This window comes from Streptomyces sp. NPDC001492 (assembly GCF_053597275.1).
On sequence record NZ_JBSFHW010000006.1, the window covers coordinates 140968 to 254855 of the forward strand.

The 113888-nt window shown below is 71.7% G+C and carries 98 protein-coding genes, 1 pseudogene and 1 riboswitch (2 of these 100 only partly in view); of the genes and pseudogenes, 62 read left to right on the forward strand and 37 right to left on the reverse strand.

The window, feature by feature from the left end; genetic code table 11:
* From ACWC1K_RS10195 to ACWC1K_RS10205, 3 genes are all read left to right on the forward strand, one after another.
* On the forward strand, positions 1–1174 hold the 3' portion of the coding sequence (locus ACWC1K_RS10195; RefSeq protein ID WP_450830026.1) for an alpha/beta fold hydrolase. The gene continues 68 nt to the left of window position 1, outside the view; 1174 of the gene's 1242 nt are visible here — the last part of the coding sequence; its start codon lies beyond the left edge, outside the window; it ends in the stop codon at positions 1172–1174.
* Positions 1140–1718, forward strand: a complete 579-nt coding sequence (gene tsaE, locus ACWC1K_RS10200; RefSeq protein ID WP_450830028.1) for a tRNA (adenosine(37)-N6)-threonylcarbamoyltransferase complex ATPase subunit type 1 TsaE — start codon at positions 1140–1142, stop codon at positions 1716–1718. Before ACWC1K_RS10195 ends, tsaE begins: the two co-directional genes overlap by 35 nt.
* 150 nt (positions 1719–1868) lie before the next feature.
* Positions 1869–2042 (forward strand): hypothetical protein, encoded by a 174-nt coding sequence (locus tag ACWC1K_RS10205; protein ID WP_450830030.1) that lies wholly within the window; start codon positions 1869–1871, stop codon positions 2040–2042.
* 9 nt (positions 2043–2051) lie between these two features.
* Here ACWC1K_RS10205 and ACWC1K_RS10210 read toward each other — a convergent pair whose 3' ends face one another.
* A complete protein-coding gene (locus tag ACWC1K_RS10210) occupies positions 2052–2609 on the reverse strand; it encodes a hypothetical protein (protein WP_450830032.1) in 558 nt (185 codons plus the stop codon).
* 271 nt (positions 2610–2880) lie between these two features.
* Here ACWC1K_RS10210 and tsaB point away from each other — a divergent pair, with 271 nt between their 5' ends.
* The 7 genes from tsaB to ACWC1K_RS10245 all read left to right on the forward strand — a co-directional run bounded on the left by tsaB (position 2881) and on the right by ACWC1K_RS10245 (position 7161).
* Entirely contained in the window at positions 2881–3537 is a 657-nt protein-coding gene (gene tsaB / locus ACWC1K_RS10215; protein ID WP_351462458.1) for a tRNA (adenosine(37)-N6)-threonylcarbamoyltransferase complex dimerization subunit type 1 TsaB, read from the forward strand.
* Positions 3534–4067, forward strand: coding sequence for a ribosomal protein S18-alanine N-acetyltransferase (rimI, locus tag ACWC1K_RS10220; protein ID WP_450830034.1), 534 nt, complete (start codon positions 3534–3536; stop codon positions 4065–4067). The genes tsaB and rimI overlap by 4 nt, the downstream gene beginning before the upstream one ends.
* Complete coding sequence (tsaD, locus tag ACWC1K_RS10225) at positions 4060–5151, forward strand: tRNA (adenosine(37)-N6)-threonylcarbamoyltransferase complex transferase subunit TsaD (protein WP_450830036.1); 1092 nt, start codon at positions 4060–4062, stop codon at positions 5149–5151. Before rimI ends, tsaD begins: the two co-directional genes overlap by 8 nt.
* Entirely contained in the window at positions 5148–5405 is a 258-nt protein-coding gene (locus ACWC1K_RS10230; protein WP_450697248.1) for a hypothetical protein, read from the forward strand. The genes tsaD and ACWC1K_RS10230 overlap by 4 nt, the downstream gene beginning before the upstream one ends.
* A 221-nt stretch (positions 5406–5626) precedes the next feature.
* Complete coding sequence (locus tag ACWC1K_RS10235) at positions 5627–6385, forward strand: hypothetical protein (RefSeq protein ID WP_450830038.1); 759 nt, start codon at positions 5627–5629, stop codon at positions 6383–6385.
* A 41-nt stretch (positions 6386–6426) separates the two neighbouring features.
* Complete coding sequence (locus tag ACWC1K_RS10240; RefSeq protein ID WP_450830040.1) at positions 6427–6711, forward strand: hypothetical protein; 285 nt, start codon at positions 6427–6429, stop codon at positions 6709–6711.
* Between the two features lie 15 nt (positions 6712–6726).
* Positions 6727–7161, forward strand: a complete 435-nt coding sequence (locus tag ACWC1K_RS10245) for a hypothetical protein (protein ID WP_450830042.1) — start codon at positions 6727–6729, stop codon at positions 7159–7161.
* Between the two features lie 8 nt (positions 7162–7169).
* Here ACWC1K_RS10245 and ACWC1K_RS10250 read toward each other — a convergent pair whose 3' ends face one another.
* From ACWC1K_RS10250 to ACWC1K_RS10260, 3 genes are all read right to left on the reverse strand, one after another.
* Positions 7170–7655, reverse strand: a complete 486-nt coding sequence (locus ACWC1K_RS10250) for a hypothetical protein (RefSeq protein WP_450830044.1) — start codon at positions 7653–7655, stop codon at positions 7170–7172.
* Positions 7656–7824: 169 nt separating this feature from the next.
* Positions 7825–8532, reverse strand: a complete 708-nt coding sequence (locus tag ACWC1K_RS10255; RefSeq protein WP_450830046.1) for a DUF4253 domain-containing protein — start codon at positions 8530–8532, stop codon at positions 7825–7827.
* Between the two features lie 34 nt (positions 8533–8566).
* Positions 8567–10867, reverse strand: a complete 2301-nt coding sequence (locus tag ACWC1K_RS10260; protein WP_450830047.1) for a beta-xylosidase/alpha-l-arabinosidase — start codon at positions 10865–10867, stop codon at positions 8567–8569.
* 152 nt (positions 10868–11019) lie between these two features.
* On the opposite strand from ACWC1K_RS10260, the gene ACWC1K_RS10265 reads away from it, so the two are divergent.
* The 6 genes from ACWC1K_RS10265 (at position 11020) to ACWC1K_RS10290 (ending at position 17951) form a co-directional block, all read left to right on the forward strand.
* The gene (locus tag ACWC1K_RS10265; protein ID WP_450830049.1) at positions 11020–12078 is read left to right on the forward strand and encodes a LacI family DNA-binding transcriptional regulator; all 1059 of its coding nucleotides are present in this window, start codon (positions 11020–11022) and stop codon (positions 12076–12078) included.
* Between the two features lie 111 nt (positions 12079–12189).
* The gene (locus ACWC1K_RS10270) at positions 12190–13533 is read left to right on the forward strand and encodes an endo-1,4-beta-xylanase (protein WP_450830051.1); all 1344 of its coding nucleotides are present in this window, start codon (positions 12190–12192) and stop codon (positions 13531–13533) included.
* Positions 13534–13670: 137 nt separating this feature from the next.
* Positions 13671–14657 carry an LCP family protein gene (locus tag ACWC1K_RS10275; protein WP_450830353.1) on the forward strand — a complete coding sequence of 329 codons (987 nt, stop codon included), beginning with the start codon at positions 13671–13673 and terminating at the stop codon, positions 14655–14657.
* A gap of 83 nt (positions 14658–14740) precedes the next feature.
* The gene (locus ACWC1K_RS10280) at positions 14741–16135 is read left to right on the forward strand and encodes an FG-GAP-like repeat-containing protein (RefSeq protein WP_450830053.1); all 1395 of its coding nucleotides are present in this window, start codon (positions 14741–14743) and stop codon (positions 16133–16135) included.
* A 134-nt stretch (positions 16136–16269) separates the two neighbouring features.
* Positions 16270–16626, forward strand: a complete 357-nt coding sequence (locus ACWC1K_RS10285; protein WP_450830055.1) for a YciI family protein — start codon at positions 16270–16272, stop codon at positions 16624–16626.
* Between the two features lie 44 nt (positions 16627–16670).
* Complete coding sequence (locus ACWC1K_RS10290; RefSeq protein ID WP_450830057.1) at positions 16671–17951, forward strand: RNA polymerase sigma factor; 1281 nt, start codon at positions 16671–16673, stop codon at positions 17949–17951.
* On the opposite strand, the gene ACWC1K_RS10295 is transcribed toward ACWC1K_RS10290, so the two are convergent.
* On the reverse strand, positions 17948–19129 hold the full coding sequence (locus ACWC1K_RS10295; protein ID WP_450830059.1) for a class I SAM-dependent methyltransferase: 1182 nt from the start codon (positions 19127–19129) through the stop codon (positions 17948–17950). The genes ACWC1K_RS10290 and ACWC1K_RS10295 overlap by 4 nt on opposite strands.
* A gap of 89 nt (positions 19130–19218) precedes the next feature.
* Here ACWC1K_RS10295 and ACWC1K_RS10300 point away from each other — a divergent pair, with 89 nt between their 5' ends.
* The 3 genes from ACWC1K_RS10300 to groL all read left to right on the forward strand — a co-directional run bounded on the left by ACWC1K_RS10300 (position 19219) and on the right by groL (position 22520).
* On the forward strand, positions 19219–20151 hold the full coding sequence (locus tag ACWC1K_RS10300) for a polysaccharide deacetylase family protein (RefSeq protein ID WP_450830061.1): 933 nt from the start codon (positions 19219–19221) through the stop codon (positions 20149–20151).
* A 315-nt stretch (positions 20152–20466) separates the two neighbouring features.
* Positions 20467–20775 carry a co-chaperone GroES gene (groES, locus tag ACWC1K_RS10305; protein ID WP_055493212.1) on the forward strand — a complete coding sequence of 103 codons (309 nt, stop codon included), beginning with the start codon at positions 20467–20469 and terminating at the stop codon, positions 20773–20775.
* A gap of 119 nt (positions 20776–20894) precedes the next feature.
* Complete coding sequence (gene groL / locus ACWC1K_RS10310) at positions 20895–22520, forward strand: chaperonin GroEL (RefSeq protein WP_450830063.1); 1626 nt, start codon at positions 20895–20897, stop codon at positions 22518–22520.
* 63 nt (positions 22521–22583) lie between these two features.
* On the opposite strand, the gene ACWC1K_RS10315 is transcribed toward groL, so the two are convergent.
* From ACWC1K_RS10315 to ACWC1K_RS10325, 3 genes are all read right to left on the reverse strand, one after another.
* Entirely contained in the window at positions 22584–23291 is a 708-nt protein-coding gene (locus ACWC1K_RS10315) for an ester cyclase (RefSeq protein ID WP_450830065.1), read from the reverse strand.
* 199 nt (positions 23292–23490) lie between these two features.
* Positions 23491–24264 carry an SDR family NAD(P)-dependent oxidoreductase gene (locus tag ACWC1K_RS10320; RefSeq protein WP_450830067.1) on the reverse strand — a complete coding sequence of 258 codons (774 nt, stop codon included), beginning with the start codon at positions 24262–24264 and terminating at the stop codon, positions 23491–23493.
* Between the two features lie 96 nt (positions 24265–24360).
* Complete coding sequence (locus ACWC1K_RS10325; RefSeq protein WP_450830069.1) at positions 24361–25029, reverse strand: MOSC domain-containing protein; 669 nt, start codon at positions 25027–25029, stop codon at positions 24361–24363.
* Between the two features lie 80 nt (positions 25030–25109).
* On the opposite strand from ACWC1K_RS10325, the gene ACWC1K_RS10330 reads away from it, so the two are divergent.
* The gene (locus ACWC1K_RS10330) at positions 25110–26015 is read left to right on the forward strand and encodes a LysR family transcriptional regulator (RefSeq protein ID WP_450830071.1); all 906 of its coding nucleotides are present in this window, start codon (positions 25110–25112) and stop codon (positions 26013–26015) included.
* Between the two features lie 62 nt (positions 26016–26077).
* Here the strand turns inward: ACWC1K_RS10330 and ACWC1K_RS10335 are convergent, their stop codons facing one another.
* Complete coding sequence (locus ACWC1K_RS10335) at positions 26078–26404, reverse strand: WhiB family transcriptional regulator (RefSeq protein WP_351462437.1); 327 nt, start codon at positions 26402–26404, stop codon at positions 26078–26080.
* A 381-nt stretch (positions 26405–26785) separates the two neighbouring features.
* Between ACWC1K_RS10335 and ACWC1K_RS10340 the strand changes: the two genes are divergently transcribed.
* The 4 genes from ACWC1K_RS10340 (at position 26786) to ACWC1K_RS10355 (ending at position 31331) form a co-directional block, all read left to right on the forward strand.
* Entirely contained in the window at positions 26786–27397 is a 612-nt protein-coding gene (locus ACWC1K_RS10340; RefSeq protein WP_003948568.1) for a response regulator transcription factor, read from the forward strand.
* Positions 27398–27843: 446 nt separating this feature from the next.
* Positions 27844–28431, forward strand: coding sequence for a sigma-70 family RNA polymerase sigma factor (locus tag ACWC1K_RS10345; protein ID WP_030930346.1), 588 nt, complete (start codon positions 27844–27846; stop codon positions 28429–28431).
* Positions 28432–28585: 154 nt separating this feature from the next.
* Complete coding sequence (guaB, locus tag ACWC1K_RS10350) at positions 28586–30088, forward strand: IMP dehydrogenase (RefSeq protein WP_450830073.1); 1503 nt, start codon at positions 28586–28588, stop codon at positions 30086–30088.
* 118 nt (positions 30089–30206) lie between these two features.
* On the forward strand, positions 30207–31331 hold the full coding sequence (locus ACWC1K_RS10355) for a GuaB3 family IMP dehydrogenase-related protein (protein WP_450697915.1): 1125 nt from the start codon (positions 30207–30209) through the stop codon (positions 31329–31331).
* Between the two features lie 683 nt (positions 31332–32014).
* On the opposite strand, the gene ACWC1K_RS10360 is transcribed toward ACWC1K_RS10355, so the two are convergent.
* The gene (locus tag ACWC1K_RS10360; RefSeq protein ID WP_450830075.1) at positions 32015–32554 is read right to left on the reverse strand and encodes a hypothetical protein; all 540 of its coding nucleotides are present in this window, start codon (positions 32552–32554) and stop codon (positions 32015–32017) included.
* A gap of 125 nt (positions 32555–32679) precedes the next feature.
* Positions 32680–33885, reverse strand: coding sequence for a nucleotide sugar dehydrogenase (locus tag ACWC1K_RS10365; protein ID WP_450830077.1), 1206 nt, complete (start codon positions 33883–33885; stop codon positions 32680–32682).
* Between the two features lie 271 nt (positions 33886–34156).
* Here ACWC1K_RS10365 and ACWC1K_RS10370 point away from each other — a divergent pair, with 271 nt between their 5' ends.
* Positions 34157–35863: a glycerol-3-phosphate dehydrogenase/oxidase gene (locus tag ACWC1K_RS10370; RefSeq protein ID WP_450830079.1), complete on the forward strand. Its 1707-nt coding sequence runs from the start codon at positions 34157–34159 to the stop codon at positions 35861–35863.
* Positions 35864–35957: 94 nt separating this feature from the next.
* Here ACWC1K_RS10370 and ACWC1K_RS10375 read toward each other — a convergent pair whose 3' ends face one another.
* Positions 35958–37001, reverse strand: a complete 1044-nt coding sequence (locus ACWC1K_RS10375; RefSeq protein ID WP_450830081.1) for a serine hydrolase domain-containing protein — start codon at positions 36999–37001, stop codon at positions 35958–35960.
* 172 nt (positions 37002–37173) lie between these two features.
* Between ACWC1K_RS10375 and ACWC1K_RS10380 the strand changes: the two genes are divergently transcribed.
* The 5 genes from ACWC1K_RS10380 (at position 37174) to ACWC1K_RS10400 (ending at position 47475) form a co-directional block, all read left to right on the forward strand.
* Positions 37174–39420, forward strand: a complete 2247-nt coding sequence (locus ACWC1K_RS10380) for a serine/threonine-protein kinase (RefSeq protein ID WP_450830355.1) — start codon at positions 37174–37176, stop codon at positions 39418–39420.
* 164 nt (positions 39421–39584) lie between these two features.
* The gene (locus tag ACWC1K_RS10385; protein WP_450830083.1) at positions 39585–42284 is read left to right on the forward strand and encodes a protein kinase; all 2700 of its coding nucleotides are present in this window, start codon (positions 39585–39587) and stop codon (positions 42282–42284) included.
* 160 nt (positions 42285–42444) lie between these two features.
* Positions 42445–44127 carry a protein kinase domain-containing protein gene (locus tag ACWC1K_RS10390; protein WP_450830085.1) on the forward strand — a complete coding sequence of 561 codons (1683 nt, stop codon included), beginning with the start codon at positions 42445–42447 and terminating at the stop codon, positions 44125–44127.
* 73 nt (positions 44128–44200) lie between these two features.
* Positions 44201–45814 carry a serine/threonine-protein kinase gene (locus ACWC1K_RS10395; RefSeq protein ID WP_450830087.1) on the forward strand — a complete coding sequence of 538 codons (1614 nt, stop codon included), beginning with the start codon at positions 44201–44203 and terminating at the stop codon, positions 45812–45814.
* Between the two features lie 98 nt (positions 45815–45912).
* The gene (locus ACWC1K_RS10400; RefSeq protein ID WP_450830089.1) at positions 45913–47475 is read left to right on the forward strand and encodes a serine/threonine-protein kinase; all 1563 of its coding nucleotides are present in this window, start codon (positions 45913–45915) and stop codon (positions 47473–47475) included.
* A gap of 7 nt (positions 47476–47482) precedes the next feature.
* Here the strand turns inward: ACWC1K_RS10400 and ACWC1K_RS10405 are convergent, their stop codons facing one another.
* Entirely contained in the window at positions 47483–48385 is a 903-nt protein-coding gene (locus tag ACWC1K_RS10405) for an AraC family transcriptional regulator (RefSeq protein WP_450830091.1), read from the reverse strand.
* A 72-nt stretch (positions 48386–48457) separates the two neighbouring features.
* Here ACWC1K_RS10405 and ACWC1K_RS10410 point away from each other — a divergent pair, with 72 nt between their 5' ends.
* From ACWC1K_RS10410 to ACWC1K_RS10425, 4 genes are all read left to right on the forward strand, one after another.
* Entirely contained in the window at positions 48458–49369 is a 912-nt protein-coding gene (locus tag ACWC1K_RS10410) for an MBL fold metallo-hydrolase (RefSeq protein WP_450830093.1), read from the forward strand.
* Positions 49370–49418: 49 nt separating this feature from the next.
* The gene (locus tag ACWC1K_RS10415; RefSeq protein WP_450830095.1) at positions 49419–51131 is read left to right on the forward strand and encodes a protein kinase domain-containing protein; all 1713 of its coding nucleotides are present in this window, start codon (positions 49419–49421) and stop codon (positions 51129–51131) included.
* A 136-nt stretch (positions 51132–51267) separates the two neighbouring features.
* Positions 51268–52881, forward strand: coding sequence for a succinic semialdehyde dehydrogenase (locus ACWC1K_RS10420; protein WP_450830097.1), 1614 nt, complete (start codon positions 51268–51270; stop codon positions 52879–52881).
* A gap of 28 nt (positions 52882–52909) precedes the next feature.
* A complete protein-coding gene (locus tag ACWC1K_RS10425; protein WP_450830099.1) occupies positions 52910–54691 on the forward strand; it encodes a GMC family oxidoreductase N-terminal domain-containing protein in 1782 nt (593 codons plus the stop codon).
* Between the two features lie 73 nt (positions 54692–54764).
* Here the strand turns inward: ACWC1K_RS10425 and ACWC1K_RS10430 are convergent, their stop codons facing one another.
* Entirely contained in the window at positions 54765–55784 is a 1020-nt protein-coding gene (locus tag ACWC1K_RS10430; protein ID WP_450830101.1) for an LAETG motif-containing sortase-dependent surface protein, read from the reverse strand.
* A 303-nt stretch (positions 55785–56087) separates the two neighbouring features.
* On the opposite strand from ACWC1K_RS10430, the gene ACWC1K_RS10435 reads away from it, so the two are divergent.
* Positions 56088–57221 carry a hypothetical protein gene (locus ACWC1K_RS10435; protein WP_450830103.1) on the forward strand — a complete coding sequence of 378 codons (1134 nt, stop codon included), beginning with the start codon at positions 56088–56090 and terminating at the stop codon, positions 57219–57221.
* A 566-nt stretch (positions 57222–57787) separates the two neighbouring features.
* Here the strand turns inward: ACWC1K_RS10435 and ACWC1K_RS10440 are convergent.
* Entirely contained in the window at positions 57788–58090 is a 303-nt protein-coding gene (locus tag ACWC1K_RS10440; RefSeq protein ID WP_450830105.1) for a chorismate mutase, read from the reverse strand.
* 317 nt (positions 58091–58407) lie between these two features.
* Here ACWC1K_RS10440 and guaA point away from each other — a divergent pair, with 317 nt between their 5' ends.
* Positions 58408–59985: a glutamine-hydrolyzing GMP synthase gene (gene guaA, locus ACWC1K_RS10445; RefSeq protein WP_450830107.1), complete on the forward strand. Its 1578-nt coding sequence runs from the start codon at positions 58408–58410 to the stop codon at positions 59983–59985.
* A gap of 19 nt (positions 59986–60004) precedes the next feature.
* Here the strand turns inward: guaA and ACWC1K_RS10450 are convergent, their stop codons facing one another.
* On the reverse strand, positions 60005–60478 hold the full coding sequence (locus ACWC1K_RS10450; RefSeq protein WP_450830109.1) for a pyridoxamine 5'-phosphate oxidase family protein: 474 nt from the start codon (positions 60476–60478) through the stop codon (positions 60005–60007).
* A gap of 175 nt (positions 60479–60653) precedes the next feature.
* On the opposite strand from ACWC1K_RS10450, the gene ACWC1K_RS10455 reads away from it, so the two are divergent.
* On the forward strand, positions 60654–61463 hold the full coding sequence (locus tag ACWC1K_RS10455; protein WP_450830111.1) for a class II aldolase/adducin family protein: 810 nt from the start codon (positions 60654–60656) through the stop codon (positions 61461–61463).
* Between the two features lie 45 nt (positions 61464–61508).
* Here the strand turns inward: ACWC1K_RS10455 and ACWC1K_RS10460 are convergent, their stop codons facing one another.
* Complete coding sequence (locus tag ACWC1K_RS10460; protein WP_450830113.1) at positions 61509–62393, reverse strand: DUF4429 domain-containing protein; 885 nt, start codon at positions 62391–62393, stop codon at positions 61509–61511.
* A 186-nt stretch (positions 62394–62579) separates the two neighbouring features.
* Between ACWC1K_RS10460 and ACWC1K_RS10465 the strand changes: the two genes are divergently transcribed.
* Together ACWC1K_RS10465 and ACWC1K_RS10470 are read left to right on the forward strand one after the other, a co-directional pair.
* On the forward strand, positions 62580–63869 hold the full coding sequence (locus ACWC1K_RS10465; protein WP_450830115.1) for a hypothetical protein: 1290 nt from the start codon (positions 62580–62582) through the stop codon (positions 63867–63869).
* A 164-nt stretch (positions 63870–64033) separates the two neighbouring features.
* Positions 64034–64564, forward strand: a complete 531-nt coding sequence (locus tag ACWC1K_RS10470; protein ID WP_450830117.1) for a DoxX family protein — start codon at positions 64034–64036, stop codon at positions 64562–64564.
* A 93-nt stretch (positions 64565–64657) separates the two neighbouring features.
* Here ACWC1K_RS10470 and ACWC1K_RS10475 read toward each other — a convergent pair whose 3' ends face one another.
* Together ACWC1K_RS10475 and ACWC1K_RS10480 are read right to left on the reverse strand one after the other, a co-directional pair.
* The gene (locus ACWC1K_RS10475) at positions 64658–64906 is read right to left on the reverse strand and encodes a hypothetical protein (protein WP_450830119.1); all 249 of its coding nucleotides are present in this window, start codon (positions 64904–64906) and stop codon (positions 64658–64660) included.
* Complete coding sequence (locus tag ACWC1K_RS10480; RefSeq protein WP_450830121.1) at positions 64893–66434, reverse strand: PspC domain-containing protein; 1542 nt, start codon at positions 66432–66434, stop codon at positions 64893–64895. Before ACWC1K_RS10480 ends, ACWC1K_RS10475 begins: the two co-directional genes overlap by 14 nt.
* A gap of 178 nt (positions 66435–66612) precedes the next feature.
* Here ACWC1K_RS10480 and ACWC1K_RS10485 point away from each other — a divergent pair, with 178 nt between their 5' ends.
* Together ACWC1K_RS10485 and ACWC1K_RS10490 are read left to right on the forward strand one after the other, a co-directional pair.
* Entirely contained in the window at positions 66613–67902 is a 1290-nt protein-coding gene (locus ACWC1K_RS10485; protein WP_450830123.1) for an ATP-binding protein, read from the forward strand.
* Complete coding sequence (locus tag ACWC1K_RS10490) at positions 67902–68627, forward strand: LuxR C-terminal-related transcriptional regulator (RefSeq protein WP_450830125.1); 726 nt, start codon at positions 67902–67904, stop codon at positions 68625–68627. The genes ACWC1K_RS10485 and ACWC1K_RS10490 overlap by 1 nt, the downstream gene beginning before the upstream one ends.
* Before the next feature lie 17 nt (positions 68628–68644).
* Here the strand turns inward: ACWC1K_RS10490 and ACWC1K_RS10495 are convergent, their stop codons facing one another.
* Positions 68645–69706, reverse strand: coding sequence for an NlpC/P60 family protein (locus tag ACWC1K_RS10495; protein ID WP_450830127.1), 1062 nt, complete (start codon positions 69704–69706; stop codon positions 68645–68647).
* A gap of 438 nt (positions 69707–70144) precedes the next feature.
* On the opposite strand from ACWC1K_RS10495, the gene ACWC1K_RS10500 reads away from it, so the two are divergent.
* Positions 70145–70498: a hypothetical protein gene (locus ACWC1K_RS10500; protein WP_450830129.1), complete on the forward strand. Its 354-nt coding sequence runs from the start codon at positions 70145–70147 to the stop codon at positions 70496–70498.
* Here the strand turns inward: ACWC1K_RS10500 and ACWC1K_RS10505 are convergent.
* Together ACWC1K_RS10505 and ACWC1K_RS10510 are read right to left on the reverse strand one after the other, a co-directional pair.
* The gene (locus ACWC1K_RS10505) at positions 70476–71471 is read right to left on the reverse strand and encodes a tellurite resistance/C4-dicarboxylate transporter family protein (protein WP_450830131.1); all 996 of its coding nucleotides are present in this window, start codon (positions 71469–71471) and stop codon (positions 70476–70478) included. The genes ACWC1K_RS10500 and ACWC1K_RS10505 overlap by 23 nt on opposite strands.
* A gap of 99 nt (positions 71472–71570) precedes the next feature.
* A complete protein-coding gene (locus tag ACWC1K_RS10510; protein WP_450830133.1) occupies positions 71571–72725 on the reverse strand; it encodes an NlpC/P60 family protein in 1155 nt (384 codons plus the stop codon).
* Positions 72726–72733: 8 nt separating this feature from the next.
* Positions 72734–72885: riboswitch (cyclic di-AMP (ydaO/yuaA leader) on the reverse strand.
* 401 nt (positions 72886–73286) lie between these two features.
* On the opposite strand from ACWC1K_RS10510, the gene pcrA reads away from it, so the two are divergent.
* The gene (pcrA, locus tag ACWC1K_RS10515) at positions 73287–75773 is read left to right on the forward strand and encodes a DNA helicase PcrA (protein WP_450830135.1); all 2487 of its coding nucleotides are present in this window, start codon (positions 73287–73289) and stop codon (positions 75771–75773) included.
* A gap of 31 nt (positions 75774–75804) precedes the next feature.
* Here the strand turns inward: pcrA and ACWC1K_RS10520 are convergent, their stop codons facing one another.
* Positions 75805–77265 carry a M23 family metallopeptidase gene (locus tag ACWC1K_RS10520; RefSeq protein WP_450830137.1) on the reverse strand — a complete coding sequence of 487 codons (1461 nt, stop codon included), beginning with the start codon at positions 77263–77265 and terminating at the stop codon, positions 75805–75807.
* Positions 77266–77559: 294 nt separating this feature from the next.
* Positions 77560–78426, reverse strand: coding sequence for a lipase family alpha/beta hydrolase (locus tag ACWC1K_RS10525; protein ID WP_450830139.1), 867 nt, complete (start codon positions 78424–78426; stop codon positions 77560–77562).
* Positions 78427–78774: 348 nt separating this feature from the next.
* Here ACWC1K_RS10525 and ACWC1K_RS10530 point away from each other — a divergent pair, with 348 nt between their 5' ends.
* A complete protein-coding gene (locus tag ACWC1K_RS10530; RefSeq protein ID WP_351462844.1) occupies positions 78775–79191 on the forward strand; it encodes a cobalamin B12-binding domain-containing protein in 417 nt (138 codons plus the stop codon).
* Between the two features lie 203 nt (positions 79192–79394).
* Here ACWC1K_RS10530 and ACWC1K_RS10535 read toward each other — a convergent pair whose 3' ends face one another.
* Positions 79395–81017: a DUF5691 domain-containing protein gene (locus tag ACWC1K_RS10535; protein WP_450830141.1), complete on the reverse strand. Its 1623-nt coding sequence runs from the start codon at positions 81015–81017 to the stop codon at positions 79395–79397.
* Positions 81018–81081: 64 nt separating this feature from the next.
* Complete coding sequence (locus ACWC1K_RS10540) at positions 81082–82443, reverse strand: SWIM zinc finger family protein (protein WP_450830143.1); 1362 nt, start codon at positions 82441–82443, stop codon at positions 81082–81084.
* A 145-nt stretch (positions 82444–82588) separates the two neighbouring features.
* Here ACWC1K_RS10540 and ACWC1K_RS10545 point away from each other — a divergent pair, with 145 nt between their 5' ends.
* From ACWC1K_RS10545 to sucD, 9 genes are all read left to right on the forward strand, one after another.
* The gene (locus ACWC1K_RS10545; protein WP_450830145.1) at positions 82589–83728 is read left to right on the forward strand and encodes an ATP-binding protein; all 1140 of its coding nucleotides are present in this window, start codon (positions 82589–82591) and stop codon (positions 83726–83728) included.
* Positions 83725–83913, forward strand: coding sequence for a hypothetical protein (locus ACWC1K_RS10550; RefSeq protein WP_450830147.1), 189 nt, complete (start codon positions 83725–83727; stop codon positions 83911–83913). Before ACWC1K_RS10545 ends, ACWC1K_RS10550 begins: the two co-directional genes overlap by 4 nt.
* 19 nt (positions 83914–83932) lie before the next feature.
* Positions 83933–86749 carry a DUF5682 family protein gene (locus ACWC1K_RS10555; protein ID WP_450830149.1) on the forward strand — a complete coding sequence of 939 codons (2817 nt, stop codon included), beginning with the start codon at positions 83933–83935 and terminating at the stop codon, positions 86747–86749.
* Positions 86746–86922: a hypothetical protein gene (locus ACWC1K_RS10560; protein ID WP_450830151.1), complete on the forward strand. Its 177-nt coding sequence runs from the start codon at positions 86746–86748 to the stop codon at positions 86920–86922. Before ACWC1K_RS10555 ends, ACWC1K_RS10560 begins: the two co-directional genes overlap by 4 nt.
* Positions 86919–88094 (forward strand): VWA domain-containing protein, encoded by a 1176-nt coding sequence (locus ACWC1K_RS10565; protein ID WP_450830153.1) that lies wholly within the window; start codon positions 86919–86921, stop codon positions 88092–88094. The genes ACWC1K_RS10560 and ACWC1K_RS10565 overlap by 4 nt, the downstream gene beginning before the upstream one ends.
* Positions 88095–88384: 290 nt before the next feature.
* The gene (locus tag ACWC1K_RS10570; RefSeq protein WP_450830155.1) at positions 88385–89467 is read left to right on the forward strand and encodes a hypothetical protein; all 1083 of its coding nucleotides are present in this window, start codon (positions 88385–88387) and stop codon (positions 89465–89467) included.
* Between the two features lie 244 nt (positions 89468–89711).
* The gene (locus tag ACWC1K_RS10575) at positions 89712–91769 is read left to right on the forward strand and encodes a hypothetical protein (RefSeq protein ID WP_450830157.1); all 2058 of its coding nucleotides are present in this window, start codon (positions 89712–89714) and stop codon (positions 91767–91769) included.
* 456 nt (positions 91770–92225) lie between these two features.
* Positions 92226–93404, forward strand: a complete 1179-nt coding sequence (gene sucC / locus ACWC1K_RS10580; protein ID WP_450830159.1) for an ADP-forming succinate--CoA ligase subunit beta — start codon at positions 92226–92228, stop codon at positions 93402–93404.
* 21 nt (positions 93405–93425) lie between these two features.
* The gene (gene sucD / locus ACWC1K_RS10585) at positions 93426–94310 is read left to right on the forward strand and encodes a succinate--CoA ligase subunit alpha (RefSeq protein WP_390666086.1); all 885 of its coding nucleotides are present in this window, start codon (positions 93426–93428) and stop codon (positions 94308–94310) included.
* Between the two features lie 151 nt (positions 94311–94461).
* Here sucD and ACWC1K_RS10590 read toward each other — a convergent pair whose 3' ends face one another.
* Complete coding sequence (locus ACWC1K_RS10590; protein WP_450830161.1) at positions 94462–95292, reverse strand: RNA polymerase sigma factor; 831 nt, start codon at positions 95290–95292, stop codon at positions 94462–94464.
* A gap of 96 nt (positions 95293–95388) precedes the next feature.
* Here ACWC1K_RS10590 and ACWC1K_RS10595 point away from each other — a divergent pair, with 96 nt between their 5' ends.
* On the forward strand, positions 95389–97164 hold the full coding sequence (locus ACWC1K_RS10595) for a cell division protein PerM (protein ID WP_450830163.1): 1776 nt from the start codon (positions 95389–95391) through the stop codon (positions 97162–97164).
* A gap of 22 nt (positions 97165–97186) precedes the next feature.
* Here the strand turns inward: ACWC1K_RS10595 and ACWC1K_RS10600 are convergent, their stop codons facing one another.
* Positions 97187–97951 carry a hypothetical protein gene (locus tag ACWC1K_RS10600; RefSeq protein WP_450830165.1) on the reverse strand — a complete coding sequence of 255 codons (765 nt, stop codon included), beginning with the start codon at positions 97949–97951 and terminating at the stop codon, positions 97187–97189.
* Positions 97952–98257: 306 nt separating this feature from the next.
* Here ACWC1K_RS10600 and purN point away from each other — a divergent pair, with 306 nt between their 5' ends.
* The 4 genes from purN to ACWC1K_RS10620 all read left to right on the forward strand — a co-directional run bounded on the left by purN (position 98258) and on the right by ACWC1K_RS10620 (position 101918).
* Complete coding sequence (gene purN, locus ACWC1K_RS10605) at positions 98258–98887, forward strand: phosphoribosylglycinamide formyltransferase (protein WP_450830167.1); 630 nt, start codon at positions 98258–98260, stop codon at positions 98885–98887.
* The gene (gene purH, locus ACWC1K_RS10610) at positions 98884–100449 is read left to right on the forward strand and encodes a bifunctional phosphoribosylaminoimidazolecarboxamide formyltransferase/IMP cyclohydrolase (RefSeq protein WP_450830169.1); all 1566 of its coding nucleotides are present in this window, start codon (positions 98884–98886) and stop codon (positions 100447–100449) included. The genes purN and purH overlap by 4 nt, the downstream gene beginning before the upstream one ends.
* A 99-nt stretch (positions 100450–100548) precedes the next feature.
* The gene (locus ACWC1K_RS10615; RefSeq protein ID WP_450830171.1) at positions 100549–101052 is read left to right on the forward strand and encodes a hypothetical protein; all 504 of its coding nucleotides are present in this window, start codon (positions 100549–100551) and stop codon (positions 101050–101052) included.
* Between the two features lie 140 nt (positions 101053–101192).
* The gene (locus ACWC1K_RS10620; protein WP_450830173.1) at positions 101193–101918 is read left to right on the forward strand and encodes a glycoside hydrolase family 16 protein; all 726 of its coding nucleotides are present in this window, start codon (positions 101193–101195) and stop codon (positions 101916–101918) included.
* Positions 101919–101937: 19 nt separating this feature from the next.
* Here ACWC1K_RS10620 and ACWC1K_RS10625 read toward each other — a convergent pair whose 3' ends face one another.
* From ACWC1K_RS10625 to ACWC1K_RS10650, 6 genes are all read right to left on the reverse strand, one after another.
* Positions 101938–103593 carry a protein kinase domain-containing protein gene (locus ACWC1K_RS10625; RefSeq protein ID WP_450830175.1) on the reverse strand — a complete coding sequence of 552 codons (1656 nt, stop codon included), beginning with the start codon at positions 103591–103593 and terminating at the stop codon, positions 101938–101940.
* Between the two features lie 184 nt (positions 103594–103777).
* Complete coding sequence (locus ACWC1K_RS10630; protein WP_450830177.1) at positions 103778–104278, reverse strand: hypothetical protein; 501 nt, start codon at positions 104276–104278, stop codon at positions 103778–103780.
* A gap of 107 nt (positions 104279–104385) precedes the next feature.
* The gene (locus tag ACWC1K_RS10635; RefSeq protein WP_450830178.1) at positions 104386–105963 is read right to left on the reverse strand and encodes a protein kinase domain-containing protein; all 1578 of its coding nucleotides are present in this window, start codon (positions 105961–105963) and stop codon (positions 104386–104388) included.
* Positions 105960–106706, reverse strand: a complete 747-nt coding sequence (locus ACWC1K_RS10640; protein WP_450830179.1) for an FHA domain-containing protein — start codon at positions 106704–106706, stop codon at positions 105960–105962. Before ACWC1K_RS10640 ends, ACWC1K_RS10635 begins: the two co-directional genes overlap by 4 nt.
* 131 nt (positions 106707–106837) lie before the next feature.
* The gene (locus tag ACWC1K_RS10645; protein WP_450830181.1) at positions 106838–107368 is read right to left on the reverse strand and encodes a hypothetical protein; all 531 of its coding nucleotides are present in this window, start codon (positions 107366–107368) and stop codon (positions 106838–106840) included.
* Positions 107369–107405: 37 nt separating this feature from the next.
* Complete coding sequence (locus tag ACWC1K_RS10650; protein ID WP_450830182.1) at positions 107406–108017, reverse strand: RDD family protein; 612 nt, start codon at positions 108015–108017, stop codon at positions 107406–107408.
* 245 nt (positions 108018–108262) lie between these two features.
* Here ACWC1K_RS10650 and ACWC1K_RS10655 point away from each other — a divergent pair, with 245 nt between their 5' ends.
* Both ACWC1K_RS10655 and ACWC1K_RS10660 read left to right on the forward strand, forming a co-directional pair.
* Positions 108263–109117, forward strand: a complete 855-nt coding sequence (locus ACWC1K_RS10655; protein ID WP_450830184.1) for a bifunctional methylenetetrahydrofolate dehydrogenase/methenyltetrahydrofolate cyclohydrolase — start codon at positions 108263–108265, stop codon at positions 109115–109117.
* On the forward strand, positions 109107–109637 hold the full coding sequence (locus tag ACWC1K_RS10660; RefSeq protein ID WP_450830186.1) for a DUF3017 domain-containing protein: 531 nt from the start codon (positions 109107–109109) through the stop codon (positions 109635–109637). Before ACWC1K_RS10655 ends, ACWC1K_RS10660 begins: the two co-directional genes overlap by 11 nt.
* 286 nt (positions 109638–109923) lie before the next feature.
* Here the strand turns inward: ACWC1K_RS10660 and ACWC1K_RS10665 are convergent.
* Positions 109924–110754: pseudogene (locus ACWC1K_RS10665) on the reverse strand (IS5 family transposase).
* A gap of 280 nt (positions 110755–111034) precedes the next feature.
* On the opposite strand from ACWC1K_RS10665, the gene ACWC1K_RS10670 reads away from it, so the two are divergent.
* Positions 111035–111175 (forward strand): hypothetical protein, encoded by a 141-nt coding sequence (locus tag ACWC1K_RS10670; RefSeq protein ID WP_450830188.1) that lies wholly within the window; start codon positions 111035–111037, stop codon positions 111173–111175.
* On the opposite strand, the gene ACWC1K_RS10675 is transcribed toward ACWC1K_RS10670, so the two are convergent.
* Positions 111126–112406 carry a helix-turn-helix domain-containing protein gene (locus ACWC1K_RS10675; protein ID WP_450830190.1) on the reverse strand — a complete coding sequence of 427 codons (1281 nt, stop codon included), beginning with the start codon at positions 112404–112406 and terminating at the stop codon, positions 111126–111128. The genes ACWC1K_RS10670 and ACWC1K_RS10675 overlap by 50 nt on opposite strands.
* Positions 112407–112542: 136 nt before the next feature.
* A complete protein-coding gene (locus ACWC1K_RS10680; RefSeq protein WP_450830192.1) occupies positions 112543–112701 on the reverse strand; it encodes a hypothetical protein in 159 nt (52 codons plus the stop codon).
* Positions 112702–112917: 216 nt separating this feature from the next.
* Between ACWC1K_RS10680 and ACWC1K_RS10685 the strand changes: the two genes are divergently transcribed.
* On the forward strand, positions 112918–113888 hold the 5' portion of the coding sequence (locus tag ACWC1K_RS10685) for an NAD(P)-dependent malic enzyme (RefSeq protein WP_450830194.1). Its footprint extends 211 nt past the window's final position; only the first 971 of its 1182 coding nucleotides appear in the window; the start codon lies at positions 112918–112920; the stop codon falls past the right edge of the window.

A 113888-nucleotide genomic window follows, 5' to 3' on the forward strand; every position in this document is an offset into this window, starting at 1 on the left:
CAGGGCGACCGGCATCGCGGGCGCCGCGATAGGCGTGGTCGCCGCGGGCGCGGCGGCCGGCGTCGCCATAGAGCGGCTCACCGTCGGCCGCGGGATGCGCAAGAAGGCGCGGCTCGCGCTCGACTCGACCGGACCGTACGGCGCGCTGCGCGGCACACCCGGCAAGGCCACGGCCGACGACGGCACCGAGCTGTACTACGAGGTCGACGACGTCGACCCGGACGCCGTGCCCGCGCTCGGCCCGCGCCGCCGCCGGCTGTTCGGCCGCAAGGCGCCCGCTCCCGTCACCGTCGTCTTCAGCCACGGCTACTGCCTCAACCAGGACTCCTGGCACTTCCAGCGGTCGGCCCTGCGCGGCGTCGTACGGACCGTGCACTGGGACCAGCGCAGCCACGGGCGGTCCGAACGCGGTGTGCAGCAGGTGCAGGACGGCGTGCCGGTCAGCATCGACCAGCTGGGCCGCGATCTGAAGGCCGTCATCGACGCCGCCGCGCCGGACGGGCCCCTCGTGCTCGTCGGGCACTCCATGGGTGGCATGACCGTGATGGCGCTGGCCGACCAGTATCCCGAGCTGATCCGGGAGCGGGTGGTCGCCGTCGCCTTCGTCGGTACGTCGTCCGGGCGGCTCGGCGAGGTCAACTTCGGGCTGCCGGTCGCGGGCGTGAATGCCGTACGGCGGGTGCTGCCCGGCGTGCTGAAGGCGCTCGGGCAGCAGGCCGCGCTGGTGGAGAAGGGGCGGCGGGCGACCGCCGATCTGTTCGCCGGGATCATCAAGCGGTACTCGTTCGCCTCGCGGGACGTCGACCCGGCGGTCGCGCGCTTCGCCGAGCGGATGATCGAGGGCACGCCGATCGACGTGGTCGCCGAGTTCTACCCGGCGTTCACGGAGCACGACAAGACCGAGGCGCTGGTGCACTTCGCGGATCTGCCCGTGCTGGTGCTGGCCGGGATCGGTGATCTCGTCACCCCCAGCGAGCACAGCGAGGCGATCGCCGACCTGCTGCCGGACGCCGAACTGGTGCTGGTCCCGGACGCCGGGCACCTGGTGATGCTGGAGCACCCGGAGGTGGTCACCGACCGGCTGGCCGACCTGCTCACCCGTGCGGGTGCCGTCCCGGCAGGAGCTACCGTGGGTGGCTATGGAAGCACCAGCAGCACCGCACAACCCGGCTGAGACCGAGGCCTCCGTGTCCTCCTCCGCGCCTTCCGTGGAGATCACCGTCACCTCCCCCGAGCAGATGCGGGACCTCGGCCGCCGCCTCGCCAAGCTGCTGCGCGCCGGTGACCTCGTGATGCTGAACGGGGAGCTCGGCGCGGGCAAGACGACGCTCACCCGCGGGCTGGGTGAAGGGCTCGGCGTGCGGGGCGCGGTCACCTCGCCGACCTTCGTGATCGCCCGCGTGCATCCCTCGCTGGGCGACGGTCCGCCGCTCGTGCACGTCGACGCGTACCGCCTGGGCGGCGGGCTCGACGAGATGGAGGACCTCGACCTCGACGTCTCGCTGCCCGAGTCGGTGATCGTCGTGGAGTGGGGCGAGGGCAAGGTCGAGGAGCTGACCGACGACCGGCTGCACGTCGTCATCCACCGGGCCGTCGGTACTGTGTCTTCCCGGGGAGCGACCCCCGGACCCCCGGACACGGACGAAGTCCGGCACGTGACGGTGAGCGGGCTGGGCGAGCGGTGGTCGGCGGTGGACCTGAGCGTGCTGTCCGCCTGACGGCCGCATGGTCGGCGCACGATTCCGTGAACGTTCCGACAAGACGTCGGCAAGATATTGCATTCGGTGTCTTGTGCGTGGTCACATGGTATCCAGTTCGTAGTTAGGTCTACCTAACTATGCCCGCCCCCGGGTCCTCAGGAGGCGTCCATGCCGGCCACCGAGAGCAACGCGCAGCCGCAGAAGCCGTACGCCGTCGTAGCCGGTGTGTCCATGCGCGAGCTGCTGGCGTCGTGCGCCGCGGCCGACGCGGTCTCGACCCCGCCGCGACTGCCGGACCCCGAGGTGTCCGGGTCACCGGCCCGGCACCCGGAAGCCGCGTAGAGAAGCCGCTCAGGGGATCACGGCGATCTGTGCGCCGATCGTCGCGAACTCCCACAGTGCGGCGCCGTCCTTGCGGGACTCGCGGATCCCGCCCGTGCGCACCGTCGGGTCGGGTGCCGCCGACGACGGGGTTCTGACCGCCGCGCTGAAGCCGACGGGGACCCCTTCCACGCTGGTGAACCGCACGACGTGCTCGATGGCGGTGCCGTCGGTGCCGATGGCGGAGTTCGAGCGGGAGGTGACCCCGTAGACACCGGGCGCCGGGTCGACATTGCCCGGGGCGACCGTGAAGCTGCGCAGGACCTGGTTGCCCGCGTCGACCAGCCAGACCCGGTCGGAGCCCACCGAGTAGACGACACGTTCCCCGGCGCCGGACGCGGCGGGCGGCAGGCCGGGGTTGCGCTGGGCGCCGGGTGCCCCCGGGACGGCCGCCGTGGGTGAGGCGCTCGCCTGCGGCCTGCCGAAGCCGGCCGGCGCGGTCACGGAGGCCCGGTAGCCGAGGAAGCCGACGGTGGCCAGGGCGGCCACGGTGAGCCCGAACACGAATCCGGAGCCGCTCCTTGCCATGGTCGCCACCTGCCCCATTCGCCTCGAACATCATGCTTTGCGGCGACCGTAGCAGCCCGTACACGCCTGACCGGGGCGGCGATGCCCGAGGTGGGGGCCCGTGTCGGACGCCCCGCCTGTCCCACGGCGCCCGGCACGCACTCCGCCTTGCGATCGCACGCTCCGCCACGCTCGGACAACCTCGTGCGGACCCCATGCCGCCGCGGGGCCCGCCCCTCCGGGCGGATGACGGGGCGTCCGACACGGGCCTCGGGAGCCGTAGGCTGTTTGCGTGCTCTTGCTCGCTCTGGATACCGCAACCCCAGCCGTGACCGTCGCCCTGCACGACGGCACGGACGTCATCGCCTCCTCGAGCCAGGTGGACGCGCGCCGGCACGGCGAGCTGCTGCTGCCGGCCGTCGACCGGGTGCTCGCCGAGGCCGGGCTCAGGCTCGACGCCGTCACCGGCATCGTCGTCGGCATCGGGCCCGGCCCCTACACCGGGCTGCGCGTCGGCCTGATGACCGCGGACACCTTCGGGCTCGCGCTCGGTGTCCCCGTGCACGGCGTGTGCACGCTGGACGGTCTGGCGTACGCGGCCGACATCGACAAGGGCCCCTTCGTCGTGGCGACCGACGCCCGGCGCAAGGAGGTCTACTGGGCGCGCTACGCGGACTCCCGGACCCGGCTGACCGACCCCGCCGTGGACCGGCCCGCCGACATCGCCGAGCGGGTGGCCGGCCTGCCCGCCGTCGGCGCGGGCGCGCTGCTGTACCCGGACACCTTCCCGAACGTGCACGAGCCGGAGCATGTGTCGGCCGCAGCGCTCGCGAGTCTCGCCGCCGAGCGGCTGGCCAAGGGCGAGGAACTGCCCGAGGCCCGGCCGCTGTACCTGCGCCGCCCGGACGCCCAGGTTCCCAAGAACTACAAGGTGGTCACCCCCAAGTGACCGAACCCGTGACCTCTCGACTGCGCGAGATGCGCTGGTGGGACATCGACCGCGTGCTCGAACTGGAGAAGGACCTCTTCCCCGAGGACGCCTGGTCCCGCGGCATGTTCTGGTCGGAACTCGCCCACTCCCGCGGGCCCGAGGCGACCCGCCGCTATGTCGTCGCCGAGGACGGCGAGGGGCGGGTCGTCGGGTACGCGGGCCTCGCCGCCTCCGGAGACCTTGCCGACATCCAGACGATCGCCGTCACCCGCGACCAGTGGGGCACCGGCCTCGGCGGACGGCTCCTCGCCGAGCTGCTGCGGGCCGCCACCGCCTTCGAGTGCGCCGAAGTGATGCTGGAGTGCCGGATCGACAACATCCGCGCCCAGAAGCTCTACGAGCGCTTCGGCTTCGAGGCCATCGGCTTCCGGCGCGGCTACTACCAGCCCGGCAATGTGGACGCCCTGGTGATGCGGCTGACCACGCAATCCGACAGCGGCTCCGCCGCGGGACCGACCTCCGAACGAGAAACCGAGATCCATGGCTGACGAACCCCTGGTCCTGGGAATTGAGACCTCCTGCGACGAGACCGGCGTCGGCATCGTCCGCGGCACCACCCTGCTGGCCGACGCCGTCGCCTCCAGCGTCGACGAGCACGCCCGCTTCGGCGGCGTCGTCCCGGAGGTCGCCTCCCGGGCGCACCTGGAGGCGATGGTGCCGACGATCGACCGCGCGCTGAAGGAGGCGGGGGTGAGCGCGAGGGACCTGGACGGCATCGCGGTCACCGCCGGTCCGGGGCTGGCCGGCGCCCTGCTGGTCGGCGTGTCGGCGGCGAAGGCGTACGCGTACGCACTGGGCAAGCCGCTCTACGGCGTCAACCACCTCGCCTCCCACATCTGTGTCGACCAGCTGGAGCACGGCGCGCTGCCCGAGCCGACGATGGCGCTGCTGGTGTCCGGCGGACACTCGTCCCTGCTGCTGTCGACGGACATCACCTCGGACGTACGTCCGCTGGGCGCGACCATCGACGACGCGGCCGGCGAGGCCTTCGACAAGATCGCGCGGGTGCTGAACCTCGGCTTCCCCGGCGGCCCGGTGATCGACCGGTACGCGCGCGAGGGCGACCCGTCGGCGATCGCGTTCCCGCGCGGGCTGACCGGTCCGCGCGACCCGGCGTACGACTTCTCCTTCTCCGGGCTGAAGACCGCCGTGGCCCGCTGGATCGAGGCCAAGCGGGCGGCGGGCGAGGAGGTTCCGGTGCGGGACGTGGCGGCCTCCTTCCAGGAGGCGGTCGTCGACGTGCTGACCCGCAAGGCCGTACGGGCCTGCAAGGACGAGGGCGTCGGGCATCTGATGATCGGCGGCGGGGTGGCCGCCAACTCCCGGCTGCGTGAGCTCGCCCGGCACCGTTGCGAGGCGGCCGGGATCGAACTGCGGGTGCCGCGGCCGAAGTTGTGCACCGACAACGGCGCCATGGTGGCGGCGCTCGGCGCCGAGCTGGTGGCCCGCAACCGGGCGGCGTCGGACTGGGACCTGTCCGCCGACTCCTCGCTGCCGGTGACCGAGGCGCACGTACCCGGGCACCACCACGATCACGTCCACGAGGTCAGCAAGGAGAACCTGTACCCGTGACGGTCGCCCTGATGTGGGAGGCGCGGGCGGCCGAGGGCCGGGGCGAGGAACTGCTCGCCTGGGCGCGGGCGCAGGAACTCCCGGTACCACCGGCGCGCCGCGAGACCTTCCGCGCCCCCCAGGACCGTGTCCTCGTCATCACCTGGTGGGACGCCCCGTACGACGCCGACCTGCCCGAACTCCCCGAGCCGGGCGGGGAGTTGACCTCCCGTGCGGTGCACCGGTGGCGGTTCGAGTCGGTGGCGACCGACTGACTCTGTCCGTTCGACGCACATATGTACGGTCATGTGCGTCATATGACGCATGCCCATCTACCTTGTTACATATCTCGCTTGCGTAAAACCGGAAAAATTCTCCTGTCTGCCCCAGGTCCGGACGGATACATTCCTCATTCTCGGTATGCGTCTTCTGGCCGATTTCGTCGCCGGCGCATGCCATCGGGGAGAGGGCTGGGGGGCCAATGCAGGTGGGCGAGATGGCGGTCGAGGCTGTCCGGATTCTGACGCACTCCATGACGTCGGCGGCCGCGAGCGCGGGGGGAGTGGTGCAGGGGGTGGCGACGCGGCTGCTGTCGGATCTGGTCGCCGCCCGGCTGCGGAGCAGGGGGAACGAGCGGGAGTGGGAGGGCTTCACCCGCGACCCGCGCAACAGCTCCCTCGTCGAGTACCTGTTGAGACAGGCAGCGGAGGACGACGCCGACTTCCGGCTCGCGCTCGCCGAGGCGGTGCGCGGCGCAAAGGCCGAGCAGCCGGCCGGGGTGAGCGTGAAGTCGATCAGTATCGGCCGGGACGGCGACGCGCAGATCGGTGACCGCCGCGACACCTACGGGAACCACAACCGGGTGGTGAGCGGCGGCGGTTCGCTCTACGAGGGTGAGGTCACCCAGCACCGGGACGGCGACACGTACGAGGGGGACGTCCACAACGACACCCCCTTCGGACGGTACGTGCTGATCGCCCTGGCCGTCCTGGCGCTGCTCCTGCTCGTGTTCAAGGGCATCCCGGCCGTCATCGGCGGCGACAGCGGCGACGGCCTCTCGGCCTCCTCGACCTGCAAGGACTTCCTGAACGCGGACCAGGGGACCGAGTCGCAGGCCCTCGTCGACATCGCGACGTCCAAGGGGCTCGGCGGCTTCGGCAGCCCGCTCGCGCTGCCGGCCATCCGCTACGAGTGCAGTTACCACCCGTCCGAGTCGCTGGGCGCGGTGATCGAGCAGTACAAGGGCCAGTTCTGACGCACGCCGCGGCGGGCGTTCTGACGTAGGGGGGATTCATCATGCATTGGGGTGTCTACGAAGTCTTCTCCGTGATCTCGGGGGCCGTGCTTCTCATGTGCGGGCTCATGCTGCCCCGGGTCACCGTGAAGGACAGGGCCTGGTCGGTGATCGGTGGCGCGTTCCTGCTGGTCTACGGCGTGTACGTCGCCAAGCAGACCTCGGGGACGTACTACTTCCCGGTGGCCGTGTTCATCATCCCGGCGGGAGCGGTGCTCTATCTGCTGGGCGCCGCCTTCGGTCTGACGGGGTCCGCGGCCGCGGGCGGCCGGGACGACGGCGAGTAGGGGAGGGGTGCCGCCATGACCGACGACAGCGCATACGGGCCCACCGACGCCCGGCCCGGCCGGCCCCGGCCCGACCTGTTCGAGGGACCGGGCTACCAGGGGCGGACCGCGCCGGTGCCCCCGATGCCGGCGGGCGCGCCGCCCATGCCGGTCGTACCACCGCGTCCGTCGGCGGGACCCGTCCTGCCGGCACCGCCGGCGTGGGGGCCGCCGGTGCCGGTGCCCGCACGCCCGCCCGCTCCCCGGCTCGGGGCGCGGGAGACCCTCTCCCGTGCCGTGTTCGGCGGTTTCTGGTGTGTGATCGGGGTGCTGGGTGTCGTGGCCGCGGTGTCGGGGCTGGCCAGGGGGGACGTCGGCGGATTCCTGCTGAGCGCGCTGGTCGCCACGGCGAGCGGCTTCTACGCCCGCTACATCTTCCGCGGCGGCCGGTTCCGGATTCTCTTCTGGTAGGCGTCCGTTCAGCCGTGGCTGATCGCCGCTCCGGCGGGTGAGTACGAGAGGTGCCACCGTTCCCTGGGGTCGGGGGCCAGCCACAGGCGTCGGCCGGTGCTGTGCTCCCAGCCCGTGGCCGCCACCGCCGTGCCGAGCCAGTCCAGGCCGACGGCCAGCAGGACCACGACGATTCCGGTGTCCCGGATGACGAACACGCACAGGGCCGACAACAGCAGCAGTCCGGCCATACGGGGGGAGAAGGCCGCGCGGTGCGGACGCTCCTCGGTGTCCGGCGCGAGCGCCGCCGCCTCGAACTCCCGCAGCCGGCCGATCCACTTGAGCCGGGAGGCCCGCAGCAGCGTCGAGACCACGAGGAAGCCGAGCGCGAAGGTGATCAGCACGCCCAGGGCTCCGGTCCGCACCGGCGGGCTCTGGCCTGTGCCGACCGCCGCCGCCCAGCCGCCGGCGATCCCGGCGAGGACGAGCGAGGCGGCCCACCACTCGTGATGCACGTACCGGACCATCGTTCCCCCAAGTCCGAAGCACCGGTTCCGCCTCCCCCGAGACCCCCGTCTCGCGGCGGTCGCCGGTCGGTGTTCCCACGGTAGTTCCAGCGTCCCCGTTCCGGCCCTCCACACGTGTGAGCGGTCGGTGAAGGGTGGTTCGGCCGGTCGCCCGCTCTCAGTCCCACCACAAGCGCCACTGCCGGGAGGTCAGGAGCTCCTCCGGGTAGGTGTCCTCCCAGTCGTCGAAGTTGTTGTGGAACCAGTCGGGACAGGCCAGATAGTGCTCTGCGGCCAGGACATGGGCCTCGTGGAGGTCCTTCGGCGGGACGGCGGCCGACAGGTAGAGGTCCGCGTGGCCGAAGCCGACGAGGCGGGCGCCGAAGCGGTCCTCCCAGGAGCGCAGCACTCCCGACAGTTCGTCCTTGCCCATGTGGTTGCACATGCCGGGCCAGTCGAGCGCCGACGGAACGTCCGAGCCCCGTTCGGCCCGGACCAGTGCGAGGCAGCGGGCCCGGTCCTCGCGCACGACCTCGGCCGCCTCCTCGCCGGCGCACACGTCCGGGTCGGCCCCGGCCGCCGCCGGAACGGCCAGGCCCGGCCACGCCGGGAACGACGGCCAGGACGACGGCCGCCACGCGTCCCGGAAGTACGCGGCGGCGTCGACCTGTTCGTCACCGCCGACGTTGAACTCGTACATGTCCTCCGGGTATGCGAGCAGGACGGGATACAGGCCCGTCCGCGACCGGTCGGCATACAGCCGCCGCCACCACTCGTCCGCGTCGAGCAGTGTGCCGTCGCTCATCCACACCAGAATGCCGGACCGGCCGTACGACTCGACGATCCGTCCCGGTGGCAGCGACCTCGGAAGTGACGTGACGTTCATGGCCGGAATGTATGCGGCCCCACTGCCAACGGGCCTAGGGCCGGCGGACCCGGGTCTCGGTGCGGAGGCGGCGGTCGGGGCCGAGGACACGTACCGGTCCCGTCAGGTTCAGTCGGGCCGTGTGGCGTACGTCCGCGCTCGATGCCGCCAACCGCAGTTCCAGGGCGCCGGGTTCGACCACCCGGGCTCCCGAGCGGTCGGTGAAGGCCGACAGGTCGGCGTGGAAGGAGAAGGTGACGTCGGCCGACTCGCCCGGCTCCAGCTCCAGCCGCCGGTAGCCGATCAGACGGACGTCCGGGCGGGTCACCGAGGCCACCGGGTCGTGCAGGTAGAGCTGTACGACCTCCGCGCCCGCGCGCTCGCCCGTGTTGCGGACGGTGACCGTGACGTCGTACGAGCCGTCCGTGCCGATCTCCGCCCCGGCGGACCCGGACTCCCACGCGAAGGTCGTGTACGAGCGGCCGTGGCCGAAGGCGTACAGCGGCGTCGGGTCGAGGTTGCTGACCTCGCCCGCCAGGCCCAGCGGGGGCTGGAGATACGTCCACGGCTGGCCCCCCGGGACCCGCGGGACGCTCACCGGGAGGCGGCCCGAGGGGTTCACGCGGCCCGACAGCACTCCCGCGACCGCCGGGCCGCCCTCCTCCCCGGGGAAGAACGCCTGCACCACCGCGGCCAGCCGTCCGTGCCAGCGCCCCAGGGCGTACGGCCGCCCGGTGAGCAGGACGAGGACCACGGGCACCCCGGTGGCGACCAGCGCGTCCAGCAAGTCGCCCTGCACGCCCGGGAGCCGGAGGTCCGTCACATCGCAGCCCTCGCCCGAGGTGCCCCGGCCGAACAGGCCCGCCCGGTCGCCGAGGACCGCCACGCACACATCCGCCTCCGAGGCCCGCGCCACCGCCTCCTCGATCCCCGACGGGTCCGGGTCCGAGGTGTCGCAGCCCTGGGCGAACGTCACCTTGGCGTCCGGGAGTTCGGTCCGCAGCGCCTCCAGGACGGTCGGGATCTCCACGCGCATGGGAACGTCGGGGTGGTGGGCCAGGACGTGGGACGGGAAGGAGTAGCAGCCGAGCATCGCCAGCGCGTCCGCCGCGCGCGGCCCGACCACCGCGACACGGGTGTCGGGCGGGAGGGGAAGGACCCCGTCGGGGTTGTCCAGGAGCACCACCGACTCCTCGGCGAGACGGCGGGCCAGGGCCCGGTTCGCGGCCGAGTCCAGGTCGATCACGGCGGCGGGCTCGGGGTCCCAGTCCTCGTCCAGGAGGCCCAGCTCGCACTTCTGGAGCAGCACCCGGCGGGCCGCGCGGTCGACCAGCGACTGCGGGACCACTCCCGCCCGCACCGCCTCCAGCAGCGGTTTTCCGTAGCACTTGAGCGTCGGCAGCTCCACGTCGATGCCGGCCGTCAGCGCCGCGTGCGCCGCCTCGGCGGGGGAGCCCGCCACCCGGTGCAGGGTCTCCAGGAAGCCGATGCCGAAGTAGTCGGCCACCACCGTGCCGGTGAACCCCCACTGCTCGCGGAGGAGTCCGGTCAGCAGGGACGGGTCCGCGGAGGCCGGGATGCCGTCCGTGTCGGTGTACGCCGCCATGACCGAGCGGGCGCCGCCCTCGCGCAGCGCCAGCTCGAACGGGGGCAGGGTCACGTCCGCGAACTCACGGATGCCGGCCCGTACGGGCGCGAGATTGCGGGCGCCCGCCGAGGACGCGTACCCGGCGAAGTGCTTGAGCGTGGCGACGATCCCGGCGGACTCCAGACCGCGCACATACGCCGTGCCGATCGTGCCCACCAGGTAGGGGTCCTCGCCGATCGTCTCCTCGACCCGGCCCCAGCGCGGGTCCCGTACGACGTCCAGGACCGGGGCGAGGCCCTGGTGCACTCCGGCCGCGCGCAGGTCGCCGCCGATGGCGCGGGCCATCTCCTCGACCAGCGGCGGATCGAAGCTGGCGCCCCAGGCCAGCGGGACGGGGTAGGCGGTGGCGCCCCAGGCCGTGAACCCGGCCAGACACTCCTCGTGCGCGACGGCCGGGATCCCGAACCGGCCCGCCTCGGCGATACGGCGCTGGGCGCGGGCCAGTGCCTGCGCGCCCAGCGCCGGGTCCACGGGGGCGGTGCCGTAGGAGCGGGTGAGCTGGCCCAGGCCGTGGGTGATCAGCTCGTCCCAGTCGTAGTCGGCGGTCATCTCGCTCTGCAGGGGGGCGACTCCGTCGCCGTCCGTGGCGGCGCCCACCCACACGCCGTACAGCTGGGCGGTCTTCTCCTCGAGGGTCATCCGGGAGAGGAGGTCGTCGACGCGGGCGGCGGCGGGCAGGGCGGGGTCACGCCAGGGGGCGGTGGTCATGAAACTCCTGCTCTGGTCGAGTGGGTGGGGCCCTCTCACGAACGTTGGCACAGTCTGGCGACGAATGTTTCGCTATGTATATCGAATGTTCCGGGAACCTAGGCGGGTCCGGAGGCTTCGTCAAGAGGTCATGCAGGGATACGATCGCCGCCATGACACCCCCGGAGCCCGTTGAAACACGGACGACAACCCCGACGACGGGCCGGTCGACACAGACCGCGACGCTCGCCGAGATCGCCCGCGAGGCCGGCGTGTCCGCGCCGACTGTTTCGAAGGTCCTCAACGGCCGCGCGGATGTGGCCCCGGCCACCCGCAGCCGCGTCGAGGAACTGCTGCGCGCCCACGGCTACCGGCGCAGGCGCGCTGAGGCGAGCCGCTCGCCCCTGATCGACCTGGTCTTCCACGAGCTGGAGAGCGCCTGGGCGATGGAGGTCATCCGGGGCGTGGAGAACGTGGCACGGGACGCGGGGCTCAGTGTGGTGCTGAGCGAGAGCGCCGGGCGGCTGACACCCGGGCGGACCTGGGCGGACCAGGTCGCCGCCCGCCGCCCGCACGGGGTGATCCTGGTGCTGTCCGGGCTCGACGAGTCCCAGCGGGCGCTGCTGACCAGCCGCTCCATCCCGTTCGTGGTGATGGACCCGGCCGGCGACCCCGGCGTCGACGTCCCCTCGATCGGCGCGACCAACTGGCAGGGCGGTCTCGCCGCCACCCGGCACCTGATCGAACTCGGCCACACCCGCATCGGCGCCATCACGGGCCCCTCCCGCATGATGTGCAGCCGCGCCCGCGTCGACGGCTACCGGGCCGCGCTGGAGACCGCGGGCCTCCCGGTCGACCCGGCGCTGATCGCGACCGGCGACTTCCACCACGAGGCCGGCTACCGGCAGGGCCTTCAGCTGCTGCGCCGCCCGGACCGGCCCACCGCGGTCTTCGCCCTCAACGACCTCCAGGCGCTCGGTCTGTACGAGGCCGCGCGCGAACTGGGCCTGCGCATCCCCGAGGACCTGAGCGTGGTCGGCTTCGACGATCTGCCGGTCGCGCGCTGGGTGGGGCCGCCGCTGACCTCCGTACGGCAGCCGCTGACGGAGATGGCGGAGGCGGCGGCCAGGCTCGTCCTCGACCTGGGGCGTCAGGACCAGGCGGTGGCGACCCGGGTGGAACTGGCGACCAGCCTGGTGGTCCGCAGCAGCACGGCACCGCCACCGGCGTGACGTACGTGCCCCGGGTGGCCGGAAGTTGACGTATTGACGGGTGGTACGGGCATCACGAAACTCCTCCGAAGCCAATCGGTTGCACGACCGAAACTTTCGGAGGCACCCGCGATGAGATCTCTGAGAACTGGCTCAACCCTGGCGGCACTCGTCACGGGCGCCGCGCTGCTGTTCACGGCGCCCGCGGCGCACGCCGCCGACACCCCGCTGCGCGACCTCGCCGCCGCCAGGGGCAAGGTCATCGGCACGGCGGTGACCGGCTCCAAGCTCAGCGGGACGTACGGCGACCTCGCCGGGGCGCAGTTCAACTCGCTGACCCCCGGAAACGCCATGAAGTGGGGCTCGGTCGAGCCCACCCGGGGCAGCTTCGACTGGACGGAGGCCGACCGGATCGTCGCCTTCGCGCAGGCCCACAACCAGCAGGTGCGCGGCCACACCCTGGTGTGGCACAACCAGAACCCGAGCTGGCTGACCAACGGCAACTGGACGGCGGCCCAGCTCAGCAGCCTCCTCCAGAACCACATCACCACCGAGGTCGGCCGCTACAAGGGAAGGATCACCGCTTGGGACGTGGTCAACGAACCCTTCAACGAGGACGGCACCTACCGCTCCGACCTCTGGTACGACAAACTCGGCACCGACTACATCGCCAACGCCCTCACCTGGGCGCACGCCGCCGATCCGGCCGCCAAGCTGTACATCAACGACTACAACGTCGAGGGCGTGGGCGCGAAGTCGACCGCCCTGTACAACCTGGTGAAGGACCTCAAGGCCCGTGGCGTCCCGATCGACGGCGTCGGCCTGCAGGCGCATCTGATCCTGGGTCAGGTGCCCTCGTCGTTGCAGCAGAACATCCAGCGCTTCGCCGACCTCGGCGTGGATGTGTCGATCACCGAGCTGGACGTACGCATGGCGCTCCCCGCGGACAGCACGAAGCTGGCCCAGCAGGCCGCCGACTACAAGTCGGTGCTGAACGCCTGCGTGGCGGTCACCCGGTGCGCGGGCGTCACCGTCTGGGGCTTCGCCGACTCCGACTCCTGGGTGCCGAGCACCTTCCCCGGCTACGGGGCGGCGACGCCGTACGACGAGAACTACGCGCCGAAACCGGCGTACCGCGCGATCGCGGAGGCGCTCGGCGGTACGACGACCCCGCCGCCGACCGGCGCCTGCACGGCGACGTACAGCGTGAGCAGCCAGTGGAACACCGGGTTCACGGGCCAGGTGACGATCGCCTGCTCGGGCGCCTCCCTGTCGTCCTGGAAGGCGAACTGGACGTTCGGCGCGGGCCAGCGGATCACCCAGGCCTGGAACGCCACCTGCAGTCAGTCCGGTACGGCGGTCACGTGCACGAACGCCTCCTACAACGGCCCGGTCCCGGACGGCGGTTCGGTGAGCTTCGGGTTCAACGGGTCCTGGAGCGGCAGCAATCCGGTGCCGGCGGTGACGCTGGGCTGAGCGTGAGATTTTCCGAAGAAAACCGTTTCACGCCGGCGTCACTAACAATCCCCTAATAATTCGGACTTACGTTCCTGTCCGTGACGGGACTCGATGACAGTGGAGACGCGGGCAGACCCAGGGGCCGGCGGTCGAAGATCTTGAAGATCGCCGGCCTCACCATGGCGGGCCTGGCGGTGCTGGGCGCGGGTGCGGCCGGCTGGGCGTACTGGCATCTCGACCACAACATCAAGAGCGTCGACATCAACCAGGCGCTCGGTGACGACCGCCCGGCGAAGGCGATGATCACGCCCTCCGCGTCCGCCTCCCCGCTGCCCACCGGCTCCCTGAACATCCTGGTGCTGGGCTCGGACTCGCGCAGCGGCAAGGAGAACAAGGCGCTCGGCGGGGGCGACAGCTCCGGCGCCCGCTCCGACACGGCGATGGTCGTGCACATTGACGCGGGCCGGAAGAAGGCCACCGTCGCCAGCATCCCGCGCGACACGCTCGTCACGCGTCCGTCCTGCCCGCTGAAGTCCGGCGGATCGACGGCGGTGGCGTACCACGCGATGTTCAACAGCGCGTATTCGGTGGGCGGTGCGGTGTGTGCCGTGAAGACGGTCGAATCGATCACGAACGTCCGCATGGACCACTACATCGAGATCGACTTCTCTGGCTTCGCGAAGCTGGTGAACGCGCTCGGCGGCGTCACCGTGACCACCGACCAGGACATCGACGACGACGACAGCCACCTCCACCTGAAGGCGGGCACCCACACCCTGAACGGCAAGCAGGCTCTCGCCCTCGCCCGCACCCGGCACGGCATAGGCGACGGCAGCGACCTCGGCCGGATAGGCCTCCAGCAGAAGCTGGTGAAGGCGCTGCTGGAACAGATCTCCTCGACGAACCTGTTCACCGACCCCGCCAAGCTGTACACGGTGGCCGAGGCGGTGACCAGCAGCCTGACCACCGACACCGGCCTGGACTCGCTGAGCGAGCTGGTCGGCCTCGGCGAGAGTCTGAAGGGCCTGTCCGCGGACCGGGTGAAGACGGTGATGATGCCGGTGGTGACCGCGCCCTCGGACCCCAACCGAGTGGTGGCGAAGGAACCGGCGGCGAGCAGGCTGTGGGACTCCCTGCGCTGAAAGTGAAGCCGGGGACTACAACCATCGGATGCCCCGGGGGGTCTCCCGCGGTGACCGCAGTGCCGTCATCAGGGGGATTCCAGATGTCCATCTCGCGTTCGTACAAAGCCACTTGGGCCGTGCCGGTGATCGCCGGTGTGCTGGCGCTCGGCGGTGTCCCCGCGCTGGCGGGCAGTGCCGTGGCCGCCGTCCCGACGACCGTCCGGGACGACTTCGACGGCGACGGCTACAAGGACCTCGCCCTCGGTGCCCCGGGCGCCACGGTCGGCGGCCAGAAGGGGGCGGGCGCGGTCGTCGTCATGTACGGCGGGCCGCACGGCCTGACCAAGGACCGGCGCACGGTCGTCAGCCGTGCCACCAGCGGCATTCCGGGCAGCCCCCAGGCGGGCGACAGCTTCGGCATCCAGCTGTCCAAGGGCGATCTCGACGGCGACGGGCGCACCGACCTGATCGTCGGGGAGACCTCCCCGGTACGCGACGCGGTCGTCGTCTGGGGCGGCAAGAACGGCCTGTCCGGCGGGGTGTCCGTGCCCGCCGCGGTCACCCAGGCCGGCGACTTCGACGGTGACGGCAAGCAGGACCTCGTCCTGTTCCGCGGGGGCCGCTCCGGGCACGACGACCCCTACGGCACCACGGCCACCGTCTGGACCGGCCCGCTCTCCCGCACCGGCAAGCCGGCCGCCACCAGGGCCTTCGGCGCGACCGACTTCCAGTACGACGACGTCCTGGACACCGCTGCCGGCGACGTCAACGGCGACGGACGCGACGACCTCGCGCTGACCGACTACATCGGCGAGGGCGGCTTCACCTCGCGGTTCTACCTGGCCAACGCCTCAGGAGACGCCTTCACCTCCGCCCAGGCCCCCGAGGGCGACGGCGGGGTGGCCTTCGGCGACATCAACCACGACGGCTACGGCGACGTCGTCCGGGGTGCCGAGAACTACAACACGGTCACCGTGGCCCTCGGCTCGGCCTCCGGTCTGCAGCCGCGGTCCACCTGGAAGACGTACAGCCAGAACACCGACGGCGTCCCCGGCGGCAAGGAGACCGTGGACGCGTTCGGCGCCGCGGTGGCGGTCGGCGACATCAACGGCGACGGCTACGACGACGTGGCCGTGGGCGTGCCCGGTGAGGAACTCGGCTACGACGACGGGGCCGGCATGGTCGACGTCCTGTACGGCAGCCGGAGCGGTCTGACCGGCAAGGGCGCCCAGGGCTTCACCCAGAACACCAAGGGCGTCCCCGGAGCCGTCGAGACGGGCGACGACTTCGGCGGCGCGGTCAGTCTGATCGACATCAACGGCAACGGTTACGCGGACCTCGCGGCGGCGGCGCCCCACGAGAACGCCGGCGACGGAGCGGTCTGGTCCCTGCGGGGGCGTCCCACGGGCATCGTGACGGACGCGGCGTTCACCTTCGGCGGGCGGACGGTCGGGGCGCCGTACACGAAGGCGGCGTTCGGCTGGGAGCTGTCGTAGCAGATCCTGGCAGGTCAGCGCGCCGGGAAAAAACTCCGAAGAAATCCGCGGAGCCTGTCGATTCCGGCCCCTCCCGATCGACGCACCGGTGAGAGGCCGGGAAGGACCGGCCCCGTAACGACCGAGGAGTCACCATGCCGCGTTATCTGTCCCTCGTGAAGATCGACGAGAAGACCGCGCCCGCGGAGGGCCCCAGCCCCGAGCTGATGCAGCGCATGGGCGAGCTGATCGAGGAGATCACCAAGGCCGGGGTCATGCTCGACACGGCCGGGCTGACCCCCTCCGCACAGGGCACCCTCGTGCACTGGGAGGGCGGGCAGATCTCCGTGACCGACGGCCCCTTCACCGAGTCCAAGGAGGTCGTCGGCGGCTACGCGATCATGCAGTGCAAGGACAAGGCCGAGGCACTGGAGTGGACCAAGCGGTTCCTGAAGGTGCACGAGGAGCACTGGACGGTGACCTGCGAGGTGCGGGAGATCGCCGAAGGCTGACCGTTCCTTGGCCCGAGGCCTCCGGGGGTGTTGCATGGTGGGCTGTGGAACCACAGCCCACCGCCTCGCAGGCCACCGCCGCCGACCCCCGCCACGCCATCGAGACCGTCTTCCGTCTCGAGTCCCCGCGCATCATCGCCGCCGTCGCCCGCCTGGTCCGCGACGTCGGCATCGCCGAGGAGCTCGCCCAGGACGCCCTGGTGGCCGCCCTGGAGCAGTGGCCGCGCGACGGCGTGCCCGACAACCCGGGCGCCTGGCTCATGGCCACCGCCCGCCGCCGCGCCGTGGACCTGATCCGGCGCCGGGAGAACTACGCCCGCAAACTGCAGGAGATCGGCCGCACCCTCGACACCACCGCCCCGCCCGAGGAGCCCGCCGACCCCGACGACATCGATGACGACCTGCTCCGCCTGGTCTTCACCGCCTGCCACCCGGTGCTGTCCGCCGAGGCCCGCATCGCCCTCACCCTCCGCCTCCTCGGCGGCCTGACGACGGCCGAGATCGCCCGTGCGTTCCTCACCCCGGAGCCCACGGTCGCCCAGCGCATCGTCCGCGCCAAGAAGACCCTCGCCACCCGGAACATCGCCTTCGAGGTGCCCTACGGCCCCGAACGCGAGGCCCGGCTCGGCTCCGTCCTGGACGTCATCTACCTGATCTTCAACGAGGGTTACGCCGCCACGGCCGGCGACGACTGGTTGCGCCCCGGCCTCTGCGAGGACGCGCTGCGCCTGGCCCGTGTGCTGTCCGGGCTGATGCCCAAGGAGCCGGAGGTGCACGCCCTGACCTCCCTCCTGGAGTTCCAGGCCTCCCGCGCGGCCGCCCGCACCGGCCCGGACGGCGAACCCGTCCTCCTCAGGGACCAGAACCGCCGCCGCTGGAACCGCATGCTCATCGCCCGCGGCATCACCGCCCTCCACCGCGCCGACGCCACCGCCACGGGCGCCCCCGGCCCCTACGCCCTCCAGGCCGCCATCGCCGCCTGCCACGCGCACGCGTACACCTACGAGGAGACCGACTGGCCGAGCATCGCGACGCTGTACGGCCTGCTCGCCGCCCGTGCGCCCTCCCCGGTCGTCGAGCTCAACCGCGCGGTCGCCGTGTCGATGGCCCAGGGACCGGCGCAGGGGCTGGCGATCGTCGACGCGCTGGCCGCCGAACCCGCCCTGCGCGACTACCACCTGCTGCCCAGCGTCCGCGGCGACCTGCTGGCACGGCTCGGGCGCACCGAGGAGGCGCGCGCGGAGTTCGCACGGGCGGCGGGACTGGCGCGCAACGAACGGGAGCGGGAGCTGCTGCGCGGCAGACTCCGTTCACTCGGTGCTTAGGCGGGGCCACCGATCAGCATGGTGGGCGCACCCGCGACCCGGGTGAGGAACACGGTCGCCGCGTTCGGGCCCTGCGGCTTCGGGAGGGCCTTGCGGCGCAACTCCTCCGGCTCGACGGCCGAACCGCGCTTCTTCACGGTCAGGACACCGACCTCGCGCTCCCGCAGCAGTGCCTTCAACTTCTTGACACCGAAGGGGAGTCGATCGGTGATCTCGTACGCCGTCGCATACGGGGTCACGTGGTACTCGTCCGCAGTGATGTAGGCGATGGTGGGGTCGATCAGCCCGCCGTCCAGGTCCTCGGCCACCTCGGCGACCAGATGTGCCCGGATGACGGCGCCGTCGGGCTCGTACAAGTACCGTCCGACGGGCCGGACTTCGGGGTCGGGCAGGGCCTTGGACGGCGACGCCCAGACACTGGCGCCGGCGGGCAGCAGTGTCGCCCGCCGCGCGCCCGGCGTCACGCGAGGGCCGAACCACAGCACGGCCTCCTTGACGTCACCCCCGTCCGAGATCCACTCGGCCTCCGCGTCCGGGGGAATCGCCTCGTGGGGAATGCCCGGCGCGATCTTCAGCGCGGCGCACGGCGCCTTGCGGGCCGCCTCGGTGGCCCACGACAGGGGCGGCGAGTAGGCCTCCGGGTCGAAGATGCGGCCGCGCCCGCCGCGCCGGGCCGGGTCGACGAACACGGCGTCGTAACCGGCCGTCTCCACCTCCGTGACGTCCGCCTCCCGCACCTCGATCAGCCCGGCGAGCCCGAGCGCGTCGGCGTTCGCGCGCGCCACGGCCGCCGTGGCCGGATCCCGGTCCACGGCCAGCACCCGGATGCCGGCCCGGGCGAACGCGATCGCGTCTCCGCCGATCCCGCAGCACAGGTCGGCGACGGACCGTACGCCCAGCGCCTGGAAGCACTCCGCCCGATACGTCGCCACGCTCGCCCGCGTCGACTGCTCCACCCCGTTCGGCGTGAAGAACATCCGCTCCGCGTCCTCGGCGCCGAACTTGGCCGTCGCCCGCTGCCGCAGCCGCGCCTGCCCGAGCGCCGCCGACACCAGCTCGGCGGGGTGGTCGCGGCGCAGCCGGGTGGCGACGGCGAGTTCGTCGGCCGGGGCCGTGCCGCGCACCTCGTCGAGGAGGGCGCGGCCTTCGGGGGTGAGCAGGTCGGCGAGGTCGTTCACCGGCCCATTGTGGGCCAGTCGGTGGACGGTGCGCCTCCGGCCGCGTGGCGGGCCGGGATCCGGGTGGTGGCCTGCGATGATCCGGCACCATGGGAGCAGTAGTACAAAACGATAAAAATCGCGCTTACGGGGTGCCATGGGTCCGCGGTGGAATCGCCGTGCTCGCCGTCGCGGCCATCGCCTCGGGCTGTGCCCAGTTCGGCGGCCCGCCGGTACGCCCGGCTCCCGGCCAGCAGCCGCCCCTGCACGCGCCCCCGGCCCGCGCCCTCGACTCCTACGCCACGAGGCTGCGCTCCGCGTACATCGCCCGAGCCGCCGCGGCGCGCCACTGGGACCTGGCGAGGGTCCCGCTGACGGCTCCGGCACCGCCCGCGAAGAAGCCGAAGATCAGGGCACGCAAGGGCTTCGAGGTGGACGACCAGGAGGAACTGAACCTCCCGCCCGTCTTCACGACCGTCCCCACCCGGCAGAAGGTCGTCTTCCTGACCATCGACGACGGCGCCGAGAAGGACCCGGCGTTCCTGCGGATGATGAGCGACCTGAAGATCCCGTACACCGCCTTCCTCAGCAACTTCCTGATCAAGGACGACTACGCCTACTTCCGCCGGATGCAGTCCGAGGGCGGGACCCTCAACAACCACACCCTCACCCACCCCTACCTCCCGGCGCTGTCCTACCGGGAGCAGAGGCACGAGATCTGCGGTATGCAGACGATCATGAGGAAGCAGTTCGGCAGGCGTCCGGCCCTCTTCCGCCCGCCCTTCGGCAACTACAACCAGGACACCCTGATGGCCGCCAAGTCCTGTGGCATCAAGTACGCGCCCATCTGGGACGAGGAGGTCTTCGTCGACCACTGGGAGTACCGCGAGGACGACCGGGACCTGCACCCCGGCGACATCGTCCTCACCCACTTCCGCGGCCGTGACGAGTGGAACGGCACGATGGTCGACGACATGCGCCGCTTCCTGGACAGGGTCACGGCCGACGGATACGCGGTGGCCCGCCTGGAGGACTACCTGTGAGCCCGAGGGGCCCGGCATTTCAGCCCGTCCGGCGTTTGAGGACGAGGCCGTTCAGGCCGAAGCGGGGGGCTGGGGGCGGCAGCCCCCGGGACGTCCACCGAGGCCCGCGGTCAACCGAAAACCCCCCGACGCGCCGCAGGCATTGGCACTCCGCTTGACCGAGTGCTAATCGCAGTCATAGTCTCGGCTCTGGCACTCCCCACTGGAGAGTGCCAACTACGCGACGGGCAGGTCCGGCACCCGCGACGACGGATCCACCTGGTCGCCACCTCAGACAGTTAACCCCGTGAGATCTCCGAAGGGGGAGGTCGGATCGTGACGACCGCCAGCTCCAAGGTTGCCATCAAGCCGCTCGAGGACCGCATCGTGGTCCAGCCGCTGGACGCCGAGCAGACCACGGCCTCTGGCCTGGTCATCCCGGACACCGCCAAGGAGAAGCCCCAGGAGGGCGTCGTCCTGGCCGTGGGCCCGGGCCGCTTCGAGAACGGCGAGCGCCTGCCGCTCGACGTCAAGACCGGCGACATCGTGCTGTACAGCAAGTACGGCGGCACCGAGGTGAAGTACAACGGCGAGGAGTACCTCGTCCTCTCGGCCCGCGACGTGCTCGCGATCATCGAGAAGTAATTCACCTCGAGCATTTTCTGCTTGTGAGCTGCGCCCCGGGTTCCCGCGACCTTATGAAGCCGGGCGTCCGGGGCGCAGTTCGTTTCACCCACGTTTTCCGAGAGGGCTGAACCGCTCCCATGGCGAAGATCCTGAAGTTCGACGAGGACGCCCGTCGCGCCCTCGAGCGCGGCGTCAACAAGCTGGCCGACACGGTCAAGGTGACGATCGGCCCCAAGGGCCGCAACGTCGTCATCGACAAGAAGTTCGGCGCGCCCACCATCACCAACGACGGCGTCACCATCGCCCGTGAGGTCGAGGTCGAGGACCCGTACGAGAACCTCGGTGCCCAGCTGGTGAAGGAGGTGGCGACCAAGACCAACGACATCGCGGGTGACGGCACCACCACCGCCACCGTGCTCGCCCAGGCGCTGGTGCGCGAGGGCCTGAAGAACGTCGCCGCGGGTGCCTCCCCGGCGCTGCTGAAGAAGGGCATCGACGCGGCCGTGGCGGCCGTCTCCGAGGACCTCCTCGCCACCGCCCGCCCGATCGACGAGAAGTCCGACATCGCCGCCGTGGCCGCGCTCTCCGCGCAGGACCAGCAGGTCGGCGAGCTCATCGCCGAGGCGATGGACAAGGTCGGCAAGGACGGTGTCATCACCGTCGAGGAGTCCAACACCTTCGGTCTGGAGCTGGACTTCACCGAGGGCATGGCCTTCGACAAGGGCTACCTGTCGCCGTACTTCGTGACGGACCAGGAGCGCATGGAGGCCGTCCTGGAGGACCCCTACATCCTCATCAACCAGGGCAAGATCTCCTCCATCGCCGACCTGCTGCCGCTGCTGGAGAAGGTCATCCAGACCAACTCCTCCAAGCCGCTGCTGATCATCGCCGAGGACGTCGAGGGCGAGGCCCTGTCGACCCTGGTCGTCAACAAGATCCGCGGCACCTTCAATGCCGTCGCGGTGAAGGCCCCGGGCTTCGGCGACCGCCGCAAGGCGATGCTGCAGGACCTGGCGATCCTCACCGGCGCCACGGTCATCTCCGAGGAGGTCGGCCTCAAGCTGGACCAGGTCGGCCTGGACGTGCTGGGCTCCGCCCGCCGCGTCACCGTCACCAAGGACGACACCACGGTCGTCGACGGCGCCGGCAACTCCGAGGACGTCACGGGCCGCGTCGCCCAGATCAAGGCCGAGATCGAGAACACGGACTCCGACTGGGACCGCGAGAAGCTCCAGGAGCGCCTCGCGAAGCTGGCCGGCGGCGTGTGCGTGATCAAGGTCGGCGCCGCCACCGAGGTGGAGCTGAAGGAGAAGAAGCACCGTCTGGAGGACGCCATCTCCGCGACCCGCGCCGCGGTCGAGGAGGGCATCGTCTCCGGCGGTGGCTCCGCTCTGGTCCACGCCGCCAAGGTGCTCGAGGGCGGCCTCGGCAAGACCGGCGACGAGGCCACCGGTGTCGCCGTCGTCCGCAAGGCCGTCGTCGAGCCGCTGCGCTGGATCGCCGAGAACGCCGGCCTCGAGGGCTACGTCATCACCTCCAAGGTCGCCGAGCTCGAGAAGGGCCAGGGCTTCAACGCCGCCACCGGCGAGTACGGCGACCTGGTCAAGGCCGGCGTCATCGACCCGGTCAAGGTCACCCGCTCCGCCCTGGAGAACGCCGCCTCCATCGCCTCCCTCCTGCTGACGACCGAGACCCTGGTCGTCGAGAAGAAGGAAGAGGAAGAGCCGGCCGCCGCGGGCCACGGCCACGGCCACGCCCACTGACATCGCTCAGTAGACGGTACGAAGGCCCGGCACCCCTGGGGTGCCGGGCCTTTCGCCGTTCCCCTACTTCTCCATCCCCTCCAGCGCGCCCAGTTGGGCCATCAGCCCCAGCCGGTCGTACTCCCACCAGCCCTCGACGATCTTCCCTTCCTCATTGCACCGGAAGATGGTCGTGCCCGTCATGACGACGTTCTTCCCGGTGGACGGGAGCCCCATGAACTCGCCGGTCTGGGTGCCGCGCCAGGTCCACCGGGTGCTCACCCGGTCGCCCTGCGAGATCTGGTCCTCGATGTCGAAGGCGAAGTCGAACCCGCTGCGCCACATGCCGATCTCACGCCGCATGGCGTCCATGCCCATGGTGTCCTGCTCGTTGGCGGGATCGTGGTCGTGGTAGTTCTCGGCGATGAGATCGTCGAGCGGCGGCAGCTCGCCCTTGGTGGCGATGGTCTCGAAGAACCGCCGCACGTTCGCCGCGTACAACTGCTCGTCGCGCACGACGTCCAGGTCGGTGAAGGTCGGCATCTCGTCGCAGAGAGCCACCATCTCGCGGAAGATCTTGTCGGTCTCGGGCAGGTTGGAGTTCCGCATCGCCTCCTCGTACGAGGGGAACTCGACGATCTCGATGAAGTGGGACGCGTCGGAGTGGTCCTTGCCGACCACCGCGTGCGTCGCCGTCCGCTTCCCCCTGGTCTGCTCGACCCAGGTGTCCATCAGCCGGTTGATGTCGTCGAACCGGCTGGTCTTGCAGTCGATGATCTGAACGAAGGTCATGGTCTTGCCTCCGGTCCCCGAGGTCCGGTTACTGCACTGTTCCGGGGGCGGTGACAGCAGCGGCTTCGCCGCAGGCCCCCGGCCCCCCGGCGGAAAAGCAGGTCGACGGAGGTGGCCGGCGCGAACCTCGCGAGGCGCACCTCAGTACCAGCACCATTCTCCCACCGGGGCTCCACTGCGCCCCCCGAGCGCCGGGAGGCTACTGCGGCCCGTACTTCCGGCCGGTCCGCGAGGTGATCCCGCCCAGCAGCCCCCGGGGCGTCACCTTCACGACCCCCATCAGCGCCTTGTACCGCGCGTCCGGAATGGACAGCGACTTTCCCCGCGCCAGATCCGACAGTGCCGCCGCCACCAGCTTGTCGGCGTCGAGCCACATCCACCCGGGGATGTTGTCCGTGCCCATCCCGGCCCGCTGATGGAACTCGGTGCGCACGAATCCCGGGCACAGCGCCATCAACCGCACGCCACTGCCCGCCAGGTCCTTCGCCGCCCCCTGCGTGAACTGCACGACCCACGCCTTGGAGGCTCCGTAGGTGCCGCGCGGCACGAAGGCGGCCACGGACGCGACGTTGACGACCCCGCCGCGACCCCGCTCGCGCATCGCCTCGGTCGCCGCCATGGTCAGCCGCAGCACCGCCTCGCAGTGCACCTTGAGCATCTGCAGCTCGTCGGCGAGGGGTACGTCGAGGAAGCGGCCCTTGTTGCCGAAGCCGGCGTTGTTGATCAGCAGGTCGACGGGGTTCTTGCGGTCGGCCAGGCGCGTGGCCACGGCCTCGATGCCCTCGTCCGTGGCGAGGTCGGCGGTGAGCACCTCCGCCTCGATGCCGTGCCGGTCGTGCAGTTCGGTCGCCTGTTCCTGCAGTCGCTTGGTGTCGCGGGCGACGAGCACCAGGTTGTGCCCGTCGGCCGACAGCCGCCGCGCGAACGCGGCGCCGATGCCCGCGGTCGATCCCGTAATCAGAGCCGTTGTCATGGCCCAAGGGTAGTGACCCGGACTGCGGGACTCCGATCTCTGCACAGGGCCCGACGGTGGTGAAGCATCGGAGAAGAGCAGGTATCTGACTGGTCGTCAGGAATGGTGCTTCTCCAGGTACAGACGCGCCGCCTCACGTCCGTCCGGATGCAGTGCCTCACCCGCCGCCAGCAGCCGCGGCAGCAGTTCCCGCTCCGTCGTGACCGCCCGGAACTGCAGCGCCACCGTCACGTCGTGGTCCGGCCGGTGCACGATCTCGACCGGGTCGCCGGAGCGGATCTCACCGGGCGCGATCACCCGCAGATAGGCGCCCGGAGCACCCTTCTGCGTGAACCGCTTCACCCACCCCTTCTCACCCAGATGGCCCTGGAAGGTGCGGCAGGGGATCCGGCCGGAGGTGACCTCCAGGACGACCTCCGGTCCGATGCGCCAGCGCTCGCCGATCAGCGCGCCGGATATGTCGAGGCCCTCGGTGGTGAGGTTCTCGCCGAACGAGCCGCTCGGCAGCGGGCGCCCCAACTCGCGCTCCCAGTCGTCCAGATCCTCGCGCGCGACGGCGTACACCGCCTGGTCGTCGCCCCCGTGGTGGCGCAGTTCGCACACCGCGTCCCCGGCCAGCCCGCTCGCACCGATCCCCCTGGGCCCCGGCGCCGCCACCCGCACCGGCCCCGCCACCGGCTGCTTGTCGATGCCGGTCACCCCGTCCGGCTGGCCCGTGTACGGCACGGACTTCGGACGGCCGAGGTTCACTGACAGTAGCTTCATGCCCGAACGGTAGGGGATGCCCCCTCAAAGCGTCGACGCATTATCGGGTGTCCGGCCAAAGGATCGCTTATCCTCGAAGGGTGATCGAAGCCCGCCATCTGCGCGTTCTGCGCGCCGTCGCCGCCACCGGCTCCTTCTCGGCCGCCGGGCGCGAACTGGGCTGTACGCAGCCCGCCGTCAGCCAGCAGATGAAGGCCCTGGAGGCATCGGTCGGCACGCCGCTGCTCGTCCGCGGCGGGCGCGAGATGCGGCTGACCCAGGCGGGTGAGGCGCTGGTGCGGCATGCCTCGGGGATCCTGGCCGGGCTCACGGCGGCGGAGGAGGAGGTCGCCGCCATCGCGGGGCTGCGCGCCGGCCGGGTACGGCTCGTCTCCTTCCCGAGCGGCAGCTCGACGCTCGTGCCCACCGCCCTCGCGGCCCTGCGCGCCGCCCACCCCGGCACCCGGGTCTTTCTGGAGGAGGCCGAGCCGCCCGCCTCCGTCGGGCTGCTGCGCGAGGGCGACTGCGACGTGGCGCTGGCCTTCCGCTACGAGGGCGCGGCGACCGCGGAGGAGTGGGACGACCTCGTCGTACGACCGTTGCTGAGCGACCGGCTCGTCGGTCTCGTGCCCGAGCGGCACCGGCTCGCACAGGCCTCGGCCGTGTCCATCGGGGACCTCGCGCATGAGCCGTGGATCGCCGGCTGCCCGCGCTGCCGTGGGCAGTTGGTCGAGGTCTGCGAGAGCGCGGGGTTCACGCCGCGCATCGACTTCGCCACCGACGACTATCCGGCCGTCGTCGGCCTGGTCGGGGCGGGCCTCGGCGTCGCCGTACTGCCGCAGCTCGCCGTCGAGTCGGTACGGCCGCGGCACGCGCGCGTGCTGACACTGGAGCCGGCGGTGCGCCGGGAGATCGTGGCCCTGACGCTGCCCGACCTGGCCCAGGTGCCCGCGGTCGCGGCGACCCTGGAGCACCTGGGGCGTGCGGCCGCAGACCGGCAAAAATGATGGGCACGCGCACGCGTGCCCATCCCGTGGAGTCGAAGAAACGTTCCTTCAGGTGTTCGAGTTCAATTGTTCGAGCCGCCGTCCCCGCCGGTCGCCGCCGCCACCAGCCGGTTGCGCGCCCGTCCCATGAGCTCCTCGCGCTCGTCCTCGGTCAGGCCGCCCCACACGCCGTACGGCTCTCTCACCGCCAGCGCGTGCGCCGCGCACTGCGCGCGTACCGGGCACCTCATACAGACCTCCTTGGCCGAGTTCTCGCGAGCGCTCCGGGCCGCACCGCGCTCACCCTCCGGATGAAAGAAGAGCGAGCTGTCCACCCCGCGACAGGCGGCCAGAAGCTGCCAGTCCCACAGGTCCGCGTTCGGTCCGGGAAGGCGGGAGAAATCTGCCATTGCGTGACCCCTTGTAGCCGTTCTGAGCGGATACGGTGCCCACGACCGTATATCTACGATCTAAGGAGATGAAAATATGACTCATTGCGAATCTAGCCTCAGACACCAGTAGATGGGAAGAAAAAGGGCTAAATGGGGCATGGGTTGTGATGAAACGTTGAGGGTCCGCCCTGCATGTCTGCACCGTGTCCGTGCCCTCACGTAGAGTGCCGAAGATGGCACACGGCCCCGTAACTCTTTCGAGTGACCATCGTTGAGAGTGCGGAGGCGGTTGAAGCAACAAGTGCTCGGGCAGGCGTCCGAGACGGTCGACCGCACAGGTGACGATTTCGTACCAGCCTGGAGGCTCAAGGTGACGTGCATCAGCTGCGGAGGGCGGCCATGACATCCGTCCTCGTCTGCGACGACTCCCCGCTTGCCCGAGAGGCGCTCCGCCGCGCGGTCGCGACCGTGCCCGGCGTCGAGCGCGTGACGACCGCGGCCAACGGCGAGGAAGTCCTCCGCCGCTGGGGCGCCGACCGTTCGGACCTGATTCTGATGGACGTACGCATGCCCGGACTGGGCGGCGTCGAGACCGTCCGCCGGCTGCTGTCCGCCGACCCCGGCGCGCGCATCATCATGCTCACCGTCGCCGAGGACCTGGACGGGGTGGCCCTCGCGGTCGCCGCGGGTGCCCGCGGCTATCTGCACAAGGACGCCTCGCGCGCGGAGTTGCGCGCGACCGTCACCCAGGCGCTCGCCGACCCGACCTGGCGGCTGGCCCCGCGCCGGCTGCGCTCCGCCGAGATGGGCGCCGCGCCCACGCTCACCGCGCGTGAGATCCAGGTCCTGGAGGGCATGAGCCACGGCCGCTCCAATGCGGAGATCGGCCGCGAGCTGTTCCTCTCCGAGGACACCGTCAAGACGCACGCCCGGCGGCTCTTCAAGAAGCTCGGCGCCTCGGACCGGGCGCACGCCGTGGCGCTCGGCTTCCGCTGGGGCCTGGTTCGCTAGGCCGGTCGGGTGTGTTGCAGCGGGGGTTCGGGAACCCCCGCCCACCGCGGGGTGGGTGGGGCCGGGCGACCCCGGGGAAGTTCGGGCATGCCCGCGCGCCGTCCGGCACGGGCGCCCTTCGTCGCACCGGTCAAAGGCCCTGGCAGCTCTGCTGCGAGGGCCTTCGTCCGGCATGGCTCGGGTCGGCGCCGGCTGCTGCCGCGGCGGGCGTGGATAGGCGTCGGCACCCTCCTCGGAGCCGCCGGGCGAAAGGTCCTGGCGGATGCCCGATGCTCGTTTCGGCGCGGATGCCGCATCCTTGAGGTGTGGAGTCTCTCGGGGACGAGTCGGTCGAGCGGAAGGGGAGGGTGCAAGGGATGAGTTCCGGCGCACCTGCTCATAACGCTTCGGTGCACAACATCGGACACGGTGCCACGGCCCGCGCGGCCGCAAGGCACCATGGACCGATGCGCGACGACGAGGCGGCGAGTGCCGCAGGGGCGATCGGTGCACTCGTCCATCGCGCCGTGGACGGGGACGAGCAGGCCACACACGATCTGCTGGCCCATGTCCACCCCCTGGCGCTGCGCTACTGCCGCACGCGTCTGTCCCGTCTGCCGGGTGATGCCCGGCACTTCGTGGAGGACCTCGCGCAGGAGGTGTGCGTCGCCGTCCTCCTCGCGCTGCCGCGCTACAAGGACACCGGACGCCCCTTCGAGGCGTTCGTCTTCGCCATCGCCGCGCACAAGGTCGCGGACCTGCAGCGGGCGGCGATGCGGCACCCGGGGTCGACGGCGGTCCCGTCCGACGAGATGCCGGAGCGGCCGGACGACTCGCTCGGCCCGGAGGAGCGGGCGCTGCTCAGCAGCGACGCCGAATGGGCCAAGAAACTGCTGGCCAACCTGCCGGAGAACCAGCGCGAGCTGCTCCTGCTGCGGATCGCGGTGGGTCTCACGGCCGAGGAGACCGGACAGATGTTGGGAATGTCACCCGGAGCGGTGCGGGTCGCACAGCACCGGGCCCTGAGTCGGCTCAGGGCGCTCGCGGAGCAGTAACCCCACTGCCGTAAGCGCCTTCCTTGAACAGGGCTCTCGGCAATCCCGTACGAACATACGAAGCCCAGAGTCATGCGGAACCGTGGAATTCGAGAGCCGTGCTTCCCGTTAGCATGGACATCCGCACCGATCAAGGCCATTTGGGGAAGGTGTCATGACTGCGAACGTCGACGGAGTGCCCGGTAAATTCGCGACACTCGGGCTGACCTACGACGACGTGCTGCTGCTGCCGGGCGCATCCGAGGTGCTCCCCAACGCGGTCGACACCTCGTCCCGCATCTCCCGCAACGTCCGGGTCAACATCCCGCTGCTCTCCGCGGCGATGGACAAGGTGACCGAGTCCCGCATGGCGATCGCGATGGCCCGCCTCGGCGGCGTCGGCGTGCTGCACCGCAACCTGTCCGTGGAGGACCAGGTCAACCAGGTCGACCTGGTCAAGCGGTCCGAGTCCGGCATGGTCACCGACCCCATCACGGTGCACCCGGAGGCGACGCTCGCCGAGGCGGACGCCCTGTGCGCCAAGTTCCGCATCAGCGGTGTCCCCGTCACCGACCCGGCCGGCAAGCTGCTCGGCATCGTCACCAACCGTGACATGGCCTTCGAGTCCGACCGCAGCCGCCAGGTGCGCGAGGTCATGACGCCGATGCCGCTGGTCACCGGCAAGGTCGGCATCTCCGGTGTGGACGCCATGGAGCTGCTGCGCAGGCACAAGATCGAGAAGCTGCCGCTGGTCGACGACAACGGCATCCTCAAGGGCCTCATCACGGTCAAGGACTTCGTCAAGGCCGAGAAGTACCCGAACGCCGCCAAGGACGCCGAGGGCCGGCTGCTGGTCGGTGCCGCCGTGGGCGCCAGCCCCGAGGCCCTGGAGCGCGCCCAGGCGCTCGCCGAGGCCGGTGTGGACTTCCTGGTCGTCGACACCTCGCACGGCCACAACAGCAACGCGCTGAGCTGGATGTCGAAGATCAAGTCGAGCGTCTCCGTCGACGTGATCGGCGGCAACGTCGCCACCCGCGACGGCGCGCAGGCCCTCATCGACGCCGGTGTCGACGGCATCAAGGTGGGCGTCGGCCCCGGTTCGATCTGTACGACCCGCGTGGTCGCCGGCATCGGCGTCCCGCAGGTCACCGCCATCTACGAGGCCTCCCTCGCGGCCCGTCCGGCGGGCATCCCGCTGATCGGCGACGGCGGCCTGCAGTACTCCGGCGACATCGGCAAGGCGCTCGCGGCCGGCGCCGACACGGTGATGCTCGGCTCGCTGCTCGCGGGCTGCGAGGAGTCGCCCGGCGAGCTGCAGTTCATCAACGGCAAGCAGTTCAAGTCGTACCGCGGCATGGGCTCGCTCGGCGCGATGCAGTCCCGCGGCCAGGCGAAGTCGTACTCGAAGGACCGCTACTTCCAGGGCGAGGTCGCCTCCGACGACAAGCTGGTGCCCGAGGGCATCGAGGGCCAGGTGCCCTACCGCGGCCCGCTGTCCAGCGTCCTGCACCAGCTCGTCGGCGGTCTGCGCCAGACCATGGGCTATGTGGGCGCGGCCACCATCGAGGAGATGGAGTCCAAGGGCCGCTTCGTGCGGATCACCTCCGCGGGCCTCAAGGAGAGCCACCCGCACGACATCCAGATGACGGTCGAGGCGCCGAACTACAGCCGCAAGTAGTCGCACAAGCGGTCAGCAGGCTCCTTCAAGGGCGGTCCCGGAAGCACCGGGGCCGCCCTTGTCGTACCCGTCGGCGATACTGGAAGACGCTGCAACGCATCAGGGAAAGGCCACAGACGTGACTGAGATCGAGATCGGGCGCGGCAAGCGCGGCCGCCGGGCGTACGCCTTCGACGACATCGCCGTCGTCCCCAGCCGCCGTACGCGGGACCCGAAGGAGGTCTCGATCGCCTGGCAGATCGACGCCTACCGCTTCGAGCTGCCGTTTCTGGCCGCCCCCATGGACTCCGTGGTCTCCCCGGCCACCGCGATCCGCATCGGCGAGCTCGGCGGCCTCGGCGTGCTGAACCTCGAAGGCCTGTGGACGAGGTACGAGGACCCGCAGCCGCTGCTCGACGAGATCGTCGGCCTCGACGCGGAGCGGGCCACGCGCCGGCTCCAGGAGATCTACGCCGCTCCCATCAAGGAGGAGCTGATCGGCGCGCGCCTGAAGGAGGTGCGCGACTCCGGCGTGGTCACCGCCGCCGCGCTCTCCCCGCAGCGCACGGCCCAGTTCTCCAAGGCCGTCGTGGACGCGGGCGTGGACATCTTCGTCATCCGCGGTACGACGGTCTCCGCGGAGCACGTCTCCGGCTCGCACGAGCCGCTGAACCTGAAGCAGTTCATCTACGAGCTCGACGTCCCGGTGATCGTCGGCGGCTGCGCCACGTACACGGCGGCCCTGCACCTGATGCGCACGGGCGCGGCGGGCGTGCTCGTCGGCTTCGGCGGCGGCGCCGCGCACACCACGCGCAACGTGCTGGGCATCCAGGTCCCGATGGCGACCGCGGTCGCGGACGTGGCGGCGGCCCGCCGTGACTACATGGACGAGTCCGGCGGCCGGTACGTGCATGTGATCGCGGATGGTGGCGTCGGCTGGTCCGGCGACCTGCCGAAGGCGATCGCCTGTGGCGCGGACGCCGTGATGATGGGCTCCCCGCTCGCGCGCGCCACGGACGCGCCCGGCAAGGGCAACCACTGGGGCATGGAGGCCGTCAACGAGGAGCTGCCGCGCGGCAAGAAGGTCGACCTCGGCACGGTCGGCACCATCGAGGAGGTGCTGACCGGCCCGTCGCACACTCCTGACGGCTCCATGAACCTCTTCGGTGCGCTGCGGCGGGCGATGGCCACGACCGGGTACAGCGAGCTGAAGGAGTTCCAGCGCGTCGAGGTGACGGTGGCGGACTCGCAGCACAAGCGGTAGGGCTTAAGGCATCAAGGGGGCCGGTCACCTGGTGGGGTGACCGGCCCCCTTCGTATGCCCTGGGCTTGCGCGGGGCGCGTGGGGTGGTGCGGGGGCGTGCGGTTGCGTTCGGGGCGAATACGGGCTGGTCAGCCGTGTCGAGGGCGATAACGTCCGTGTCGGCGCCCCAGGTTGTTGGAGCGCCCCCTTCCAAGGATTTGGTTCCGGACCCCGCTCCTCGGGGCCCGGCCCGATTTCCAACGGACCGTCTACCGGGTCAATGGGCGGCGTCGTGGAAGGGGGCGCCCATGGGACGTCACCGCAGGCCCACTCGCTGGGATCGGATCCGTCTGTGGATGGTGAAGTGCCGGAGGAGGTGGATCTTGCGGATTTTCGGATGGTGAGCGGCCGCCCCCAAACGACCTAGGGGCGGACACTCCGTGAACCATCCAGGAGCCCGTCGCAGTGACCGCTGCGGTGGGCTCCACCTTGGTGGGTGCAATGGTGAGCGACCGTCCCCGCGCAAACCAGGGGCGGACACTCCGTGATCCATCCACAAGCCTGCCGCAGTCCCACCTGCGACCGACCCCACCTGTCTCCGTAAGGTACCCGCGCCGCGCCCCGCATGCCACCAGCCCCGGAGCCCTCCGCACCCGCGCGCCCCCTTCACAACCGACGCGCCGCCCCGCACCGCACCGGCAGGGTCAGACCGCCGCCTTCTTGGCCCCCGTGAACGCGACATACGCGGCGATCGCGAAGAACACGAACGTCAGCGGGTCGGCGTCCGCCTTCCAGGCCTCCTGGACCACGCTGAGGTGCTGGAAGAAGACCTCGTTGAAGCCGACCTTGACCTGGTCCGCGATGAGCATGGCCTCGCCCACCAGCTGGCCGAGGTAGACGGCGGCCAGGGACAGGACCGCGCTCGCGACCGGCAGGACCGGGTTGCGGCCGCCGAGCCGGCCCGCGGCGAGGCCGATCAGGAAGCCGACGCCGACCGCCGCCCAGCCGATCTCGTGCTTGGTCAGGCCGATGATCACGCCGTAGACACCGGCGACGACGACGGCGGCAGCGAACGCGGCGCCCAGACCGAGCCCGATGTTGTTCTTCACGGGAGCGGGCACCGGAGCGGGCGCGTACGGAACGCCCGGCGCCGGAGGCTGCGGTGCCGCGTCCGGCTGCTGGGTGTCCGGGTTGCCGTCGGCCTGCTGGGGCTGCTGCGGCGGCGTTGGAGCTGACTGGCTCATGACAGAGATCCCCCCACGGGATGGAACGAGCGGATGGTGAAGCGAAGAAAGTGTGCGCACGCATGTGCGACGAGTGGAGGGAGAGTAACAGGTGGGGGTGACAGGGCGACCAGCGAAATATGCGCTCAGAGGCGGTGGGCGGCCCCCGTCGGCACGGCTCCGCGCGTGTCCAGCAGCAACTGCGCCTTCACCGACAGGCCTTGGAGGTCGTACGTCCGGTGCTGCTGGAGCAGGATCGTCAGATCGGCCTCGGCCGCGGCCTCGTAGAGGGCGTCCGCGCGCGGGACCGGCCGGTCCTGGACGCTCCAGGACGGGACGTGCGGGTCGTGGTAGCTGATCGAGGCGCCCAGTTCCATGAGGCGGACGGCGATCTCCGGTGCGGTGGTGCCCTGTTGGTCGGCGAGGTCCGGCTTGTAGGTGACGCCGAGGAGCAGCACGCGTGCGCCGCGCGCCGACTTGCCGTGCTCGTTGAGGAGGGCCGCGGCGCGCTGGACGACGTAACGGGGCATCTGGCTGTTGACCTGCTGGGCGAGTTCGACCATGCGCAGGCGGCCGGGGCCACCGGTCAGGTCCTGGGGGACGGCGTGGCCGCCGACGCCGGGGCCGGGGCGGAAGGCCTCGAAGCCGAACGGCTTGGTCTCCGCGCAGCGGATGACGTCCCAGACGTCGACTCCGAGGTGGTTGCAGAGGACGGCCATCTCGTTGACGAGCGCGATGTTGACGTGCCGGAAGTTGGTCTCCAGGAGTTGCACGGTCTCCGCCTCGCGCAGTCCACGCGCGCGTACCACCTTGTCGGTGAGGCGGCCGTAGAAGGCGGCGGCGGACTCGGTGCAGGCGGAGGTGAGGCCTCCGATCACCTTGGGGATGTTGGCCGGGGTGAAGGCGCGGTTGCCGGGGTCGACCCGGCTGGGGGAGTAGGCGAGGTGGAAGTCGCGGCCCGCCTGCAGCCCGGAGCCCTCCTCCAGGAGGGGGCACAGGAACTCCTCGGTGGTGCCCGGGGGGACGGGCGACTCCAGGATGACCGTGGTGTGCGGGCGCAGCTGCGCGGCCAGGGCGCGGGCAGCGGCCTCCACCTGGCCGAGGTCCAGCTTGCCGTCGGCGCCGCGCGGGGTCGGCACGCAGATGACCGCGGTGCGGACGCGGCCGAGCTCGGCCGGGCTGGTGGCGTGCCGGAAGCCCCCCGAGAGCATCCGGCGCAGCTCGGCGGGGCTGAGGGAGCCCTGCTCGGGCCCGGTCCGGTAGCCGAGTGTGGGGATGCCGGCCGCGACGGCTGCCTGGGCCAGGGGCAGGCCGAACGGGCCGAGTCCGATGACGGCGAGATCTGCGGGCATGGCGTGGGCCGTCCTCCCAATAACCGAAGCGGGGCAGGTGCGCAAGTCCTATGGACAGGACAGGCGAAGTGCAATGTCACACTAGGAGTAAATATGACCGATTTGCGGGATTGGTTGTCCGCGTTTTCCGCAGGTCTCGGGAATGTTGTCCACAGGCTGGGGGCGACTGGTGGCTGAAGCCGGGCAAGCCGGTCAGAATTTGGGCATGGGGGATGAGAACCGGGCTTCGCCCGACGGGTGCGGCCGACGCTACCGATAGCGGGAGGCAGCGGTGAGGACAGCGACACTGGGGCCGGCGCAGCGAGCCGAGTCACTGGCGGGAATGGCCGAGCGCGAGCTGGACGTACTGGTGGTGGGCGGCGGCGTGGTCGGTGCGGGGACCGCCCTGGACGCCGTGACACGCGGACTGTCCACCGGCCTGGTCGAGGCGCGTGACTGGGCGTCGGGCACCTCCAGCAGGTCCAGCAAGCTGATCCACGGCGGACTGCGCTATCTGGAGATGCTCGACTTCGCGCTCGTACGGGAGGCACTGAAGGAGCGCGGCCTGCTGCTGGAGCGGCTGGCCCCGCATCTGGTGAAGCCGGTGCCGTTCCTGTACCCGCTGCAGCACAAGGGCTGGGAGCGCCTGTACGCCGGTTCGGGCGTCGCGCTCTACGACGCGATGTCGATGGCCCGCGGACACGGCCGCGGCCTGCCCGTGCACCGTCATCTGACCCGCCGCCACGCCCTGCGCGTGGCACCCGCCTTGAAGAAGGACGCGCTGGTCGGGGCCCTGCAGTACTACGACGCCCAGGTGGACGACGCCCGTTATGTGGCCACCCTGGTGCGCACGGCGGTGGCGTACGGCGCGAGGGCCGCCAACCGCGCGCGGGTGACGGGCTTCCTGCGGGAGGGGGAACGGGTCGTCGGGGCGCGCGTGCAGGACGTAGAGGCGGGCGGCGAGTACGAGGTCCGCGCCAAGCAGATCGTCAACGCGACCGGTGTGTGGACCGACGACACCCAGGCCATGGTGGGCGAGCGCGGCCAGTTCCACGTGCGGGCGTCCAAGGGCATCCACCTGGTCGTACCGAAGGACCGCATCAGCTCCTCGTCGGGGCTGATCCTGCGCACCGAGAAGTCCGTGCTGTTCGTCATCCCCTGGGGCCGGCACTGGATCGTCGGCACCACGGACACCGACTGGGACCTCGACAAGGCGCACCCGGCCGCGTCCAGCGCGGACATCGACTACCTCCTGGAGCATGTGAACTCGGTCCTCGCGGTGCCGCTGACGCGGGACGACGTGCAGGGCGTGTACGCGGGGCTGCGTCCGCTGCTGGCCGGCGAGTCGGAGGCCACCAGCAAGCTGTCGCGCGAGCACACCGTGGCGCATCCCGCGCCCGGCCTTGTCGTGGTGGCGGGCGGCAAGTACACGACGTACCGGGTGATGGCCAAGGACGCGGTGGACGAGGCGGTCCACGGCCTCGACCTGCGGGTCGCCGAGTGCGTCACGGAGGACGTGCCGCTGCTGGGGGCCGAGGGCTACCGGGCGCTGTGGAACGCGCGGGCGCGGATCGCGGCGCGGACGGGTCTTCATGTGGTGCGCGTGGAGCATCTGCTGAACCGGTACGGGTCGATGGCGGAGGAGGTCCTCGACCTCGTCGTCGGCGACGCCTCCCTCGGGGAGCCGTTGCAGGCCGCCGACGACTATCTGCGCGCCGAGGTCGTGTACGCCGCCTCGCACGAGGGCGCCCGGCACCTGGACGACGTGCTGACCCGGCGCACCCGCATCTCCATCGAGACCTTCGACCGGGGGGCGCGCAGCGCACGGGAGGCGGCCGAGCTCATGGCACCGGTGCTGGGCTGGGACAAGGACCAGATCGAGCGCGAGATCGAGCACTACGAGAAGCGGGTGGAGGCCGAGCGGGAGTCGCAGCGGCAGCCGGACGACCTGACGGCGGACGCGGCGCGGTTGGGGGCGCCGGACATCGTGCCGTTGTAGGAGGCCGGGAGTCCGGGAGTCCGGGCATGCGGGCGTCCGCAGATCACTCGAACGAGTGGCGGGATCCGGGATCTTCGTTCGGAACCCGGCCGTTCTACGGAGTGCGAGGGCAGAACTCGGCGGCGAGCAGGGCCGGCTCGAGGCCGGGATCTGCGATCGCCGTCGTGTTCACGCGGAAGGTGAGGACATGCCGGCCGTCGACGGTGGCTGCGGTGCGCACGTAGCTGCCGGTGATGCGTCCGTTGTGTCCCCACACCGTGATGCCGCACGGCAGCTTCTCGGGAATCAGGCCCATGCCGTACAGGCCGTGTGCGGTGCGGGTGTCGCGCATCTCGCGCAGCCGGCGCGAGGGCAGCAGTTCGCCGCCCAGCAGGGCCGTGTAGAAGCGGTCCAGGTCGGCGAGCGTGGTCACCAGCTCGCCCGCGGCCCCGGCCACCCGCGGGTCGAGTTCGGTGACGTCGGTTCCGTCGGTGGCGTAGGCGCGGCCGTGCGGGGAGGGCAGAGAGGTGCGGGAGCCGGGGAAGGAGGTGCCCGTCAGATCCAGTGGAGCGATGATGCGGCGCTCGGCCTCGGTGGCGTACGAGTGGCCGGTGACCTGCTGGATGACCATGCCGAGCAGCACGTAGTTGGTGTTCGAGTACGAGTAGCGGCCGGGGTCGGCCGGGGGGTGGGTGAGAGCGATGCGTACGGCTTGACGAGGGGAGAGGGGAACCAGGCCTCCGGTGTCGGCGGTGAAGTCGTTCAGCCCGCTGGTGTGGGTGAGCAGGGCGCGCAGGGTGATCCTGCGGCCGTCGTTTCCTGCTCCGCGCACCAGGCCGGGCAGATGCTGCTCGACGGTGTCGGACAGGGACAGCCGGTGTTCCGCCGCGAGTTGCAGGACGACCGTCGCGATGAAGGTCTTCGTGATGCTGCCGGCGCGGAAGTGGTCGGCACGGGCGATGCCGTGGCCGGCCCGCGCGTAGCGGGTGCCGGAGTCGTCGCGGGCCAGGAGGGCTGCGGCCGGAGCTCTGCCCTGCGCGGCCAGCTGGGGCAGGAGCCTGTCCGCGGCCGGTGCCGTGGGGGCCGAGGGCGAGGGTGGGGACAGGGCGAGGAGCACCAGCGACATGGGCGCGGCCAGTAGCGTCCTGAGCGGCGGCATCGCTGGGTCCTCCCTTGTCGCGGCCCATCATCCACGGCGGCGCGGCGCGCGGTCCGGCGGGGTCGCGGGTGCACGGGCTCCTCGTAACGTGCCACGGGCACCCTGGGCGTCGGGCACTTGTCGGGTGAGGGACAATGGAGGCTCTGTCAGGGCGGGTTGCATGAGGGGACGCATGTCGGAGGCGGAGCGGGCGGGGACATCTCGTCAGGACACTCGTCAGGACAACAGCGAGCGTCTTCTCGCAGGGCGGTACCGGCTGGGGAGGGTGCTCGGCCGCGGCGGCATGGGCACGGTGTGGCGCGCCGAGGACGAGACCCTGGGCCGGACGGTCGCCGTCAAGGAGCTGCGGTTCCCGTCGAACATCGACGAGGACGAGAAACGGCGGCTGATCACGCGGACCCTGCGCGAGGCCAAGGCGATCGCACGGATCCGCAACAACAGCGCGGTGACGGTCTTCGACGTGGTCGAGGAGGACGACCGGCCGTGGATCGTGATGGAGCTCGTCGAGGGCAAGTCGCTCGCCGAGGTCATCCGGGAGGACGGCCTGCTGGAGCCGAAGCGGGCCGCGGAGGTCGGGCTCGCCATCCTCGACGTGCTGCGCTCGGCGCACCGCGAGGGCATCCTGCACCGTGACGTGAAGCCGTCCAACGTCCTGCTGGAGTCCGACACCGGCCGGGTCGTACTCACCGACTTCGGTATCGCCCAGGTCGAGGGCGACCCGTCCATCACCTCGACCGGCATGCTCGTCGGCGCGCCCTCCTACATCTCCCCGGAGCGGGCCCGCGGGCACAAGCCGGGCCCCGCGGCGGACCTGTGGTCGCTCGGCGGGCTGCTCTACGCGGCGGTCGAGGGCGTGCCGCCGTACGACAAGGGTTCCGCGATCGCCACCCTCACCGCGGTGATGACCGAGCCGATGGAGGAGCCGAAGAACGCGGGGCCGCTGAAGGACGTCATCTACGGGCTGCTGACCAAGGACCCCGCCAAGCGGCTCGACGACGCGGGCGCGCGGGCGATGCTCAACCGGGTGATCCACGCACCGGAGCCGAAGGAGGCCGAGCCGGAACCGCCGTTGGACGCGACGCGGGTCGTGCCGTTGCCGGTGCAGCCCGACGCGCCCAAGGGCAAGGGGAGTTCGGGCGGCTCCGGCGGCAGGAGGGGCGAGGAGGCGGCGGAGAAGCTGCGCGGGGCGCTGCGTTCCGTGCGGAAGGCAGCCGTGGCCGCGGGAGCGGCGGCCGGTTCGGCGGCTGCGACCCGCGGCAAGCCGGGGAACGACACGCGCGGTTCAGGGTCCGGGGGCGCCAAGTCCCCCGGGGCCCCGGGGGCGGCCGGTTCTCCGGCTGCGAAGGCACCTGCTGCTCCTTTGGCCCCTCCCGCTGCGACGACTCCGATGCCCGCGGTGCCTCCGGCCCCACGGTCCGCCGCGTCGCCCTCGGCTCCGGTGGAGTCCTCGGCCTCGTCGGCGGCTTCGGGAGCCGAGGCGCCTTCCGGTGCCGCTGCCGGTTCGGGTTCATCGGCGGCTACGGGCGCCTCGGCCTCGTCGGCCGGTGCGGCTTCCGTGGGCCGGGAGAGCGGGACGCAGGGGGCGAATGCGCAGGCCGGCGGGCGCAGTTCGGGGTGGCCGGTCGTGCCGCCGCCGGATCTGCCGCCGCGGCCCGTGCCGAGGGCGCCGCTCACCGACGTGGTGCCGAAGCGGACCCTGGTGATCATCGCGGTGGTGGTCGTGCTCGCCGTGGTCGGGACCGTGCTGGCCATCGTGCTCGGCGGCGACGACAAGAGCTCGGACGGCAGTAAGAACAGCGGCGGGAAGTCCGTGGCCAGTGCGTCCGCCGGGGCCCGCCCCAAAAAGGACACGAGCGGCGGCACCCGTGCGGGCGGAGACCACTCGCAGTCCGGGTCGGCGTCGGCGGACGGCAGCACCCCCAGCAACACTCCGACCGCGTCCGCCGGCGGCAGCGGGGGAGCGGGTGGGTCGTCCGGGGGCGGCGGCGCGGTGCAGTCGAAGTACACGGGGGGCCAGGGGTATTCGATAGGGCTGCCCAAGGGGTGGAAGTACCAGTCGGCGAGTTCCGCCGGGGACCGGTTCACCGGCCCCGACGGGCAGAAGCTGCTCGTCGCCTGGACGTCCACGCCCAAGGACGACCCGGTGGCCGACTGGAAGAACCAGGAGCGCTACATGACGCGCTCCCAGTACCGGAAGATCCGGATAGAGCAGGTGGACTACCGCGGCTGGAACGCGGCCGACTGGGAGTTCACCTATACGGAGAGCGGGACGGAGTACCGGACGATCGACCGCGGATTCGTCGTCAACGACCATCTCGGATATGCGCTGATGTACACGGCGAAAGCCGCGAACTGGGGCAGTGACCTGCGTAAGGGCACCTGGCAGACCCTCGCGGGGACGTTCGAACCCAAGTCGTGAGGTGACCGAACCCGTGTTTGAGCCGTGAGATCTGGCATCCAATCATTGCGGCTTGCCTCCGGCACGTATCGTGAGTGTTTGCGGACCGTACGCATCCAGGTATGGGTGCGGAACGGGGCGCAAGGCGAACGGAATTGACCAACCGGGCGGCCGGGGGAGGCAACGTGGACGACTATGCGGGACGGGTTCTCGCCGACCGCTACCGCCTGCCGCTGCCACCCGCCGACGAGTACGAACTCACCGACACCCGCGCCTTCGACACCTACAGCGGTCAGGAAGTCCTGGTCAGGCAGGTGCCGTTGCCCGAAGTCGTCGAGGCGGAGGTGCTCGACGCGGAGGGTCTGCCGGACGGTTTCACGGCGCGTGACCCGCGTCAGCGCGGGAGCGGACGGTCAGCGGCGCGCACCGGGGTGCGGCGCCCCACCGACCCGGCGGTACGGCGCGCGGTCGAGGCCGCGCAGGCCGCGGCGCGGATCCCCGACCATCCGCGGCTCGACCAGGTCTTCGACGTGTTCGCCGAGGGCGGTTCGCTGTGGATCGTCAGCGAGCTGGTGTCGGCGCGGCCGCTCGCGGCGCTGCTCGCCGAGAAGCCGCTCACTCCGTACCGGGCGGCCGAGGTGGCCTCCGACGTCCTCATGGCGCTGCGTGTGCTGCACGCCCATGGCTGGGTGCACCGGAACATCACGGCCCGTACGGTGCTGGTCTGCGACGACGGCCGGGTGATGCTGACCGGGCTCGCGGTCGGGGCCGCGGAGGAGGCGCTGTGCGGGTACGACCCGGTGCCGGCTCCGGAGGATGACGGGGACGGCGGTTTCGGACCCCCGGGCGGTTCCCCGGGACAGCCGGGCGGGCAGGGCGGACCCGGTCTGCCGGGCGACCAGGGCCCCAGTGGATTCCAGGGCACCCAAGGCGGCCCCGGGGGCGGCGACCCCGAGGCCGCTCGGCGTGCCGCCATCCGGGCGCGTACGGCCGGGGGGCTGCCGAGCGCCGGGCCGGACACGGCGAACGGGGCGGGGGCGGCGCCGGGTGCGCTCGCACCCAAGGCCCTGGAGAGCGGCGGGGACATCCGGGCCGCGCGGGCCGGGGCGATCGCCGCGTACCGGGCGGGCGCCCGGGCCGCGGCCAGGGTTCAGGAGGCGCAGCAGAGCGGGCGGGCGGCGCTGCCCGGTGCCCGTTCCGCGCCCGAGGGCGGCGCCCCGCAGGCCAACGGCTCGGCACAGGTCCACACTTCCGGCGACGGCGTCGAGACCTCGCCGCGCACCACGACCCCTCCGGGGCAGATAGCCGACCCGTACGGCGTGAGCGCCTGGCACGGGGCCGCGCCCCGGAGCGGAGCCGGTGGGGCACCGGCCGTCGAGGGCGGCGAAGCGGCCGGTCTCGCGGGCCGGGGCGGTCGTACGGCACTCCCGCCGGGCGACGGCGGCTCCCACGCCGGCGCAAGCCCCTACGGCAACGGCGCCACCTACGCGGCGCAACACGGCACCGGTGCGCCCGCGACCTCCGGCGTTCCCGCCCCCCGCCTGGACAAGGCTCCCCCCATGGGCGCCGCGCCCCCCAGCCGCTGGGACGACCTCGTGGCCGGCACCCCCGCCCCGCGGGGCCCCGCCACCCCGCTCGCCGCCGAGCGGGCCCGGCAGGCCCGGATGGCCGTGGTGGGGCCCGTGACGGAGCGGTGGGCACCGGAGCAGGCCGGGCCCGTGCACGAGAACTGGCAGCTGGCGGCGCCCATCGGACCCGCCACCGACCTGTGGGCGCTCGGGGCGCTGCTCTTCAGGGCCGTACAGGGGCATGCGCCGTATCCGGAGGAGTCGACGGCCGAGCTGGTGCAGATGGTGTGCGCCGAGCCGCCCGCCTTCGCGGAGGAGTGCGGTCCGCTGCGGCCGGTCGTGGAGTCGCTGCTGCGTCAGGACCCGACCGAGCGGCTGGACTTCGAGGAGCTCAGGGGCTGGCTGCGCTCCCTCGTGCGGTCCGCGCCCGAGCCCGACGCCGGTGCGCATGTCGTCGCCGCGCCGCCCGCCGACGCCAGTCGGCTGCCCGTCGTACGGCGGCGGGGCGAGCTGGTGCGCAGGCGGCGCGCCGGACTGCCCGCGACCAGCGCGCACGGACGGCACAAGCGGGCCAAGGAGCAGGCGCGTTCACCGCGCAGCCTCGGCCGCACCCTGCTGGTGCTGATCCTGCTCCTGCTGGCTGCGGCGGTCGCGTACGCCGTGCTCTTCATGCCGAAGGCCGGGGAGAAGCACGCGGCGGGCAGCGACCGTACCGGCAGTGCGGGGGAGGTCAGCCCCGCCCCCGAGCAGTCGGACAAGGGCGCGAGCAGCCAGCCGCGCCCCGACCAGACCTCGCCCAAGTCCGAGGACAGTCCCTCGAATTCGGCGACCGCGACGGAGAGCCAGACCAGCGGGCCCGCCGTCGCCGACGGTTTCACGCTGCGCAAGGACCCGGAGGGCTTCCACATCGCCGTGGCCAAGGGCTGGTCGCGGGCCGGAAAGAACAGCTGGAACCAGGTGGTGTACTCGCACGGCGCCTTCGAGCTCATCGTCGTGAAGGGACGCGACGGCGCGGTCACCTACGGCAGCGACCCGATGGCGTACCAGCGGGACACGGAGCACGAGTTGCAGCCGTACCGCAGCTCCAGCTGGGCCACCGCGACCGGGCTGCGCACCGTCACGGTGGGGACCCGCACCATGGCCGAGGGACAGTTCACCTGGACCGACGCCGGCGGCAACGACCTGTATGTGCGCAACCTCGCGATGCTCATCGACGGGCGGTACCACATCGTGCAGGTACGCGGTCCCGAGTCGCAGCGGGACGAGGTGACGAAGCTGTACGAGCAGGCGTCGGCCACGTATCAGGTGACCGGCTGACCCCGTCTGCGAACGGTCCGTGAATTGAAAACGGTTGCTGGTCAGGCCCCGACGCGACAACCGTCACAGTGCGGTCTCCTTGGGACCCCCGTTGTTCCCTGTTGACGGACCGGTCCTTAGTCTGACCCTGTCAAGAGCATTGCGGGGCAACGTGAATCAGATGCAGGGCCAGCTTGTCGCGGGCCGCTACCGGCTCGCCGACTCGATCGGCAGCGGCGGCATGGGCCGCGTGTGGCGCGCACACGACGAGGTGCTGCACCGTGCTGTCGCCATCAAGGAGTTGACCGCCGCGCTCTATGTGTCCGAGAGCGAACAGGAGCGGCTCCTCGCGCGCACCCGGGCGGAGGCGCGCGCCGCCGCGCGCATCAACCACTCCGCCGTGGTCACCGTGCACGACGTGCTGGAACACGACGGCCGCCCGTGGATCGTGATGGAGCTCGTCGAGGGCTACTCGCTGGCCGACGCGGTCAAGGAGCGGGGGCGGATCGAGCCCGCCGAGTCCGCGCGCATCGGACTGTGGGTGCTGCGCGCGCTGAGCGCCGCGCACGCCGCCGGAGTGCTGCACCGCGATGTGAAGCCCGGCAACGTGCTCATCGGCCATGACGGCCGCGTCCTGCTCACCGACTTCGGCATCGCCCAGATCGAGGGCGATACGACGATCACCCGCACCGGAGAGGTCGTCGGCTCCGTCGACTACCTCGCCCCCGAGCGGGTCCGCGGCCACGATCCGGGCCCCTCCTCCGACCTGTGGGCGCTCGGCGCCACGCTGTACACGGCGGTGGAGGGCCGCTCGCCGTTCCGCCGCACCTCGCCGCTGTCCACCATGCAGGCGGTCGTGGAGGAGAACGCGGCGGACCCGCAGCACGCCGGTCCGCTCGGGCCCGTCCTGTCCGCACTGCTGCACAAGGATCCCGCCGCACGGCCGTCCGCGGCGGAGGCCGAGCAGATGCTCGCCGAGGCGGCGGAGGGCCGGCGGTCGCACGCGGCGCAGGCGTATGTGCCGACGCAGCACACGAGCTCCCGCTACGAGACCGGGACCGCCGCCACGGGGCCGCACACCGGCTCCGGCACGGGGCCGCAGCCGGGTTCCGCCACGCCGTACCCGCCGATGACCGGGCCGACATCGGTCGGGCCGACCGGAATGGGCCCGGAGCACCGGACGACCAGCGGCGCCGCGCCGAAACGCCGCCGTCTGCGTACCGTCATCCTCTCGATCGCCCTCGCGGCGATCGTCGGCGGAGGCGTGGCCGTGGCCTTCCAGTCGTGGGACAGGCAGCCGCCGAGCGCCGCAGCGGGCGGCTCCACGACACAGGGCCCGACGCCCACGAGCTCTCCCAGCCCGAACGCCAACGGCAACGTTCCCGCCACGTGGCGGCCGTACCACGACCCCTGGGGCTTCACCGTCTACCTGCCCAAGGGCTGGAGCCGGAAGGTCGTCGGCGTCCCGGGCGAGCTCAGGCAGGTCGACTACACGCCCGACAACGGCAAGCACTTCGTCCGCATCGCCAAGGACACCGCCCCGGACTTCAAGGACGCCCGCTCCCACCAGTTGAACCTGGAGCAGACGCTGGAGCACCGCTTCGCCGACTATCACCGCGTACGGCTGGAAGCCAACATCTACCGCGACCGGACCGGTTCCGTCTGGGAGTACACCTGGACCGCGTTGAAGGGGCAGCCGGAGGTGCCCTTCCCCGGTCCGCGCCGCGCCGTCGAGGAGACGTACATGTCCGGGGACGGCACCGAGTACGCGATCTACATCTCCTCGCCCGCGGCCGACTGGGCCAGGACGAGCAAGCAGTTCAAGTGGGTCCTGCAGGGCTGGCAGGAAACCACCTCCCCGTAATCGTTGGGCCGGACGGGGGTTGGCCGAATCGCCGCAGCGGAGCACATCCGTCCGGTGCGGCATGATGGGGCGCATGGGGACCGAGGGGGAAGGCGTCCGTGTCATAGCGGGCCGTTACCGGCTTGAGGCGAGACTCGGGCGCGGTGGCATGGGCGTGGTGTGGCGGGCGACCGACGAGCTGCTCGGCAGGCAGGTGGCGGTCAAGGAGCTCCCCCTCGACCTCGACGAGACGCTCTCCGCGGAGGAGACCAGGCGGCAGCGCGACCGCACCCTGCGCGAGGCCCGGGCGGTGGCACAGCTGCGCCACCCGCACATCATCGTCGTCCACGATGTCGTCGAGTACGGCGAACGTCCCTACATCGTCATGGAGCTGATCGACGGCGGCTCCCTCGCCGACCGCATCTCCCAGCGCGGGCCGCTCGCCCCCGCCGAGGCCGCCCGGATCGGCGCCGCCCTGCTCAGCGCCCTGCGCACGGCGCACGAGGCCGGGGTGCTGCACCGCGACATCAAGCCCGCCAACGTCCTGCTCGAATCCGGCACGGACCGGGTCGTCCTCACCGACTTCGGCATCGCCCAGGTCGCGGGCGCCACCACGCTCACCGAGACCGGCTCCTTCGTCGGCTCACCCGAGTACACGGCGCCGGAGCGGATGTCCGGGGCCAGGACCGGCCCCGAGTCCGACCTGTGGTCGCTGGGCGCACTGCTGTGCACCGCGCTGAGCGGCGAGTCCCCCTTCCGGCGCGACTCGCTCGGCGGCATCCTGCATGCGGTCGTGTTCGACGAGATACGGCCGCCCGCGCAGGCCGAGCCGCTCCTCCCCGTCGTCCTGGGCCTGCTGGAGCGCGATCCCGACCGCCGGCTGGGCGCCGCGCGGGCCGAGGAGATGCTGCGCGCCTACCGGGACACCGGCCGCACCCCGGCCCTGCCCCAGGGCTACACACCGACCGAACAGGACCTGCCCCGCCCGCCCGCGCCCCTGCCCACGCCGTCACCGACGCCGTCACCCACCGTGGAGACCAGGCACTCCACCCGGGGCGTGCTGGTGGCCGCGCTGCTGGTCGCCGCGATGGCGGGGGCGGGGGTCTCGGCGGCGGCACTGCTCATGAACCGGGGCGGCGAAGGGGGTGGTACGCCGACGAGTCCGGCGCCGCGGACCTCGGTGAGCGCGTCGCCGTCCGTCACCTCCGCCACGCCGAGCCCCTCGCGCTCGTCGTCCAAGTCGCCCGTCGCCGCGACCCGCCCCTCCGCCCCCTCGGGCTACCGCGTCGCCGAGGACCCGGCCGGCTTCTCCCTCGCCGTACCGGAGGACTTCACGCGCTCACCGCAGGGCGAGCGGGTCTTCTACCTGTCACCGGGGGAGACCTTCCGCCTCGGCATCAAGGCCACCGGCCCCGGGACGGGCGGTCCGCTGGCGGTGATGCGGCGCGCCGCCGCCCAGGGCTCCGACACCAACCCCGGCTACCACGACGGCCGGGTCACCTCGACCACCCAGCACGGACACCCCGCCGCCCTCTGGGAGTTCACCTGGAACGGCTTCAGCGCGGCCGAGGGCCCCCGGCACACCTACGACCTGTGCTGGGAGGAGGGCGGCCGGATGTACGACGTGTGGGTGTCGGCGCCGGTCGGCAAGGTGCGGGAGGCCAAGGAGTACTTCGACGTCGCGGTGGACACGTTCGTGGCCGGGTGAGGCGCGGGTCCGGGTATTCCTCGGGGACACGTCACGGGTGTGTGACCGGAATGCGCCAACCCTGGATGCGTGGGCGTCTGGCGCGATATGGATGGTCCATGAGCAGCAGCGGGGGAGTCGGCCACGAGCCCGACGACACGACGAGTTATGTTCTGCAACCTCCCCGACCCCGGCAGCCGGAGCCCGGCGCCGGGCGTCTCGTCGCGGGCCGTTACCGGCTGCTGGCCAAGCTGGGGCACGGCGGCATGGGCACGGTGTGGCGGGCCAAGGACGAGGTGGTCGACCGCGAGGTCGCCGTCAAGGAGCCCCGCGTCCCGGACCATCTTCCCGAGCGTGAACGCGCCAACGCCTACGAGCGGATGCGTCGCGAGGCCCGCGCCGCGGCCCGTCTCGACCACCCGGCGGTGGTCAGCGTCCACGATGTGGCGGTCGTCGACGGCCGGCCGTGGATCGTGATGGAGCTGGTCCAGGGCCGTTCGCTCGGCAGCGCCCTGCAGGAGGGCACGCTGGACGCCCGCGAGGCCGCCAGGATCGGCCTGGAGGTGCTCGGCGCGTTGGAGGCCGCGCACGCGGCGGGCATCCTGCACCGCGACGTCAAGCCGGACAACGTGCTCCTCGGCCGCCACGACCGCGTCGTCCTGACCGACTTCGGCATCGCCCAGATCGAGGGCGAGACCAGCCTGACGGACACGGGCGGCTTCGTCGGCTCGCCCGAATTCACCGCCCCGGAACGGGTGTTGGGCCAGCGTCCCGGCCCGGCCTCCGACCTCTGGTCCCTCGGTGTCGTCCTCTACGCGGCGACGGAGGGCGTGTCCCCCTTCCGTCGCAGCAACACGCCGGCCACGCTCCAGTCGGTCCTCAACGCCACGCCGGCACCGCCCGCCTCGGCGTCGGGAGCGCTGGCCGAGCTGATCACGGGCCTGCTGCAGAAGGACCCGGCGAGACGTCCGAACGCGGCACGGGTCCGGGCGCTGCTGGAACAGGCCGCGAACCCGCCGGCTCCCGCGCCCCCCACACAGCCCGTACGGATCGTCACCCGAGGGTTCCGGTTCGGGCGCAAGGCCTGGATCGGCGCCGGCGCGGGTGTCCTCGCGGCGGCCCTGGCGGCGTACCTGGTGATCGCGCGTCCCTTCGCGGGCCCGCTGCCCGACGGCTGGAAGACCCACCACGAGAACGACGTGGCCGCGACGCTGGCGGTACCGGACGGCTACCAGCGCCAGGTGCCCGACCGGAAGACCGACAAGAACCACTGGGTCACGTACAGCGACCCGAGCGGGGCGATCGGGATCACCCTGAGCCTCCAGAAGAAGTCCGAGGACACCGGCGGCACCATCAAGGACTCCGCGGCCGCCCAGATGTACGACGACAACGGCGCGTTCAAGCAGAGCGGCGCCTACGAGCTGAACATGCCCGCCGGCCCGAGGACGAAGACCAGGGTGACGACGTACGAGAACAAACCGTCCGCCGAGAACACGGTGGTCTACAAGACCGACGACAGTCAGCACCCGCTCCCGCGCGAAGTGCGGATCTTCTACTACAAGTCCTCGGTCGGCGACCTGTACAAACTGATCGTCGGCTACCCGGGCGAGGGCGACTTCACCGCGCGCGGACGCGAGGTGGCGCAGGCCGCGATCGCCAATCTCGCCATCGACAAGCTCTGACCCGCCGTCAGCGTCGCACCTGGGCCCGGTACCTCCCCGGCGTCACCCCGAACTCCCTGCTGAACGCGTGCGACAGGGCGTACGGGCTGCTGTATCCCGCCTCCCGGGCCACCGAGGCCAGCGGGGCGTCGGTGTCACGCAGCAGGGTGGCCGTGCGGGTCAGCCGCCACCAGGTCAGATACGCCATGGGCGGGCGGCCGACCAGGGCGGTGAACCGGCGGGCCAGCGTCGCCCGGGACACGCCCGCCTCGGCGGCCAGTCGGTCGTTGGTCCAGGGGGCGGCCGGGTCCGAGTGCAGGGCGCGCAGGGCGGCCGTGGTCACCGGGTCGCTGAGCACGGCCGGCCAGGTACCGGTCGCCGAGTCCGCCTCCGTCGTCCACGCCCGCACCAGGTAGATCAGCAGCAGGTCGAGCAGGCTCGGCAGGGCCAGACAGGATCCCGGGCGGCGCTCGTCGAGCTCGCGGGCCAACAGGTCCACGGCAGCGCGCAGTTCGGGATGGGAGCCGACCCGGTTCGGCAGATGGACGACCTGCGGCAGCTCCGCCAGCAGCGGGTGCACCCGGCTGCGGTCGAGGCGGTACTTGCCGCACAGCAACTCCACCTCCCGCCCGCCCGGCGCTCCGGCCGGCTCTCTCATCTCCTCGAACGGCACGGCCCGCGTCGTGTCGCCCGGCGCGTCGGCCAGCACATGCCCCGCCCCGTGCGGCAGCAGTACGACGTCCCCCGCGCCCAGCGTCACCGGCTCGCCGCCCCCGTCGGGCAGCAGCCAGCAGCCACCCGCGAGGACCACGTGGAACCCGGCGCCCTCGTACGGGGCGAGCCGCGTGCACCAGGTGCCGGCGACCCGCAGCCGGTTCGAGGAGGGCTGCCCGATGCGAACGGCGGAGATCGCGTCACTCACCACGTCCATGAGACGCAAGCGTATCCGAATGAGCACAGCGGGCATTGGAATGCTCACCGCAGCGCTTCTAGTGTTCATGGCATGGCTGATGAACATGACGGGAACGCGCAGAGTTTCATGATCGGCGACGTCGAGGTGCTCCGGGTGGTCGAGTGGCGGGCGCCCTATGCCCCGGTCCGCGACCTGGTTCCGGGGGTCGGCCCCGAGGTGTGGCAGGGCAACCGGGAGGCGCTCGTCCCGGACCACTGGGAGCCCGGCAGCGACCGTGCCGTGGTCGCGCTGCAGACCTGGGTGATCCGCAGCGCCGGCCGCACCGTCCTCGTCGACACCGGCGTGGGCAACGGCCGTGAGCGGCCCGGCAACGCCCTCTTCCACCAGCGGCAGGGCGACTTCCCGGACCGCCTGGCACAGGCCGGAGTGCGGCCTGAGGACGTCGACCTCGTCGTCAACACCCATATCCACGGCGACCATGTCGGCTGGAACACCCATGACGTGGAGGGCGAGTGGATCCCCGCCTTCCCGAACGCCGCCTATCTCCTCCCGGCCGCCGACGACCACCACTTCGGCCCCGACGGCGGATACGGCGGCGGCGTACGCCCGGACGACCGGCTGACCTACGAGGACAGCATCGCGCCCGTGCACAAGTCCGGTCAGGCCCTGCTGTGGGACGGCGAGCACCGCATCGACGAGCACCTCACCCTGGAGTCCGCCCCCGGCCACACCCCCGGCTCGTCCGTCCTGCGCCTCGCCTCGCGCGGTGAACGGGCCGTATTCGTCGGTGACTTGCTGCACAGCCCGGTCCAGATCCTGCACCCCGAGTGCAGCAGCTGCTTCTGCCTGGACCCCGGGCGGGCGGCCACCAGCCGCCGCCGGGTACTCGAACGGGCGGTGGACGAAGGCGAGTTGCTGATCCCCGCCCACTTCGGTGGATCGGGGGCCGTGGAGGTGCGGCGGCGGGGCGACACGCTCGCCTTCGCCCCCTGGACTCCGTAACACGGGCGCCGCGTCGACAAGTCCCCGTTCCGCAAGGTACTCATGGGGCATGAGTGCAGGCGGCGAACGAACGCGCGAAGGTCGGCTGCTCGGCGGGCGCTACCGGCTGACCGAGCGCATCGGCTCCGGCGGCATGGGCACCGTCTGGCAGGCGTACGACGAACTCGTGGAGCGGGACGTCGCCGTCAAGCAGCCGAGGCTGCCCGGAGACCCGGAGGACGAGCACCGCCGGCGGGCCGCCCACCGTCTCTACCGCGAGGCCCGCGCCGCCGCCCGTGTCGACCACCCGGCCGCCGTCTCCATCCATGACGTCGTGGTCGAGGAGGACGGACTGCCCTGGATCGTCATGGAGTTGATCCGCGGCGAGTCCCTCCACGAAGTCCTCCGGCGCGGCCCGGTCGAGGCCTCGGAAGCCGCCCGTATCGGCCTCGCCGTCCTCGGCGCCCTGGACGCGGCGCACGCCGTCGGCATCGTGCACCGGGACGTCAAGCCCGCCAACGTCCTGCTCGGCGCCCACGGCCGTGTCGTCCTCACCGACTTCGGCATCGCCCACGTCCAGGGAGAGGAATCCCTCACCGTCAGCGGCGAGTTCGTCGGCTCCCTGGAGTTCGTCGCGCCCGAGCGCATGTCGGGCCGGGGCGCCGGTCCCGCCTCCGACCTGTGGTCGCTGGGCGTGCTGCTGTACGCGGCCGTGGAGGGAGTCTCCCCGTTCCGGCGTACGACGGTGGAGTCCACCCTCGCCGCGGTCATCGCCTCCGAGGCGCCCGAGCCGAAACAGGCCGGTCCGCTCGGCCCGCTGATCACCTGGCTCCTCGTGAAGGACCCGGAGCAGCGGCCCGGTGCCAAGGAGACCGGCGCGGTCCTGGAGGCGGTGGCGGAGGGCTGGCCGGTGCCGCAGGTCGAGGCCGGTGCGGCGGCGGCCCAGGGCACGGCGGGGTTGCGGGAGTTCGCCGACGACAGGGGGACCGTACGACTGGGGGCGTCCCCCGTGGCCGTACCGGAATCCGACACCGCACCCGCCTCAGGGCCCCGCCCGGCATCCGAGCGGTCCGAGCCCCACCGGTCCGACCCCGAGCCGCCCGCCGAACCCGCGACCGCGAGCGTCCCCCAGCCGGACCCGGCCCCCAAGCGCACCCTCCTGCGCCGCCGCACCTCGCTTGCCGCGCTCGCCGCCCTGCTCGTCGGCGGCGCCTGGCTCGGCGCTCCCTACTTCGTCGAGACCGAGAGCGGAGGCGCCACCGAACGGACCGCCACCCTCACCGAGACTCCGGCCGACGGGCTGACCCCCAGCGCCGGTGCCTCCGCCTGGACCGCGCACCGGGAGCAGGGCATGAAGGCCGTGCTGACCCTGCCGGGCCGCTACCGGGAGTCCGCCAGGCAGGGCAGCGCCACGCGCCCACCCCGTCTCGTGGTGTACGACACGCCCGACTCCAACGTCACCCTCCGCCTCACCCAGTGGGACAGGGCACCCCGCTCCCCGATGGCCCAGGCGCAGCAGGACCACCTCGACTGGAACACCTACAGCGGGGACGCGCGCACCCAGTACACCCGCACCACCTTCCACGGCTACGAGGCCGTCCAGGTCGACACCACCTTCGGCCTGGACGGTCGCCCGGCCCGGGTGATGCAGCTGACGATCCGCACCGACGACGGGCGCATGTACGAACTGCGCGTGGACATGCCCAAGGGCACCCCGGCCGAGAAGAAGGGCACGGCCCTCTTCAAGGGCGCACGTGACCGTCTCGAGATCGGAAGGGGCTGAACCAGTCCCCGCCGTCCCCGCACAACGCCTGATCAGCGCAAACCTTGCCAGTGAGCACTGGCGGCGTGTGTGTACTCCGTGAAGCCGCGTTACCGACGGGTACCCAAAGGCTCCGCGCCGTCATACCCTGCGCCTCATGACGGAAGCGCATGCCGAGGCCAAGACCGGCACGAACCCTCTCGCCCCCGCCCCCGAAGGCGCCCGTACCGCCGCCGACGTGGTCACCCCCGAGCTGATCGCCCAGCTCACCAAGGGCGTGGTCGGCTCCGGGCGCACCGCCAACCACACGCCGTTCACCGGCGAGAAGCTGGCCGACCTGCCGGAATCCACGCCCGAGGACGTCGCCAAGGCCTTCGACGCGGCCCGCGCGGCCCAGGCGGTCTGGGCGCGGACACCGGTCCGGCAGCGCGCGGCCGTCCTGCTCCGCTTCCACGACCTGATCCTCGCCCGCCAGGCGGAGGTCCTCGACCTGATCCAGCTGGAGACCGGCAAGGCCCGGCTGCACGCCCACGAGGAGGTCCAGGCCGTCGCGGTCGCGTCCCGTCACTACGGCCGCAGGGCCGCCGCGTATCTGAAGCCGAAGCGGCACGCGGGTGCCATGCCGACGCTGACGAAGGTCACCGAGCTGCGCCACCCGCGCGGTGTGGTCGGCCAGATCGCTCCCTGGAACTACCCCCTGGAACTCTCGGTCGGCGACGCGCTCCCGGCCTTCGTGGCGGGCAACGCGGTCGTCATGAAGCCGGACACCGAGACCTGCCTGACCGCCCTGTGGGCCCGCGACCTGCTCATCGAGGCCGGGCTGCCCGCCGATGTCTTCCAGGTCGTCCTCGGCGAGGGCCCGGTCGTCGGCCCCGAGGTCGTCAAGCACGCCGACTACGTCTCCTTCACCGGCTCCACCCGCACCGGCCGCGAGGTCGCCCAGGGCGCCGCCGCCCGCCTGGTCGGCGTCTCCCTCGAACTCGGCGGCAAGAACGCCATGCTGGTCCTGGAGGACGCCGACATCGAGAAGGCGGCCGCGGGCGCGGTCCGCGCCTGCTTCTCCTCCGCCGGCCAACTGTGCATCTCCATCGAGCGGTTGTACGTCCACGAGTCGATCGCGGACACCTTCCTGGAGCGCTTCGCCACCCGCACCAGGGCCATGCGCCTCGGCACCTCCCTCGCGTACGGCGCCGACATGGGCTCCCTGGTCGGCGAACGCCAGCTGGAGACCGTCACCCGCCATGTCGAGGAGGCCGTGGCGAAGGGCGCGAAGGTCGTCGCCGGCGGTGTCGCCCGCCCCGACATCGGCCCGTACTTCTTCGAGCCGACCATCCTCGACGGCGTGACCGAGCCGATGTCGGTCTGCACCGAGGAGACCTTCGGCCCGGTCGTCTCGATCTACCGCTTCAAGACCGACGAGGAGGCGATCGAGCACGCCAACTCCACGCCGTACGGCCTGAACTCCTCGGTCTGGACGAGGAACGGCAGCCGCGGCCGCGAGGTCGCCTCCCGCCTGCGCACGGGCACCGTGAACGTCAACGAGGGCTACGCCCCCGCCTACGGCAGCGTCCAGTCCCCCATGGGAGGCATGAAGGACTCCGGCCTCGGCCGCCGCCACGGCTCCGAGGGCATCCTCAAGTACACGGAGGCCCAGACGGTCGCCCAGCAGCGGCTCCTGCCGATGGCCCCCTCACTGGGCATGGACGACGAGAAGTACGCGCAGTTCATGAGCCGCAGCCTGCGACTGATGAAGGCCCTGCGCTTCAAGTAGCAACGCCCGTTCTCAACGAGGAGAGCACGTGTCACAGGACACCTACGACTACGACGTCATCGTCGTCGGCTCCGGCTTCGGCGGCTCGGTGACCGCCCTGCGCCTGACGGAGAAGGGCTACCGCGTAGGTGTCCTGGAGGCCGGCCGCCGCTTCACCCGGGAGTCCCTCCCCAAGAACTCCTGGGACCTCAAGAACTACCTCTGGGCGCCGAAACTCGGCATGTACGGCATCCAGCGCATCCACCTGCTGGGCAATGTCATGGTCCTGGCCGGCGCGGGCGTCGGCGGCGGCTCCCTCAACTACGCCAACACCCTCTACGTACCGCCGAAGCCGTTCTTCGACGACCCCCAGTGGCGTGACATCACGGACTGGCAGGAGGAGCTGAAGCCGTACTACGACCAGGCCCAGCGCATGCTCGGCGTACGGCTGAACCCGACGATGACCCCGTCCGACGTCCATCTGAAGGCCGCCGCCGAGCGGATGGGCGTCGGCGACACCTTCCACATGGCCCCCGTCGGAGTCTTCTTCGGCGACGGGAAAGACGCCGAGGGCAAGTCGAAGGCGGCACCCGGCGGGCAGGTCGACGACCCCTACTTCGGCGGCGCGGGCCCGGCCCGCAAGGCCTGCACCGAGTGCGGCGAGTGCATGACCGGCTGCCGGCACGGCGCGAAGAACACCCTCAACGAGAACTACCTGTACCTCGCCGAGAAGGCGGGCGCGGTCGTGCACCCGATGACGACGGTCGTGTCCGTCACGGACGACTCGCGGGGCGGCTACGCGGTGGCGACCCTCCCGACCGACGACCGCCGCAGGTCGTCGAAGGGCCGCACCTTCAAGGCCCGCCAGGTGGTCCTGGCCGCCGGCACCTACGGCACCCAGACCCTGCTGCACCGCATGAAGGCGGGCGGTCAACTCCCGTACGTCTCCGACAAGTTGGGTGAGCTGACCCGTACGAACTCCGAGGCGCTGGTCGGTGCGCAGACGGACAACCGCCGCTACCGCAAGGCGACCGGCCGACCGAAGGTCGACTTCACCCAGGGCGTCGCCATCACCTCGTCCATCCACCCGGACGAGAACACCCACATCGAGCCGGTCCGCTACGGCAAGGGCTCCAACTCGATGGGCGGTCTGTCCATCCTCCAGGTGCCGTACGCGGAAGGCTCGTCGAGGGTCATGGGCTGGCTCGCGAACGCGGCCCGCCACCCTGTCCTCGTGCTGCGCTCCCTGTCCAACCGCCGCTGGTCGGAGAAGACCATCATCGGCCTGGTGATGCAGTCGCTGGACAACTCCCTGACGACGTACCTCAAGCCGGACGGCGTCGGCAAGGGCCTGCTCACCGCCCGCCAGGGCCACGGCGCCCCCAACCCCAAGCAGATCAGGGCCGCTTCGGAGGCCGCCTCGGCCATCGCCGCCGACATCAACGGCTTCGCGGGCTCGAACGTCGGCGAACTCATGGGCACCCCCCTCACCGCCCACTTCCTCGGCGGCTGCCCGATCGGCAGCTCGCGCGAGACCGGCGTGATCGACCCGTACCACCGCCTCTACGGCCACCCCGGCATCTCGGTGGTGGACGGCGCGGCGGTCTCGGCCAACCTGGGCGTGAACCCGTCCCTCACCATCACCGCCCAGGCCGAGCGGGCGATGTCGTACTGGCCCAACAAGGGCGAGGAGGACCCGCGTCCGGCCCAGGGAGCGGCGTACGAACGTCTGAAGCCGGTGGAACCGAAGGCCCCCGCGGTCCCGGCGGACGCCTTCGGCGCGCTGAAGCTGCCGTTCCTGGGAATGCCCGCGGTGCCGCCGAAGAAGTAGCCGCCCAGGCACAGCGAAGGACCCGCACCCCCCTCCGAGTGCGGGTCCTTCTTTTCCTTGCGGTGAGCTGTTGCTACGAGGCCGCGCCGGCCCGGCGGCGACGCACCGCGAACACCGCACCGGCACCCGCGACGACGGCGACACCGCCGACCAGGCCGATCACCGGCAGGGCGGAGCTGGAACCGGTCTCGGCGAGGTTGCCGGTCGGCAGGTCGGAGATCTGGCCCTGCGGCTTCTTCACCGAGCCCTTGCCGCCCTTGTCGCTCGGGGTGGCGGAGCCCGGGTCGGTGTTGGCCGAACCGGCCTTCAGCACCTCGAAGTCGTACTGTGCCCAGCCCTCGGCGATGCAGTCCTGTCCCTCGACGTTGTCGAGGTAGGCACCGGAACCGAAGGAGTAGGCGTCGCCGGCCGGGGCCTTGGCGTCGATGCTGACGCGCAGGGAGACCGTCTCGCTCTGACCGGCCTTCAGCTCCTGGACGTAGAAGAAGTAGTCACCCGCCCAGTCGTCGGAACCGATGCGGTCCCAGGAGCCGGTCTCGGGGTTCTTGAACTCCAGGTCGACGTACGGGCTCAGGTACTTCGACTCGTCGAGCTCGTAGTTCTCCACCTCGGCGTAGAAGGCGACGCCCTCCACGGTGGTCTCCGCGTCGTTGGTGACGGTCAGCTTGAAGTTGTGGAACCCGTCGCCCGCGACGATCTTGCCCGGCAGGCCCTTGATGGCCGCGGAGACCTTGGCGCCCTCGTAGTTCTTGTCGACGTCCTCGCAGAAGGGGACGTCCGGGTCCGAGGGGTCCTCGCTCGGCTCGGCCGAGGTGGAGGAGGTGGGCTCGCCCGACTCGCTCGCGGAGGCGCTCGCGGTCGGCGTCGAGCTGGACGCCGTGGCGCTCGGGGTGGCCGTGTCGGTCGGCAGTCCGGTGTCCGTCGGCGTCGCCGAAGCCGTGTCGCTCGGCGTCTCGGTGGGGGTCTCGGACACGGTCTCGGTGGCGCCTGCGGCCGGCGTCTCGTCCGCGAAGGCGGCGGGCGCGGACAGCAGCGCGAGGGGAGCGAGGACCGCGGTGGCGGCCGCGACGCCCATGGCACGGCGAAGCTTCATGACAACCTCAAGGGAGTCCAGTCCAATGGGAGGGCTCCGCGTGTGGGGCGCGGGTGTGGCCCTTGGTTCGCATGGTTGGATCCGTGAAGCCTGTGAATGGTTGCACGGGCATTAACCGAATTCTTATGTGGCCTACGTCACTCGCTCCCGGCAGGCGGCAGTTCACGAAGCCGCCATTCTTCAGGCAGGCCGGGTCACGTACGCTCTGCTGCTCGACAGGCGATGCACATGACATCCGCCGACGAGCAACCTCGATGAGCCCCTGAGAACCCCGAAGAGCCCTGACAGAAAGGCGTTCGCGTCGTGGCCGACAGACCGTCCCCAGAGCGGAGTTCCGGTTCCGGCGAGGAGCCGTCCGTACCCGACGACGTGTGGGACAAGTTCCTCAAGGACACCGAGGCGGGGCTCGCCGCTGCCCCCAAGGAGCCCTCCGCCCGCGCCCGCATGGTCACCGAGCGGCTGCGGCAGCAGGACGCGCGCGGCGAGAGCCCGGAGAGCTGGCGCGCCGGTCCGGCCCGCCCCGAACGGCGCCGCCGCGTCTGGCCGGTGCTCGGCGTCCTGCTCGCCGTCGCCGTGGCCGTCGTGGCCGTGAAACCGTCGGTCCTGCCCGGCGACCCCTTCGGCGCGAAGGACCATGAGGGCCCCTCCGCCTCCCCGCTCCCGGCGGAGACCGCGGCCCCCACCGCCCCGCCCTCCCCGGCCGACTCCGAAACCCCCTCCCTCGCCCGGCCGTTCGCGGGCTCCCCGGCCGAGCGCTGGGCCGACGGCGCGGCGGGCATCGTCCTGCCGAAGGCGACCTCCGTCGGCACGCTCTCCAAGGCCCAGGTCGAGAAGGCCCTGCAGCAGACCAGAACCCTCCTGGTCGACGCGAACCTCGACCCGGCCACCCTGCGCGGCGAACGCCCCGCCACCGCGCTCGGCGTGATCGAGCCACAGCAGACGGAACTCCTCACGCGGCTCGACACGGCCTTGAGCAAACCGGACGAGAAGCACGACCCGCTGTCCATGTTCAGCCGCTTCGACCCGGCGGAGATCAGGCTCGTCGGTGACGTGATCAAGACCCGCGGCCGCATCACCTTCAAGGCCGGCGAACAGTCCTCCGTCGCCGTGCACGCCGACTACACCTTCGTCTACCCGGTCGCCCGCGCCGGCGGCTCGAAGGAGGTCACCCGCACCATCGTGCGCCGCGTCCTCGACATCCAGATGTCCGACCCGGCCCGCTACAAGGTCACCCCCGGCAAGATCACCATCCGCCGCTACGACCGCGACGTCGGCAACTCCGCCTGTGACGTCTACGACGGCTATCTGCACCCGGGGTTCACGTCGGACACCGCGACCGGCGCCCCTCCCACGGGCCCGACGACGGACCCGTACGACCGCAGCAAGGGCATCGACGGCGACCGCACGGAGGGCTGCGGCACGGTGTCCAGGGTCTGACCGGCGCACGGAGATCCGTCCGGTGCACGGACGTGCGAAGGGCCCCGCGGGCTTGGCCGCGGGGCCCTTCTCCGTCAGCACCGACGTCAGGGCAGCGCCGGTGCCTGGGAGCGGCGCCGGGGGGTTGCGCCGCTTGTCCTGTGTGCTCTGGGTCGCCGCCCCGGCGCATTCGGGGCGCGCGGATGGTCAAGACCTCTGACGGTACGGAAGTGCAGGCAATGCAGTTGTCCGTGGCGGGACTTGGGGGCTTTCTACGCATCGTGCTGGATGGACGGGGCGTACGCAACCGTTTGACCCAGGGTTGTGCATTTTTGCATTTTCCGCCGGTCGGCCCCGGGCGTCCCCGGGACCGACCGTTTACTTGGGTGACCGGGCTGCTGTCCCCTGCCGTCCGGCCACAACCCTGGAGTGAGGTCCCACGACGTTCGGCACGACCCGCACGTCTCATCACTCCAGCAAGCCACGCGTGGTTCTTTCGGGCCCGCGCCTGGCTGGCACGGACACCACCACCAACGAAGGGGCTCGCCGGGCGGTCACGCGCCGTACGGGTTAAAGGGGCTGCGAACTCAGATGCGACCGCGGCACAGTTCGAGCAGCGTCATGGCGAGGGACGTACCGGGCTTGCCGAGGGCCTCGCTGTAGTGGCCGAGGACCTCCATCTCGCGGGACAGGTTCACCCGCCGCCCGCCGGAGGCGATGCGGGCCTCCTGGATGACGGCGGACACGGCCATCCGTTCCTGGATCAGACCGATGATCCGGTCGTCGAGCGCGTCGATGCGCTCCCGCGCACCGGTGATCACACCGGCGGCCTCGGAGGTACGGGCACCGGTCTTGTCCGAGGCGTTCTTCTCAGCTGCGGTGGCGGTCATGTCGGGGGCTCCTCGTCGGGTGGGTCGGATGCGGTGCCCCGGAGCGGCAGGACCCGGAAAACGACAGGCGCCCCGGGCCTTGTCGGCCCGGGGCGCCTGGGAAGTCGCTTGTCAGTAGCTCAAGCAGCACGACCATGGCAGCCGGCGGGCCGGTTGCCATAGGTAAAGAGGAAGGTCGGGTGCGTGAGCATGGCAGCAGTATGCACGCGCGCCGGATCCTGTCCAACCGGGGTCCATCCACCGGACGGGAGGGGCCGGTGCGGCGCCCCGTTAGAATCGGTCTCACAGCCCTCGCCCAAACCGCCGGAAGGCACCCCGTGTCATCAGCGACCCCCGCCGCCGCCCCCGACACCGTCCTGGTCGTCGACTTCGGCGCGCAGTACGCCCAGCTCATCGCCCGTCGCGTCCGCGAGGCGCGGGTCTACAGCGAGATCGTGCCGAGCACCATGCCGGTCGAGGAGATGCTCGCCAAGAACCCGGCGGCGATCATCCTCTCCGGCGGCCCCTCGTCGGTCTACGAGGAGGGTGCCCCCCGCCTCGACCGCGCGCTCTTCGAGGCCGGCGTCCCCGTCTTCGGCATGTGCTACGGCTTCCAGCTCATGGCGCAGAGCCTGGGCGGCACCGTGGACAACACCGGCGCCCGCGAGTACGGCCGCACCGACCTGCATGTCTCGAAGTCGTCCTCCACCCTCTTCGAGGGCACCCCGGCCGAGCAGCACGTGTGGATGTCGCACGGCGACGCCTGCTCCGCGGCCCCCGAGGGCTTCTCCGTCACGGCCTCCACGGACGTCGTCCCGGTCGCCGCCTTCGAGAACGACGAGAAGAAGCTCTACGGCGTCCAGTACCACCCCGAGGTCATGCACTCCACGCACGGCCAGCAGGTCCTGGAGCACTTCCTCTACCGGGGCGCGGGTCTCAAGCCCGACTGGACCACCGGCAACGTGATCGAGGAGCAGGTCGCGGCGATCCGCGAGCAGGTCGGCGACAAGCGCGCCATCTGCGGGCTGTCCGGCGGCGTCGACTCCGCGGTGGCCGCGGCCCTCGTGGCCCGTGCCATCGGCGACCAGCTGACCTGCGTCTACGTCGACCACGGTCTGATGCGCAAGGGCGAGACCGAGCAGGTCGAGAAGGACTTCGTGGCCGCGACCGGCGTGAAGCTGGTCGTCGTCGACGCGGAGGAGCGCTTCCTGACCGCGCTCAAGGGTGTCTCGGACCCCGAGGAGAAGCGGAAGATCATCGGCCGCGAGTTCATCCGGGTCTTCGAGCAGGCCCAGGCGGAGATCATCGCGGACGAGGGTCCGGCGGTGGAGTTCCTGGTGCAGGGCACGCTCTACCCGGACGTGGTCGAGTCCGGTGGCGGCACCGGCACCGCCAACATCAAGTCCCACCACAACGTCGGCGGCCTCCCCGAGGACCTCGAGTTCCAGCTGATCGAGCCGCTGCGCAAGCTGTTCAAGGACGAGGTCCGGATGGTCGGCCAGGAGCTGGGCCTGCCGGAGGAGATCGTCCAGCGCCAGCCCTTCCCGGGCCCCGGCCTCGGCATCCGAATCGTCGGCGAGGTGACCAAGGAGCGGCTCGACCTGCTCCGCGACGCCGACGCCATCGCCCGCGAGGAGCTGACGCTGGCCGGCCTCGACCGGGACATCTGGCAGTGCCCGGTGGTCCTGCTCGCGGACGTCCGCTCGGTCGGCGTCCAGGGCGACGGCCGCACCTACGGCCACCCGATCGTGCTGCGCCCGGTCTCCTCCGAGGACGCCATGACGGCGGACTGGTCGCGCCTGCCGTACGACGTCCTCGCGAAGATCTCGACCCGCATCACCAACGAGGTCGCGGACGTCAACCGGGTCGTCCTCGACGTGACGTCGAAGCCGCCGGGCACCATCGAGTGGGAGTAGGCCCCCGCGGTGAAGGGGCTCAGGTGCGCTTGATCGTGCGCAGGGTTTCACCGGGCTTCCAGACCTGGACGACGAGGTACTTGTCGTCCTCCACATAGGTCCGCACGACCTCGGTCAGCTCGGTACGGAAGAGGTGGAACGGCTCCGGCGGTTCCACCTCTTTGCTGTACGCCGCCTTCGCCGCGCCGTCCTCGACGCCGATCGCCCGCCCGCCGATCCGCACGTCGCCGCCGCCCATCGTGGTGCCCGGCCCCGGATTGGCCTGGAGCGCGAAGCGCGGGTCGCGGTTCAGATCGAGGGCCTTGAGCGAGTCCGGCATCATGCCGAGCCACAGCTCACCGTCGAGAAAACGGACCTCCAGGCCGGTGGTACGCGGGGAGCCGTCCTTGCGGAGAGTGGCGAGAACGTGGTGGGTGAAGGCGCCGAAGCGTTTCTCGACGGTCCGGGCCAGGGCCGGTTCGGCGGCGAGGAAAGCCGCCCAGTTCGCTGTCATACGGCGAGTGTGACGCCGATACCCGACATCTCCTGTCGGGTATGCGTGGGGGCGCCACTTCTGTGCGTGCGCCCCCGGAACGGTTGCGCGCGTCATCTTTACAGAACATCTCTGTTCTCCTGAGCTGACCGACGGTAACTTCCGCCCCGTAGAGCAACCCAGTGCTGGAGGAGACATGCACGGGACCCCCGGGAGCGGGCCCACCCCGCCGCCCGCCCTTCCCAGCGACCGGCTGCGGTTCGCGATGCCGCCGATGCACGACTCTCTCGACGACGAGCGCCGGCATCGCAAGGAGCGGCTCGCGGGCGCGCTGCGGATCTTCGGGCGGCTCGGCTTCGAGGACGGCGTCTCGGGCCACATCACCGCGCGCGACCCCGAATACAGCGACTGCTTCTGGGTCAACCCGTTCGGGATGCCGTTCAAGCACGTCACCGTGAGCGACCTGGTGCTCGCCAACTCCGAGGGACAGGTGATCGAGGGCCGCTACCACGTCAACCAGGCCGCCTTCACCGTGCACGCCCAGGTCCACGCGGCCCGCCCGGACGTCGTGGCCGTCGCCCACTGCCACTCGGTGCACGGCCGCGCCCTGTCCGCGCTCGGCGACCTCCTGGACCCCATCACCCAGGAGAGCTGCGCCTTCTACGAGGACCACGCCCTCTACGACGCCTACACCGGCGTCGCCGTCGACGCCGAGGAGGGCCGCCGTATCGCCTCCGCGCTCGGCACCCGCAAGGCACTCGTCCTGCGCAACCACGGGCTGCTGACGGTCGGCGACTCGGTGGACGCGGCGGCCTGGTGGTTCCTGTCCATGGAACGCTCCGCCCAGGTGCAGCTCACCGCCAAGGCCGCCGGACGCCCCCTGCTCATCGACCACAGGGCGGCGGTGGCGACCCGCGAGCAGCTCGGCGGCGACCTGGTGGCATGGATCAACTACCAGCCCCTGTGGCAGGACATCAGCCGCAGCGAACCCGATCTGCTCAGCTAGGCCCTGCCGTTTGGATCAGCTCGGCGTCGCGGGGTCTGGCACGGCCTAGAAGCCCCGCAGTACGGCCGCCTTGGTCATCGCGAACTCCTCGTCCGTGAGCACCCCTTCCCGGTGCAGCTCGCCCAGCTCCCGCAGCCGCCGCAGGAGTACGTCGTGGTGGTCGGCCGCGGGCGGCACGGCTGCCGTCGGCTGCCGTCGCTGCGCCTGCTCGCCGCCGCCCCGGGTGGACGGATGCGGCAGCCGCGCGGTGATCGCGGTGGCGACGAGCGCCGTGAGCAGATCGCGCCGGGCGCTGCCCCACAGGTCCAGGGCGTACGGGTCCTTCTCCGGCGGCAGCTTGGAGAACACCGTCTCGCGGGTCACGAAGCGCAGGAAACCGTCCTCGTAACCCGAGTTGGGCAGCCACTCGACCTGCACGAGGTCGCCGAGGGCGATGATCCGCGGCCCGGTCGCCCGCTTCACCCGGTCGGAGGTGTCGGCCCAGTCGATGCGCACCTGGGTGCCGTCGAAGGAGACCGTGCCGTCGGAGGACCGCACCGACACCGGGACGGGCGGCCCCGGCAGCAGATACGCCTTGGTCGGCTCCTTGGGGATCTGGTCGAGCAGCAGGGCCTGGCGGATCTCCTCGGCCACGTACTCGGCGACCCCGGCCCGGTCCACGTCCACCACCAGCCGGTACGGGTCGGCCGGATCCGGCAGCCGCCCGCCGGTCGCCTGGAGCAGCGGATCGGCGCCCTCGCGCAGCCGTATCCGCAGCCGTCCGCGCTTGCGCTCCGGTTCGAAGACCACGCCCGCGACGGCTTCGAGGGGCACCGCGACCTCCCCGTACGTCTGCCGGAACAGCGGCACGGAGCGGTGGAGACCCGGCGTGATCCTGACCATGGTGCCGTCGAAGGCCCAGGTCCCGTCCCGCTGGATGATCTCGGCCATGGGGAAATTCTCGCAGCCGGGTCAACACGGTGGCCGCACTTCACCCCGGGCTGACCGGACCTGGCGGGCGGGGGCGGCGTGGCGTAGGGCACAATTCGCTGTCATCACACGGGTGTTGCAGGGCGGCGGCCGACTGCTGGACGGGGCCGCCGGCCATAGGGGCTGCGGGGAAGGCGGGCGGCGGACGTGGCGGTGCAGGAGGCGAGAGGCGGCGCGGACGCGGGCGCCCGCGGAGGTGCGCACGGCGGTGGCTGCACCTGCGGGGACTGTCCGCACGGGGCGCGCGAGGGACACCGGCGCGCGGTCGCCGAATTTCTGCTGATGCGCGACGGTTTCGCGGCCGGACAGGGGCTGCCGGCCGCGGTGGCGCACTCGGCCTCCGCCTCCCGCCAGTGGGTCTCGGAGGAGCTCGCCCAGTCCGCGGAACTCGTCGCCGAACGCGGCCGCGCCGAGGGCGAGGCCTGGCTGGCCCGTCTGTGGCGGCGGACGGTGTGCGCGGTGTGGGCGCTGGTGGTGCTGTTGCTGGTGGTGCAGTCGCTCACGGCCATCGGCGCGGGCTGGACCACGGCACGCACGGCGGGTCTGCTCGCGGCCGTGCTCGTGGGTGGTGTGCTGACCGCCGCGTCCTGGTTCCACCGGGCGCGCGGCGGTGTGCTGGCGCCCGTCGTCGGTGAGGACAACCGACTGTCCACCTCCCGCACGGTGGCGGCGGCCTGGGTGCTGTTCGTCGCCTACGCGGTGCTGGTCCTGGCCGCCCGGCTGGCCGCGGCCTCCGACCATGCGGAGCGCGACGACGTGATCTCCGGTCTCGACCTCGCCCGCGGCGCCGGTGTCGTCACCGTCCTCGCCGTGGTGTGCGGCATCGCGGTGCTGGTGCGGCGCGTGGTGGGGCTGCGGGTCCTCGGCCAGCGGCTGCAGAAGGTACGGGCGCACCGGCCCCGGGCGGCCGACCTGCTGACCGACGACTCGGGACGGGGCACCTTCGCCGACATCCAGTACGTCGTGATCAGCACCGTCGCCGTCCTGTTCGCCGCGGTACGGCTGGCCCGCCGCCCGGACCAGCTGCCGGACCTTCCGTGGGGTCTCGCCGTGGTGGTGCTGGTGTCGGCGGCGACCTATGTGGCCGGCAAGTACGCGGAGGGCGGCCGCCCGGTGATCCTCTCCGTGGTGCGCGCCCGGGAGGCCGGCGACCTCGACGCGCCCATCCGCACCGGCGACGACATCGAGATCCGCGGCGCGGGCTTCGTCCCGCCGGGTGCCCAGGGCGCCGACCGGCTGACGCGGATGGTGGTCCGCATCGGCACGGTGAACGTCCATGTGCCCCTGGTCCCCGTGACCGGCGGCTTCAGCAACCCGACGGACGCGACACTGACCGTGCCCGTGCCGGCCGAGGTGGAACCCGGGAGGGTCGAGGTGCAAGTAGTCACGGCGGCGGGGGTAGAGACGAATCGGTACGCGATCGACGTGACGGACTGAACCGATCCCGATGGACCGAACCGATCCTGACGGGCTGAAGGGGACACCTCCTCTCCACGCGGGGCACGGGCGCTGAAATCGGCACGAACGCATTGAGCGCACCGTCCCTGACGTACGTATCGTCTGGTGAGGGGTCCCGGCACCGCGGGCGAGAGGCGACAGCGATGACTCACGGCATGCGCACGGAAACGCACACCCCGTACCTCGACGGCGATCGGAGCTGGCGCGACTCCGCCACCCGCTACGCCCTCCTTCCGCTCCGCGTCTTCCTCGGCGTCACCTTCATCTACGCCGGGCTGGACAAGCTCACCAACAGCGCGTTCATGAAGAGCTCCGGTTCCGGGTCCATCGGCGAGATGATGCGCAACGTCCGCGACTCCTCCGCCATCCCGGCCATGGTCGACATGGCCCTGAAGAATCCTGTGGGGTTCGGGTACGCCATCGCCCTGGGTGAGCTGGCGGTCGGCATAGGTACCCTGATCGGCCTGTTCGCGCGCCTGGCGGCGCTCGGCGGCGCACTGATCTCCCTCAGCCTGTGGCTGACCGTGAGCTGGCAGTCCGACCCGTACTACTACGGCAACGACCTCGCCTATCTGATGGCCTGGCTCCCCCTCGTCCTCGCGGGCGCCGCCACGTTCTCCCTGGACGCCGCCCTCCGCGCGCGGCGCAGGCAACGGGCGGCTGGTTACCGGTAGCTCCTGGTAGGCGGGGGCTGCCGGTGGCGACGCCGTACGGGGCACGACCGGGGTCGTGTTCCTCGGCGGGAGCCACCGCCCCCGGAGTGCTGGTCAGGTTCCCGGCGCGTTCAGCTGTGCCTCACTCGCCCCCTTCCCTGACACTGCCGTCCTGCGTTTCCGTACGCCCCGCGCCACTGCTCCCGCCACGCCGGCCAGGCAGAGGCCGCCCGTGACGAGGGGGATCACCGCGAACCACGGTGTCTCCCACAGTCCGCCCGCGTCACCGGCGTAGAGGGCGCCCGCGAGGGCGAGGAAGACACCGGCGACCAGCTTCCCGGGCTGGAACTCATGACGCAGCACGGCTCACCTCCGCCTGTCCCAGACCGACCTGGAGCTCGAGGTCGAGCGTGCCGGTGTTCTTGCCGCCCGAGACCGGCGACAGGGTTGTCTCCTTGTGCTTGCCCGGCTCCACGTCCACGTCTCCTGGTTTGTCGCCCGGCAGCTGGATATCGCCCACCCCCACGTCGATGCTCAGCTTCACGGTCACGTCCTTCGGCACGATCACCTTCAGCCGGCCCAGGCCGACGTCGGCTCTCGTGCTCACCGTCTCGCCCCTGGCCGGGTGCAGCCGGCTCAGGTCCAGGGTGCCGACGCCACTGCCGACGTCGTACTTCTCCCGCACATCGGCCACCGCGGCCGGCTGCCAGGTCGTGCGTGTCCAGTGCGTGCCGACGTCCTTGGGCAGGGCCGCCGAGCCGGCGAGCAGGGCCGCCGTGATGATGGCGAGGAGGACCGATCCCGCGCCCGTACGCCCCAGGAACGCGCTGACCGCGATGCCCAGGCCGAAGACCAGGAGCGCGCAGGACAGACCGGTCTGCAGGCTGGTGCCGAGCGCATGGTCGCCCCAGGTCAGCCCGGTACCGAGGCCGCCCGCGAGCAGGGCGAGCAGGAAGACCCAGCCGCCGATCCAGCGCGGGCCGCGCGGTCTGGGCGCGGGGGAGCGCGGTGTGCGGAGGTCCGCGCGGTTGGTCCAGGACGTGCCGAGGCTGATGTTGACCGCCGCCGCGATGTCCCGGTCGCGGGAGTCCCGGGGGCCCCACAGATAGCCGGTGCCGCCGACATGCGTGCCGTCCTTGACGATGGGGTCGCGCCACCAGGAGGGGTAGGCGGCGGGGGCCGGCGGTGCCTGGGCCTCCGGCGGGGCATCGGCGACGGCCTGCGCGGCCAGCGGGTCGGGGTCGGGGGCGCCGCGCTGCCGCGACCAGTACCCGGCGCCCGCGAGAAGCAGGGAGAGGACGACGGCGAAGGCCAGCACCCCGCCGTTCTTCAGCAGCGACAGGAACACCCCGCAGCCGACCAGCGCGAACATCACCGCGGTCAGCGCCTGGCCGTCGACGCGGCCGGTCAGCAGCTTGCGGACCTCGTTCTCCTCCTCGTCCTCGTACGGGATGAGGAGCCAGGCGAAGCCGTAGAAGAGCAGGCCGATGCCGCCGGTCGCGGAGAGCACCGCGAGGGTGATCCGGAAGATCACCGGATCCATGTCGCACTGCCGCCCGAGCCCGGCACAGACCCCGGCGAGCACCTTGTACCGGCGGTCGCGGCGGAACCTGCGGGGAGCCTCGGTGGCCTCCGCGCCCGCACCCCCCTCTGCCTGCGTGCCCGCACCCCCTTCTCCTTCTCCCCGCGCGCCCGCCCGCCCGTGCGCGCGCGAGCCCCCGCCCGCGTCGGCCCGGGCGCCGACGCCCGGGTCCGCTCCCGCACCGGGCCCCGCCCCGGCGGCGGGTGCGGCGTCCGCGGCGGGCCCGGCATCCTGCGGCCCGGCGCCCGGAGCGGGGCGCGGGCCGGAGGCGGGTCCCGGACCCGTCGCGGCGCGCTCGTGATCTGTCATGTGTCCATGGTGACGGGCGAGCCGCTCCGACGGGAGTCGGTACGACCCTGGCCGGACCCTGATATCACCCCTGAGCCGGCGCCCGGGAACCGTTCGACGGGCCCGGGTTCGAAGATCAGGGGTGTCTAGGGGACCGACCCTGATGCCCCTGTCCGCCGACCGTGTGAGTATCGGTGGCATGCCGGAAGCCGCTGCAGCGCCACTCCTCGAACCGCGGCCGCCGCGCAAGCTCTACCGCAGCAGCGACGGACGCTGGCTCGGTGGCGTGGCGCGGGGGCTCGCCGGGCATCTCGGGCTGCCGGTCATCTGGGTGCGGCTCGTGTTCGTCGGCCTGTTCATGGCGGACGGCCTGGGCGCGCTGCTGTATGCCGCGTTCTGGTTCTTCGTGCCGCTCGGCGTCGGCGGCGTCGGCGGCCAGAGACCCCCGTCGCTGGTCAGCACCGAAACCTCGCCGGACGGCCGGCGCAGACTGGTCGCCCGCAAGCCGGACAAGGGCCAGATCGTCGCCCTGCTCCTGATGGTCGTCGTGGCCATGGTCTTCGTGGGCAATGTGAAGGTGGGCGGCGGAGCCAAGGCCTACCTCTGGCCCGCCGTCCTCGTCGGCGCGGGCGTCGCCCTCGTCTGGCGCCAGGCGGACAATGCCCGCCGGGCCCGCTGGGTGGAGGTCGGCAGCCGCCGCCGCACGCTCACCCTGCTGCGCGCGGCGGGCGGTGTCCTCCTCGTCACCGCCGGCGTCTCCGGCATGTTCGTGCTCCAGGGCTCCGCCGCCCATCTCGGCTCCGTCCTGCAGGCGGCCCTCGCGGTCCTCGTCGGGATAACGCTCCTCGCGGGCCCCTACCTCGTCCGTATGACCCAGGACCTCTCCGAGGAGCGCCTGATGCGCATCCGCGCGCAGGAGCGCGCCGAGGTCGCCGCCCACGTCCACGACTCCGTGCTGCACACCCTGACCCTGATCCAGCGCAACGCGGAGAACGCGAACGAGGTGCGCCGCCTCGCCCGCGCCCAGGAGCGCGACCTGCGCACCTGGCTCTACAAGCCCGAGGGCACCGGCAAGGACGAGGCCGACGAACCCACCGACCTGGCCGACGCGGTGCGGCGCAACGCCGCGGAGGTGGAGGACAAGCACGGCGTCCCCATAGAGGTCGTCATCGTCGGCGACTGCCCGCTCGACGAGAGGATCGCCGCGCAGATGCAGGCCGCGCGCGAGGCGATGGTGAACGCCGCCAAGTACGGTGGCGAGGGCGGCGCCGTACAGGTCTACGCCGAAGTCGAGGGAAAGACCGTCTTCGTGTCGGTCCGCGACCGCGGCCCCGGCTTCGACCTGGACTCGATACCCGCCGACCGCATGGGCGTCAGAGAATCGATCATCGGCCGCATGGAGCGCAACGGCGGTACGGCGCGGCTGCGCGCGGTGCCGGACGGCGGCACGGAGGTCGAGCTGGAGATGGAGAGGGCGGAGAAGACGTGATGAGCGACCCGACCGAGGCGAACGCGGAGCCTGTGGAGCCGACGGCCGACGGGGGCGCGGGCGAGCGGCACGTGCGTGTGGTCCTCGTCGACGACCACCGTATGTTCCGTACGGGCGTCCAGGCCGAGATCGGCCGGACCGACGAGACCGGAGTCGAGGTCGTCGGTGAGGCCGCGGACGTCGACCAGGCGGTCACGGTCATCACCGCGACCCGCCCCGAGGTGGTCCTCCTCGACGTCCACCTCCCGGGCGGCGGCGGCGTCGAAGTCCTGCGCCGCTGCGCCGCGTTGATGGCGGACACCGAGCAGCCCGTCCGCTTCCTCGCGCTGTCCGTGTCGGACGCGGCGGAGGACGTGATCGGCGTCATCCGGGGCGGCGCGCGCGGCTACGTCACCAAGACGATCACCGGCACGGACCTCGTCAACTCCATCTTCCGCGTGCAGGAGGGCGACGCCGTCTTCTCCCCGCGCCTGGCCGGCTTCGTCCTCGACGCGTTCGCCTCCACCGACGCCCCGCCGGTCGACGAGGACCTCGACCGTCTCACCCAGCGTGAGCGGGAGGTGCTGCGTCTGATCGCCCGGGGGTATGCGTACAAGGAGATCGCCAAGCAGCTGTTCATCTCCGTGAAGACGGTCGAGTCCCATGTCTCGGCGGTCCTGCGGAAGTTGCAGCTGTCGAACCGGCACGAGCTGACACGGTGGGCGACGGCGCGACGGCTGGTGTGAGGGCCTCCGTCCGAAGCTCACACCACCCGCGTGGCTCCCGCGAAGGGCATCTCGTCGACCGGCGCGATCTTCACGGGCTCCGACGGGTTCGGGGCGTGGATCATCATCCCGTTGCCGACGTAGATGCCGACGTGGCTGATGCCGGAGTAGAAGAACACCAGGTCGCCCGGGGCCAGTTCGGAGCGGGAGACCCGGCGCCCGGCGTCGATCTGGGCGTAGGTCGTGCGCGGCAGGGAGATGCCCGCGGAGCGGTAGGCGGCTTGGACGAGCCCCGAGCAGTCGAAGGCGTCCGGGCCGGTCGCGCCCCACACATAGGGGCTGCCCAGCTTGGAGTACGCATACGAGAGGGCCGCCGCGGCACGGGAGCCTGGCGCCTCGGCGGTCGCCGTTCCCAGGGACACGAGGCCGTCCCGGCCGCCCTCGGCGGACCGTGAGGCGCGGTTGCCGCCGTCCCCGAGCCGGGCGCGCTCCGCAGCCGACAGCCGGGACACCAGCCGCCGCGCCGCATCCAGCTTCCCGGTGATCGTCTTCTCGTCCCGCTTCAGCTCCGCCTGCCGCGACCTGAGCCCGGCCAGCTCGATGCGGGCGGCCCCGCGCAACTGCTCGATCTCCCGCAGCTGTTCCCTTACGTCCGCCACGGCCGCCGCCTGCCGGGTGCCCGCCCGGTCGACGAACTCGGCGCCCTCGAGATAGTGGTCGGGGTCGTCCGACAGCGCGAGTTGCAGCGCGGGGTCGAGACCGCCGTCCCGGTACTGGGCCGCGGCCATCGAACCCAGCTCGTCCCGGGCCGAGTTGAGCCTGTCGGTCTTGCGCGCCGCCTCGTCCCGCAGTGTCGCCAGCCGCCGCTCCGCGGCGTCGGCCTGCTCCTTCGCCCCGTCGTACTTCTCGGTGGCGGCCTCCGCCTCCTGGTACAGCTTGTCCACCTCCGCCCTGACCTGCGTCGGCGTCAGGTCCGGCTCGGCGTGCCCGGTCCCGTCGAAGCCCGTCGCGGTCGCCGCGCCCGCCACGGCGATCGTGAACGCCGTCCGGGCCGGACTGCCGCTCAGCGAGCGCCGACTGGGCCTGCGGTGCGCTGCCACGTGGACTGCCCGTCCTTTCGTAGGACCGCCCGTTCCGGGGCGGCTTACGCGTCCGGCGGCGGCCCGCACAGGGGGAGCGGGCCGCCGCCGGACCTTCTCGGCGGTGGTGGCCGACTGCCGCCCCTGGCCCGGGCGGCGGTGGGGAGCCGGTCACCTGGTGGAGGACGCTAAACCTGTCTGTGTCGGCTGGGTAACGCGATGTGCGGAAGTGCCCTCGGCGGATCGCCGGCTGACCGTATGCGGCCGTGATCCAGGACTCGCGCCGTCGACTTCACGCAGTGCGCTGACCGATGTGGCGGTTCCGGGACCCGTACGGAAGGCGGAGTGCTATGGGCCGCATATATGCAGGAGCCACCGATGGCATAGATGCAGGACCCACCGATGAAGGCCGGGGCCGGTGTCCGGCGCCCCGTGCGCCCCTGTTTAAGCTCCCGCCTCATGGACGTACTCATCCATCTCTTCGTCGGCCTGCACATCATCGGCATCGCCGCGCTCCTCGGCGGCTTCTTCACCCAGATGAAGGCGATGGGCCGCGGCGAGGCCCGCTTCGTCCCGGCGATGCTGCACGGCGCGCTGACGATGCTGGTCACCGGCGCGATCCTGGTCGGCCTCAACCAGGCCGACGACCATCACGTCAACAACATCAAGATCGGCGTCAAGCTGGCCCTGCTGATCGTGATCCTCGGCCTGGTCTATGTGAAGCGGGACGAGGAAAAGATCGACAAGAGCCTGTTCGGACTGGTGGGCCTGCTCACCACGGCGAACATCTTCATCGCGGTGCTGTGGACCTGATGCCGGCACGGGCCGCGGCGACGGCCCCCGCGGCGACGGCCAGCCACGCCGCCACCGCGACCCACAGCAGCACCTGCCCGGGCCCCCTGAGCCACGGGGCGTCGAGGGCGGCCGCGACGGACAGGACGGCCGCCGCCGTCATCCCCAGCGCGAAAACGGTCGCCCAGCGGCGCACGTCGTAGCCGCGTCGCGGCCGGACCGCCTCGGCGACGAGCAGTACGGCGTACCAGGCCAGGTCGAGTACGAGCAGCGCCGCGGTGACGGCGCGCAGCACTCCGCGGTCGTCGTCGTTCCACAGGTACAGGCGCGCGCTGTCGGCCAAGACCAGCTTCGATCCTGCGAGCGCCGAGATGGCGAGCGCGCCGCCCGCCACCCACTGGTCGCCCGGCCCTTCGGTCACCTGTCGCAGATCGAAGAGGGCCAGCACGCAGCCGTAGAGGACGAGCCCGAGCCAGAACAGCGCGAGTGCCGCGTGCGCGAGCCATGCCGACGCCCGGGCCGCGGCGAGCGTGGCGCCGAGCACCGCGAGCCCCTGCGTGGCCACGCAGCACAGGAACACCGCGCCCGGCATACGACGCCGCCAGTGCCGTGCGACCTGCACCAGCAGCAGCGGCCACAGCACGGCCCCCAGTGCGAGCAGGGCCTCCGCGAGAGTCTGCCGTCCGAGGGCGCAGAACCGGGTCCCGAGCACGGCGGTCGCCGCGACGGCGGTCAGCGCCCCCGGCGTCCCCGCCTCCGTCCGCCACTTTTCCGGTTCCCGCACCAGACGGACACCGAAGCCTGCCGCAAGCACCACCCAGGCGACACAGGCCAGGCCCAGGGCGACCCGCGACAGCACCTCGTATCCCGTCAGATGCAGTCCGAGCGACACAATGCCGGTCGCCATCACGGCGGCCCCGGCCGCCGGCGAACGCCGCGCCCACCAGGCGCGGAGGAAGGTCGGGCCGGCCTTGGGGCCGGTGCTGCCGGGCATGGGGCCGATGCTAGGGAGTGCGGCGCGGGTTGAGGGCGGGCCACGCGCGCGTGCGTCACAAACTGCCCCGCACGCGCGCGTGCTCTGCTCCCCGGTGCCTCAGGCGGGCCGCACCACACTGTGGATGATCGATGCGCCGCCGTAGTAGACCGACTCCTCGCGGACGTAGGCGCCGGGCTTCGGGGCGTGGATCATCATGCCGTTGCCGATGTAGAGGCCGACGTGGCTGATGTCGTCGTAGAAGAAGATCAGGTCGCCGGGCTGCGCGTCGGTGAGGGAGACCGTGGTGCCGGCGTTCACCTGGTCGTAGGTGGTGCGCGGAAGGTCGACGCCCGCGGCCTTCCAGGCGGCCTGGGTGAGGCCGGAGCAGTCGTAGGAGTCGGGGCCGGTGGCGCCCCAGACGTACGGCTTGCCGATCTGGGCGCGGGCGAAGGCGAGCGCCTTCTCGGCCTTGGTGGCGTACGAGGAGTCGCCGGCGGAGGTGGATCCCGAGCCCGCGGAGGAGCCGCTGTCCCGGGCCGCGGCCTCTTCCTTGGCCTTCTCCGCCGCCGCCTGCTGCTTCGCCAGCTCCGCGGCCTTGCGCGCGGCCTCCTCCTCCTTCTGCTTCTGGACAGCCGCGAGCCGCGCCTTCTCCTCGGCGGTCAGCTTCGACAGCAGCGCGCGCGCGTCGGAGAGCTTCTTCTGCACCGTGGACTTGGCGGTCTGGAGGTCGCTCTGCGTCTCGGTGAGCGTCTGAAGGCTCCTGGAGGCCTCCTCGCGCTTCTTCATCGTCGCGGACTGCTCGGTGAAGTAGTCGTCGACCGCGCTCTTCTGGCGAGAGGTCAGCCGCCCCATGAGCTGCGTCTGGTCGAAGTAGTCCTGTGGGGAGTCCGCGAGCAGGAAGGTCGCCGTGTCGGGTGCGGCGGCTCCGGTCCGGTACTGGGCCGCGGCGAAGGAACCGAGCTGCTCCCGCTCCTCGTTGAGCTTCTGCGTGCGCCTGGCGACGTCGTCGAGGAGGGTGTCGACGTTCTTGCGCTGCTTCGTGGTCTTCTCTTTGGCCGCGTTGTACTTCTCGGTGGCCGACTCCGCCTGGCGGTAGAGGTCGTCGACCTTCTTCTCGACCTCTTCGAGGCTGGGCTTGCCGTCGGCAGTGGGGGCGGCGTTCGCCGACTGGGACAGCAGGGCCACCGAGGTGAGGGCGGCCGTGGCGAGGGCGGGGGTGCGTATGCCTGCTACGCGCGTACCCGCGGGGCGCGACTTGCGGTGCGACGCCAAGGGAGGCGACTCCTTCCGTCTTCCGCCTACCGAGTTAGCTGTCGGGTTCGGGCGCGTGCTTCGGAAGGGTTGCCCTACGGTCCGTGCCTCGAAAGGGAGGACCGATTCACCCCAAGGTCGGTGTGGGTCCCCGGCTCCGGATGCGCGGCGGCGCCCCGGACTCGGCGGAGGCCGCGCGGCCCGGCGACGTTCGCCGGTGGGGGTCGTGCGGCCTGCCGGAACGGTAGCCAACTCGTGTGGCCCCTGTGAAGGATGATGTTCGATATGCCCGATACATTTTCGTGACCTTTGGTCAGCGGGCCGCACGCAGTCGTCAGTTCGGGAGGAAGCGTGGCGTCTTGTCTGTGTTTTTCCGGAGTGGCGACATCTGCCCGCTTCGGTAGCTGTCTCGGCCTGTTCAATTACGGGCTGTGACGGCACGGTTCTGGAGGGAAACCTCGCGGCCAGGTCCGGAAGAATCAGGGATTCCGCGGCCGGCGGGGGCTGGGGAGTCAGTGGATTCCGGCGATGTTCTCAGGGCGGCGGCGGGCTGTCAGTGGGGCGCCCTAGACTCGGAGAGCGATGAGCAGCCTCTTTGACGACAGCTTCCTGGCGAACCTCCAGGCCCCCCGCGGGCACGAGGAGGAACCTCCGCCGCCGCCCGAGGACGATCACGGACCGGAGCCGGTCCCGGACGATCTGTTCGGCGGGAAGTTCGACGTGCCCCCGGACCGGGAGGCCTACTACCGCAACGGCGCCCCCCGCCCGGCGATCGACCCGGCCGCGCTCCTGGACGGGCTGAACGAGAACCAGCGCGCGGCCGTCGTCCACTCCGGCACCCCCCTGCTCATCGTGGCGGGCGCCGGCTCCGGCAAGACCCGCGTGCTCACCCACCGCATCGCCTACCTCCTGGGCGAGCGGAACGTGCATCCGGGCCAGGTCCTCGCGATCACCTTCACCAACAAGGCCGCGGGCGAGATGAAGGAGCGCGTCGAGCAGCTCGTCGGCCCGCGCGCGAACGCGATGTGGGTGATGACCTTCCACAGCGCGTGCGTGCGCATCCTGCGCCGGGAGAGCAAGAAGCTCGGCTTCACCTCGTCGTTCTCGATCTACGACGCGGCCGACAGCAAGCGCCTGATGGCCCTGGTCTGCCGCGACCTGGACCTCGACCCCAAGCGCTACCCGCCGAAGTCCTTCAGCGCCAAGATCTCGAACCTCAAGAACGAGCTGATCGACGAGGAGGACTTCGCCGCCCAGGCCGCCGACGGCTTCGAGAAGACCCTCGCCCAGGCCTACGCCATGTACCAGTCGCGGCTGCGCGAGGCGAACGCCCTCGACTTCGACGACCTGATCATGACGACGGTCAACCTGCTGCGCGCCTTCCCGGACGTCGCCGAGCACTACCGCCGTCGCTTCCGGCACGTCCTGGTCGACGAGTACCAGGACACCAACCACGCCCAGTACGCGCTCGTACGGGAACTCGTCGGCACCGGCGCGCACGACGAGGACGTACCGCCGAACGAGTACGACCTGCAGCCCGCCGAACTGTGCGTCGTGGGCGACGCCGACCAGTCGATCTACGCCTTCCGCGGTGCGACGATCCGCAACATCCTCCAGTTCGAGGAGGACTACCCGGACGCGACGACGATCCTGCTGGAGCAGAACTACCGCTCCACCCAGACGATCCTCTCCGCGGCCAACGCGGTCATCGAGCGCAACGAGTCCCGCCGCCCCAAGAACCTGTGGACGAACGCGGGCGCGGGCGCCCGCATCACCGGCTACGTCGCCGACACGGAGCACGACGAGGCCCAGTTCGTCGCCGACGAGATAGACCGTCTCACGGACGCCGGCGAGACGAAGGCCTCGGACGTCGCCGTCTTCTACCGCACCAACGCCCAGTCCCGTGTCTTCGAAGAGGTCTTCATCCGCGTCGGCCTGCCCTACAAGGTCGTCGGCGGTGTCCGCTTCTACGAGCGCAAGGAGGTCCGGGACGTCCTGGCCTATCTGCGGGTGCTGGCCAACCCCGAGGACTCGGTGCCGCTGCGCCGCATCCTGAACGTCCCCAAGCGCGGCATCGGCGACCGCGCGGAGGCGATGATCGACGCCCTCGCCCAGCGGGAGAAGATCAGCTTCCCGCAGGCGCTGCGCCGCGTCGACGAGGCCTACGGCATGGCGGCGCGGTCGGCCAACGCCGTCAAGCGGTTCAACACGCTGATGGAGGACCTCCGGACGATCGTCGAGTCCGGCGCGGGCCCGGCGACCGTCCTGGAGGCGATCCTCGAACGCACCGGCTACCTCGCCGAGTTGCAGGCCTCCACCGACCCGCAGGACGAGACCCGCATCGAGAACCTCCAGGAACTCGCCGCCGTGGCCCTGGAGTTCGAGCAGGAGGCGGGCGAGGGCGAGGAGTCCCCCGGTCTCGCCGAGTTCCTGGAGCGCGTCGCACTGGTCGCCGACTCGGACCAGATCCCCGACGAGGACGAGGACGGCTCCGGAGTCATCACCCTGATGACCCTGCACACCGCCAAGGGCCTCGAGTTCCCGGTGGTCTTCCTCACCGGCATGGAGGACGGCGTCTTCCCGCACATGCGCGCCCTCGGCCAGACCAAGGAGCTGGAGGAGGAGCGGCGGCTCGCGTACGTCGGCATCACCCGCGCGCGTGAGCGGCTGTACCTGACCCGCTCCTCCCTGCGCAGTGCGTGGGGCCAGCCGTCGTACAACCCGCCCTCCCGGTTCCTGGAGGAGATCCCGGCACAGCACGTCGACTGGAAGCGGACGGGCGCCGCCGCCCCGGTCTCCTCCGGACCGGCGTCGGCCGTGGCGTCCTCGCTGTCTTCCTCGCGCTCCCGTTCGTCGGCGTCGGGTGCGTCCGGATTCGCCACGAGCCGGGCCTCCGAGAAGCCGGTGGTCTCGCTGGCCGTGGGTGACCGGGTCACACACGACCAGTTCGGACTCGGCACGGTCGTGGCCGTGAAGGGCACGGGCGGCAACGCCGAGGCGACGATCGACTTCGGCGACACCAAGCCGAAGCGCCTGCTGCTGCGGTATGCGCCGGTGGAGAAGCTGTGACAGGACCCAGGGGGCGCGGCCCCCGGGTCTCCTAAGTCGGGTCGAGCCCGTGGCTCCGCAGCCACGGCAGCGGGTCGATCGCCGAACCCCCGCCCGGCCGGACCTCGAAGTGCAGATGCGGGCCGGTCGAGTTGCCGGAGTTCCCCGAGTACGCGATCGGGTCGCCGGCCTTGACCGTCGTACCGGAGGCGACGCGATAGCTGGAGAGATGGCAGTACCACGTCTCCGTGCCGTCCTTCGCTGTCACTATCATCATGTTCCCGTACGCACTGTTCCACTCTGTGCGCACGGTGCCGTCGGTCGCGGCCATCACCGTCGTGCCGTACGAGACGGGGAAGTCGATGCCGGTGTGTACGGACATCCAGTTGATGCCGGCCTGCCCGAAGTAGGCGCTGAGCCCCCTCTGGGTGACCGGAAGGACGTACTTCGGGCGCAGCCGCTCCTTGCGGGCCGCCTCCGCTGCCGCCTTCTTCTTCTCGGCCTCCTGCTGGGCCTTGAGGTCGATGCGCTCCTGCGTACGGCTGGCCCGGTCGGCGAAGTCGTCGGCGCCGGCGGAGAGGCTCCGGAGCTGGGTGTCCAGCTTGTTGTTGGCGGCGGATGGTTTCACCGCATGTGCGTCCGACGCGGTCGTCGAGGTGCCCTGGTCGCCGGTGAAGGTGCCCACGGAGGCGGCGGCGATACCGGCCACGCCCATCACACACGCCGAGGGCACGGCGATGGTCAGCAGCGCGGACCGCTTGGCAGGCGCGCGACGGCGGGAGCGGGCCCCGCTGCGGGAGCCCGCGCGTGAGACCGGAGCCGACCTGACCTCTTCCTGCTCGTCGAGGAGCGGGGTCACCGAGGGCAGCTCTCCGGTGGCGTTCGACTGGCCGTCGTCCGGGAGGGATTCCTCGTACGCAGCGTGCTCGGCCTGCTGCTCGTGGTCGTCGGCGGTTCCGGCGGGCGCGGCGGTGCCGTCGGCCTCGGGGCCCTCGGAGTTCCACTGTGTGGCGTCGTACGCCCCGGTGTCGAAGGCCTGGGTGCCCCATTCCCACTGCTGGGTCTGATCGGCGGTGCTGCCCGAGTGGTCGGGCTGCAGCCAGGCGTTCGCATCCCACTGGCCTGAGACGTCGTGCCCGGTGGCCTGCGGTGGGATGACGGGAAGCGGCTGGTGGTCGGCGGCCCAGAGGGTCGTGTCGTACACACCGGTGTCGTAGGCGGCATGGTGCTGTGCCGCGTACGCGTCGTAGTTCAGGGTCTGGTGGCCGCCCGTGGCCCACTGGCCGGAGTCGTACGAACCCGTGCTCTCGCCCGGGAGGCTGCCGAACAGGGGGTCTGCGGCGAAGGTCGCGGTGGCGTGGCCGCCGGTCGCAAAACCACTGGAGTCGTAGCCGCTGTACGTGGTGAAGTCGCCGTACTGGGCTTCCTGCGTGCCGTACGACGCGTAGTGCGCCGAGGCGGCATCGGAAGCCGGAGCCGGGGTCATGGTCCCCGACGGGTGACGGTCGTTCACCAACTTCTCTTTCGCCTCGACAACAGGGGCTGCCAGAGCAGTGCGGTGACTGTACCCGGCGGTATACGGGCTCGACAATCTTCAACAGGTTTCGTGCGCGCAGGAAACGGGCATTCGGCCGTGTTTCGGGGGACGACGGGCACGGCTTTGGCCCTGTGTTCGAAGAATGTTCGAGGCCAAATGGCTGTCGGAAAGCCGTGCGAGTGCTGTCCGGGTGCCGTTCAGGGCTGTGAGCGGGCTGTACGGATACGGCCGTACCGGATGCGGCTGTGGACGGGGCTGTAAGAGGCGGGGTCAGGCCACTGTCAGGCCGCCGGCGTGCGCGGCGGCTTCTGCTCCTGTTCCCTCGGCGTCGAGGGCCTGGCGTATCCCGGTCGCCACGGCGGGGTGCACGGGCAGGGCGAGATGTCCGATCCCGCTGACCTGCACGTTCTGCACCATCAGGTCGGGGTGGTCGATACAGGCGGTCTCCAGTGGGTCCATCAGGTGATCGAGGTCGCTCCAGAAACTCACGAAGTGCGTACGGCAGCCCGGCGCGGGCCGGGTCAGCTCCTCGAGCAGCTCCGAGCCGGGGCGCATCTGGCGGACGATCGGGTGGGCGTTCGCCAGCGGTACCACCCGGGTGCCGGAGTGCGGGGTGCCGAGCGTCACCAGCGTGCGGACGCGGATGTCGCCGCCCAGCCGCTGCACGTAGTACCGCGCTATCAGTCCGCCGAGGCTGTGTCCGACGATGTCGACCTGCCTGCTGCCCGTGCGCTCGCAGATTTCTTCTATGTGCCGGCTCAGCAGCTCGGCCGCGGTGCGGATGTCGCAGGTCAGCGGCGAATAGTTGAGCGACTCGACCTGCTGCCTGCCGTGCTGGGCGAGGCTGCGGCGCAGCAGCACGAAAACCGAGCGGTTGTCGATGAAGCCGTGCAGGAGGACGACCGGGGGTTTGGTCCCGGTCGGCAGCTGTGCTGCGCCGTCCGCCGACGGGAGCGGGACCGATGACCCTCGGCGTTCCTGGATGACGCCGGAGGGATAGAGGAGGAGGTGTCCCGCGAGGATCGCGAGTTCCAGGGCGGTCGCCTTCAGCAGGGCCAGGGAGAGTCCCGCCAGTCTGCTCGGGAGCAGTCGCTGGCAGAGCGGGAGAAAGGGCAGCGCTGCCCTCGTGACCTTCATGGCCGACCTCCTGTCGGCACGCAGGAGACGCCTCTGTCCCCCGTGTGCCCTCGTTGAGGCCGCGGAAGGCGGTCGACGGTCCTTCACGGCATCGTCGACACACCGCATCGCCACGGCGCGCGGTCTGCGGCGCGGTGGTGCGGCGGCTCCTTTGCGGCTCCAGTTGCGCGTGTTCCCGCCGGAACGCTGCGCGGTGAACGTGTCCCATCGTGTGATTTCCCCCTCGCTCTTCACCGCGAAACTGCCGGTTGCGGGATGCTGGCGATAACGTTCGTTCACTTCCCCGGCCGGTTCGGGTACCCAGTACTTGTCGGTAGGGATGGATGCAGTCGCTTCATGGAGGCAGTGATGGGTGTGGCAGCCGGTCCGATCCGCGTGGTGGTGGCCAAGCCGGGGCTCGACGGCCACGATCGCGGGGCCAAGGTGATCGCGCGTGCGTTGCGCGACGCGGGTATGGAGGTCATCTACACCGGCCTTCACCAGACCCCCGAGCAGATCGTCGACACCGCGATCCAGGAGGACGCCGACGCGATCGGGCTGTCGATCCTGTCCGGTGCCCACAACACGCTCTTCGCCGCGGTGATCAAGCTGCTCAAGGAGCGGGACGCTGAGGACATCCTGGTCTTCGGCGGCGGGATCATCCCCGAGGCGGACATCGCTCCGCTGAAGGAGCAGGGTGTCGCGGAGATCTTCACGCCGGGGGCGACGACGCAGTCGATCGTGGACTGGGTGCGTGCGAATGTCAGGCAGCCGGCCGAGGCGTAGGCCTCCGGCGGTGCGACCGTCGTGTGGTGCGGGTGGGACGGGGTGACCGGCCCTGGGGGCTTCGCCCCCAGACCCCCTTTCGGCCTGAACGGGTTCGTCCTCAAACTCCCCCGCTCTCGGCTTCGCTTGAGCGGGAGGACTTCCACGACGGACTGAAATGCGCTGACCGGCGCTGAAGAAGTGCTGAGGCCTGAAGGACAGTCCTACGCCGCGTCCAGCTCTTCCGCCATCGCCGCCCGCAACCGCAAGGTCGTCACCAGGCGCTGGAACGCCTCCGCCCAGTAGCCGCCCGCCCCCGGTGACGCGTCCTCCGGCTCGTCGGGTATCGCCAGCAGGCCGTCGAGGCGGCTTGCCTCGGAGGGGTCGAGGCAGCGTTCGGCCAGGCCCATCACTCCGCTGAAGCTCCATGGGTAACTTCCCGCGTCCCGGGCGATGTTGAGCGCGTCCACCACTGCCCGCCCGAGCGGCGCGGACCAGGGCACCGCGCACACCCCGAGCAGCTGAAACGCCTCTGACAGGCCATGTGCCGCGATGAACCCGGCCACCCAGTCGGCCCGTTCCGCTGCGCTCAGCGTGCCGAGCAGCCTGGCGCGCTCGGCCAGTGACACCGCGCCCGGCCCGCCGGCCTCGGGGGCGGACGGGGGTCCGAGGAGCGCCCGGGCCCACTCGGGGTCCCGCTGCCGCACGGCGGCCCGGCACCAGGCGGCATGCAGTTCGCTCTGCCAGTCGTCCGTCACCGGCAGCGCCACGATCTGCCGTGGCGTACGGCCGCCCAGCCGCGTGGACCATGTCCCGAGCGGTGTCGCCTCCACCAACTGGCCGAACCACCACGACCGTTCACCCCGCCCTGCCGGAGCCTTGGCCACGACACCGTCGCGCTCCATGCTCGCGTCGCACTCGTGCGGAGCCTCGACGACGATCACCGGTGAGTCGCCCGTGTGGTCGACGGCCACGCACGCCGCTGCTCTGACGGCCATCCGCGCGGCGAGCGCCGAACCCGGCAGCGCCGAGAGCAACTCGGCTGCCGTCGCCCGGACATTGCGACTCCGGTCGGCCAGCGCCTGTTCCAGGAACGGCTCGTCCTCGGGGCCGAGTCCCGTGCGCAACGAGTCGAGGAACATCAGACGGTCCTCGGCCCGCTCCGTCGACCAGGTCGTGGTGAGCAGTTCGCGGGCGGCGGCGGGCTCTCGGGCTCGTATGGCCGACAGGAGCGCCACCCGCTCGGCGAACAGGCCCTCCTCCCACAGGCGCCGGGTCTGCTCCGTGTCCTCGGGGTGCGGCAGGGCGGCGCCCCCGCCCGGGATCGCACGCAGGGCGAACCGCCAGTCGGGATTCAGCCGGGCCAGCCACACGGCGCGCGGCCCTGCGAACGCCAGCGCCGCCGGCCGCAGATCCGTACGCCCCCGAGCCGCGTCCAGCAGCGCGGGCAGCGCCTGCGGGGGTGCCGCGAAACCGCGGGCGTTGGCCGCCGCGAGCCACTGCGGCAGCAGCTCCATGAGGTCCGGCGCCGTGCCTCTGCGGCCGCCGCCGCCCGTGCCCGGCCGGTCGGCCAGCAGCAGTGCGAGCCTGCGGGCCGCCGCGGGGGGCAGTACCGGCCGAGGGTCCTCGGCAGCGGGCTCGGGCCGTCCCGCCGCCCGAGCCGCTCGCAGCCCCGCCCGCCGCCGAACGGTCTCCGCGGCCGCCGCGTCCAGCAGCGCCACCGGCGCCTCCCGCCCCGGCGCTGCGCCGGGCGGGGTGCGCCGCTCCGTTCCGAGCAGTGCCGCCGTGACGAGTTCCTCCCAGGCGCCCGAGGCGGGCGCATGCACCGGCGTGGACGTCGTGTTCATGCGGTTCCTTTCCGTGAAGCTCCCGTCCCTGTGGGCGTCGTACGGCGGTCCTGCGACATTCGGCTCAGCACAGCCGCACCGCCTCTCCTGCTCCCTCCGGCCACGCCGTCAGCGGAGTGAAACCCCGGTGGCCGCACTCACCGAAGACCTTGACCGGGGCGCCGCCGGACAGGGCGACCAGGCGCCAGAGGCCGGGGCGGCTGCGGGCAGTGGGAGTCAGCGGCAGCGCCGCGTCCGCATCCGCGTCCGCGTCCGCCAGCTGCCAGGAGTCGCCGTCCGGGATCGGTATGACCCGGTCCAGCGTGACCGGGACGGAGTCCAGCCAGGGGTCGTCCCGCAGTGCCTCGCCATAGCGGGCGGCCGCCTGCGCGGTCGTCACTCCTGGCGGCCGTGCCACCGACGGGGCCGGCGGTGCGAACTGCTCGCCCAGGGCCGCCCGCAGTTGCCCGGCGCCCGGATAGGCGGACACCTCGGCGTCCAGGGTCAGCCCTACGGGCAGCGCCAGCTCCGGGGCGCGGCCCGCGGCGCCGTAGGAGAGGAGCAGCGCGGTGCGGTCCGAGTCCGTGCCGTGCAGCCAGATTCTGCGGGTCGTCAGGCGGGTGTCCGCCGTGTCGTACTGGGCCAGGACCAGCCAGCGGTCGCGCAGCGGCGGGCCGTCCGCCGTGCCCGGCAGACCGATCCGTGAACGGACCGTGGCCGCCAGGCCGTCCGGCAGCCGTTCCCGGTGCAGCCAGCCCTGGTCGAGGAGATGGAGCAACGCGCACTCCTCCAGCAGACGCACCGGCCAGCCCGGCCCGGACGACGGGATCGCCCCCAACTCCCGCACCCGCGCGGCCAGTCCAGGCGCCTGGGCGTCGACCATGCGGGCCGCAGTCTCCTCCCACAGCGCGTACCCCGCCTGCTCCGCGCTCGCCAGACCGCCGCGCAGCAGATCCGTCAGGCGCTGCTCCAACTCGGTCGCACCCGCGGTGATCCGCTCGGCCCGGCGCTCCGCCCGGCGCCGCGCGGCCTCCGGATCACCGGACCCGGACGAGGAACCGGCCGCCCCAGCCTCCCGCTTCTGCTCGGCGCGCTGCCTTCTCCCCTCTATCCACTGCACCGCCCAGTCCGGCGCCTGCGCCGACGGCACCGCACCGTCCCCGCCCGCCCAGAGCAGCAGCAGCCCGAGCGCGTGCTTGCACGGGAACTTGCGGCTCGGGCAACTGCACTTGTACGCGGGGCCCGCCGCATCCGCGATGTCCACGACCGTCTGATACGGCTTGCTGCCACTGCCCTTGCACTGCCCCCACACCGTCCCCTCGTCGGAACTCCCCGCCTCGGACCACGGCCCCGCCGCGCCGAGTTTGCTGCCCGCTTTGCGTGACGCGGCGTCAGGCGCCAGTGCCAGCACCTGATCCGCGCTCCAGCGCACCCCCTGCTGAGTCATGACATCGAAGGTAGATCCCGCCACTGACAATCGGTCCGGCGAGCGCGCTCTGACAGGAGTTTTCGCAGGTCAGAACGGATTGTCAGTGGCGTAGTGCAACGTGGGTGCCAGATCCGAACCGGCCGAGCTGGAGGGGGCCTCAGCCATGTCTGTGTCCGTGGAACCGACGATCGTCGAAGCAGCCGAAGTACCCGCGAAGGAGCCGGCCGAGGCGTTGCGGCCGCACGCGGAGGACGCCTTCGCCGATGAACTCGCCGCACTCGCCGCGCAGGACGACCGCCCGCGCCCGGCCCGCTGGAAGCTGTCGCCGTGGGCGGTGGCGACATATCTGCTCGGCGGCACCCTGCCGGACGGCACGGTGATCACACCGAAGTACGTGGGCCCGCGCCGCATCGTCGAGGTCGCCGTCACCACGCTCGCCACCGACCGCGCCCTGCTTCTGCTCGGCGTGCCCGGCACCGCGAAGACCTGGGTGTCCGAGCACCTGGCCGCGGCGGTCAGCGGCGACTCGACGCTGCTCGTGCAGGGCACGGCGGGCACGCCGGAGGAGGCGATCCGGTACGGCTGGAACTACGCGCAGCTGCTGGCGAACGGCCCGAGCCGGGCCGCCCTGGTGCCCAGCCCCGTCATGCGGGCCATGGCGGAGGGGATGACGGCGCGGGTGGAGGAGCTGACCCGTATCCCCGCCGACGTCCAGGACACGCTCATCACGATCCTCTCCGAGAAGACGCTGCCGATACCGGAGTTGGGGCAGGAGGTGCAGGCCGTCCGCGGTTTCAACCTGATCGCCACGGCCAACGACCGGGACCGCGGGGTCAACGACCTCTCCAGCGCCCTGCGCCGCCGCTTCAACACGGTCGTGCTGCCACTGCCGGAGAGTGTCGAGGCCGAGGTCGACATCGTCTCGCGCCGCGTCGACCAGATCGGCCGCTCGCTCGACCTGCCGGCCGTGCCCGAGGGCATCGACGAGATCCGCCGCGTCGTGACCGTCTTCCGCGAGCTGCGTGACGGGGTCACGTCCGACGGGCGTACGAAGCTCAAGTCGCCGAGCGGCACGCTGTCGACGGCGGAGGCGATCTCGGTCGTCACCAGCGGACTCGCCCTGGCCTCCCACTTCGGCGACGGCGTGCTGCGGGCCGGGGACGTCGCCGCGGGCATCCTCGGTGCCGTCGTCCGCGACCCGGCGGCCGACCGCGTCATCTGGCAGGAGTACCTGGAGGCGGTCGTCCGCGAGCGCGAGGGCTGGAAGGACTTCTACCGGGCCTGCCGTGAGGTGAGCGCGTGAACGACCTGGGGTGGGGCCGGCCGGGCGGAAACGGCGGGAACAGCGGGAACAAGGGCTCGGGCGGGAGCCAGGGACCGGGCGGCTCGGTGTGCACGGCACACGAGGACTGGCTGCACGTCGGGAACGGCAGCGGTCCGGAGGGTGCCCGGCAGGCGTCCGGCGGCCGCATTCGAGGGGCGCGATGACCAGGACGAGGGGGACGGCGTGACAGGGACGGCAAGGGGCGGGAGCGGCGCGGCCGGCGGTGGGCCGCTGCTGCTCGGCGTACGACATCACGGGCCCGGCTCGGCACGAGCGGTACGGGCGGCGCTGGACGCGGCCCGGCCCCGGGCCGTGCTGATCGAGGGCCCGCCCGAGGCCGACGCACTGATCCCGCTGGCCGCCGAGGAGGACATGCGGCCGCCGGTCGCCCTCCTCGCCCACGCCGTGGACGAGCCCGGCCGCTCGGCCTTCTGGCCGCTCGCCGAGTTCTCCCCGGAGTGGGTCGCGATCCGGTGGGCCCTGGAGCACGACGTACCGGCGCGCTTCATCGACTTGCCGGCGACCCACACCCTGGCGTGGAGCAGGGACACGCAGGACGAACTCGGCGGGGGCGGCGCGGGCGGTGGACGCGGGGATGACACCGATGCGGCCGGGGGCGGCGCGTCCCGTGCCGACAACGGGCGCGGGAGTGTGGGTGGCGACGGCGCCGGGCGCGGGGGCGCGGTCGGGGCCAAATCCGGCGCTGGGGCCGGGTCCGGGGCTGGGTCAGAAGCCCACTTCGGGGCCGGTGCCGCAGCAGGAACGGGGGCCAGGGCAGACGCCGACCCCGGCGCAGGATCCGACATCGCGGTCGGAGCCGACGCCGAGACCGGATCCAACACCGCGGCCGCAGCCGGCGCCGCGGCGGAGACGGGAGCCGGGTCAGGTGTCGATGCCGGGGCCGACGCTGACAGCCGTGCCGATGCCGGGGCCGACAGTCGTGCCGATGCCGGCACCAGCATTCACGCCCATGCCGACGCCGATCTCGGTGGCCGGCCCTCCTCCGACAGGTCCGTCCTGGCGAACGACGTCCGTATCGACCCGCTCGCCGTGCTCGCCGAGGCCGCCGGGTACGAGGACCCGGAGCGGTGGTGGGAGGACGTCGTGGAGCACCGGGGGGTGGGGGAGGGGGACGCGTTCGCGCCGTTTCTGGCGCTGGAAGAGGCCATGGGGGCGTTGCGGGAGGCGTACGGCAGCGGGGGGCACGACCGGGATCTCGTGCGGGAGGCGTACATGCGGCTCCAGGTGCGGGCCGCGCAGCGGGAGTTCGGGGACACGGTGGCGGTCGTGTGCGGGGCCTGGCATGTGCCCGCGCTGCGGCAGAAGACGGCCGTCGCCGCCGACCGGGCGCTGGTCAAGGGGCTGCCCAAGGTCAAGGCGGACATGACGTGGGTGCCGTGGACGTACCGGAGGCTGTCGCGGGTCAGCGGTTACGGGGCCGGCATCGACTCGCCGGGCTGGTACGGGCATCTGTTCGCCGCCCCGGACCGGCCGGTCGAGCGGTGGATGACCAAGGTGGCCGGGCTGCTGCGGGACGAGGACCGGATCGTCTCCTCGGCGCATGTCATCGAGGCGGTGCGGCTGGCGGAGACGCTCGCGGCGATGCGGGGCCGCCCGCTGCCGGGGCTCGGCGAGACGACTGATGCCGTGCGCGCGGTGATGTGCGAGGGCTCGGACGTGCCGCTGGCGCTGGTGCACGACCGGCTGGTCGTCGGGGACGTGCTGGGGGAGGTGCCGCAGGCTGCGCCGGCGGTGCCGTTGCAGCGGGACCTGGACCGGAGCCGGCGTCGGCTGCGGCTCAAACCGGAGGCGCTGGAGCGGGAGTTGGAGCTCGACCTGCGCAGGGAGACCGACGCAGGGCGCAGCAGGCTGTTGCACCGACTGCGGTTGCTGGGCGTGGCGTGGGGCGAACCGGTGGCTTCGCGGGGGAGCACGGGCACGTTCCGGGAGACGTGGCGGCTGCGCTGGGAGCCGGAGCTGGCCGTGCGGGTGGCGGAAGCCGGGGTGTGGGGCACCACGGTGCTCGCCGCCGCGACGGCCAAGGCGGAGGCGGACGCCGTCGCCGCACAGGTCCTGGCCGACGTCACCGGACTCGCCGAGCGCTGTCTGCTCGCCGAACTCCCCCAAGCGCTACCGGTGGTGATGCAGGTCCTGGCCGACCGGGCGGCGCTCGACACGGACGTCGGCCACCTCGCGCAGGCCCTGCCGGCCCTGGTCCGCTCCCTCCGGTACGGCGATGTACGCGGCACGGACACAGGGGCGCTGGCCGGAGTCGCCGCGGGCCTCGCCGAGCGGATATTCGTCGGCCTGCCCCCGGCCTGCGCGGCCCTGGACGCGGACGCCGCCGAGGAGATGCGACGCCATGTGGACGCGGTGCACGGGGCGGTGGGGCTGCTGGGCGAGGCGCCCACGCCGGGCCACCGCGACCTGCGGGGCCGCTGGCACTCGGTGCTGCGCGCGCTGTCCGTCCGGGACACCGCGCCCGGTGTGGTCCGCGGGCGGGCCGTGCGGCTGTTGCTGGACGACGGGGAGTTGGGGCAGGACGAGGCGGCGCGGCTCATGGGTCTCGTGCTGTCATCGGGGACCCCGCCGGGGGATGCCGCCGCCTGGATCGAGGGCTTCGTCGGCGGAGGGTCCGGCGGCGGAATGCTCCTCGTGCACGACGAGCGGCTGCTCGGGCTGGTCGACTCGTGGCTGACCGGCGTGCCGGCGGAGGCCTTCACGGACGTACTGCCCCTGCTGCGGCGGACGTTCTCGGCGTACGAGCCGGGGGTGCGCCGGACGCTGGGCGAGCTCGTCCGGCGCGGACCGGGGGAGCGGGGGAGCGTGACGGCCGCCGGCTCCGGCATACCGGGCTTCGCGGTCGACCTCGACCCCGGGCGCGCGGACGCCGTGCTGCCGGTGGTCCGGCTGCTGCTGGGCCTGGACGGACCGGGCGGCCCGGGAGGGGTGGAAGTGGAAGAGGACATCGACAACGACCTTGCGGGGGTGGCGGGATGACGAAGGACGGACTGATGGAAGCCCAGGAGCTCGTCGGCGCGAGGGCCGTCGGGGAGAACAGGAACGGCAACAGGAATCGCACCAGGTACGGGGGCGGGGCGAAGGACCGTCCGCTGGTCGCCGTCGCCGTGATGCCGCTCTGGGACCGGCCTCGTACGGGGGTGTGCCGATGACGGCCGAGGCGACGGACCCGGCGGCCCCGGCGCAGGAGCGGCTGCGACGCTGGCGGCTGGTGCTCGGGGGCGACGCCGCCGACGGCACGGGATGCGCGCTGTCGGGGCAGGACAGCGCGATGGACGGGGCGCTGGCCGCGCTGTACGGGAAGGGTGACGGGCAAGGGCGGGCGGGGCGGGACCGGTCGGCGGGGCTCGGGGCGTCGGCGCCGTCGGTGGCGCGCTGGCTGGGGGACATCCGGACGTACTTCCCCTCCTCCGTCGTCCAGGTCATGCAGCGCGACGCCATCGACCGGCTCGGGCTGTCCGCGCTGCTGCTGGAGCCGGAGATGCTGGAGGCGGTGGAGGCCGACGTCCATCTCGTCGGCACGCTGCTCTCGCTCAACAAGGCGATGCCGGAGACGACCAAGGAGACGGCACGGGCCGTTGTGCGCAAGGTCGTCGAGGACCTCGAGAAGCGGCTCGCCACCCGCACCCGGGCCACCCTCACCGGCGCCCTCGACCGCAGCGCGCGGATCAGCCGGCCGCGCCATCACGACATCGACTGGAACCGCACCATCGCGGCCAACCTCAAGCACTATCTGCCCGAGTACCGGACGATCGTGCCGGAGCGGCTCATCGGCTACGGGCGGGCGTCCCAGTCCGTGAAGAAGGAAGTCGTCCTCTGCATCGACCAGTCGGGGTCGATGGCGGCGTCCGTGGTCTACGCGTCCGTGTTCGGGGCGGTGCTCGCCTCCATGCGGTCGATCAACACGCGACTCGTCGTCTTCGACACGGCGGTGGTGGACCTCACCGACCAGCTCGACGACCCGGTGGACGTGCTGTTCGGCACGCAGCTGGGAGGCGGCACGGACATCAACCGGGCACTCGCCTACTGCCAGTCGCAGATCACCCGGCCCGCGGAGACGGTGGTCGTGCTCATCAGCGATCTCTACGAGGGCGGGATACGCAACGAGATGCTCAAGCGGGTCGCCGCGATGAAGGCGTCCGGAGTGCAGTTCGTGACGCTGCTCGCGCTCTCGGACGAGGGGGCGCCGGCCTACGACCGGGAGCACGCGGCCGCACTCGCCGCGCTGGGGGCACCGGCGTTCGCGTGCACGCCCGATCTCTTCCCCGAAGTGATGGCGGCGGCCATCGAGAAACGACCGCTGCCCATACCTGACACGGCATGACCGGACACGACACGGCATGACCGGAAACGGTGCAACCGGGGAGACACGGAACGGTCACTGACGATTTGTCGATGCATCGTCGTCCGACTTCGCCCAGCAAAACGGACATGCCTACCCATCGGTAACTGGGGGCTTGCGCAACCTCGGGAGGGCCGTGCGAGGATCGACGCCTCATCCGCGGCGCGCCGTTGTGCCGCCTCGTCCGTACCGCACCGCGTCGCGCCGGACTCGTAGCTCGTTACGGCTCGTCATGTGAAATTCGTTCCGCCGCACGGGAGGACCACCCCCTCTTGACCTGGCCAGCAGCCTTGCCCGGTGCCGCTCTGCGCGTGATGCGCACGGCGGCCGGCCGGCGTGCGCTGCAAGTCGTGCTGCTGGTGGGCGGGTTGTTCGCGCTGGGGTTCCTCTGCGGGGAACAGGCACACGCGGCGGAGCAGGCGCCGGCCGCCTCCGCGTCCGAGGTCGTGGCGGCCGTCCCGGCGGACGGCGTCCGGGCGTCGTCGACGAGCGATGCGGTCGCCACGGTCACTCGGCTCACGAACACGTCGGCCGCTACGGTCGGCCGGCTGACGAACACTTCGGCCGCACGCGTGGTGCAGGCCACCCAACCCCGGCCGGCCGCTCCGGACAAGCCCGAGCCGACGACTCCCGCCGCACCGGCTCCGGCACCGGCGCCGGTCCAGGCACCGACCGATCCCAGGCCCGCCCCGAACCCCGGCGCCATTCCCGCGAACCCGGGCGCAGCCGGTCAGGTCCTCACCCCGTCGGCCGGTGAGCTCGTCCGCTCCGTGGGGGATCACGTCGTACAGCCGGTCGGTGGTCTGGTCGAGACCGTGACCGCCGGGCTGGGCAGGGTGACCGCGCAGATACCGCCGTTGTCGTCGTTGCCCTCCCTGCCGAGGCTGCCTGGATCGCCGTCGACGCCGGGCCTGCCCACCTTGCCCGGCTTCCTTGCGCCGCCGGGCCGGATACTTCCCGCGCCGGTCGCGCCGGCGCCGCAGCCGGGTGCCGCAGGGCACTCCGGAAGGGAAGGCGCCGTGGACGACCGGCGCTCCACAGGGGCAGCGAGCGATACGGGGCACGGGCCGCGGTTCGTCGTGGACGTGACCGCGGGCCACGCCACCGCCGTGCAGGGCGGCGGGCGGCGGGCCGGTGCCGGGTACGCCCCGGCACCGCAGGCCCCCGACCGCGACCCGGCCGGCGCACCGGCCAACCGGGCCGCGGTCGACAACGGCACCTCGAGGCACGGCGACGCACATGCCGTCGCCCTGAACCACCGGCCGTTCGTGCGACTCGTGCCCGGCGCCGCCGCGCGCGCAGCCGCGGCCGGTACCCGGGACAGGCACCGGGACATCCCCGTATTCCCCGGCTAGGGCAGGCCCTTCCCCCGCCACGGACCTGCCGCGCGGGGGCGGAGCAGGTCTGCCCGCCCGTCCGGACACCCCTTCGTTCTCCGGACGCAAGCCGCCGACTCCGCTGGTCCCGACTCCCCGGACCAGGACCGGAAGCGGCGCCGGAATTGTCCCCAAGCCTTTCGAAGAAGCCCCGGAACTCCCCGGATCTCCCCTGAGATCAAGGAGCGCGGAGCTTCCAGGGATCTAAGGATCTGACGCACGCATGAACAAGAACATCCGCCGCTCCATCGTCATAGCCGCCGGTGTCACCGGCGCATGGGCGCTCGGGTCCGCCGTGGCCAGCGCCGACGAGTTGCCCTCGTCCACCCTGTCCGTGTCCGATACGACATCCGATCCGGCCACCGACGTGGCCGTCGACTCCGGCAGCACCCTCGGCGCGCTGACCGACACCGTCACCGGCACGGTCGACGGCGTGGTCACCGGCGTCCAGCACACCGTCTCCGGCGTCACAGGGACGGCCGGCTCCACCGCGCACAAGGCGGCCTCCACGGTCACCGGCGCGCAGAAGACGACGCCCGGCGACACCGCCGAGCAGGCCCGTCAGTACGTCGACGCCGAGGTGTCCGCCCCGCGGGCGGCCGAGAAGGCCTCCAAGGTCAAGGGCGCCGCTGCCATCCAGGGCGCCAAGGCCGCCCGTGCCGCGCAGGCCGAGGCGAAGGCCGCGGCCGCCCAGGGCACCACCACCGTCACCGACACGTCCTCCTCTCCGCAGGGCGCGGTCGACTACCTCTTCGGCCCGCTCGCCGCCTTCGTGCCGGAGCTGGAGCAGGCGCTGGCCGCCGCCCAGACGAAGCTCCAGGGCGTGCAGTCGGCGGCCCGCACCCGGGCGCAGGGCGTCGACGGTGTAGTACGGACGAAGGCGCGGCAGACCGTCGCGGGCGCGGGCCGCACCGCGGCGGGTGTTCAGGGCCGTGCCGCAGGTGTGACGGGTCTCGCACAGGGCGAGGCCGGTGCCGTCGCCGGTGCCGCGCAGGCCACCGTGGCCGCGGTCCCCGGCCATGTCACGGGCACGGTCGGCGGGGTCGAGCAGAAGGTCGTCGGCACCGTGAAGAGCGTTCCCGGCACGGTCACCCCGGTCGTCGCGGAGACGGCCGCGGCCGCCGTCCCGCCCCTGGCCGCCCACGCCGTGCAGGGCGTGACACCGGTCGCGGGCCAGGCGGTGGCGGGCGTCGTCCCGGTCGCCCAGCAGACCGTCGCCGGGGTCGCGCCCACCGTCACCCACGCCGTGGCCGGGGTGGCGCCGGTGGCCACGGGCACCGTGAGCGGCGTGCTGCCGGTCGCCGCCGGCGCCGTGGACGGCGTGGCCCCGGTCGCCACCGGCGCGGTGCACGGCGTGCTGCCCGTCGCGCGCGGCGCCGTGACCGGCGTCGGGCAGACCGCCGGTCATACGGCCGGCGCGGCGACGGCGCTGGCGTACGGCGTGGTGGCCGACGTCCAGCCGGTCGCGGGCGGGGTCGTCGGGGGCGTGCAGCCGGTGGTCTCCCACGCGGTGCGGGGCGTTCAGCCGGTCGCCGCGGGCGCCGTGCGGGGCGTGCAGCCGGTGGCGGGAGGCGTGGTCCAGGGCGTGACTCCGGTCGCCGGTGGCGCGGTGTCCGACGTGCAGTCGGTGGCCGGTGGCGCCGTGCACGGCGTGGCCCCGGTCGCCGCCGGTGTCGTCGCGGACGTGCCCTCGTACGCCACCGGCCTGGTCGGCCAGGTCGGCGAGGACGCGACGGGGGCCGTGCTGCCGCCGGTCGCGCACACCGCCGTGGACGGCGTGCTGCCGGTCGCCGGGCAGGCCGTGGCGGACGCGGGCGGACTGGCGTACGGCGTGACGGGCGACGTCCGGCCGTTCGCCGGGGGGATCGCCGACGACGTGGCGCCGCTCGCGTACGGCGTGGCCGGTGACGCGACCGGCCTGGCGTACGGCGTCGCCGGACAGGTGCCGCAGTTCGCGCACGGTGTCACCGGGGCCGCCCAGCCCGTCGTCGACCTCGTCGAGCCGGTGGTCCACGGCGTCGGCGGCAGCGCGACGACGCTCGCGTACGGCGTCGCCGGCGACGCCACCCCCTTCGCCTACGGCGTCGCCGGGGACCTCGACCCCTTCGCCCACGGCGTCGTGGGCCAGGTCGCGCCCTTCGCCGGCGACCTGACCGACACCGTCCGGTCCACCGGCGGCCCGCTCGCCCAGCACGCCGTCACCGGTGTCCAGGGCGTCACCGAGTCGATCACGCCGGGCTACGCGCAGAACGTGCAGTACGGCAGCCCGTACGGCGTCTGACGCTCGACCGACTCCGCGGATCCAGGGACCCGGACGGCCGAAAGCCGTCGGACCGGCCGGCCCGAACTCCGCGGGCGGAGCCAGGTGATCCCCATTGGGGTGGGGACCACCTGCTCCGAGCCCCCCTTCGGGGCTGTACAGAGGGCCTCACCGGGTCAACCCCAGCCCGGTGAGGCCCCTCCCCGTACGCCCCCCCGCACGCCCTTGCGAACCGTGCCCGGCCCTCACATCCGGCACGCCGTGCCAGTGAGCGCGGCATCATGTGACAGGTATCACCGCTCAGGTGTGACCCTCGATTTAGGGGCCCTCCGCAAGCAGCGATAACCTGCGAGACGGACATGCCGCGCGCTCGGACACCGTGTGCGCCTCCCCTGTGACTAGCGGACGTCACGTTGCCCTTCGCGGCACGCCCACGCATCCAACGAACCGCGAGATCACTGATAGGGACGGAAGCGCGTGGACCTGTTCGAGTACCAGGCGAGGGACCTCTTCGCCAAGCACGATGTACCGGTGCTGGCCGGTGAAGTCATCGACACGCCTGAGGCGGCCCGCGCAGCCACCGAGCGCCTCGGTGGCAAGTCTGTCGTCAAGGCCCAGGTGAAGGTCGGCGGCCGTGGCAAGGCCGGTGGCGTGAAGCTCGCCGCCACCCCGGACGAGGCGGTCGAGCACGCGACCAACATCCTCGGCATGGACATCAAGGGCCACACGGTCCACAAGGTGATGATCGCCGAGACGGCGCCCGAGATCGTGGAGGAGTACTACGTCTCCTTCCTCCTCGACCGTGCCAACCGCACCTTCCTCTCCATCGCCTCCGTCGAGGGCGGCATGGAGATCGAGGAGGTGGCGGCCACGCGCCCCGAGGCCGTCGCCAAGACGCCGATCGACGCCAACGAGGGTGTGACCGAGGAGAAGGCCCGCGAGATCGTCGCGGCCGCCAAGTTCCCGGCCGAGGTCGCCGACAAGGTCGTGAACGTCCTCGTCAAGCTGTGGGACACCTTCATCAAGGAGGACGCCCTCCTCGTCGAGGTCAACCCGCTGGCCAAGGTCGCCTCCGGTGACGTCATCGCCCTGGACGGCAAGGTCTCGCTGGACGAGAACGCCGAGTTCCGCCAGCCGGAGCACGAGGCCCTCCAGGACAAGGACGCGGCCAACCCGCTCGAGGCCGCCGCCAAGGAGAAGAACCTCAACTACGTCAAGCTGGACGGCGAGGTCGGCATCATCGGCAACGGCGCGGGTCTCGTCATGAGCACCCTGGACGTCGTCGCGTACGCCGGTGAGAACCACGGCGGCGTGAAGCCCGCCAACTTCCTCGACATCGGCGGCGGCGCCTCCGCGCAGGTCATGGCGAACGGCCTGGAGATCATCCTGGGCGACCCGGACGTCAAGTCCGTCTTCGTCAACGTCTTCGGCGGCATCACCGCGTGCGACGAGGTCGCCAACGGCATCGTGCAGGCGCTGAAGCTCCTGGAGGACCGCGGCGAGGACGTCACCAAGCCGCTCGTCGTCCGCCTCGACGGCAACAACGCCGAACTGGGTCGCCAGATCCTCACCGACGCCAACCACCCGCTGGTGCAGCGCGTCGACACCATGGACGGCGCGGCCGACAAGGCCGCCGAGCTCGCGGCTGCGAAGTAAGGGACGAGGGACAGAACAGCCATGGCTATCTTCCTCAACAAGGACAGCAAGGTCATCGTCCAGGGCATGACCGGCTCCACGGGCATGAAGCACACCAAGCTCATGCTCGCCGACGGCACCAACATCGTCGGTGGCGTCAACCCGCGCAAGGCGGGCACGTCCGTGGACATCGACGGCACCGACATCCCGGTGTTCGGCACGGTCGCCGAGGCGATCGAGAAGACGGGCGCGAACGTGTCCGTCCTCTTCGTTCCGCCGGCCTTCGCCAAGGCCGCCGTCGTCGAGGCCATCGACGCCGAGATCCCGCTCGCGGTCGTCATCACCGAGGGCATCGCGGTCCACGACTCGGCCGCGTTCTACGCGTACGCCGTGTCCAAGGGCAACAAGACCCGGATCATCGGCCCGAACTGCCCCGGTCTCATCACCCCGGGCCAGTCGAACGCCGGCATCATCCCGGGCGACATCACCAAGCCGGGCCGCATCGGTCTGGTCTCGAAGTCCGGCACGCTGACGTACCAGATGATGTACGAGCTGCGTGACATCGGCTTCTCCTCGGCCGTCGGCATCGGTGGCGACCCGGTCATCGGCACGACGCACATCGACGCGCTCGCCGCGTTCGAGGCCGACCCCGACACCGACCTGATCGTGATGATCGGTGAGATCGGCGGCGACGCCGAGGAGCGGGCGGCCGCGTTCATCAAGGAGAACGTGTCGAAGCCGGTCGTCGGCTACGTCGCGGGCTTCACCGCGCCCGAGGGCAAGACCATGGGTCACGCGGGTGCCATCGTCTCCGGGTCGTCCGGTACGGCTGCCGCCAAGAAGGAGGCCCTTGAGGCCGCCGGGGTGAAGGTCGGCAAGACGCCTACCGAGACGGCGAAGCTGGCGCGGGAGATCCTCGCCGGCTGAGCGGCCTTTTAGCTGAGCGTTGGTGGGCCCGTTCCCCGGGGTGGGGGCGGGCCCACCGGCGTCTTCGCTTGCCCGCGCAGGCGGGGTGCCGCCTCTCTTCGGGACGGGTGCCGCCCCAGCGGCACGACTGCCCGCAGGCTACGGAGGCCGGCTATGACGTCAGCGGTACCAGCCGCTCCGGGCCGTGGGCCGTCCCCGACCGTAGTTTTGCGCGGAGTTGGGCCTGGGGGGCCGACAGGGCTCCGCGGGCCACCCGGGGTGGGAGCCCTTGCACGTTTGCGCCTGGTGGTACCGGGGGCTCGTAGTGCGTGGGTGCCGTTTGCAGGGCCAGGGTTGTCGTGCCGATCAGGGCTGCGGTGAAGGCGATGGCCGCCCGCGTCCAGAAGCGGGCGCTGCGTTCGCCGCGTCTGCGTACCGTCGGCGGGTTCGGCGCGGGCTGCCGCTCCGTGGAGGCCAGTTCGACCAGGCGGCGGTTCAACGCGGACGGGTCGGCAAGCTCCGGCAGGCGTGCGGCGATCGCCTCGCGCGCGTGCAGCAGCCGGTGGGCCGCCGCCGGAGTGCTCGCCTCCGCCTCGGCCGCCGTCTCCGGCAGATCGAGGCCGACACCGTCGTAGAGCAGCAGCGCCCGGCGATAGGAGGGCGGGAGTTCCATGAGTACTGTCATCAGCTCGCGGTCGCGCCGGTCGGCGAGCGGCGGCTCGGGGTGCCGCAGGCTCGGGCGGAACCGGTGCCAGGGCGAGAGCGCGTACTCGTACGCCGTCGCCCGCACCCACCCCGCCGGATCCCGGTCGACGGCCACCTCGGGCCAGCGCTGCCAGGCGAGTTGGAAGGCCCGCTCGACCGACTCGCGCGCCAGCTCGCGCCGCCCGGTGAGCAGGAACGTCTGCCGTACGAGGGCGGGGGCGCAGAACGCGTACAGCGCGTCGAAGGCCTGAGCGGGCGTCAGCTCGGGCGCCAGCGGGCTCGCAGGGTTCGGCGTCACGGGGCGCCCTTTCGTACGAAAAAGTACATAAACGTATATTGGGCGACACTTCGGCGGTTTGCCTATTACGACGAGAAAGCGCGTGTCGTTGGGAGCATGGCGGTCGTGATCCAGACGACCGCTCGCCGAGCTCCGCTGCCGTACCTGCGTGCCCGGATCCGGGCCAGGATGCGTGACCGATCGCCCGGCCTCGGCGCCGGCGTGGCGGGCGGTGCGGTGGCCGCCGGGCTGGGGCTCGGGACGATCACCGTGCTGGTGATGGTGTTCTGGATCAGTTCGCCGTACCCCGACAGCGGGCCCGGCGGAGCACTGCACGTCGCCGCAGCGCTGTGGCTGCTGGCACACGGCACCGAACTGCTCCGCACCGACACGCTCTCCGGTGTCCCCGCCCCGGTGGGTGTCACTCCGCTGCTGCTGTTCGCGCTGCCGGTGCTGCTGCTGCACCGGGCGGCGCGGGACGTGGTGTACGGCGGCGAGGAGGACGGGCCGCTGCTGTCCGCCCGTACCGCCTGGGCGGGTGTGGTCCTCGGCTACCTCGGCGTGGGTGCGGCCGCCGCGCTGTATGCCTCGGGCGGAGAGCTGCGGCCCTCGTGGGGGCGGGCCATGCTGTGCCTGCCGGTGCTCGTCATGGTGATGGCGGGCGCGGGGGTGTGGACGGCCTACGGGCATCCGCGCCGGGCGTTCGACGGTGTGCTGAAGCTGCTGCCGTCCGGTCTGCGCAGCTTCGTCCGCGGGCCGGGCTCCCATGCCCGCCTGGGCATCGCGGCGCGGTCCGCGGGGGCCGGGGCGGCGGTGCTCGTCGGGGGCGGGGCGGCGCTCGTGGCCGTCTCCCTGGTGTGGCACGGAGGGGCGGCGCGGGTCTCCTTCCTGCATCTGACGGAGGGCTGGTCGGGCCGTTTCGCCGTGCTGTTCCTGTGCCTGGTGCTGGTGCCGAACGCGGCGGTGTGGGGGGCGGCGTACGCCCTCGGGCCCGGGTTCGTGCTGGGCACGGGGCATGTGGTGGACCCGCTGTCCTCGGCGCCGGCCCCGCTGCTGCCGCCGTTTCCGCTGCTGGCCGCGGTGCCGGACGCGGGGGCCGGGGGATGGCCGAACTGGGTCGCGGGAGCGGTGCCGCTGGCTGCCGGACTGGCGGTGGGGTGGTTCGTGGGCGGGGCGGAAGCGCGCGATGCGTCCTCCTCGCCCGACGCCGGAACCTCCGGGACCAGGAAGACCGCCGGCACCGCCCTGCTGGCGGCGCTGCTGTGCGGGGCCGGAATGGCCGTACTGGCGACGATGGCGGGCGGACGGCTCGGGGTCGCGCAGCTTGCCAGGTTCGGGCCGGTGTGGTGGGAGACGGGAGGCGCGGCGGTCGTCTGGACGGCGGTTGCGGCGATTCCGACGGCGGTCGTCGTGCGGGCCTGGCGGTGCCGGGCGCGCCGGGGACGCGGGACGGGCGCGGAACCGGAACCGAACACTCTCGCTCTGAGGCAGAAGACCGTGGACCCGAAAGCGAAGCTCGTCGAGCCGGGGCCGGAGGCCGTGGACTCGAAGCAGGAGAAGCCGAGGACGGCGGAGAAGCCCGAGAACGCGGAGAAGGCGAAGGTCAAGGGGCGGTTCTGGAGGAAGAAGCCGGCTTCGGACGGGGCGCGGAATCCGGCGGACGCCGCGACGCCCTCCGCCCCCTACGACCAGGACGACGCGTACGGCGCGCTGCGCGACCAGGAGGAGGCGGGCTTCGGGCCGTACGACTTCCTGCCCGTCGAACCCCCCTCGCCCGAGCCGTCGGCCTCATGGCCCGGCGACGCCACCCGCGAGTCACGCTGGGCAGCCCTCAAGGACGCGTCCGAGCCGCCTCGGACGCCGGACGCACCCGATGCGCCGGACGGGCCGTGAGTGCTGCCGCAACGGCCGTTCGTCAGCCGCTCGTGCCCAGCAGCCCCCGCAGTTCCTTCGGCAGAAGCTGGGTACAGGACTGCTTCGCCTGGTTCGTGAGGGCGTCGTTGGTGCAGGTGTAGTAGTCGCTGTACACCAGCTGCGCGGTGAAGGTCGCGGCCACCAGCGCGATCGCCAGGGAGGCCGTCACCAGGCCGGTCACCGCCGCCGTCGTCTGCGGCCGGCCGCCCGGCTCGTCCGCGGGCTCGGCGCCGCCGGTCCTGGCGCGCAGGGCGCTGATGCCCCAGTACAGGGCGAGGGCGCCCAGCAGCAGGGCCACGTACGGCCAGCTGAAGAGGGCGAAGAAGAAGGCCCACATGCCGCACAGCAGCGCGTAGCGGGCGCGGCGCTGCGAGGGGTCCGTCGGGTCCCAGCGCATGCCCGAGCCCGGAGTGTTGCCGCCCTGACCCTCGGGGCCGGGGGGCGGACCGCCGGGGCGCTCGCCGAAACCGCCGGGGGAGCGGCCCGGCTGGCGGTCGCTCCACTGGCTGCCCCAGGGGGAACCGGACTCGCCGGACCCCTCGCCGCCCTCCCCCTCGGCCGGGCGGCGCGGCCGCCACGGGCGGTCCGGCGTGCCCTCCGGAGGCGGGGCGAAGGGGTTGTCGTCCTCGGGGGAGTCGCCGGTCTTCCGGTCCGAGGGCGCGTCGGGCGGCGAGGCGGGGCGCTCCCGCAGCAGCACGCCGCGGTGCTCCCCTCCCTCCACCGACTGCGGGGGGAGCGTGAGCAGTCGCAGGCTGCGGTCCGGCATCAAGTGAGCGTCTTCCCCTAGGCGATACGGCAGTGAGCAGGCCTTGATCAGGCGTTCGTACGGCTGTCTTGGCACGAGCTTCCACTCCGGAAACGCACAGCACCACGATCACGTTCCCGACCCGGGCTCTCCCAGACGCTACCTTCCGGCCGCGCCCCCGTCCCGTGGGGGCTGCCCGGAGTGCCGGTATCGTTGCTGACGTTCGGCCGCTTCGTAGACTTCCCCGTATCCCGGGGCGCGAAGCATTCGTACGAACGTACATACGGCCGACCGTACGGAAACGCTCCCCCGAGAAAGGGCCCCACCGTGGCCGCCAAGCCCGTGGCCAAGCGCCTTGTCGTGCTGGTCTCCGGATCCGGCACCAACCTGCAGGCGCTGCTGGACGCCATCGAGACGACCGGCGTCGAGGCCTACGGCGCCGAGATCGTGGCCGTCGGGGCCGACCGCCCCGGCATCGAGGGGCTCGCCCGGGCCGAGCGCGCCGGGCTGCCGACCTTCGTGACGAGGGTCAAGGACTACGAGACCCGCGAGGAGTGGGACGCGGCGCTCGCCGACGCCGTCGCCTCGTACGAGCCCGACCTGGTCGTCTCCGCCGGGTTCATGAAGATCGTGGGCAAGGAGTTCCTGGCCCGCTTCGGCGGCCGGTTCGTCAACACGCATCCCGCCCTGCTGCCCAGTTTTCCGGGTGCCCACGGTGTGCGCGACGCGCTCGCGTACGGCGCCAGGGTCACCGGCTGCACCGTCCACTTCGTCGACGACGGCGTCGACACCGGACCGATCATCGCTCAGGGCGTGGTGGAGGTCCGGGACGAGGACGACGAGAGCGCGCTGCACGAGCGCATCAAGGAAGTCGAGCGAAGGCTGCTCGTCGATGTCGTGGGGCGGCTCGCCCGCAACGGCTATCGCATTGAGGGACGAAAGGTAGTTATCCAGTGACCGCCGACAGCAACAAGCGGCCGATTCGCCGGGCGCTCGTCAGCGTCTACGACAAGACCGGGCTCGAGGAGCTCGCGCGCGGGCTGCACGAGGCCGGTGTCGAGCTCGTCTCCACCGGCTCCACCGCGGGCCGTATCGCCGCCGCGGGCGTGCCCGTCACCAAGGTCGAGGAGCTCACCGGCTTCCCCGAGTGCCTGGACGGCCGGGTCAAGACCCTGCACCCCAGGGTGCACGCGGGCATCCTCGCCGACCTGCGCCTGGAGAGCCACCGCGAGCAGCTGGCCGAGCTGGGCGTCGAGCCGTTCGACCTCGTCGTGGTCAACCTCTACCCGTTCCGCGAGACCGTCGCCTCGGGGGCGTCCCCCGACGAGTGCGTCGAGCAGATCGACATCGGCGGTCCCTCGATGGTCCGCGCGGCCGCCAAGAACCACCCGTCGGTCGCCGTGGTCACCAGCCCGGCGCGGTACGGGGACGTCCTGGCCGCGGCCAAGGACGGCGGCTTCGACCTCACCACCCGCAAGCGGCTCGCCGCGGAGGCCTTCCGCCACACGGCCGAGTACGACATCGCGGTGGCGAGCTGGTTCGCCAGCGCGTACGCGCCTGTGGACGACTCCGCGTTCCCCGACTTCCTGGGCGCCACCTGGGAGCGCGCGCACACCCTGCGCTACGGCGAGAACCCGCACCAGCCCGCCGCCCTGTACGTCGACGGCAGCGGCAGCGGCCTCGCGCAGGCCGAGCAGCTGCACGGCAAGGAGATGTCGTACAACAACTACACGGACACGGACGCCGCGCGCCGTGCCGCGTACGACCACGACGAGCCGGCCGTCGCGATCATCAAGCACGCCAACCCCTGCGGTATCGCGGTCGGTTCGGATGTCGCGGAGGCGCACCGCAAGGCGCACGCCTGTGACCCGCTGTCCGCGTTCGGCGGCGTCATCGCCGTCAACCGCCCGGTCTCGAAGGAGATGGCGGAGCAGGTCGCCGAGATCTTCACCGAGGTCATCGTCGCGCCGGACTACGAGGACGGCGCCCTCGAAGCCCTCGCCAAGAAGAAGAACATCCGCGTCCTGAAGGCCCCGGCCGCCCCCTCGCACCCCGCCGAGATCAAGCCCATCGACGGCGGCGCGCTCCTCCAGGTGACCGACCGCCTCCAGGCGGAGGGCGACGACCCGGCCAACTGGACGCTGGCCACGGGCGAGGCGCTCTCCGCGGAGGAGCTGGCCGAGCTGTCCTTCGCCTGGAAGGCCTGCCGCGCCGTCAAGTCCAACGCGATCCTCCTCGCCAAGGACGGCGCCTCGGTCGGTGTCGGCATGGGCCAGGTCAACCGCGTCGACTCCGCGAAGCTGGCCGTCGAGCGGGCGGGCGTCGAGCGCGCCCAGGGCTCGTACGCCGCCTCCGACGCGTTCTTCCCCTTCCCGGACGGCCTGGAGATCCTCATCGAGGCCGGTGTGAAGGCGGTCGTCCAGCCGGGTGGCTCGGTCCGCGACGAGCTGGTGGTCGAGGCCGCGAAGAAGGCGGGCGTGACGATGTACTTCACGGGGACGCGGCACTTCTTCCACTGAGCCGTCTCCGCACAGCGGCGCATTCGCCGCCGGCTCACCCGCCCGTACCCGGTTCGCGCCGGGTACGGGCGGTTTGCCGTAGGTCCCAGGGGAGATCCCGTGACGCACAGCAAACCGGTGTGGTCCGAGCGCGAGCTGCCGGCGTTCTTCAGGCAATGGCGCACCGAATGGAAGGACGAGGCACTCTCCCCGGCCAACTACCTCGACTACGAGGGCGGCTTGCGCTTCGTCCTGGCGGCGGCCTGGCTGTTCTGCCCCGAGACGGTCGAGTACCGCGGTGGCGTGTTCCTCAAGGAGAACTTCAGCCGGGACACTGTCGACCACTGGTTCACGACTTTGAGCCATGATCGGCAACGAGTCGAAGCAGTCGTCAATCGGGTCAGACTGTGGGACGTCTTCCTCAACACCTCCCTGGCGGACGACGATCAGCTCGGGGAGGAGCTGCCCCAACTCGCGCTGGCTGTGGGGGAGTGCCGGCAGGGAGTCCTGTCCGCGCGCTTCCCGGACCGGGAGATCACCGTCGAGGTCGACGACGAGGAGGACGGCTCCTATGGGCCGGCTGTGACCTTCTGGACATCCCCGGCCGTCTCGGACCTCGGCTAGGCAGCTGGTGGCTTCAACTCCAGAAGCCAGGAAGCCATCCGCGCCGTGCATCTTGTCAAACATTGAACGGACTCCTACAGTCCGGATGACGAATGTGGGACCGCTCCCACATCCCGTGTCATCCGAGCGATGGAGCCGCGATGTCATCTGTATTTGTCCGGCCGGGACGCCTGATAGTCGCCGCCCTGGCGGCGCTGTCTCTGCTCCTCCTGGGGCAGCCGCAAGCCCACGCGGCGTCCTGGGGAGCCCCGCAGACGGTCAACTCCTGGAACGTCATCAACGCACGCTGGACCGCCAACAACGAGTTGGAGACCTACACCCCCGGCTGCGTCTGGTATGAGGGCAACACCCTGGTCATCAAGACCTACAAGTCGGGCGGCACGTACTACTCGGGCCGTGTGGAGTCCAAGGCGCTCTACGGCTACGGCACATACAGCTTCACCGCGAACATGCCCAACGGCCAGGGCCTCCTGCCGGCGGTCTGGGCGGCCTACCTGAATCCCTGGCTGCCCGAGTTCGACGCCGCCGAAATCGTCGGTCAGAACGCGAACACCGTCTACCAGACCTCTCACGACACCAACAACGCCCAGACCCAGTTCTCCAAGACCAACGGTGCGGGCTGGACCAACGCGTACCACACGTACTCGTTCTCCTGGTACCCCGATCACATCGACTTCGCCGTGGACGGCACCATCACCGGCACCAAGTGGTACTCCACTCCGTCGGGCGTGGGGATGCACTTCATCGTCAACACCGCCGTCGGCGGCGACTGGCCGGGCAACCCCAACGACTCGACCTGGGCCACCGGAGACGGCGCGAGGTATCTGAAGGTCTCCTCGATCACGTACACCCCGTACTATCCGTAAGGGTTCCGGCTTCAGGACCTCAGGTCGAACCGCGCAGCGCCGCCCACGTGTTGGGGCCCACCTGGCCGTCGACCTCCAGCCCCTTGTCGCTCTGGAAGCTCCGCACCGCCGCGTCGGTGGCCTTCCCGAAGTCCCCGTCCACCCCTGAACTTCCCACGCTGTAGCCGCGCTTGGTCAGCATGCACTGCACCTGTACGACGCGCTGGCCGCGGTCGCCGAGCTCGGTTTGTTCGGTGCCGGAGTAGTAGGTGCAGTCGGTGAGCCAGGGTGGTTTCGCGGGGGCGGGGGTCGACTTCGAGGGGGCGGGGGTCGGAGTGCCGGGTGTCTTGGAGGCGGGGTGGGGAGTCGGGCCGGTGCCTCGAGTGCTGTTGCCGGACGGGGAAGGGGTGGCGGAGGCGCCCGTGTCCACCAGCTGCCCCTGCCCCTGTCCCGTCGGCTTCTCCCGCCCCTTCTCCTTCGGATTCCTGGAGGCCGAGGAGGGCCCGGCACCGTCCTCGGCCGCGGTGGCGGTGGCGGCGGCGCCGGTGGTGGCCTCGGAGGACGACGGGCGGGTGAGCAGGAAGGCGGTCACGGCGACCGCGCACACCGCGAGTACGGCGGCGAGGGCGGCGTACCGCTTCCCGCGGGGCCGGACGGGTGCGGTCGGCGTCGCCGGCGGAGGCACCGGCGGGCCGAAGCCCGGCCCGGCTGTCGGGTACAGCACCTGCCGGGTCGGTGTCTGCTCGCCCGGTACGGGGCTGGTGCGCAGCACCTCGTACGCCTGCTGCCGGGCGAGGAGGCGGCCGCCCAGGGGCTCCTGCCAGGACGTGGCCCGGGGGTGTGCGGCGGCGGCGTCGATGAGGTCCTGTGGGCCGGGCCGCAGCGCGGGGTCCTTGTCGAGGCAGGCGGTCAGCAGGGCGGCCAGGGCGGGGTCGGCGGTCGCGACCTCGGCCATGATCTCGGCGTTCGGCTGCTCGGAGGCGACGCGGTGCAGGACGTCCATGCCGGTGCCGTCACCGAAGGGGGCGTGTCCGGTGAGCGCGTGGACGACGGTGCTCGCGCAGCAGAACACGTCGGACGCCGTGTCGCAGCGGCCGTCCCTGAGGTACTCCGGGGACATGAAGGCCGGGGTGCCGACCCTGCTGCCGGTGGTGGTGATCGCGCTGGCGTCGACCGCTTGCGCGATGCCGAAGTCGATCACGTGCGCGCCCTGTTGAGTGAGCAGGACGTTCGACGGCTTGACGTCCCGGTGCACGATCCCCACGGCCGCCAGTGCGCCCAGTGCCCGGCCGAGGTCCGCGAGGAGCCGCCACACCCCGGGCGGTCCCAGCACTCCGCACTCGCGCACGGCGTCCGCGAGATTGAGACCCGGCAGATACGCGGTCGCCATCCACAGCAACTCGCGGTCGGCCTCGAACCCGGTACCGAAGAGCTCCGGCGTGTACGGCGCGCCCACGCGCGCGTGCACGGTGGCCTCCCGCTCGAACCGCCGCCGGAAGCGCACGTCTTCGGCGAGTTCGGGCCGTACGACCTTCACCGCGGCCAGCCCGGGCGTCCCGTCGCCGTGCCGTGCCAGGTAGACCCGGCCCATCCCACCGCTGCCGAGCAGCCCCAACGGCACGTACGGCCCGATGCGCACCGGGTCGGCCGGCCGCAGGAGCCTCGCACACGTCTGTGCGAGGGCGGCGTCTGACATGGATCCCCCGGCGTGTTCTCTGTCGACCTCGGTCACCCCAACGTGCGCAGTGGCACCGCTGGTTGACGAGAGACTACCGGGTTGCCGCTGTGGCGGCTTCTTCGTCGGCTTCCCTCCGGCGAAGCGGAAAAGCGGCCTCCGGCCCTCCCCCGAGGGAGCCGGAGACCGCTGCTGTTGAGCGCTGTCAGCAGGGGCGCAGGGACCAGATCGGGTCCCAGGTGGCCGTGCCTGCCTCGTACGCCGTGGACGTCCAGCGGACGCTGCCGTCCTGGTTGTAGAACTTGGCGACCGTGCCGGGCGTCTGGTTGTTGGTGAACGGGCCGTCGCCGGTCCAGTTGCTGACGGTCCAGGTCTGGCACTTGTAGAAGTCGAACTTGGTGCCCCTGACGACCATGCACAGGTGGCCGTAGCCGCAGGCCAGGTCCTGGGCGCCCAGCTTGCCCTTCGGGGCCCGGGTCAGGGTCAGGCCGTCGTACTGGACCTTGTCGGCGGTGGACTTGAGGGCCTTCGGGTGGCCGGCGAGCACCTGGTCGGCGGTCCGCTGGAGGCTGTTGACGCGGATGCCGTCCGGTGTCGAGGTCACCCGGGTGCCGTCCGGGGTGTCGGCGGCGGTGGCCGCGACCGTGGAGCCGGCGAGCAGGGCGGTGGCCGCGAGGAGCAGCGCGGCGGGTTTGGCGATGTTCACGTTTCCCCCATGAACTCTGGCATGAACTCTGGTGGTCGTTCCGCCGTGGCGGAGTGGTACCACCGTGCCGCCGGCGCCCGCCCGCCGGTACCTCGGAACTCTCAGGGTCACTCCTTGCCCGGTGGTGTGTACTCCTTGAGGTACTGGGCGAGCCGCTTGCAGTAGGCGCGGTATTCGGGGGGAATGCCGCGTGCGGCGTTGACCCGCTTGTACGAGGTCCGGTACGCGGCGGCGATCAGTACCCGTTTGTCGCCGGGCAGGCCGGGTGTCAGGTTCGGCTCGATGTAGCAGAGGTAGTGGCCGAGGGCCGTGATCGAGTCGGGGACGGAGAGGGGTGGCTTGGGGATCGACTTCACCGGCTGCCCGTCCGCCCGGATCCACCAGCGCAGCAGCCTCGGGGTCCAGCGTGCGATGCCGTACTCGTCCTTGCCGGGATCGGAGAGCTTCGGGTCGAAGTCGCTCTCCGCCTTGAGCATGGCCGCGAGGAGCGCGGGTGTGACGTCCGCCTGGTCGCAGGCGTGAGCCGCGTCGACGATCATCGGGCGGTAGACCGCCGGGATGCCCCGGTCCGTGCGCAGTTCGGCGGAGCCGTAGGTGGCGGGGGTGATCTCCGCCGCGGGAGAGCTGCTCCTGACGGCCGGCGGGGTGCTGCCGGAGTCCGCCCAGGTGCTGATGCCGTAGCCGAGCGCCGCGATCGCGACGGTGGCCGCCGTCGCGCTCGCGATCACCGTCGAGCGGTGTCCGCGGCGCGAAAAGGACGGGAACCGGCGCGGCGGGCGGTCCGTGCCCGCCGCCTCCGCTACCCGGCGCAGCAGTGTGTCCGTGGCGACGCGGTCGGCGTGGGTGCGGGAGAGGCAGTCCCGGACGATCTCCCGCCAGGCGTCCGGGAGTTCGGGCGAGAGGCGCAGCTCGTCGGTGCCGCGGGCGTAGGCGGCGGCCGCGTCGCGTCGGGCGGTCGGGGTGCCGCCGGGCAGCGGGAAGGAGTCGGTCAGCACCAGATGGGCCAGGACACCGAAGGCCCAGACGTCGGCGGAGGGGCGGATCTGGCGGCCGCGGGTGCCGATCTCCGACCAGAGGAGTTCGGGCGGGGTGTAGTCGGGCGTCGAGAAGGCGGGAGTGTAGGCGTGCGTGCCTTCCAGTTCCGCCGCCATGTTGAAGTCGGCTAGCCGCGCCGAACCGTCCTTCATCAGCAGCACGTTGGCCGGTTTCAGATCGCCGTGCACCCAGCCTGCGCGGTGCAGCTGGGCCAGGCCCTCGCAGATCTGCGCGAGCAGCGCCGGCCCCGCGGCCGGACGGGGGTCCGCGGACAGCAGGGCCGACAGGGAGCGCTCCGCCTTCTCCAGTACGAGGACGGTGGCACCGTCCAATGCCGGCCGGCCGGGGTCGTCGACGGTCAGGGTGTCGTACATCCGGATCAGCCGCGGCTGCCGCAGACGGCGGTGCAACTCGACCTCGCGGTCGATGAGTTCACGCAGATGGGCGAGCTGGCGGGGGGTTCCGGTGCCGGTCGGCAGGAACTTCAGGGCGACCGTGCGGGGCAGCTCCCCGCCGGTGCCCGTCAGGTCCTCGCCCGTGCGGCGGCCCTCGTACACGCTCCCGAAGGCGCCCGTCGCGATCGGGTCCCGTACCTCCCAGACGCCCACCCGGTACCCCTTGGGCACCGGCACGGCGTACGGCTCGGTCACCGGACCGCCCGGCCGGACGGGGAGGCGGCCAGGACCACCAGATCGTCCTCGCGGACGAGGTCGAAGCGGAGTGCGAGGGAGACCAGGGATTCCTTCTTGCCGTTGAGGCGCGGGCCGCTGTCCGCCTCCTCCGGGCCCGGCTTCAGACGCAGCTTCACGGCCAGGTAGTCGATGTTCCACTGCACCGAAGTGCGCGACGCCGCAGGCCAGTTGGGACGCAGCCGGTCGACGACCTGGTCGACGGTCGGCAGCGGCGCGTGCGGTTCGCCGCGCAGGCGGGGTTCGCACAGGGCCGCGAGGACCGCGAAGTAGCGCTTGGTGCGGTCGACGGAGAAGGCGGGGGCGGTGGTGGCGCCGTCGAGGTCGCCCTCGGAGTGGAGGTAGTCGTGGCGCGGCGCCCACACCTCGACGGCCAGGAGGTCCCCGGCGGCCGGCAGCACGATCCGCGAGAACTCGAAGGGGACGGGGGCGTCGAGGCGGCCCGGGCCGACCTTCACATGCTCGCCGGCGCCCTCCGGGTTCTCCACGACGTACGTCTGCTCCCGGCTGAGGTTGCTCAGTATCCAGAAGGCGCCCTGCGCGGTGATCTCACCGGCCCTGCGGGAGACGCCCTTGTGGGGGATCTCCACGTCGCAGTCGGTGCTGCGCCCGAACGTCAGCCGCTCGCCGGGCGCCAGCTTGAGCTGGGTGCGAGTGGACCGGTCCTCCGTGGTCGGCGGAGGTACCACGATGATGCTGTACAAGGTGCGTCTCCCGTGCCTGCCGGCTACCCAGGTCAGAGTAGGGCGACGCACCGGGGCCGTGTCCCCCTCGGACGGGGAGACACGGCCCTTGGCGATTTATTGGCGCGAACTGTTCAGTGGCGCGGGGCGGTTCACTGGCGTACGCGGTTGAACCAGGCGGTTCCGTTCGCGTTGCCGGCGAACACGGCTATGAGAATGCCCAGAACCGTGTGGAGGAGGCCCACGACGACGAAGGGGTAGAGGCCCAGCATCGCGGTGATGACGCCGAAGACGATGGCCGTGATCCGGACGCGGTTGCCGCCGTCGCTGAACTTCAACGCCAGCACGGCCGCGAACACCGCCCAGGCCAACGCGAACACCACCAGCGCCCACAGCACGCCGCTCGAGTACTCCTTGATCTTCTCGAACGAGGCGTCGTCCTCGACGCCGGCGCTCGTCGTCCGCCGAACGACCCCGGCGACGAAGGCGAACAGGGCCACGCCGATGAGCTGCAAGGGGACGATCACCCACAGCAGCACACGGCCCGCGCTCACGGTGCCCGGCATCGTCGTCATGACGGGAGCCCCGCCGTAGGGCCCCACCGGGGGAGCCGTGGGGTAGCCGTAGCCCGGCTGCTGACCCTGTTGCGGGCCGTACGGGTTGTTGGGGCCGCCGAAACTCATGGGGGGTGTTCCTCCGTGAAATGGGGTGGAGCAGCGCTCAGTTCGTGCGGATCACGATCGACGAGCAGACCTTGTCGGCGAACGTCTGGCGCTTGGCGTCCCAGGCCGGCCACAGCCAGCCGAGGTAGCAGGCGAGGCTGTCCAGGAAGTGCGCGAGCCGGCGCACGAAGGCCATGCCGACGCCCAGGGGCTGCCCGTCGGCCTCCCGCACCAGGCGGATGCCGACCGCCTTCTTGCCGACCGTCTGGCCGGTCTGGCCCTCCTTGATCAGCTGCCAGATCGCCAGGCCGATGAGGGCGAGGTAGCCGATGATCGCCACGGCCCAGGTCTTGGAGGCCCCGCCGACGATGACGATGATGTAGGGGACCAGGAACACGAGCCCGTCGACCAGCGTGCCCAGGAAACGCTGACCCCAGTTCGCGTACGGCGGCTGCATGCCGTAACCCGGCTGCTGCGGGTAGCCGTAGCCGGCCGGGGCCTGCGGCGCCTGCGGGTAGCCGTAGCCCTGCTGCGGCGGCACGCCCTGCGGGGCCTGCTGCGGGTAGCCGTAGGGCTGCTGCTGACCGGGCTGCTGGGGGTAGCCGTAACCGGGCTGCTGCGGCGGCTGCTGCGGCTGGCCGTAGGGGTTGTTCGGGTCGCCGTAACTCATGGCGGGATTCCTCCGTTGCGCATATGGGGACATTGCGGATTGCGCGGAGGAATCACACGATGTGAGCGGTTTGCCCCCCGAACACGAACCGCGATACTGCGCCGTTCATCGTTCTTTACGGCTGCTCGCCTTGTCCAGTGGCATTTCGCATGTGTTGTGCAAGTGCAATCTTGCCGATCATGACTGTCCCGCCGGTACGGCACCCGGATTGGAACCGGGGGGCGGTCATCCGCGAGGATGGGGGCATGACCGCCCAGATTCTCGATGGCAAGGCCACCGCAGCCGCGATCAAGTCCGATCTGACCGCCCGCGTGGCGGCGCTGAAGGAGAAGGGCGTCACGCCCGGCCTCGGCACGATCCTCGTCGGGACCGACCCCGGCAGCCAGAAGTACGTCGCCGGCAAGCACCGCGACTGCGCCCAGGTCGGCATCGCCTCCATCCAGCGCGAACTGCCTCAGACGGCGACGCAGGAGGAGATCGAGGCGGTCGTCCGGGAGCTGAACGAGGACCCGGCGTGCACCGGCTACATCGTCCAGCTGCCGCTGCCCAAGGGCATCGACGAGAACCGGATCCTGGAGCTGATGGACCCGGACAAGGACGCCGACGGCCTGCACCCGATGAACCTCGGGCGTCTCGTCCTGAACGAGCCGGCCCCGCTGCCCTGCACCCCGAACGGTGTCCTCACCCTGCTCCGTCGGTACGGCGTCGAGATCAAGGGCGCCGAGGTCGTCGTCGTCGGCCGCGGTGTCACCATCGGCCGCCCGATGCCGCTGCTGCTCACCCGCCGCAGCGAGAACGCGACCGTGACCCAGTGCCACACCGGCACCCGCGACCTGTCCGCGCACCTCAGGCGCGCGGACATCATCGTCGCCGCGGCCGGCTCCGCCCATCTGATCCGGCCCGAGGACGTGAAGCCGGGTGCCGCGGTCCTCGACGTCGGTGTCTCGCGCAGCGCCGAGGGCAAGATCGTGGGCGACGTCCACCCGGGCGTCGCCGAGGTCGCCGGCTGGATCTCGCCGAACCCCGGCGGTGTCGGCCCGATGACCCGTGCCCAGCTGCTCGTCAACGTGGTCGAGGCGGCGGAGCGCAGTGCCGGCTGAGGCGAAGCGCCCCCAGGGGGCGGCGAAGCAGCCCGAGCGGGCGGTCGAGGATCCCGAGGGGCAGGCGGAGGAGACCGTGCGCGACGCGATCAGCGCGCCCGACGCCGAGGGCAGGCCGCGCCGCGTCACGCGCCGCTTCCCGCTGTTCACGAAGGACACCGCACGTCCCGAGGGCGGCGGCCGGGCCGCTCCCGGCGACGCGCCCGCGCCCGCCCGGCAGTGGCCGACGCTGCTAGTCCTCGGGGTCGCAGCCGTCGGATTGGCCGTGGTGGCAACGGAAGGGTTCCGATACGCGCTCCGAGTGGGTTGCCTGATCTTCGCTGGAGCGCTGCTGCTCGGTGCGGTGTTGCGATGGGCCCTGCCCCAGGTTGGCATGCTCGCAGTTCGGTCGCGCTTTACCGACACCGTGACGTACGGCGGGATGGGCATGGGAATCGCCCTGCTGGCGATGGCGGTTCATCCCGATCCGGTCCTCAGGCTGCAGTTTGTGCAGAACATACTGCACTTCACACTGACGTGAGTGCTGCATGGTCAGGTCGCTGTCCTGTAGTCCGGGCCATGATCTGCTGGTAGGCCGGATGGTCGGGCAGCTTCGGTGCCGGCGGCGCGGGCGGCTTCGGATCGGGCAGCTCCAGCAGCGTCTTGCGGGTGATCCGGAGCTCCTCGGCGGCCGGCCCTGCCGAGCTCGTCCAGCCGTGCGGTCAGCTGCGCGATCTGTTCTCCCGTCGTCTCGGCCTGCGCGGCGATCTCGCGTTCCCGCTCCTCCAGCCGGGCCGGCACCGCCCCGAGGGTCGGCTCCCCGCCGGTCATGTGCTGCGCCAGGCCGCAGCGGTGGCCCCGGTCAGCCGACGCAGTAGCACCGCGGTCATCGCCCAGTACACCCGCGACTCCGAACTGCGCGGCAGGTGCTCGTAGTCGCGCACCAGCCTGCGGTGCAGCATCGAGATCCCGTACGCGCGCTCCACGATCCACCGCTTGGGGATCGGCACGAACCCGGTCTGCGCCGGGTTGCGCCCGACGATCTCCACCTCGATGCCGACCTGCACCCCGTGCGCGACGACGGCGTTCTTGAAGCCCTGGTCGACCAGGGCCTTCTCCACGGTGTCGGTGTCGGCGGCGACCTTGTCCAGCAGCGCGATGCCAGCGGCGTTGTCGTGCACGGAAGCGGCGAGCACCACCACCGCGATCACCAGGCCCAACACGTCAACAGCCAGGCCGCGCTTGCGGCCCGGTACTTTTTTTGCCGCATCACACCCCGTCGACTCCGCGGGCACCCCTGCCGCCACGTGCGCGCTCTGCGTGTCGAGCACCACCAGGCTCGGGTCCGCTTTCCGCCGCGCCTTCTCCCGCACCTGCCAGCGCAGCAGGTCGTGGATGGTCTGGTCGGTGCCGTCGTCGCGCCACTTGGTGAAGTAGTACATCACCGTGCCGCACGGCGGCAGGTCGTGCGGAAGCAAGTCCTACTGGCAGCCGGTGCGGCCCTGGTAGAGGAGCGAGTTGACGATCTCCCGCATCTCGTACCGACCCTGGTGACCGCTGACCGAGGGGTGCGCGGCCTTCCACGCGGCGATCACCGGCTCGATCAGCGCCCACTGCTCGTCGGACAGGTCGGTCTTGCAGGGCTTGCGCTCGCTCACGGTGGTCAGCCCAGCACGCCCGAGCCCTCCGACCGGCAGGGATGCCGCAGTCCCACACGTTCAGGTGACGGCAAAACGCCTGTCAACTCGCATACCTCCCTCTCCGTTCGGCACCCCGCGACCCTGCGGAAAGCGCTGCTCACCGCCGCCGACTCACACCGTCAAGAAATGACAAGAGGGCTAGGTCGGCTGCGTCTGACCTAGCCCTCCAGAAGAGCCGCCTTCGGGATTCGAACCCGAGACCTACGCATTACGAGGCCACTAGTGATCATGTTGCCCGATGGCAGAGGGCCGCTTCCATCAGACCCTCCTCGACGGCCTCATGGTCCAGTGGCTCTCCGACTCGGACACGACGACTGACGCCGACGCGCTCACCGAGGGACTCCACCGGGTGATCGAGGGGGTACGGCAGGAGCGGTGACGCGCCCTGCGACCGGGAGTGCCGACCCCTCCGCCACCGTGCGCCAGATCTCGGCGGCCAGGTCCGGCAGGCTGGCCTCCTGCACCGTCGTGGCCAGCTTGCGCAGCCGGTCCAGGGCGCCCGGCAGGTCGGAATGGATGTCGAGCAGGCCGCGCAGGGCCTCCAGGCGGACTCGGTCACGGTAGGTGAACAGGTTGGCGCCCTCCTCGGCCCGGCCGCACAGCGCCTCGGCGGCGGCCAGGTCGCCCTGCCGGTAGTGGAGTTGGGCATGCAGGAACTGGAACTCGTGCCGGTGCAGTGGGGAGCCGACGAGGTCCAGCGCCGGTTCGACCTCACGGAGGCGGGCGGCGGCCTCCTCCACGCGCGGCGGGACGGTCTGGAGTGCGAGTGACGCCGCCGCAAGCCGCAGGCGCATCCACAGCGTCAGATCCTCATGGCTGTCGAGCGCGGCGAGGGCGTGCTGGAGCAGTTCGGCGGCCCGGGTGTACTGGCCCAGCCTGGTCTGCACGGTGGCGGCGACCCAGAAGGACTCCGCGGCGAGCGCCCCGTCGGTCCGGGGCAGCGTGTTGCGCACCTCGCCGCTCAGCCGGGCGGCCTCGGCGAGGTTGCCCAGCTCGGCCTCGGTGGAGGCGAGGAGCAGCCGGCTGCGGGCCGTATCAGCGGCGGGCACCTGGAGGTGGTGCTGCTCACACAGGCGCAGAGCCTCCCACATGAGGTCGCGGGCCTTGGCCGCGTCGCCGAGATGGCGCAGGGAACGGGCGAGCCGGATGAGAGTGTGCACCTGGAGGGCGGGGCGGGCCAGGGCGTCGCTGAGCCGGAGCAGCTCCCCCAGGGTGGCGCGCTCCTCCGCGTAGTCGCCGAGCGCGCCGTGCAGGCGGGCCAGATGGGCCAGGGCCTGCCAGCGGGTCTGTTGGTCGGTGGTGCCGGGCTCCGCGAGGGCGTCCTGGAGCATGACGCGCAGTTCGGCATCGCGTTCGCTCCCGGACAGCGTGTACAGGGTGGCAAGGACGTCGCCGAGGTCGCTCGCCGGTGGCTGCTCGAAAGAGGCGACGGGCACTCCGAGCCGTTCGGCGAGGTAACCGACCGCGCGGGGCGTCGGCGGGCGGCCGCCGGACTCCAGTCGGGACAGATAGGTGGCCGACATTCCGGGGCCGGTGAGGTCCGCCTGGGTTTTGCCCTGTTGCAGGCGCAGTTGTCGCAGACGCCGACCGAACTCCGGTTGTTCCAGCATCCGCCGTCACCACCCCAGTAGAAACGTTGTCGTATGGCGGTCGGGCCGAAGCGGGCCGACCACCCACCAACCTGGCAAGGGTTGCCGAAGAGTGGCAACCACTGTACAGGATGGCGGACGGCCGGGAAAAACGCGGTTACGGCCAGTCGATGTCGACCGTCGACGTGGCCTGGGCCGCCACGGCCGTGACCTGCCGTCCGGCGTCCCCCGCGGTGGCCCCGGCGACCTCGACGCCCAGCAGTGACAGGAGGGCCGAAAGGCCCAGGGCAGCTGTTATGTGCAGAACGTTCTTCAAGTGGCTTGATCTCTCTTGGGTGTCCTCGCGGCACCGCCCTTGCGACTGCCGTCGCTCCGGGCGCCCCCCTTGGGCCAGCGGATGCCAGGGAACCGTAGCCACCGGTCACACGGTTTGACAATGCTTGACAAATTTGGAGAGAGCTTCGTAGCGTTAGGCAACCCGCAAAGGTCGGCGGTGCACCCGCCAACGACCGGCCGTGACGAAAGGGCGTCTATGACCAGCCAGTTCGGCCTTCCCACCGCGACCGAGGACCCTGTCTTCACCTACCATCGCGATGGCAAGCTCGCGGTCGTCGCCACGGCACCGCTGGCGGACGCGGCGGACCTCTCCCTGGCGTACACGCCCGGCGTGGCCCGGGTCTGCACGGCGATCGCCGAGCGGCCGGAGCTGGCATACGACTACACCTGGAAGTCCTCCGCGGTGGCCGTCGTCAGTGACGGAACCGCCGTCCTCGGGCTCGGCGACATCGGCCCCGAGGCCTCGCTGCCGGTGATGGAGGGCAAGGCGATCCTGTTCCGGCAGCTCGCCGGGGTCAACGCGGTGCCGCTCGTGCTGGACTGCACCGACACGGACGAGATCGTCGAGACCGTGGCGCGGCTCGCCCCGGCCTTCGGCGGGATCAACCTGGAGGACATCTCCGCGCCGCGCTGCTTCGAGATCGAGCGCCGACTCCAGGAGCGGCTGGACATCCCCGTCTTCCACGACGACCAGCACGGCACTGCGGTCGTCACGCTCGCCGCGGTGTGGAACGCGGCCCGGGTGACCGGCCGCGAGCTGCGGGAACTGCGGGCCGTGGTCGCGGGTGCCGGCGCCTCCGGGATCGCGGTCGCACGCATCCTGCTGGACGCCGGGATCGGGGACATCGTGGCCTGCGACAGCAAGGGCGTCGTCCACCAGGGCCGCGACGACCTGAACCCCGCGAAACGGGCGCTGGCCCAGGACAGCAACCGGCGTGGCCTGACCGGCACCATCGCGGACGCCATGCGCGGCGCCGACGTCTTCATCGGCCTGTCCGGCAGCCCCATGGCCGAGGAGCCCTTCGCCACGCTGGCACCCGGGGCGATCATCCTGGCCCTGTCCAACCCGGACCCGGAGATCCTCCCGGACCGCGCCCACCGCTACGCCGCCGTCGTCGGCACCGGACGCTCCGACTTCCCCAACCAGGTCAACAACGTCCTGGCGTT

Excerpts from the sequence above, each read along its gene's own strand:
- ACWC1K_RS10235 (WP_450830038.1), top strand. The coding sequence starts at position 5,627 with ATGGCGGTCGAGGCTGTCCGGATTCTGACGCACTCCATGACGTCGGCG.
- ACWC1K_RS10650 (WP_450830182.1), bottom strand. The coding sequence starts at position 108,017 with ATGAGTTACGGCGACCCGAACAACCCCTACGGCCAGCCGCAGCAGCCG.
- ACWC1K_RS10320 (WP_450830067.1), bottom strand. The coding sequence starts at position 24,264 with ATGACAACGGCTCTGATTACGGGATCGACCGCGGGCATCGGCGCCGCG.
- ACWC1K_RS10280 (WP_450830053.1), top strand. The coding sequence starts at position 14,741 with ATGTCCATCTCGCGTTCGTACAAAGCCACTTGGGCCGTGCCGGTGATC.
- ACWC1K_RS10380 (WP_450830355.1), top strand. The coding sequence starts at position 37,174 with ATGTCGGAGGCGGAGCGGGCGGGGACATCTCGTCAGGACACTCGTCAG.
- sucD (WP_390666086.1), top strand. The coding sequence starts at position 93,426 with ATGGCTATCTTCCTCAACAAGGACAGCAAGGTCATCGTCCAGGGCATG.
- ACWC1K_RS10655 (WP_450830184.1), top strand. The coding sequence starts at position 108,263 with ATGACCGCCCAGATTCTCGATGGCAAGGCCACCGCAGCCGCGATCAAG.
- ACWC1K_RS10675 (WP_450830190.1), bottom strand. The coding sequence starts at position 112,406 with ATGCTGGAACAACCGGAGTTCGGTCGGCGTCTGCGACAACTGCGCCTG.
- tsaD (WP_450830036.1), top strand. The coding sequence starts at position 4,060 with ATGGCTGACGAACCCCTGGTCCTGGGAATTGAGACCTCCTGCGACGAG.
- ACWC1K_RS10395 (WP_450830087.1), top strand. The coding sequence starts at position 44,201 with ATGGGGACCGAGGGGGAAGGCGTCCGTGTCATAGCGGGCCGTTACCGG.
- ACWC1K_RS10365 (WP_450830077.1), bottom strand. The coding sequence starts at position 33,885 with ATGCCCGCAGATCTCGCCGTCATCGGACTCGGCCCGTTCGGCCTGCCC.
- ACWC1K_RS10375 (WP_450830081.1), bottom strand. The coding sequence starts at position 37,001 with ATGCCGCCGCTCAGGACGCTACTGGCCGCGCCCATGTCGCTGGTGCTC.
- ACWC1K_RS10300 (WP_450830061.1), top strand. The coding sequence starts at position 19,219 with ATGGGAGCAGTAGTACAAAACGATAAAAATCGCGCTTACGGGGTGCCA.
- ACWC1K_RS10535 (WP_450830141.1), bottom strand. The coding sequence starts at position 81,017 with ATGAACACGACGTCCACGCCGGTGCATGCGCCCGCCTCGGGCGCCTGG.
- ACWC1K_RS10335 (WP_351462437.1), bottom strand. The coding sequence starts at position 26,404 with ATGGCAGATTTCTCCCGCCTTCCCGGACCGAACGCGGACCTGTGGGAC.
- ACWC1K_RS10460 (WP_450830113.1), bottom strand. The coding sequence starts at position 62,393 with ATGGCCGAGATCATCCAGCGGGACGGGACCTGGGCCTTCGACGGCACC.
- ACWC1K_RS10360 (WP_450830075.1), bottom strand. The coding sequence starts at position 32,554 with ATGAGCCAGTCAGCTCCAACGCCGCCGCAGCAGCCCCAGCAGGCCGAC.
- ACWC1K_RS10670 (WP_450830188.1), top strand. The coding sequence starts at position 111,035 with ATGGCAGAGGGCCGCTTCCATCAGACCCTCCTCGACGGCCTCATGGTC.
- ACWC1K_RS10485 (WP_450830123.1), top strand. The coding sequence starts at position 66,613 with ATGCCGGAAGCCGCTGCAGCGCCACTCCTCGAACCGCGGCCGCCGCGC.
- ACWC1K_RS10600 (WP_450830165.1), bottom strand. The coding sequence starts at position 97,951 with ATGCCGGACCGCAGCCTGCGACTGCTCACGCTCCCCCCGCAGTCGGTG.
- ACWC1K_RS10270 (WP_450830051.1), top strand. The coding sequence starts at position 12,190 with ATGAGATCTCTGAGAACTGGCTCAACCCTGGCGGCACTCGTCACGGGC.
- ACWC1K_RS10260 (WP_450830047.1), bottom strand. The coding sequence starts at position 10,867 with ATGACCACCGCCCCCTGGCGTGACCCCGCCCTGCCCGCCGCCGCCCGC.
- ACWC1K_RS10565 (WP_450830153.1), top strand. The coding sequence starts at position 86,919 with ATGACGGCCGAGGCGACGGACCCGGCGGCCCCGGCGCAGGAGCGGCTG.
- ACWC1K_RS10420 (WP_450830097.1), top strand. The coding sequence starts at position 51,268 with ATGACGGAAGCGCATGCCGAGGCCAAGACCGGCACGAACCCTCTCGCC.
- ACWC1K_RS10285 (WP_450830055.1), top strand. The coding sequence starts at position 16,270 with ATGCCGCGTTATCTGTCCCTCGTGAAGATCGACGAGAAGACCGCGCCC.
- ACWC1K_RS10450 (WP_450830109.1), bottom strand. The coding sequence starts at position 60,478 with ATGACAGCGAACTGGGCGGCTTTCCTCGCCGCCGAACCGGCCCTGGCC.
- ACWC1K_RS10625 (WP_450830175.1), bottom strand. The coding sequence starts at position 103,593 with ATGTCAGACGCCGCCCTCGCACAGACGTGTGCGAGGCTCCTGCGGCCG.
- ACWC1K_RS10405 (WP_450830091.1), bottom strand. The coding sequence starts at position 48,385 with ATGGACGTGGTGAGTGACGCGATCTCCGCCGTTCGCATCGGGCAGCCC.
- ACWC1K_RS10490 (WP_450830125.1), top strand. The coding sequence starts at position 67,902 with ATGAGCGACCCGACCGAGGCGAACGCGGAGCCTGTGGAGCCGACGGCC.
- ACWC1K_RS10255 (WP_450830046.1), bottom strand. The coding sequence starts at position 8,532 with ATGAACGTCACGTCACTTCCGAGGTCGCTGCCACCGGGACGGATCGTC.
- ACWC1K_RS10620 (WP_450830173.1), top strand. The coding sequence starts at position 101,193 with ATGTCATCTGTATTTGTCCGGCCGGGACGCCTGATAGTCGCCGCCCTG.
- ACWC1K_RS10325 (WP_450830069.1), bottom strand. The coding sequence starts at position 25,029 with ATGAAGCTACTGTCAGTGAACCTCGGCCGTCCGAAGTCCGTGCCGTAC.
- ACWC1K_RS10505 (WP_450830131.1), bottom strand. The coding sequence starts at position 71,471 with ATGCCCGGCAGCACCGGCCCCAAGGCCGGCCCGACCTTCCTCCGCGCC.
- ACWC1K_RS10575 (WP_450830157.1), top strand. The coding sequence starts at position 89,712 with ATGAACAAGAACATCCGCCGCTCCATCGTCATAGCCGCCGGTGTCACC.
- ACWC1K_RS10480 (WP_450830121.1), bottom strand. The coding sequence starts at position 66,434 with ATGACAGATCACGAGCGCGCCGCGACGGGTCCGGGACCCGCCTCCGGC.
- ACWC1K_RS10545 (WP_450830145.1), top strand. The coding sequence starts at position 82,589 with ATGTCTGTGTCCGTGGAACCGACGATCGTCGAAGCAGCCGAAGTACCC.
- ACWC1K_RS10525 (WP_450830139.1), bottom strand. The coding sequence starts at position 78,426 with ATGAAGGTCACGAGGGCAGCGCTGCCCTTTCTCCCGCTCTGCCAGCGA.
- ACWC1K_RS10210 (WP_450830032.1), bottom strand. The coding sequence starts at position 2,609 with ATGGCAAGGAGCGGCTCCGGATTCGTGTTCGGGCTCACCGTGGCCGCC.
- ACWC1K_RS10455 (WP_450830111.1), top strand. The coding sequence starts at position 60,654 with ATGCACGGGACCCCCGGGAGCGGGCCCACCCCGCCGCCCGCCCTTCCC.
- groL (WP_450830063.1), top strand. The coding sequence starts at position 20,895 with ATGGCGAAGATCCTGAAGTTCGACGAGGACGCCCGTCGCGCCCTCGAG.
- ACWC1K_RS10645 (WP_450830181.1), bottom strand. The coding sequence starts at position 107,368 with ATGAGTTTCGGCGGCCCCAACAACCCGTACGGCCCGCAACAGGGTCAG.
- ACWC1K_RS10390 (WP_450830085.1), top strand. The coding sequence starts at position 42,445 with ATGCAGGGCCAGCTTGTCGCGGGCCGCTACCGGCTCGCCGACTCGATC.
- ACWC1K_RS10410 (WP_450830093.1), top strand. The coding sequence starts at position 48,458 with ATGGCTGATGAACATGACGGGAACGCGCAGAGTTTCATGATCGGCGAC.
- ACWC1K_RS10530 (WP_351462844.1), top strand. The coding sequence starts at position 78,775 with ATGGGTGTGGCAGCCGGTCCGATCCGCGTGGTGGTGGCCAAGCCGGGG.
- ACWC1K_RS10430 (WP_450830101.1), bottom strand. The coding sequence starts at position 55,784 with ATGAAGCTTCGCCGTGCCATGGGCGTCGCGGCCGCCACCGCGGTCCTC.
- ACWC1K_RS10595 (WP_450830163.1), top strand. The coding sequence starts at position 95,389 with ATGGCGGTCGTGATCCAGACGACCGCTCGCCGAGCTCCGCTGCCGTAC.
- ACWC1K_RS10245 (WP_450830042.1), top strand. The coding sequence starts at position 6,727 with ATGACCGACGACAGCGCATACGGGCCCACCGACGCCCGGCCCGGCCGG.
- ACWC1K_RS10265 (WP_450830049.1), top strand. The coding sequence starts at position 11,020 with ATGACACCCCCGGAGCCCGTTGAAACACGGACGACAACCCCGACGACG.
- ACWC1K_RS10340 (WP_003948568.1), top strand. The coding sequence starts at position 26,786 with ATGACATCCGTCCTCGTCTGCGACGACTCCCCGCTTGCCCGAGAGGCG.
- ACWC1K_RS10240 (WP_450830040.1), top strand. The coding sequence starts at position 6,427 with ATGCATTGGGGTGTCTACGAAGTCTTCTCCGTGATCTCGGGGGCCGTG.
- ACWC1K_RS10345 (WP_030930346.1), top strand. The coding sequence starts at position 27,844 with ATGCGCGACGACGAGGCGGCGAGTGCCGCAGGGGCGATCGGTGCACTC.
- guaB (WP_450830073.1), top strand. The coding sequence starts at position 28,586 with ATGACTGCGAACGTCGACGGAGTGCCCGGTAAATTCGCGACACTCGGG.
- ACWC1K_RS10540 (WP_450830143.1), bottom strand. The coding sequence starts at position 82,443 with ATGACTCAGCAGGGGGTGCGCTGGAGCGCGGATCAGGTGCTGGCACTG.
- ACWC1K_RS10415 (WP_450830095.1), top strand. The coding sequence starts at position 49,419 with ATGAGTGCAGGCGGCGAACGAACGCGCGAAGGTCGGCTGCTCGGCGGG.
- ACWC1K_RS10470 (WP_450830117.1), top strand. The coding sequence starts at position 64,034 with ATGACTCACGGCATGCGCACGGAAACGCACACCCCGTACCTCGACGGC.
- pcrA (WP_450830135.1), top strand. The coding sequence starts at position 73,287 with ATGAGCAGCCTCTTTGACGACAGCTTCCTGGCGAACCTCCAGGCCCCC.
- ACWC1K_RS10400 (WP_450830089.1), top strand. The coding sequence starts at position 45,913 with ATGAGCAGCAGCGGGGGAGTCGGCCACGAGCCCGACGACACGACGAGT.
- ACWC1K_RS10440 (WP_450830105.1), bottom strand. The coding sequence starts at position 58,090 with ATGACCGCCACCGCAGCTGAGAAGAACGCCTCGGACAAGACCGGTGCC.
- tsaE (WP_450830028.1), top strand. The coding sequence starts at position 1,140 with ATGGAAGCACCAGCAGCACCGCACAACCCGGCTGAGACCGAGGCCTCC.
- ACWC1K_RS10205 (WP_450830030.1), top strand. The coding sequence starts at position 1,869 with ATGCCGGCCACCGAGAGCAACGCGCAGCCGCAGAAGCCGTACGCCGTC.
- ACWC1K_RS10500 (WP_450830129.1), top strand. The coding sequence starts at position 70,145 with ATGGACGTACTCATCCATCTCTTCGTCGGCCTGCACATCATCGGCATC.
- ACWC1K_RS10560 (WP_450830151.1), top strand. The coding sequence starts at position 86,746 with ATGACGAAGGACGGACTGATGGAAGCCCAGGAGCTCGTCGGCGCGAGG.
- ACWC1K_RS10315 (WP_450830065.1), bottom strand. The coding sequence starts at position 23,291 with ATGACCTTCGTTCAGATCATCGACTGCAAGACCAGCCGGTTCGACGAC.